We start from the raw sequence: 112,967 nt of genomic DNA on the forward strand, positions 1-112,967 counted from the left end.
CGGCGCACTCGCCGCCGGTCCGTGGTGGCCGCTGGCGGCCCTGACCGCGCCCGCCCTGGCTGCGGGAGCCCTGCGGACGGCACGCAGGCGGCCCGTCGACCACTCGATGCCGGTCATCGACACGCCGGTGGGGGCGATCCCCACCGGGCCGCTCGTCTGGGCGATGACCGGCATCGACCTCACCGTGCTCGGCTGCCTCCCGCTGGTCGTCGCACTGCTCTTCCCACCCGCCGCGTTCGGCGGGTTCCTGGCCGTGCAGGCCCTCCTGGGAACGGCCGTCCTCTCGGCCTACCTGGCCGGAGAGGGAAAGCGCCCCGCCTGAGGGACGCCCTCGCGGAGACGGGCCGAGCCCCGCGGGGAGGCGTTCACCCGTGCCCCCGCCGTCAGTTGAGGAAGGGGGCGACGGCGGCCCAGGCGGGGTCGCCTGCGACGTCCACGCGGGGCTGGCCCTCCTCCCAGGTGATGATCAGCTCCTTGGCGTGGATCGCCGCGTCGCCCACCGGGTCGGCGTAGATGTGCAGCACCCGCTGGCCCTCGGCGCTCATGTGGGCGGCGAGCACGGCGGTCCCGTTCAGCCTGCTGATCCGCCCGGCGAGGCGCTCCTCGAAGTCGCGCAGGGCGTCCAGCGACGGCCCGACGGGCAGGCCGTCGGCGTCGCGGTGCAGGTAGGGCAGGGTGACCGCGATGTGCTGGTCGAACAGGGGGTAGTCGACCGGGCGGAGCGGGTAGCGCGCGGTGGCGATCAGGCGGGCGCCGCCGGCGGTCTCGCCCTCCAGCAGCGCCCACTGCTCCTCCTGGAAACCGGAGGCGAGGTCGGCGACCACGCTGGGCAGGTGGACGGCGGGCACGGCGTCGATCGGCGGGAACTGGACGGCGGAGATGCCCCCGACCCAGCGGGCCACGTCGTCCTCGCCGAGCAGCCAGTCGAGGGCGAGCAGGGCGGCCTCGGTCCGGGTGTCCTCGTCGAGGATGCCGAAGATCGGATGGTGGGCGACCACGTCGACGCGGGGGTTGCCGTGCGGGGCGCGCAGGCCCAGGACGAGCTTGTCCAGCGCGAACTCGTAGCCGTCCACGTCGAGGGTGAGGTCCATGGCGTGGGGGTTGGCCCGCCGGGACGGGTGGAACTCCCAGCGGGCGTCGGCGGGGGGCGCGGCGGCGGCCCAGCGGTGCGCGACGGCGCGCAGTTCGGCGTCGCCCGCGGCGGTGACCACCAGGGCCTGGTCGGCGGTGAATCCCGGAGTGATCTCCCAGACCAGGGAGGGGTGGACGACCGTCACCGCGGGACCGATCCACTCGGCCAGCCGGTCGGCCTCCCCGGCGGCCACCATCGCGTCCAGCTCAGGTCTGGCCTCGGTCCACCAGGCCCAGAACTCGCCGATGCCGTCGACGGGTTCCCCGGCGGATTCGCTCTTGCGCCCGAACAGTCGCATGACTCCGGATTCTCCCAGTCCGAGGAGGCAGGTGCCAACAGCCGGCCGCCGGTACGGGCTGCCCGGTCACGCGCGGTCCGCGGAATGCCCCGCGGCGCGGGTACGCTCAGAGGGCTATGACTCTTCGTGTGCTTGCCGCCATGTCCGGGGGCGTCGATTCCGCCGTGGCCGCCGCCCGCATCGCCGAGGCGGGCCATGACGTCACCGGCGTCCATCTGGCGCTGTCGGCCAACCCGCAGTCCTACCGGACCGGCGCGCGCGGATGCTGCACGATCGAGGACTCGCGCGACGCCCGCCGGGCCGCCGACGTGATCGGGATCCCCTTCTACGTCTGGGACATGGCCGAGCGCTTCCACCGCGACGTGGTCGAGGACTTCGTCAGCGAGTACGCCGCGGGCCGCACGCCCAACCCCTGCCTGCGCTGCAACGAGAAGATCAAGTTCGAGGCGGTGCTCGACCGGGCCCTCGCGCTCGGCTTCGACGCCGTGGCGACCGGGCACCACGCCCGGCTCGACGGCGGCGTGCTCCGCCGCAGTCCGGACGAGGGCAAGGACCAGTCCTACGTGCTGGGCGTGCTCACCCGCGAGCAGCTCAAGCACGCGATCTTCCCGCTCGGTGACTCGACCAAGGCCGAGGTCCGCGAGGAGGCCGCGCGGCGCGGGCTCATGGTGGCCGACAAGCCCGACAGCCACGACATCTGCTTCATCGCCGACGGTGACACCCGGGGCTTCCTCGCCGACCGCCTCGGCGCGGCCGAGGGCCCGATCGTGGACGAGTCGGGCGAGGTCGTCGGGAGCCACCGGGGCGCATACGGCTTCACCGTCGGCCAGCGCAAGGGCCTGCGCATCGACCGCCCGTCCGCCGACGGCGGACCGCGCTACGTGCTGTCCATCGAGCCGGTCTCCAACACGGTCACGGTCGGTCCGCGCTCGTCCCTGGAGGTCACGTCCATCGTGGCGGCCCGGCCCGTCTGGAACGGCCCGGTGGCCGCGCCCGCCGAGCCGCTGGCCTGCACGGTCCAGCTCCGCGCCCACGGCGAGGTGTACGGCTGCCGCGCCCTGCTCTCCGGCGAGGAGGTCCACATCGCGCTGGACGCTCCGGCCACCGGGGTGGCGGCGGGCCAGGCCGCGGTGCTCTACCTCGGTGACACGGTGATCGGCTCGGCCACCATCGCCTCCGCCTCCTGATCCCGGCCGGCGGATCAGTGCCCGGTCCCGCCTGAGCCGGGGGCTTCGCGGCCGGAGGCGGCCGGTCCATTGATCGGGATGAGTCGGACGATAAGCAGGAAAAGCATGGTTTGTGGTTCTTTGTGCCGCTTTCTCTCTTGAGTATGTCAAAGCGCCCTTATTTCTGTAGCCGGGGCGGGCGGGGGCGGCGCACAGCAGGCGACCGGCCGCCTCCGCCCGGCCACGGGCCCGCCTAGGGCAGAGTGACGGACTCGCCCGGCCTCAGGCGGCGGATCTCGGCTCCCTGCCGGTCCGCCTCGATCTCCAGCCAGCGGTCGACCAGTCCCAGACCGAGGTCGTTGAGCAGGCCGTCATGGGTGGAGAAGGCCCGGGCGGGACGGACCTCGCGCAGGTAGGCGACCATCTCCATGGCCTTCAGCCACGGGGCGTTGGTCGGTACCAGCAGCGTGGGGACCTCGACGCCCGGCGGGGTGAGGGCGTCACCGGGGTAGAAGACCTCCTCGTCCACGAAGAACCCGACGTTCTGCACGATCGGCATGTCCGGGTGGTTCGGCGCGTGCCACTCGCCGACGGCCTTGACCGCGAAGCCCGCGGCGGTGAACGCGTCGCCGTGCCGTACCGTCTGGATCTTCGCCGGGATGCCGGTCAGCGTGGCGGCGACACCCTCGCAGGTCCAGATCTCCAGGGCCGGGTCGGCCTCGGCCGCCCGGCGCAGCCGGTCGGGCTCCACGTGGTCGAAGTGCTCGTGGGTGATGAGCACGGCCTGAGCCCCTTCGAGGGCCGACTCCTCGCTGAAGGAGCCGGGGTCGATGACGAGGACCGAGCCGTCCTTCTCCAGGCGGACGCAGGCATGCCCGAACTTGGTGAGTCTCATGCCCCTCACCCTACGGCGGCGGGACCGCCGGGCCCGGGCGCCGCCGAGGCGGCGGTGGTCCGCGGGCGGGGGGCGCGGCGCCCGCGAGGGGAGCGGTCCGGGGCCCGTGGCGCCGGCGCCGGTCGCCGTTCGCGGGACCCGGGGCGGACGGGCCCTAAGCTGACCTTCGTGAACACGTTTCCGTGGGGTGAGGCGAGCGCGACCGGAGTCGGGTCGCATCCGGGCGAGGACCACGCCGAGGCGGTCAGGGTCGTCTTCGGCGAGCTCCCCGCACTGCCGTACCTGCCGGAGCTCCCCGCCCGCGGCGTCGGCGCCGACATGGTCGGGCGGGCCGCGTCGCTCCTGGTGGAGCTGGCGGTGGAGGTGCAGCCGTCGGGCTGGCGGTTCACCGACCGGCCCGGACGGGACGCCAAGCGGGCCCGTGACCACCTGCTGCGCGATCTCGACGCGCTGGAGGAGGCCGCGCAGGGGTACGAGGGGCCGTTCAAGACGCAGGTGTGCGGGCCGTGGACGCTGGCCGGCGCGGTCGAGCTGCGGCACGGCGACAAGACGCTCGCCGACGCGGGGGCCGTACGGGATCTGGCGGAGTCCTTCGCCGAGGGGCTCGCCGCGCACGTGGCCGAGGTCCGCAAGCGGGTGCCGGGGGCCACGGAGATCGTGGTCCAGCTCGACGAGCCCGGCCTGCCCGGGGTGCTGGCCGGTACGGTGCCGACGGCCTCGGGGTTCGGGCGGCTGCCCGCGGTGGAGGCTCCGGTGGCGGCGGAACGGCTCCGCGCGGTGCTGCCCGCCGGCGCGTTCCCGATCGTGCACTGCTGCGCCCCGGGGGTGCCGTTCACGGTGATCCGGGAGGCGGGGGCGAGGGGCGTCTCCCTGGACGCCTCGCTGCTGCGCCGCCGGGACGAGGACGTGATCGGCGAGTCCGTCGAGGCGGGGCTGGCGTTCTTCCTCGGCGTCGTGCCCGGCACGGACGCCGCGCTGCCGGACGTCGGGGTGGTCGCCCGCCCGGCGGTCGAGCTCTGGCGCCGGCTCGGTTTCTCTCCCGCGGTCCTGGCCTCCCAGGTCGTGCTCACGCCCGCCTGCGGGCTGGCGGGCGCCTCGCCGGGCTACGCGAAGGCGGCCCTGGCCGCCTGCCGCAGGGCGGCCCTGGTGCTCCGGGAGGACCCGGGGGAGTGAGGGCGGGCTCCGGGAGGCCCGGGGTCCGGCGGGAAGCCCTGGTCCGGCGGAACGGGTGCGGCCGGGCGGGACGGGCGCGGAGCAGGGGGCCCGGGACGGCGGGAGAGGCGTGAGGATCCCACCCTGGTCAGGGGTTCAACGGGTTCTCAAGTGGCCTGCAAGTACGTGCGCTTATTCATTGACATGTCGAGAAAACGCGCTGATCGCGCCACATGTCTGGAGTTCTTTTCATGCGTACCGGCTTCCGCATCCTGCTCGGCCTGACCGCCGCCGCGGCCCTCACCGTCGCCGGATCCACGGCGGCCTCGGCCGACTCGGCCGCCGGCAGCTGGAAGTGGGGCCCGATCCACTCCACCGACGGCCACGCCACCGCCAAGGGGAAGGTCGTCGTCACCCAGAGCGCCTTCCAGATCCGGGGCAGCCTCTACGACACCCGGGGGAAGGGCTGCTCCTGGGTGCAGCTCCGCTGGCAGAGCTCCACCACCGGCAAGTGGAGCTCCGCGGCCTACTGGAACTGCACCCCCGGCACGGGGACGTTCCGGAAGAACGTGTCCTACCCGCTCCAGATCAAGGCGAAGGTCTGCCGCGGGAACTCCAGCCGGCCGACCGGCTGGTGCACCTCGTGGAAGACCATCTACACCCAGGGCGGCTGAGGTCCCGCGGCGCGCCTGCCGGTCCGTTCGGGCGTCCGTCCTCCGGGCGGGGCCGGATGTCGGTGCCCGGCGATAGATTCTCCCTGGCGGTTCGACGAGGGGAGAGCTGGACGATGGGCGCCGAGGTCGAGGGTGTGCCGGTCACCGCGCGGGAGCGGCACGCGGAACTGAGCGAGCTGGCCGAAGAGGCCGACTGGCGCTATCACGTGCTCGACGCGCCGACCGTCAGCGACGCGCAGTACGACACGTGGATGCGCGAGCTGCGGGCGCTGGAGGAGGAGCATCCGAGCCTGCGCACCCCCGACTCTCCGACGCAGAAGGTCGGGGCGCCGATCTCCAGCGAGTTCACGCCGGTCGCCCACCTGAGGCGGATGGAGAGCCTCGACAACGCCTTCAACGCCGACGACCTCGTCTCCTGGCAGGCGCGGGTGGAACGGCTGGCCGAGCGGGACCCGGCCCCCTACCTGTGCGAGCTGAAGATCGACGGCCTGGCGATCGCGCTCGTCTACGAGAAGGGCCGGCTGGTCAGGGGGGTGACCCGGGGCGACGGCCGGATCGGCGACGACGTGACGGCCAACGTCCGCACGGTCGCGGGCATCCCGCACCGGCTGACCGGTGACGACGTGCCCGACCTGGTGGAGGTCCGGGGCGAGGTCTACATCCCGGTGGAGGATTTCAAGAAGCTCAACGAGCAACTCGTCGCGGCGGGCAGGGCGGCGTTCGCCAACCCGCGCAACTCGGCGGCGGGCTCGCTGCGGCAGAAGGACCCGCGAATCACCGCGCAGCGCCCGCTGCGGATGATCGCCCACGGGGTCGGGGCCTGGGAGGGGACGGCGCTGCCGCGCGCCCAGTCGGAGATCTACGAGCGGCTGCGGGGGCTCGGCCTGCCGGTGAGCGACCTCTACAAGGTCGTCGACGACCTCGACGGCATCACCGCGTTCATCGAGTTCTACCGCGAGCACCGGCACGACCCGGCCTACGAGATCGACGGGGTCGTGGTGAAGGTCGACCGCATCGAGCTCCAGCGCAACCTGGGCTCCACCAGCCGGGCGCCGCGCTGGGCGATCGCCTACAAATACCCGCCGGAGGAGGTCAACACCAAGCTCCTCGACATCCAGGTGGGCGTCGGCCGGACCGGCCGGGTCACGCCGTACGGCGTCATGGAGCCGATCGTGGTGGCCGGTTCCACGGTCGAGCGGGCCACGCTCCACAACGGTTCGGAGGTCGCGCGCAAGGGCGTGCTGATCGGTGACACCGTGGTGCTGCGCAAGGCGGGCGACGTGATCCCGGAGATCGTCAAGCCGGTCGAGGAGCTGCGCGACGGCACCGAGCGCCCGTTCACGATGCCGACGCACTGCCCCGAGTGCGGCACCGTGCTGGCCTACGAGAAGGAGGGCGACGCCGACCTGCGCTGCCCCAACACCAGGGCGTGCCCGGCCCAGCTCCGCGAGCGGATCTTCTTCGCCTCCGGGCGCAGGGCCTTCGACATCAGGAGCCTGGGCTACGTGGCCGCCACCGCGCTGACCCAGCCGCTGCCCCCGCACGAGCCTCCGGTCCGCACCGAGGCCGACCTGTTCGACCTGACGGCCGAGCGGCTGCTCCCGATCGAGTCGGTCGTGCGCGACCCCGACACCGGACTGCCCAAGACCGACCCGGAGACCGGTGAGCCCAGGGTCGTGACCTTCTTCGCCAACAAGGACGGCACGCTCAGCAAGAACGCCGAGAACATGCTCCAGCAACTGGAGGCGGCGAAGGACAGGGAGGTCTGGCGGGTGCTGGTCGCCCTGTCGATCCGGCACGTCGGCCCGCCCACCGCCCAGGCGATCGCTTCGGAGTTCGGCTCGATCGACGCGATCGCGAAGGCCACGGAGGAGGAGCTCGCCGCGGTCGACGGCGTCGGCCCGCGGGTGGCCGCCGCGATCCGCGAGTGGTTCGAGGTCGACTGGCACCAGGAGATCGTCGCCCGGTGGCGGGCCGCCGGGGTCCGGATGGAGGACGAGCCCCCGGCCGACCTGCCGCCGCAGACCCTGGCCGGGCTGACCTTCGTGGTCACCGGCACGCTGGCGGGCTTCACCCGCGACGAGGCGGGGGCGGCCCTGGCGGCCAGGGGCGGCAAGGTGGCCGGCTCGGTGTCGAAGAAGACCTCCTTCCTGGTGGCGGGGGAGAACGCCGGGTCCAAGTTCGACAAGGCGGTCAAGCTGGGCGTGCCGATCCTCGACGAGAACGGCCTGGCGGTCCTGCTGGCCGAGGGGCCCGAGGCCGCGGCCGCGGTGGCGGTGGCGGCCGAGCCGGAGGCCTGACCGCGGCGCCGGACGGGGAGCCGTTCCCGGGGCGGGACGGTGGGAGCGGGAGCGGCCGCCCTTCCCCGAATGGGGTGTTGTGTGGATCTTTGGGGCATTGTCGGAGCGCTCGGGGTGGACGACTCAACGTGGACAGTGACGGAACGTGCCCAACCGGTTTCGCGAAGTGGTTCGCAGGCCGTACTCTCCCATAGTGAACTAATGGGGGTTTTGTTACTCATGGCTGACCCGACTGATACCCGCGACACCGGGCCGCGCGCCGGCTCGCCCCTGTGGACCTACCTGACGGCGGTCACCGTCGTCGGCACCGCCGTGCTGGTGGCGGCCCAGTGGTGGACCGACGTCGGGGAACTGGTGGACCTCGCGCACTCGCCGCTGTTCTGGACGCTGGCCGTCCTGGTCGTGCTGGGGGAGCTCCGGCCGGTGATGCTCTCCTCGTCGATGGCGGTGGGCGGCACCTACCCCTCGACGATGTTCACCTTCGCCGCGCTCCTGCACTACGGGCTCCCGGTCGCCCTGCTGGTCCAGGCGGTCGCCATCCTGGTCAACGGGGCCGTCACCCGCAGGGCCCGGCACCGGGTGCTGTTCAACGTCGCGCAGGTGACGCTGGCCTACACGGCGGCGGGGGCCGTGCTGGGGGCGTTCGGGCACCGGGCGGTCCCCGCGGCGGGCCGGGTGCCGGCCGGGAACGACCTGCTCGCCATCGGGCTGGCCGGGCTCGCCTACTTCGTGGTCAGGGCGCTGCTGGTCTCCGGCGCGGTCGCACTGCACGAGCGCCGCTCGATCCACCGGGTGATCCGCACCACGATCGGCCACCAGAGCCTGGTGTACGCCGGGCTGCTGGGCCTGGCCCCGCTGGTCGTGGTGGTGATGAACCACTCCCCGGCGCTGGTCCCCCTGTTCGTCGCGCCGATGGCGGCGGTCTACTTCACCGCCACCCTCTCGGTCCGCCGCGACCACCAGGCGATGCACGACGGGCTCACCGGACTGCCCAACCGCAAGATGCTCGTGCTCCGGACCGAGGAGGCGCTCGCCGAGGCGAGGGCCCGCGAGGGCGAGCGGGTCGGCCTGCTCCTGCTGGACCTCGACCGGTTCAAGGAGGTCAACGACACCCTCGGCCACCCGGTGGGCGACCGGCTGCTGCAGATGGTGGCGCACCGGCTCACCCACAGCGTGCGGCCCGGCGACGTGGTGGCCCGGCTCGGCGGCGACGAGTTCGCGGTGCTGCTCCCCTCGGTCCGGGACGCCGCCGCGGCCCGGGAGGTGGCCGCCCGGCTCCGGGTGGCGCTCACCGAGCCCGCCCGGCTGGAGGGCATGACCTTCGACCTGGACGCCTCGGTCGGCATCGCGCTCTATCCCGACCACGCGCCGGACTTCGAGCTGCTGATGCAGCGCTCCGACGTGGCCATGTACCTGGCGAAGGAGGGCAGGAGCGGCGTCGAGCTCTACCTCGCCGACAAGGACCGCAACAGCCCCGAGCGGCTCAGCCTCCTGGGCGACCTGCGCCGGGCCATCGACCGCTCGGAGCTGCGGCTGCACTACCAGCCCAAGCTCGACCTGGCCGCCGGGCAGGTGCGGGGGGTGGAGGCTCTGCTGCGCTGGCGGCACCCGGTCCGGGGGATGGTCTCCCCGGGTGACTTCGTCCCGCTGGCCGAGCAGTCCTACCTGATGCGCCAGCTCACCGAGTACGTCATCGACGCGGCGCTGGAGCAGGCGGCCCACTGGTGGCATACCGGCCTGCACGAGCAGATCTCCGTCAACGTCTCGGCCCGCGACCTGCTCGACTCCGCCCTCCCCGACCGGCTGGAGGCGGGGCTGGCGCGCTACCGGCTGCCCCCGAAGGCGATCCAGCTGGAGGTGACCGAGCGCATCCTGATGACCGACCAGGCCTACACCGCCGACGCCGTCCGGGCGCTGGCCTCGCTGGGCGTGCCGCTCGCGCTGGACGACTTCGGCACCGGCTACTCGTCGCTGGTCCGGCTGCAGCGGCTCCCGGTCTCCGAGGTCAAGATCGATGCCTCGTTCGTGCGCCGGATCTGCGACTCCAGGGACGACGAGCGGATCGTCCGCTCCATCGTCGACCTGGTCCGCTCGCTGGGCCTGCGCTCGGTCGCCGAGGGCGTCGAGTCGGCCGAGGTGGCCGCGCGCCTGGCCGAGATGGGCTGCGACCTCGGCCAGGGCTGGTGGTTCGCCGAGGCGATGTCCGCGGTCGACGCCACCGCCTGGCTCCGCGAGCACCGCGAGCGGAACGGGTACGCCCAGGGCCAGCTGAAGCCGGACTTCTCCTTCCGTCCCGCCGAGGTCCTCGATCCCCAGACGGCTTAGGGGCGGTCCTGCGAGGACGCGACCGTGCGCGGTGCACACGAGGCGCGGTGCACACGAGGCGCTCGGCGCAGGCTGCGGCGGGTCGCGTACGGATTCATGAATGAACCACGTATGGGGTTTACGTAATCAAAGGAGAGGAATCATTGTTGTAGTAACGCCTGTGTAGTAACCGCCGCAAGGAGTCGCCGCAATCCAGCCGCCTGATGCCCAAGCGGCGGACCGCTTCGCAGGTGGACCCCCAGAACGCCGGAAAGGGACGGCCGGCGTTCAAAAACCGAATCGTATTTTCAGTGCTATTCGGTTAATTTGTCGTTGATGGCAATTTCCGGGGGGTTCGCCGCGCGCTGGAGCCTCCGGAAACCGGGAGGTCCTCTATGCACTCCTCGTTCACCGTTGACCCCGCCGCCGCTCCCGCCCTCTGGGTCGTCATCGCCGTGCTGCTGGGCGTCATCGCCGCGCTCGTCGCGGGCATCCTGTCGCAGTGGGCCGGCGGCACCCGCCCCACGGTGCTCACGTGGGGAGCCGGCGCGTTCACCGGAACGGTCACGCTCGCTCTGGCGATCATCACGCTGCTGCACGCGCTCTCGTCGGCCGGTGCGCAGGCCTCGCAGGGCGGGACCGCCGTTCTGGGGTACCCGCAGCCGGGCCTGCGGCCGAGCGCCGGCGCTCTCCAGCCGTAGGGGCCCTTCCCCCGCCGCGGCCGACCGGCCCGTCCGGCGGCAGGTGAGCACCGGTTCCACGGCTTCCAGGTGTGGATGAGTCGGGCGTGCCGGGTCATGCGCCCTAGGATGACAGTGTCCAATTGCCATTCACGAAACGGGTTCAACGACTCATGTCCGCCATAACCCGCGACGAGGTCGCTCACCTCGCCCGGCTGTCCCGGCTGGCGCTGGCCGACGAGGAGCTCGACCACTTCGCCGCCCAGCTCGATGTGATCATCGGTGCGGTCGCCCGCGTCGCCGAGGTGGCGGCCGACGACATCCCGCCGTCCTCGCACGCGCTCCCGCTCACCAACGTCTACCGTCCCGACGAGGTACGGCCCTGCCTGACGCCCGAGGCGGCGCTGTCCGGCGCCCCCGCCGTCGAGGAGAACCGCTTCCGCGTCCCGCAGATCCTCGGGGAGGAGGCATGAGCCTGATCCACAAGTCGGCCGCCGATCTCGGCGCGCTCGTCGCGCGCGGCGAGGCCTCCGCCGTCGAGGTCGCCCAGGCCCACCTCGACCGGATCGCCGCCGTCGAGCCGAAGGTCAACGCCTTCCTGCACGTCGACGCCGAGACGACCCTCGCCCAGGCGCGCCGGGTCGACGAGCGCCGGGCCGCCGGCGAGGAGCTCGGCCCGCTCGCCGGCGTGCCGATCGCGCACAAGGACGTCTTCACCACCGCCGACATGCCGACCACCGCGGGATCCAAGATCCTTGAGGGCTGGCGGCCGCCGTACGACGCGACCGTGACCCGGCGGCTGCGCGAGGCCGGGCTGGTGATCCTCGGCAAGACCAACCTGGACGAGTTCGCGATGGGCTCCTCCACCGAGAACTCGGCCTACGGCCCCACCCGCAACCCGTGGGACCTGTCCCGGATCCCGGGCGGCTCCTCCGGCGGCTCGTCCGCCGCGGTCGCGGCCTACCAGGCGCCGCTGTCCACCGGCACCGACACGGGCGGCTCGATCCGGCAGCCCGCCGCGGTCACCGGCATCGTCGGCATGAAGCCCACCTACGGCGGCTCCTCCCGCTACGGCCTGATCGCCTTCGCCAGCTCGCTGGACACACCGGGCCCGTTCGCCCGCGACGTGATGGACGCGGCCCTGCTGCACGAGGCGTTCTCCGGGCACGACGCCATGGACTCCACCTCCATCGACGCCCCCGTGCCGAGCGTCGTCGAGGCGGCCCGCCAGGGCGACGTGGCGGGGCTGCGCATCGGCGTCGTCAAGGAGTTCGGCGGCGAGGGCTACCAGGCGGGCGTGCTCGCCCGCTTCCACGAGACCGTGGAACTACTGGAGAACCTGGGCGCCAAGGTGGTCGAGGTCTCCTGCCCGTCGTTCACCACGGCGCTGCCGGCCTACTACCTGATCGCCCCGTCGGAGTGCTCGTCCAACCTGGCCCGCTTCGACGCGATGCGGTACGGCCTGCGCGTCGGCGACGACGGCACCCGCTCGGCCGAGGAGGTCATGGCGCTCACCCGGGCCGCGGGCTTCGGCCCCGAGGTCAAGCGCCGCATCATCCTGGGCACCTACGCGTTGTCCAGCGGCTACTACGACGCCTACTACGGGCAGGCGCAGAAGGTCCGCACGCTGATCGCCCGCGACTTCCAGGCGGCGTTCCAGCAGGTGGACGTGCTCGTCTCGCCCACCACGCCGACCACCGCGTTCCCGATCGGCGAGCGCGCCGACGACCCCATGGCGATGTACCTCGCCGACCTGTGCACGATCCCGAGCAACCTCGCGGGCAACGCCGCGATCTCGGTCCCGTGCGGCCTGGCCGACGAGGACGGCCTCCCGGTCGGCCTGCAGATCATGGCCCCGGTGCTCGGCGACGACCGCTGCTACCGGGTCGGCGCCGCCGTGGAGCGGGCCCTGACGGACCGCTGGGGCGGCGGCCTGCTCGCCAAGGCCCCGGCGCTGTAGGGCGCGTCCGAGGCACGTTCCGGGTACGGCGAGGCGGAGAGGAGGCACGGTGGCGTGATCACGAGAATCGAGATCGACGGGTTCAAGTCGTTCCTGGACTTCGAGCTCGACGTGCCGCCGTTCCTCGCGCTGGTCGGCCCCAACTCCAGCGGCAAGTCGAACCTGCTGGACGCCCTCGGGTTCGTCGCGGACGAGGTCGGCGGTCCCGGCGGGCTGCTCGGCGCGCGCCGGGGAGCCCCGCACGAGCAGTTCCACCGGGGCGCGGAGGGCGATCCGCTCCCCGCGTTCACCGTCGCGGTGGAGACGCTGGTCGCCCCGGAGCCCGGCGCGCTGCTGCCGGTCCGCTTCGACACGGGCGCGGAGATGGTGCTGCGGATCCCGCGCTCCACCGGGCCGGTCGTCAGCCACGTGGCCCGGGGGCTCCCCGAGGAACTGCTGGGGCTCATGGTCGTCGACCCGGAGCCGCACGCCACGCCCCGCCGCACGGTCGCGGCCTGGCGCAGGTACGCCCCCGTGCCGCACGTCATGCGCGGGCGGTGCTCCCCGGCCGACCGGGGACCGCTCGCGGCCGACGGCGGGAACCTCGCCGCGGTGCTCGGGCGGATGGCGGGGACGGGGGCCATGGCCGACCTGGTGGCCGACCTCGCCGCGCTGGTCCCCGACGCCGCCGCGCTGGCGCCCCGGTTCGACCGGGGGCAGTGCTCCTTCGACCTGGTCCTGGACGGCCAGGGGGCGGTCCCGGCCGCGCTGCTGTCGGACGGGACCCTGAAGGTGCTCGGACTGCTGGCCGCGCTGCACGACCCGGACCACCCGGTCACCCTCCTGGTGGAGGAGATCGAGAACGGCGTGCACCCGGGCCGCCTGGGCGAGCTGCTCCGGCGGATCCGGCGGCTGGTCGCCGCGCCCGGCGGGGCGGGGCCGTACCGGCAGGTGATCCTGACCAGCCACTCGCCGGTGGTGGTCGCCGAGCTCTACCGGACCGATCCGGACGCCCTGACCTTCCTGGACGCCGTGGTCCGCGTGGACCCCGGCGGCGACCGGATGTCGCGGGTGACGGTGGCCAAGCCGGTCCAGCCGGACGGCGAGCCGGGCACGTTCGTCTCGCCCCGGCAGGTCCGCCGCTACCTGGGCGCGGCGGCATGAACCGCCCGCTGGTCCCGGGACTGGTCGCCGAGGGGGAGGCCGACGAGGGGTTCCTCGGCGTGCTGATCTCCCGGCAGCTCCGCGAGCTGGTGCGGGCCTCCCCGTACGTGGTGGACGTGGGGGCCACGAGGACCGTCACCTGCGACCGCGACCAGATCGTCACGGCGCTGGAGGAGCTCGCCGCCGACTGCCACCTGATCTTCGCGCGAGACCACGGCAGAGCGCACACCAGGGAGCACGGCCGGGGGCACGCCCGGGAACGCGGCCGGGCGGACGGCGTGCGGTACCACTCGCACTACCTGGTGCCGGTGGTCGGCCTGGGTGACACCGAGGCCTGGCCGCTGGCCGACCCGGCGGTGTGGGCCGGGCTGGCGGGCAGCGACCTCACCGGGCTGCCGGCGGAGCCGGGCGGCGTCGAGCGGGTCGCCTACCCCCGCGAGGTCCTGGCCGCGACCGCCCCCCGGCGGGGCAGGCCGGTCGGCGACTACTTCGAATACATCGCACGTAACATCGACCTCGCCGCTCTGGCCCAGGTTCCCGGCTACGCCGACTGGGTCGCCGAGACGAGGACCGCACTGAAGGGACTTGGTTACCTGTGAGCACCCACACGCTCATGCCGTACGACGAGGCGCTGGAGCGTTTCGAGCCGGTGCTGGGCCTGGAGACGCACGTCGAGCTGGGTACGGCCTCGAAGATGTTCTGCGGCTGCCCGACCACGTTCGGCGCCGCGCCGAACACCCAGGTCTGCCCGGTCTGCCTGGCGCTGCCCGGCTCGCTGCCGACGGCCAACGCCGCCGCGATCGAGTCCACCATCAGGATCGGCCTGGCGCTGAACTGCTCGATCGCCGAGTGGTGCCGCTTCGCCCGGAAGAACTACTTCTATCCGGACATGCCGAAGAACTACCAGATCAGCCAGTACGACGAGCCGCTCTGCTCCGACGGCTACCTCGACGTCGAGGTGGACGGGAAGACCGTGCGGATCGAGATCGAGCGGGTGCACCTGGAGGAGGACACCGGCAAGTCCACCCACATGGGCGGCGCCACCGGCCGCATCCACGGCGCCGACTACTCGATCGTCGACTACAACCGCGCGGGCATCCCGCTGGTGGAGATCGTCACCAAGCCGATCCCCGGCACCGACCGCCTCGCCCCCGAGGTCGCCCGCGCCTACGCCACCGAGCTGCGCGAGGTCATGCGCGCCCTGGGCGTCTCCGACGTGCGTATGGAGGAGGGCTCCATGCGGTGCGACGTCAACGTCTCCCTCATGCCGCGCGGCTCCTCCGAGTGGGGCACCCGGACCGAGACCAAGAACGTCAACTCGCTGCGCAGCGTCGAGCGGGCGGTCCGCAGCGAGATCGAGCGGCAGGCCGCGATCCTCGCCGACGGCGGCCGGATCGTCCAGGAGACCCGGCACTTCCACGAGGACACCGGCTCCACCACCTCGGGCCGGTCCAAGGAGGAGGCGCAGGACTACCGCTACTTCCCCGAGCCCGACCTGGTGCCGATCGCGCCGGACCCGGCCTGGGTGGCCTCGCTGAAGGCGGCCCTGCCCGAGCTGCCGCGCGTGAAGCGCAAGCGGCTGCAGCAGGAGTGGGGCGTCTCCGACCTGGACATGGAGGCCATGCACAACGCCGACGCCATCGACCTGGTCGAGGCGACGGTGGCCGCGGGCGCGCCGCCCGCGGACGCCCGCAAGTGGTGGATGGGCGAGCTGGCCCGCCGGGCCAACGAGGCCGGGGTCCCGCTGAGCGCCCTGGAGATCACCCCCGACCAGATCGCCCGGGTGTGCGCGATGGTCGCCGGAGGCGCGCTCAACGACAAGCTGGCCCGCCAGGTGCTGGAGGGCGTGCTGAACGGCGAGGGCTCCCCGGACCAGGTGGTCTCCGCCCGCGGACTGCAGATCGTCAACGACGAGGGCGAGCTCTCGACGATCATCGACCAGGTGCTGGCCGACAACGCCGACGCCGCCGAGAAGGTGCGCGGCGGGAAGATCGCCGCGGTGGGCGCGCTGGTCGGCGGCGTCATGAAGGCCAGCCGGGGCAAGGCCGACGCGGGCCGGGCCCGCGAGCTGATCCTGGAGAAGCTCGGCGTCTCCGAGTAGCCCTCCGCGATCGTCCCCGGAGCGGCGCGCACGCGGGCCCACCGGTCACCCGACCGGCGGGCCCGCGCTCTTCCGGTACTCCGTTTTCTACGGTGTTCCGTACTTCCACCCACCGGGAGCCGTGTGATCGCGCACCGGGCCACCCGGCCGGTGCGGTCCGGCCGGACCTCTAGGCGTCGCCCTCGCAGAGGCTCTCCGTCTCCGCGGTGCAGAGGTCGGTGCCCGCGTCGCCGACGGCCCGGTCGGAGATCCCCGCGTCACCGATGAGGATGTCGTCGCCGCCGTTGCCGTCGAGCAGGTCGCTGCCCCCGTCGCCGTTGACGAAGTCCCGGGCCGAGCCGCCTGCGAAGACGTCGCCGCCGGGGCCGAGGAACACCCTGGACTGCAGCGCGGTGTTGTTGGTCACCGTGTCGGCGCCGCCCTGCGCGTTCACCAGGATGTTGGTGATCCCGGCGCTGTTGCACCGGACGGTCCTGGCGTCCACGTTGGTGCAGGTGAAGCTGCCCGCAATGATGGTGTCGTTGAAGTTCCGCACCACCAGGGCGCCGTTCTCCACGTTGATGGTGATGTTGTCGCCGACGTCGCCGGCGTTGACGGACAACTTCCCGCCGATCGCCGTCACGTTGGTGAGCGCCTGCGCCTGCGCGGGCGCGGCGGTGGTCGCCACCGCCGAGACGACCAGCAGCGCCCCCGTGGCGAGAGCGCGGAAACCGGTCCTGCGCGAGATGCCGAGATTCATGTGTCTCCTCGTGTGTCGTGGCCCCCTGACCTGCGATGCAGTACATCGGACCCGGCGCACGGAGAACACGTCCAATTACCCCCTCGTTCACAGGCGATGTCAGTGGACACCCGAGCCGGCCTCCGCGGTGCCGGGAACGGCCGGGAAACGGGTCGCTCCGGCCTGCGGCGGAGCCGTACCGTCATCCGCATGAAGCTGCTCTCCGTCAACGTCGGCAGGCCCCGGCCCAACCCCTGGAAGAACCTCGGCGCGACGGGCATCGACAAGCGGCCCGTCGACGGCCCGGTCGCCGTGCGCGATCCCGGCCCCAAGGGCACCGGCGCGGTCGGTCTGGCGGGGGACCGCGTCTACGACGTCAAGCACCACGGCGGATCCCACCAGGCCGTCTACGCCTACGCCCGGGAGGACCTCGACGCGTGGGAGGGGGAACTGGGCAGGCCGCTCCCGAACGGCGCCTTCGGCGAGAACCTCACGACCTGCGGCCTCGACGTCAACGGCGCTCTGATCGGCGAGCGCTGGCGCGTCGGGGACGAGGTGGTCCTGGAGGTGTCGTGCCCGAGGATCCCCTGCGGGACCTTCCAGGGCTGGCTGGAGACCGAGGGGTGGATCAAGAGGTTCACCGGGGCGGTGCTGCCGGGCGCGTACCTGCGCGTGATCGAGCCGGGGGACATCCGGGCCGGCGACCCTGTCGCGGTGGCGCACCGGCCCGGTCACGACGTGACCGTCGCGCTCGCCTTCCGCGCCCTGACCCGCGAGCCGGACCTGCTGCCGCGGCTGCTCGCCGCCGACGCGCTGCCGGAGGAGGACAGGGAACTGGTCCGCAGGCGCACCGGCGGGTGACCGCCGCCGGGCGCCGGTCCCGGTCCGCCGGGACCGCCCGCGCGGAGGGGCGGCCCCGTCGTCACCCGTCGTCGCTCGGCGTCACCCGTCGTCGGACCGGCGTACGGCCGGCCCCCCGAACCGGCGCGCCACGGCCTTCCCGGCAGGCGGCGCGAGCAGGGCCAGGGCCGCCAGACCCAGGAAGGCCAGCGCCACCGGGCTGCGCACCAGGACCGCCGGGTCCCCCGCGCCGATGGCCAGGGCCCGGCGGAGCTGGATCTCCGCCATCGGGCCCAGGATCATGCCGATCACCGCGGGCGCGACCGGCAGGCCGAAGCGGCGCATCGCGAAGCCGAGCAGGCCCAGGACGTAGAGCACGACCAGGTCGATCCAGGAGGCGTTCAGCGCGTAGACGCCCAGCGCGGCGAAGAGCACGATCCCGGCGTAGAGGTAGGGCCGGGGGACGTGCAGCACCCGCGCCCAGAGCGGGGCCAGCGGCAGGTTGAGCACCAGCAGCATGGCGTTGCCCAGGAACAGCGAGGCGATCATGCCCCAGACCAGGGCCGGGTTGTGGTCGAAGAGCTGGGGGCCGGGCTGCAGGCCGTACTGCTGGAAGGCGGCCAGCAGGATCGCGGCCGTGGCCGAGGTGGGCAGACCCAGGGTGAGCAGCGGGACCAGGGTGCCCGCGGCCGAGGCGTTGTTGGCCGCCTCGGGGCCCGCGACGCCCTCGATCGCGCCTCTGCCGTACTCCTCGCGGGCGGTCCCGCGCGCCAGGCGCTTCTCGATCGAGTAGGACAGGAAGGTCGGGATCTCCGCGCCGCCGCCGGGCAGCGCGCCGAACGGGAAGCCCAGCGCGGTCCCGCGCAGCCACGGCCGCCAGGACCGGGACCAGTCGGACCGGCCGAGGAACGCCCGGCCGACCGGGATGATCTCGGGCTCACCGTGCCGGAGGCGGGAGGCGACGTAGAGCGCCTCGCCCAGCGCGAACAGGCCGACCGCGACGACCACCACCTCGATGCCGCCGAGCAGCTGGGGGACGCCCAGGGTCAGCCGGGCCTGCCCGGTCTGCTCGTCGATGCCGACCAGGCCGATGGCCAGGCCGAACCCGAGCGAGGCCAGGCCGCGCACCACCGAGCGGGACAGCACCGAGGAGACCGCGGTGAACGCCAGCACGGCCAGCGCGAAGTAGTCCTCCGGCCCGAAGGAGATCGCGAACTCCACGACCAGCGGCGCCGCGACCACCAGCAGGCCGGTGGCGACCGTGCCCGCGACGAACGACCCGATCGCCGCCGTGGCCAGGGCCTGGGCGGCCCGGCCGCGCCTGGCCATCTTGTTGCCCTCCAGCGCGGTGATCATCGAGGAGCTCTCACCGGGCGTGTTGAGCAGGATCGAGGTCGTGGACCCGCCGTACATGCCGCCGTAGTAGATCCCGGCGAACATGATGAACGCACTGGCCGGCGGGACGCTGAAGGTGACCGGGAGCAGCAGGGCGACGGTCATGGCCGGGCCGATGCCGGGCAGCACCCCCACCAGCGTGCCGAGGGTGACCCCGGCCAGCGCGTAGAGCAGGTTGACCGGGGTGAGCGCGGTGGCGAACCCGTCCAGCAGCAGCCGCAGCGACTCCACCTAGATCACCCCCGAGAGCAGCCCGGTCGGCAGCGTCACGCCCAGCCCCTTGACGAAGGCCAGGTACGACAGCGTCGACAGGACGATCGCGACGGCGCCCGCCCGGAGCCGATGGGCGGCCCCGAGCGTCACCGAGAGGCCGAAGAAGAGCAGCGCGCCCGCGATGATCCAGCCGAGCAGGTCGACCAGGCCCGCGAAGGCCAGGAAGATGACGCTGACCAGGGCCACGGTCTTCCAGTCCGCGCCGGCGCCGGCGTCGACGTCCTCGCTCTCCTCCGGGTCGCCGTGACCGCCCCGCAGGACGTCGGCCACGTAGAACGCCCCGATCAGCAGCAGCGCCGAGCCGACGATGACGGGGAAGAAGCGGGGGCCGAGGCCGATCCCGGAGCCCGCGGCGGCGACGTCGGCGGTGCCGGCGATCACGAACACGCCCAGGCCCAGGACGACCAGGGCCAGCGCCAGCTCGGGCCGGCGCCACCCCCGCCCGGCGGGCCCGCCCGCGTCCGGTGCGGGTGCACCCGGCCCGCCCGAAGGCGCGTGCGCTGCGGCGGGCCCGTCCGAGGCGCCCTCCGGCGCCCCCGGATCGCGGCCCGCCTGCGGTTCCTCGTGAGCGGACATCAGGAGACGAGGCCCATTTCCGCGATGATCGCCTTGACCCTGGTCTGCTCGGCCGCCAGGAAGTCGGCGAACGGCTGCCCGGTCTGGAAGACGTCGGTCCAGCCGTTCTTGCTCACCGCGTCCTTCCACGCCTGCGAGGCGTGCATCTTCGTCACCGCCTCGGTCAGCTTCTTCTTCGCCTCCTCGTCCAGCCCGCCGGGCGCGACGAACCCGCGCCAGTTGGCCAGCTCGACGTCCAGGCCGCCCTCCCTCAGCGTGGGCGCGTCCACCGCGGGCAGCCGCGCCGGGGAGGAGACGCCCAGGGCGCGCAGCTTGCCGGACTTCACGTGCTCGGCGAACTCGCCGATGCCGGAGATGCCCATCGCGACCTTGTTGCCGAGCAGCGCGTTGAGCGCCTCGCCGCCGCCGGAGTGCGCGACGTAGTTGACCTGCTCGGGGTCGATCCCGGCGGCCTTGGCCATCAGCCCGGCCACGATGTGGTCGGTGCCGCCGGCCGAGCCGCCCGCGATGGCGATCTTCGCGGGGTCGGCCTTCCAGGCCGCCACCAGGTCGGCCAGGGTCGCGTACGGCGACTCCGCCGGGACCACGACGATCTCGTACTCCTCGGTCAGCTTCGCGATGGGCGTGGTGTCGGCCAGGGTGACCTGCGACCTGTTCTGCTCCACCGCGCCCACCATGACCAGGCCCATGGTCATCAGCAGGTCGCCGTTGCCCTTCTCGCCCGCGAGCTGGGCCAGGCCGATGGTGCCGCCCGCGCCGGGGACGTTGTAGACCTCGACCCTGCGGGACGGGTCGGCGGACGTGAACGCCTGCTCCGCCGTGCGGGCCGTCTGGTCCCAGCCGCCGCCGGGCGAGGCGGGGGCCATGATCTTCAGCGCGCTGGTTCCGGACTCCGCGCCCGAGCCGCATGCGGAGAGGGCGGCGAGGGACAGGGCCGCCAGGGCGGCGAGTCTCCGAAGACCCATGGTCATTCTCCTGACAACGTGAGGAAAAGCGTGGTGAGGATGGTGGGCGCCGCGGGCCGCGGTGTCGATGCTTTGCGTGCTTGCCGTCGTATCGGTCGTATTGGTCACGCGCGGACGTGGCCGCGCCGCGACCCCGCTGTTATCTCCGGCTGCTTTCATGAAGCCCTGACCAGGGGGTTCACTCGTGCGCCGTCTCCTCAACGCCTCCCTCGGCACCCAGCTGCTCCTGCTCCAGATGGTGATCGTCTTTCTCTCCGCGGGCGGTACGGCGAGCGTCTGGGCCGAGCACACCCGCGACCAGCTCGACCGGCAGCACCAGCAGCGGGCCCTGGCCATCGCCGAGGCGGTGGCCGGGCTGCCCGAGGTCCGCGAGGCGTTCGCGCTCCCCCGGCCGGAGTACGTCCTGCAGCCGATCGCGGCCGGGGTGCAGGCCGCCACCGGCGCCGACTACGTGGTGATCGCCAACCGGGACCAGGTCCGCTACGCCCACCCCAACCCGGCGATGATCGGCCGGCGGCTCTCCACCGACGGTTCGGGGGTCCTCACCACGGGCCGTCCCTGGACCGGCACCCAGACCGGCACCCTCGGCCGCTCGGTGCGCGGCAAGGCCCCGGTCCTCGACTCCGCGGGCAACGTCGTCGGCCTGACCTCGGTCGGGGTGCTGGAGGAGACCGTGGCCGGCCAGCTCGACACCGCGCTGCCGCCGCTGCTCTGGACCGTGCTGGCCGTGCTCGTCGCCGGCTCGGCCGGGGCCGCTCTGATCGCCCGGCGGGTCCGCAGGCAGACCTTCGGCCTCGAACCCCGGGAGATCGCCGCCCTGCTCGAACAGCGCGAGGGCGTGCTGCACGGCGTGAAGGAGGGCGTGCTCGCCCTGGATCTGCAGGGCCGGGTGACGCTGGTCAACGACGCCGCCCGGGACCTGCTCGGCCTGTCCCCGCACGACGTCGGGCGGGGGATCGCCGAGATGCCGCTCTCGGACCGGATGCGGGACGTGCTGGCCGGGGAGGACCCGGGCGACGACAGGGTCGTCCTCCACCGCGACCGGGTGCTGGTGCTCAACCGCATGCCGGTGGCCGTCCGCGAGCAGCGCAGCGGCTGGGTGGTCACCCTGCGCGACCGGACCGAGCTGGTACGGCTGGCGCACGCGCTCGACCAGGCCAGCAGCACCACCGACGCGCTGCGCGCCCAGGCCCACGAGTTCGCCAACCGCATGCACACCGTGGTCGGCCTGCTGGAGCTCGGCGAGCACGAGACGGCGATCGGCTACATCACCCGGACCACCGAGGCCTACGGCCGCCACTCGGCGGGGATCCGGGAGAAGGTCGCCGATCCGACGCTGGCCGCGCTGCTGCTGGCCAAGTCCGCGGAGGCGGCCGAACGGGGCGCGTCCCTGGTGCTGGCCGGCGACTCCCGGGTCGAGGAGGGCATGCTCGGCGACCCGCGGGACGCCGTGCTGGTCGTCGGCAACCTGGTGGCCAACGCCCTGGACGCGCTGGCGGAGACGGGAGGCACGGTGGAGGTCTCGGTCCGCACCGAGAAGGACGGCCTGCACGTCCGGGTCGGCGACTCCGGTCCCGGGATCAGCCCCGGACTGGCCGACGAGGTGTTCCGCGAGGGCTTCACCACCAAGGCCGCCCGCTCGGGCCCCCGCGGCCTCGGCCTGGCGCTGACCCGCCAGGCGTGCCTGCGCCGCGGCGGCTGGGTGCGCGTGCACAACGCGGGCGGCGCCGTCTTCACCGCCCTGCTGCCCCGCCGCGAGGAGGAATCGTGATCAAGGTTCTCGTGGTGGACGACGACTTCATGGTGGCCAGGATCCACGGTGGCTACGTGGCGCGGGTGCCGGGCTTCACGGTGGTCGGCGCCGTGCACACCGGGGAAGCCGCGGTGGCCGGGGCGGCGCGGCACCGGCCGGACCTGGTGCTGCTCGACATCTACCTGCCGGACATGTCAGGACTCGACGTGCTCAGGACGCTGCGCGGGGCCCGCAACCCCGCCGACGTGCTGGTCATCACCGCCGCCCGCGACGCGGCCACGGTCCGCGCGGCCATGCACGGCGGGGCGGTGAACTACCTGATCAAGCCGTTCACGGCCGGTGCGCTCACCGAGCGCCTGGAGCAGTACGCCGCCACCCGCAGGCGGCTCGCCGCCATCGGCGCCGAGGCCTGCCAGGAGGAGGTGGACCGGCTGTTCGGCGCCGCGGGCGGCGGCCCGCCGCTGCCCAAGGGGCTCTCCACCACCACCTGCGCGCTGGTCGCCGAGGTGCTCAGGGAGGCGGGCGGCGACCTGTCGGCGGCAGAGGCGGCGGCACTCACCGGGCTGTCCCGGGTCAGCGCCCGGCGCTATCTGGAGTACCTGTGCGCGGCCGGGCAGACGGAGCTCCGCCCCAGGTACGGCACCGCAGGCCGGCCGGAACACCGGTATCGGTGGACAGGCTGATTTGTTACCCCTTTTAGGACACCTGTTCACCGTTGTGGTTTATGGTGGCCGAGGACGGAAGCTGCAACGCAGGAGGAGACGGGGGCCGTGCGGAACGCCGGAAGGTCCATAGACCCGCCGACGGATCCGTTCGCCGCGGTCCCCCTGCCGTCGCGCCCGGTCCGCCCCGGGGCCGCCGCCGGAAGCCGCGGCCCGCAGGACCCGCAGACCCCGCCGGGCAACGGCGGCTCGCGGCTGCCTCCGGGCGTCTCGCCCGACATCTTCGGCTCCTCCGGCGCCCCCGGGTTCGGCAGGCCTCCCGCGGGTCCCGCCCCCGGACCCGGCGGGCCCTCCGCGGGTCCCGTCCCCGGCGGGCCGGTGCTGCCTCCCACGGCGCCGCCGCCCCAGCCCTGGCGGATGCCCGCCCCGCCGCCCGAGCCCTCCTTCGCGCAGCGTCCCCTGCCCGGCGGTCCCGGACAGGCGCCCGGTGACGGCCCGCCGCCCCCGGGTCCCCCGCGGGAGGAGGGGCGCCCCCCTCGCCGCCGGGGCCGTACGGTCCTCGTCGTCGTCGCGGTCCTGCTGGTGCTCGCCGCTCTCGCCTACGCGGTCCCCGCGGTCGCCATGTCCGGCAAGATCCTTCCCGGTTCGCAGGTCCGGGGCGTCGACATCGGCGGGCTGACCGCGACCGAGGCGGCCGACCGGCTCAGGGAGCGTCTCGCCGACCGGGCCGGCAAGGAGATGTCCCTCGAGGCCCTCGGCAAGGAGTACCCGCTGGACCCGGCCAAGGCCGGCCTCGAACTCGACGTCGTCGCCACCATCGGCCAGGCGCGTGGCGGCTTCCCCGCTCCCGCGGACGTCTGGCGCGCGCTCACCGGCACCACCGAGCTGGCCCCCAAGGTCTCGGTCGACCGCGAGCGGCTCCGGGAGAGCGTCGAGGAGCTGGCCGGGAAGATCGACCGGAAGGTGGTCGAGGGGTCGGTCGGCTTCGAGGGCCTCAAGCCCGTGGCGGTGAAGCCCCGGGACGGCCGCGAGCTGGAGCGGGAAGCGGCCGCCGACACCATCGAGAAGGCGTTCCTCAACACGGACGGCCCGGTCGGGCTGCCGGTCACCGTGATCAAGCCGAAGGTCACGGCCGCCGTGGTCGCCAAGACCGCCGCCGCGGCGGAGGAGGCGCTGTCCGGCCCGATCACCCTGACCTACGACGGTAAGCAGGCGCAGATCCCGGTCGAGACCATCGCCGCCCACCTGTCCTTCGAGCCCGACGGCTCCGGCGGCATGCGTCCGGTGTTCGACGCCAGGAGCGCCCTCGCCTCCGTCGAGAAGGACCTCGTCGACCCGGCGCAGGCGCCCCGGGAGCCGACCTTCCAGATCGTCGGGAACAAGCCCAGGCTGGTCCCCGGCCGCAGAGGCAAGGGCGTGGACGACGAGAAGCTCGCCGAGGACGTGGCCGAGCTGATCGCCGGGGGCGGCGACCGCACGATCCCGGTCACCCTCGCGACCGTCAAGCCGCGCACCTCCCTGACCGAGATGCGCAAACTCGGCATCAAGGAGAAGATCAGCGAGTTCACCACGATGTACCCCTGCTGCGTGCCCCGGGCGACCAACATCCAGACGATCGTCAAGCTCCTGGACGGCCACCTGGTCAAGCCCGGCGAGACCTTCTCGCTCAACGGCGTGGTCGGCCAGCGCGACAAGGCCCGCGGCTTCGTCGAGGCGCCCATGATCCAGGGCGGGAGGCTGGTCCCCTCGGTCGGCGGCGGGATCTCCCAGTTCGTGACGACCATGTACAACGCCGTGTTCTTCGGCGGCCTCCAGGACGTCCAGCACATGGCGCACGAGTTCTACATCTCGCGCTACCCCGCGGGCCGCGAGTCCACGGTCTCCTGGCCCCAGCCGGACTTCCGCTGGAAGAACGACTCCGAGTACGGCGTGCTGGTGAAGTCCTCGGCGACGAGCACCTCGGTCACGGTCGCCTTCTGGAGCACCAAGCGCTACGACATCGAGTCCGTCTCCTCCGAGCGCTACAACCCCACCCAGTTCGAGCGCAAGACCGACAGCGGCCCCGGCTGCATCCCGATGACCGGCCAGCCGGGGTTCACGATCGACGTGACCCGGATCTTCAAGCAGGACGGCAGGGAGGTCAAGCGGGAGAAGAAGACGACCGTCTACAAGCCCGAGCTCGACCTCAAGTGCGTCGCCGAGCCCACCGAGGACGAGTAACCGCGACTTTCCGCATCGGGTGTCGCCGTGGCTTCGGTGCGGGTTTGTTCTTGGGGATCGTGCTTCGGTGGGGGCTGCTGTTTTGTTCATGGTCGCGCTCCGCGGGCGGGTACTCCGGCCGGCTCGTCGCAGCGGGTCTCTCGTTCGCGGGGGCGGCGGCCTGCCGGGCGCGCGGGGTTGCGCCTTTGACGCCGGCCGGAGTACCCGCCCGCTCCGCACTCCTCATGCTCGGCCGTACCGGGTGCGGGCCGTATGGATGCGGGCCTTTCCCGGACGACCGGTGTTCCCGCCGTCGCTGAAGCAATCCGCGCGGGTCCGGTACGGGTGATTCGCCGTTGCCTTGCGGCCATGCTGTCGGGAAGGAGCTCACGGCGGACCGCCGCAGGGTGTTGCGATTTCTCCGAGCGTTTCTCTGAGCCCCGAAGTCGATCAGCCAGCTGTAGATGGGGATGCAATAGCCGGTGAACGCAACAGCCGGATGACGAGCGCTAGGCAAGGGACTTGCCGTGATGAGATATAGATCATCGTTTGCAATGATCGGCGCATGAAACGTATGAGCGTCACGCTGGTAGTGGCCGGCCTGCTGAGCGTCATGATTCCCGGCGGCGCCGTGCACGCGGCTCCCGAATCGGAGTCCCTCGACTCCGTCGTTAAAGCGATCAAGAAGCAGTTCGCGAAGAAGAGCAGCGTGCGCTTCTCTGTCAAGCGACGTGGTGGGCCTCCAGCCACCTGGGACATGAAGGCGTCCGGTGCGTACCGCTTCAGGGCTTCAGGCGTGTACGCCGCCGACACCACGGAGATCTACCAGGTGCCAGGAGGGACAGGCCGGTCCCGGGGAATCAGCATCGGTCGGGAGTTCTACTCACAGGCCTACGTGCGTTCCAAGGACGGCAAGTACATCTGGAAGTCGCCGCCGACGGTGGGGGAATGGACCTACGGGCGGAACTTCGCCGGGGTCATCTGGGGAGAGGACCTGATCAACGGGATCAACCCGGGCTTCCTCAAGCTGGGCGCCTCTCACGGTGCGACCAGCGCTGACGGTGGAACATTCGAGGGAGTGAAGACGACCCTCCACAGCGGCACGGTGACGGTTCCCAAGCTGGGTGAACGGCAGGCCGGGATGACCTTCGGGACCGAGGAGGAGCCTTTCACGTGGGGCGGGCCGATCACCTGGAAACTCTGGGTGGGTCCGGACAACCTGCCGAGACGTTTCCACGCCATCATAAGGTTCACCCGGCCGGAGGGCGGTGAGGCCGACACTATGACGATGAACATCATCTATCGAGGATGGGGAACCCCCGTCAAGATCACGGCTCCGCCCAAGCACCTCATCAGCGACGACTGGTGATCGACGACCTGCGGAACAACCTGCTCAACGTCAACACCAAAATTGTGCATGGTTGTCGCGGAAATCAACGGCAGGAGCGACGCAGGCGGCAACGCCGTCTACACGGATTCATGCGGCTTGGGCTGTAACCGTCCGCCTGCCCGCCCATGACCGAAGCGGAGTTGACCCGGCACACCACCGTCTCCACCGAATGGATCATCACCTGCAGGACCGCGGCCGCCCCCGGAGGTTCCCGACCGGTAGCTGGGAGGATCACATCGTGGCGATCCAGGTGGCGGTCTGCGGGCCGCGCGACTGCACGAGCGAAGACGAGTCCAACGCCCGCGAGGTCGGCAGGCTGCTGGCGGAGCGCGGCGCGGTGGTGATCTGCGGCGGGTACACGGGGGTCATGGCCGCGGTGGCGGCCGGTGCCCGGTCGGCGGGCGGAACGGTGGTGGGCATCCTGTCCCGGGCCGACAGGGAGAACGCCAACCCTGACCTGTCCATCGTGATCCCGACCGGCGTCGGGGAAGCTCGGAACAACATCATCGTCAACTCGGGTGACGCCGTGATCGTCATCGGCGGATCGTGGGGAACTCTGTCGGAGCTGGCGCTCGCCATGCGCCGGGGCCGTACCCCCGTGGTCCAGCTCGGCGGCTGGCGACTCCTCGACGAGGAAGGGCACCCACTTGCCGGTGTCAGGCACGCTTCGTCACCGGAGGAGGCACTGACGGCCACCGGGCTCTGGTCCGGTCACTGACCCGCCGGCCATGGATCCCGCGCCTTTTCCCGCTTTCTCGGCCACACCATCGTCCACATGACAGGATCAGTCCTGGTCGGCACACCCTGCGGCGGCCCGCCGTGAGCTCCTTCCCGACAGCATGGCCGCAAGGCAACGGCGAGCCACCCCGCACCAGGCCCGCGCGGGTTGCTTCAGCGACGGCGGGAACACCGGTCGTCCGGGACAGGCCCGCATCCATGCGGCCCGCACCCGGTGCGGCGGCGGGCGAGGAGTGCGGAGCGGGTGGTTGTTCCGGCCGGTGTCAAAGGCGCAACCCCGCGCGCCCGGCAGGCCGCCGCCCTGTGCGACCAGAGGCCCGCTGCGACGAACCGGCCGGAACAACCACCCGCGGAGCGCGACCATGAACCAGACAGAAGCCCTCACCGAAACACGACGACAACCAAGGCCCCACCGGAACACGACGACAACCAAGGCCCCACCGGAACACGGCGAAACCGGGAAGCCACGGCCACTACCATGCACCCGGAGACGCTCGGGAGCGGCCTTGGATAATGCGGGCATGAAGATCTGGGTCCCTTCCGAGGCCGCCGTCGATGTCCTGAGTGATCTGCCCGACGTGGAGTGCGCCGTCTACGACGGCACCGGACCGGTTCCCGAGGGGGTGGAGGAGGTCGAGGTCTGGGTCCCGCCGCTGGTGACGGTGCCCGACATCCCGGGGCTGCTCGGCCGGATGCCCCGGCTGAGGCTGCTGCAGACCGTGACGGCGGGCGTGGAGCCGTACCGGCCGCACCTGCCGGAGGGGGTCGTGCTCTGCAACGCGCGCGGAGTGCACGACGCGGGCACCGCGGAGTGGGCGGTGGGGGCGATGATCGCGATGCTCCGGGAGTTCCCGGGGTTCGTCAGGGCCCAGGAGCGGGCGGAGTGGACCTACCACCACACCGGGGCGCTGGCCGACTCGACCGTGCTGATCGTCGGATACGGCTCGATCGGCGAGGCGCTGGAGCGGCGGCTGGCCGGGTTCGAGGTGGACGTGGTCCGGGTGGCCAGGACCGCGCGGGGGAACGTGCACGGCCAGGACGAACTGCCCGCGCTGCTGCCCCGGGCGGACGTGGTGGTGCTGCTGGTCCCGGCCACGCCCGACACCGCCGGGCTGGCGGGAGCGGACTTCCTGGCCGCGATGAAGGACGGCGCCCTGCTGGTGAACGCCGCGCGGGGAGGGGTGGTGGACACCGGAGCGCTCCTCGCCGAGCTGGAGAAGGGCCGGATCATGGCGGCGCTCGACGTGACCGACCCGGAGCCGCTGCCCCCGGACCACCCGCTCTGGACGGCGCCGGGGGTGTTCGTCACCCCGCACGTGGCGGGCAGCACTCCGGCCTCGGGACGGCGCACGCTGCGGCTGCTCCGCTCGCAGCTCCTGCGCTACCTCGCAGGTGAACCGCTCAAGAACATGATTACAGGCTCATATTGACGGAGAAAGACGACCGGGAAAGGAATCCGGACCGTGGCTGGCCCGTGACCTTACGTACGTATCGTTGTCTCCTGCGACCCTGATCGCTCGCATGGTTATCAGAACGGTGACGACTGCGCTGTTGTCACCCCCCGTGCCGTCCGGAGAGTCCACACTGGCCGTGTGCTCTCCGGGGCGCGAGAACGAGGAGGTGCACCGCGACGGCGTCGCGGGCGCGGCGGAGTGAAGGAACGCCGCGGAGGCGAGACGGACCTAACACTGGATGGGCAAGAGATGATCCGCTGGCGTGACCCACGGGTACCGCTGACCGCCGCCGCCGGGATCGGCGCGGCAGGGCTCGTCGCCGCGCTCGCCGGCGGCGTCCCGGCGGGGGTCGCCGGAGCGGTGGCGGGCGTCGCGGCCGCCGCGGCCGCCGCGCTCTCCCTGTTCGTCGCGGCCTCCCGGGCGACCGGCCGCCGCCGGGCGCCGGCCTGGCGCTGGCTGGCGGCGGGATCGATCACCTGGACGGCCGGGACCGGCGCCCGGCCGATCGCGGACGGCACGCCGTTCGTGGTGAACTTCGCCGACCTGGTGCTGCTCGTCGGCACGGCGATGCTCGCCGTCGGCACCGGCCTGTCCGCCGCCCGGCCCGCCCAGGGGCCTGCGTTCCTGCGCGGTCTCGCCGACGCCTACGTCTGCGCGGCCTCGCTCTTCGCGATCGCCTGGGTCCTCGTGCTGGGCCCCCTCTACGGCGAGGCCGGAGGGGCGGGCGGCTTCGCCGTCACCTTCTCCGCCCCGCTGCTCTGCCTGGTCCTCGCCTGCGCGGTGGCGCCCTCGGTGGTGCCGATCCGGCGCTCGGCGTGGCCGGTGGGCCTGGCGGCGCTCGCCGTGCTCGCCGCCATCACCGTCAGCGAGACGGTCACCGCGGTGGCGAGGCTGGCGGGAGACGCCCCGCCGGCGGCCGGGATCTGGCCGGCCCCGATGGCGTTCCTGCTGCTCGCCGCGGTCCCCTGGACCGGCCGCGCGGCCCGCGAGGCGCAGGCGGCCCGCGAGGCGCAGGCGGCCCGCGAGGCGCAGGCGGCCCGGGAGGGAGATGCGGCTTCCGAGGCGGAGCCGGCGCCCGATGCCCGGGAGGAGCCCGCGGACGGGCCGGTCTTCCCGCTGCTCGCCGCGGTGCCGCCGGTCCTCGTCGCCGCGGCCACCGCCGTGGTGCTCCTGCGGGTGCTCGGCGGCGGCGTGAAGGGTCCCGGCGGGGTCCTGGCCGTCGTCTCGGCCTCGGTCGTGGGGGTCCTGGTGGTGCGGCTGTTCACGGTCCTGACGGAGGCGGGCCGCCTGCGGCGCCTGCTGGACCTCGGCGAGCGGCAGCTCCAGGACCTGGCCGAGAGCACCGGCGACGTGGTCCTGCTCTGCGACCACGACGGCCTGGTGCACCGGATCGGCGAGGGCGTCGAGATCACGTACGGCTACCGCCCCGAGGAACTGGTCGGCGGATCGATCTTCGACTACATCCACCCGGAGGACGTGCCCGGCATCCGGCAGGCGCTGCACGCGATGAGCCCCGACGAGGAGCCGGCCGAGGGCACCGGGGCCTGCATGATCGCCTGCCGGATCCGCGCGGCCGACGGCACCTGGCGGCCGACCGAGTCGGTGGCCACCCGGCACGTGCGCGGGGAGGGACTGCTCCTGGTCACCACGCGCGACGTCAGCGACGAGGAGGCCCTGCGCAACCAGCTCACCCACCTGACCTTCCACGACGGCATCACCGGCCTGCCCAACCGGGCCTACTTCGAGGAGCGCACCAGGGAGGTGCTGGCCAGGCCCGGCGGGAGCCGTACGGCTGTGATCTTCCTCGACCTCGACGGCTTCACCTCGGTCAACGACTCGGTCGGCCACGCCAGCGGCGACTACCTGCTCGGCCAGGCCGCCCGCAGGCTCCGCGCCGCCGTACGGACCGACGACACCCTGGCCCGCTGGGGCGGCGACGAGTTCGCGGTGCTGCTGGAGTCGGGGGCGGACGCGCAGACGGCGGTGGACCTGGCCGAGCTGCTGATCCACACGGTCTCCTCGGAGCCGTTCCGGGTGGCCGACCGGGACATCGCGCTGACCGCGAGCGTCGGGGTGGCCTTCGCCGACGACGAGGTGTCCTCGGCGGACCTGATCCGCAACGCCGACGTGGCGATGGCCCGGGCCAAGGAACTCGGCGGACGCCGGGTCGAGGTGTTCGCCGCCCACATGCACGCCGACGTGGTGCGCCGCCTGGAGCTCGCCGCGGACCTGCAGCGGGCGCTGCTGGAGAACCAGTTCGCGATCGAGTACCAGCCGGTGGTGGACCTGGCCACCTCGCGCGTCACCGCGGTGGAGGCGTTGGTGCGCTGGTGGAAGGGGGGCGTGTTCGTGCCCCCGGAGCAGTTCCTCGGCCCGGCCGAGGACACCGGCCTGATCGTGCCGCTGAGCGAGTGGATCCTGCGGGAGGCCTGCCAGGAGGTGGCGGCGTGGCGGGCGTCGGGGTGGGACATCGGCCTCTCGCTCAACCTCTCGGCCCGGCAGATCACCGCGCCGCGCTTCGTGGAGACCGTCGAGTCGGCGCTGGCCGAGAGCGGCCTGCCGCCCAGCGCGCTGACCCTCGAGGTGATCGAGGAGATGCTGGTCGAGGACGCCGAGGAGGTCGTCACCCGCCTGTCCGAGCTGCGCGGGCTCGGGGTGCGGCTGGCCATCGACGACTTCGGCACCGGCTACGCCTCGCTGGCGTTCCTCCGCCAGCTCCCGGTGGACATGATCAAGATCGATCCGTCGTTCGTCTCCGGCCTGGGCCGCGACGAGACGCTGACGCTGCTGACCCGCACGATCGTTCGGCTCGGTCACGACCTCGGACTGATCGTGGTGGCCGAGGGCATCGAGCGTCCCGAGCAGCTGGACCTGCTGCGGGAGATGGGCTGCACGCGCGGCCAGGGCTACCTGGTGGCGCGGCCGATGGCCCCCCGCGGTGTCGACTCCCTGATGCCCGCCACGGCCGCCGGCCTGCGGGAAAGCGTCTGACGTCTCGGACATTGAGACATGTGTCCCATGAATTTGACGCAGGAGCACTTCATCGGCCATCGTGGAGCCATGCATCACCGTGGGATTCGCGTAGTACTTCGCCGGCGCGCAGGCCGCTAGCGAAGCACTCCGACCTGCGCGCCGCCCCAGCCCCGCCATGATCAGGTGGGATGGGGCGTTTTTTATGCCAGCACGTCCCATGCCAGCGAGCAGCTCAGCCACACAAGGAACGAGCCGATGACCGAACAGATGACAGGAGCCCAGGCCCTGGTGCGGGCCCTGGAGCACGTCGGGGTTGACACCGTGTTCGGGATTCCGGGCGGCGCGATTCTCCCCGCCTACGATCCCCTCTACGACTCGACCAAGGTCCGGCACGTGCTCGTACGGCACGAGCAGGGCGCCGGCCACGCGGCCCAGGGATACGCGCAGGCCACCGGCAGGGTCGGGGTGTGCATGGCCACCAGCGGCCCGGGCGCGACCAACCTGGTCACCCCGATCGCCGACGCCTACATGGACTCGGTCCCGCTGGTCGCGATCACCGGCCAGGTGGCGAGCGCCGCGATCGGCACCGACGCCTTCCAGGAAGCCGACATCTCCGGCATCACCATGCCGATCACGAAGCACAACTTCCTGGTCACCAACCCGGCCGACATCCCCAGGACGATCGTCGAGGCCTTCCACATCGCCTCCACCGGGCGCCCCGGGCCGGTCCTGGTCGACATCGCCAAGGACGCGCTGCAGGCCACCACGACCTTCCAGTGGCCGGTGACCATGCAGCTGCCCGGCTACCGCCCGGTGACCCGGCCGCACTCCAAGCAGATCCGCGAGGCGGCCAAGCTGATCGCCGAGGCGAAGCGGCCGGTGCTGTACGTCGGCGGCGGCGTGCACCGCGCGGGCGCCTCGGCGCTGCTGCTGGAGTTCGCCGAGCTGACCGGCATCCCGGTCGTCACCACGCTGATGGCCCGGGGCACGTTCCCCGACAGCCACCCGCAGCACATGGGCATGCCCGGCATGCACGGCTCGGTCTCGGCGGTCGGCGCGCTGCAGAAGTCCGACCTGATCATCGGCCTCGGCGTGCGCTTCGACGACCGCGTCACCGGTGACCTGTCCAGCTTCGCGCCGTACGCCAAGGTCGTCCACGCCGACATCGACCCGGCGGAGATCTCCAAGAACCGGCACGCCGACGTCCCGATCGTGGGCGACTGCAAGGAGGTCCTGGCCGACCTGATCGCGGCGGTGCGCGCCGAGGACCGCAAGGGCGACTACGCCGACTGGTGGACGCTGCTCAACGGCTACCGGGCGACCTACCCGCTGGGCTACGAGCAGTTCGAGGACGGCTCCCTGGCCCCGCAGTACGTCATGGAGCGGCTGGGCGCGATCGTCGGCCCCGACGCGCTCTACACCGCGGGCGTCGGCCAGCACCAGATGTGGGCGGCCCAGTTCATCGGCTACGAGAAGCCCGGCACGTTCATCAACTCCGGCGGCGCCGGCACGATGGGCTTCGCGGTCCCGGCCGCGATGGGCGCCAAGATGGGCCGGCCCGAGAGCACGGTCTGGGCCATCGACGGCGACGGCTGCTTCCAGATGACCAACCAGGAACTGGCCACCTGCGCCATCGAGGGCGTGCCGATCAAGGTCGCGGTCATCAACAACGGCAACCTCGGCATGGTCCGCCAGTGGCAGACGCTCTTCTACAACGAGCGCTACTCCAACACCGACCTGCAGACGGTCCGCCGGATTCCCGACTTCGTGAAGCTCGCCGAGGCGTACGGTTGTGTGGGCCTGAGATGCGAGCGGCCGGAGGACGTGGACGCGACCATCAAGAAGGCGATGGAGATCAACGACGTTCCGGTCGTGATCGACTTCGTCGTGCACCAGGACGCGATGGTCTGGCCGATGGTCGCGGCCGGCACCAGCAACGACGACATCAAGTTCGCGCGCGACATGGCGCCGGTCTGGGACAACGAGGAGTAGGCGTGAGCGAGCGGACCAGTAGACACAGCGGGCTCGCCGATGCGCCGACGAGCCGCCAGGCGAGGAGGAACGCATGAGCAGGCACACGCTCTCGGTGCTGGTGGAGAACAAGCCCGGCGTGCTCGCGCGCGTCGCCTCGCTGTTCAGCCGCCGGGGGTTCAACATCGACTCCCTGGCGGTCGGGCCGACCGAGCACGAGGACATCTCCCGGATGACCATCGTGGTCAACGTCGAGGACCTCCCGCTGGAGCAGGTCACCAAGCAGCTCAACAAGCTGGTGAACGTGCTGAAGATCGTGGAGCTCGACCCGGCCCAGTCGGTCCAGCGCGAACTCACCCTGATCAAGGTGCGGGCCGACGCGGAGAACCGCTCCAGCGTGCTGGAGCTGGTCAACCTGTTCCGCGCGCGCTGCGTCGACGTCGCCTCCGACGCGGTGACCATCGAGGTCACCGGGACGCCGGACAAGCTGGAGGCCTTCATCAAGGTCCTGGAGCCGTTCGGCATCAAGGAACTCGTCCAGTCGGGCATGGTGGCCATCGGCCGCGGCGCCCGTTCCATCACCGACCGCTCTCTCCGGGCCCTGGACCGGACCGCGTAGCGCCCGATCGCGGGCAGAGCCGTACGAAACCCTGAAAGGTTCAAGCAAGTGACTGAGATCTTCTACGACGACCAGGCCGACCTGTCGATCATCCAGGGCCGTGTCGTGGCCGTCATCGGGTACGGCAGCCAGGGCCACGCCCACGCCCTGTCCCTGCGCGACTCCGGTGTGGACGTCCGGGTCGGCCTGCCCGAGGGCTCCAAGAGCCGGGAGAAGGCCGAGGCCGACGGCCTGCGCGTGCTCACCCCGGCCGAGGCGGCCGCCGAGGCGGACCTGATCATGATCCTCGCCCCGGACCACATCCAGCGCCACCTCTACACCCAGGACATCCTGCCGAACCTGCAGGAGGGCGACGCGCTCTTCTTCGGCCACGGACTGAACATCCGCTACGGCCTCATCGAGGCCCCCGAGGGCGTCGACGTCGCGATGGTCGCCCCCAAGGGCCCGGGTCACCTCGTCCGCCGCCAGTACACCGCGGGCCGCGGCGTGCCGTGCCTCGTCGCGGTCGAGAAGGACGCCACCGGCGCCGCCTGGCCGCTGGTGCTCTCCTACGCCAAGGGCATCGGCGGCACCCGCGCCGGCGCGCTGAAGACCACCTTCACCGAGGAGACCGAGACCGACCTCTTCGGCGAGCAGGCCGTGCTCTGCGGCGGCGTCTCCGAGCTGATCAAGGCCGGGTTCGAGACCCTGATCGAGGCGGGCTACCAGCCCGAGGTCGCCTACTTCGAGTGCCTGCACGAGATGAAGCTGATCGTCGACCTCATGTACGAGGGCGGCATCCACAAGATGTACTGGTCGGTCTCCGACACCGCCGAGTACGGCGGCTACTCCCGCGGCCCGCGCGTCGTGACGGAGGAGACCAAGAAGGAGATGAAGCGCATCCTCGCCGAGATCCAGTCCGGCGAGTTCGCCAAGGAGCTCGTCGAGGAGTTCGACGGCGGCCAGAAGAAGTTCACCGCCTACCGCGAGGAGCTGGCCGAGCACCCGATCGAGAAGACCGGCGCCAAGCTCCGCCCGATGATGAGCTGGCTGAAGTAGGGGTTCCGCACGCGGTACGGCGCCGCCCGGGAGGTCCCGGGCGGCGCCGTTCTTTTTTCGGACGCGTGCTCTTCCGGACGCGGGCGCGGATCCGCGGGCCGCTACCGGCGGGCGAACACCTGGGTCCAGTAGGGGACGCCGCCGGAGTTCTTGGCGTAGGCCACGGCGATGTGGGTGAGCTTGCAGTTCAGGATGTTGGCCCGGTGGCCGCGGCTCCTCATCCAGACGTCCGTGACGGACTCGGCGCTGCGCTGGCCCCAGGCGATGTTCTCGGCCCAGGCGCGGAGCGGGGAGAACCCCGCCTCCCGGATCCGGTCGGCGGGGGTGCGTCCGTCCTTCGACGTGTGGCTGAAGTAGCGGTTCCCGGCCATGTCGGTGGAGTGGCCCAGGGCCGCGGTGTACAGCCTGGCGTCGAAGACGACCGGGGCGCAGCCGTAGTCGGCGCGTGCCTGGTTGACGAGGTCGATCACCCGCTTCTCGGCGGGCCGCTGCCCCGGCGCGGTCGGCGTGGGGGTGGGGGCCGGGGTGGCCGTGCCGGTCGGCGCCGGGGTGGGGGCCGCCGTCGGGGTGGCGGTCGGGGTGGGCGCGGGGCTCGCGCCGCCGGTCGGCGTCGGGGTCGGCGTCGGGGTTCCCTTGGGCAGGGAGGCCAGGAGGTCCATCCGCGGGGTGGTGACGCCGCTCCCGCCGCTGCTGTAGGCGACGGCCTTGCCGGTGCTCCGGAACGCCGCCAGGATCTCGGCCACGGTCGCCTCCGGCATGGCCTGCCGCATCACCGCGAAGGCGCCGGCCACGTGCGGGGCGGCCATGGAGGTGCCGCTGTAGCGGGCCCAGGCGTCGTCCGGGACGCTGGACATGATCTGCACGCCGGGGGCGAAGACGTCGAGCAGCGCGCCCCGGTTGGAGAAGGCCGCGATCGCGTCGCCGTTGTCGGTGGCGCCCACCGTCACGGCGGTGGAGATGCACCCGGGCGAGCTGACCGCGGCGCCGTACCCGGAGTTGCCGGCGGCGATCACGGTGGCGACGCCGCGGCCCAGCAGCGCGTCGATCTCGGGCTTGACGCCGTTGCCCTGGGGGTCGGCGTCGCAGGAGGAGGAGAACCGGCCGCCGCCGAGGCTCATGTTGGCCGCGGCGATCTTACGGCTCTTGCTCAGTTCCGCGACGTGCGCGAGCGCGCGCTTCTGGTCGGAGGTGTAGGACATGACGCACGGGGCCTGCCCGCCGCAGGCGTCGGCGCTGTCGAACCGGGAGAACACCTGGATGGCGATGATGCCCGAATCGGGGGCCACGCCGCTGCCGCCGGCGCCGGCGGTCTGCTTGCCCGAGGCGATGCCGGCCACGTGGCTGCCGTGCGTGCAGAGGCTTCCGCCGCTGCCGCACTTGGCGGTCTCGGCGTCGGCGGCGCCGGCGCCGGTCTGCGCGTTCGCGCCGTTGGGGCAGAGGGACGCCGACCTCTGGCCGCTGTCGGTGGTGGAGAAGCACGCCTCGGCGACGATGCGGCCGGCGAAGAACGGGTGGTCGCGGTCGATGCCGGTGTCCAGGATCGCGACGTCCCAGCCGGCGCCGGTGCGCCCGGACGCGTGGGCCTTGTCGGCACCGATGACCTTGAGGCTGGTCCCCAGCGTGGGCGGGCTGAGCCGGTCCTCGTAGATCGACTCGATGCGCTCGTCGTCGTCGAGCTTGGTCAGCGTCGCCTTGTCGACCTCCATGACGAAGAAGTCGCGGGCGGGCGGCTGCTTCGGCACGTCGGTGGTCGCCGACAGGGCCTCGGCGCTCTTGGCGACGGGCGCGACCTGCTGACCGCGGTCGACTTCGACGATGGCGCGGACCGTCTCGCCCTTCTGGACCTCGGCCTTGAGGGCCGGGTCGACGACGGGGGCGTCGCCCGCGGCGGGTGCGGCGTGGGCCGCGGGTGCGGCGGCCAGGGTCGCGACGGTGGCGGTGAGCACGGTGGTGGTGAGCACGGTGGTGGTGAGCACGGTGGCGCTCGCCAGGAGAGACCGCAGCCTCAATGTTCCTCCGGGGGTGAAAGAGGTCCGGCGAGCATGCCCAGGTGATGCCGCTCGGCCGGTCGTCGGGGGGCGGGTCCCGCGGGAACACGCGGGAGGGGCGCGTCAGGGGGGCCGGCGGGAGCGTGCGCTCGGCCGTCGGGTGGTCCCTGAGGGTCGTCCGCTTTCCGGAGATCAACTGGAAAGCGGGAACCATGGTACTTATGAGACTTCAGTTAAGAAACTTAAACTTTGCGGCTCAAACGGTAAATTTCGCACTATCTTTCACTTGAGGTCCTGAACTGGTGAAAGATCTCGCATCCCGTGCGATGCGGACGGGGCCGCAGGGCGGCTTCCCGGAGCCCGTGTACGGCGACGCCCCCGCGACGATCCGTCCGTCGCGGGGGCGTCCGCGTCTCCCGGTGCGGCCCGGGAGCGACCCCTCCCTGCCCGCCGGGCTCGCCCGGACAGCGGCGCGGCGGGCGGGAGGTTCACCGGAGGCGGCGGAGGAACGCGTGGGGGGTGCTCCGCCGCCTCCGGGTGCTCACTTGGCGACGAAGACCTGGGTCCAGTACGGCGTGCCGCCGGAGCTCTTGACCATGCCCGCGCCGATGAGGTTGTACTTGCAGTTCATGATGTTCTTGCGGTGGCCGTCGCTCTTCATCCAGCCGGCGACCACGGAGGCCGGGGTCCCGTAGCCCGCGGCGACGTTCTCCGCGAACGCCGATCCTCCGGTGAAGCCCGCCGCGCGGATGCGCGCCACGAAGTCGGGGCCGCCCGGGAACTGGTGCGTCATCTGGTTGCGGGAGGCCTGGGTGGCCGAGTGGTCGTGGGCGGCCTTGTTGAGCTGCGGGTCGTGCTGGAGCGGGCCGCACCCGCCCTTCTGCCGCTCGATGTTGGTCAGGCGCACGACCTCGTTCTCCTCGGCCGTTCCCGTGCCGTTCCCCGGGGTCGTGGGGGTCGTGGTGGGCGTGGCCGTGGGGCTCGCCGTCGGAGTGGCCGAGGGGGCGGGGGCCGGCGTGCCCGTGGAGGAGCAGGAGAGCCGGACCGCCTGCGACTTGGCCGCGTTGCCGCGGTAGTCCAGGACCACCGCGTAGTAGGTGCGCGGGGTGGCGCCGCAGCGCAGCTTGACGGTCAGGGTGCCGTTGACCCCCCGCCTGGCGCCGCTGGCGAGGGTGCGGTCGGGGCCGCGGTTGGCCTGCTTGATCCGGATGCGGAGCAGGGCCCGGTCGTCACAGCCGGCTCGGGTGCCGGTCACCTGGATCTTCCCGGCGGGAGTGACGGTGGGGGCGGACACCTGCACCCGGCAGGTGTCCCGGGGGGCCGCAGCGGCGTGGGCCGCGGCGACCGGGGTGCTCAGTGCCGCCAGACTCCCGAGGCACACCAGTGCCCCCAGCGGTCTGCGCATATCGGTTCCTCCAGAGGGTTAGACGCTGGATGGAACCCGCATTCTGTCGGGGGTAGATCCCTCTTGTCACGAAATTTAAGGAATTCATAAGGCGCGCGAGTAAACCTGAGTGATCGTTGGGGCGTCTGCGATCAACACCGCACGGGCTTCGACCAGGAGCATTCGAGCTCTGGAACGTTCGAGGCCGTCTCACGGAGCGGGATGGAGGAGATCCCGGCCGGAGCGGTCCGGCTGAACCGGGCCAGCCGGACGGCGATCTTGTCCTCGATGTCCCTCGGGGGGCCGGACAGGTACTGGTTGAGCATGATCGAGAAGACCAGGGGTTCGCCGTCGGCTCCCGTCACGTAACCCGACAGGGAGGTGACCCCGGTCAGCGAACCGGTCTTGGCGCGGACGTTCCCGGCCGCCGGGGTGCCGCGCATCCGGCTGCGCAGGGTCCCCCCGGTCATCCGGTCCGCCTCGCCCGCGACCGGCAGCGAGCCGTACCAGGCGGGGAACCAGGGCCTGGCGCGCAGCGCCAGCAGCAGCCCGGTGACCCCGCCGGGTGTCAGGCCGTCCACCCGGGACAGGCCGGAACCGTCCCGCATGCGCAGCGTGGGCATGCCGTTGGCCTGCGCGAAGGAGGTGATCGCGGACAGTCCGGCGCTCCAGGTCCCGGCGCCGGAGACCTTCCGCCCGATCGACTTGACGAGGATCTCGGCATGCATGTTGTTGCTGAGTTTCATGAACGGCACGAGCAGCTCGCCCAGCGGCATCGACCGGCGCTCGGCCACGGCCGCCGCGCCGGACGGGGCCGCCCCGCGTGCCGTACGGCCCAGCACCCGCACCCCGTGCCTGCTCAGGGCCGTGCGGAAGAGCGAGGCCGCGTAGCCGGTGGGGTCGTCCACCGTGACCCACTCGTCGTAGCCGTCCGCCACGGTCCCGGTGACCACGACGGTGTTGGTGCCGTGCCGCCGCTCGACCAGCACGTCGGTCCCGCTTCCGGTCACCGCCCGGTTCTCGATCTTCAGGTAGTCCGTCTCCGGGGTGGTGGAGACCTTGGCGGGCCGCCCGGCGGCGTCGCCGGGGGCGACCGAGACGATGACCGAGCCGGCGTCGTAGTCGGTGTCGGGGGAGGCGGTCAGCGCCGAGATCTGCCCGGCGTAGTAGTACGGCTCGTCGTCCCACGCCCAGTCCGCGCCGAGCCGCACCGCGTCGAACCAGGTGTCGTCGGCGACCAGCCTGCCGGTGACCGTCCTGATCCCCGCGGCGGCCACCCGGGCGGCCAGGGCGTCGTAGTCGGCGGCGAGCATGGTGGGATCGCCCGTGCCCCGCAGGTAGAGGTCGCCGGTGAGGACGGGTCCGGTCCGGCGGCCGGCGGACAGCACGCTCGTGGTGAAGCGGAAGTCCGGGCCGAGGTGCTCGACCGCGGCGGCGGAGGTGACCAGCTTGGCGTTGGAGGCGGGAGTGAGGATCTTCCCGCCGTCCCGGGCGTAGAGCTCCTCGCCCGTGGCGGCGCTGCGCACCGCCACCCCGGCCCGCGCGGGGACGAGGCGCGCGTCGGAGAGGATCTGGTCGAGGTCGGCGACCAGGTCCGCGACGCCGGGGGCGGGCTGCAGGGCGACGGCGGGCGCCGGGGCGAGGGCGGGGGCCGAGGCGCAGGTGAGGCCCGCCAGCAGGAGGAGGGAGAGGACGGTCCGTCGTGATGGCCGCATGGCTGCTCCAGGGACACTAGGCCTATGTCGTGATCGTGCGGAACGGCGGGCCGGGTGACAATACGGAATTTTCGTATTTTCTAGCCCTACCGAGCGTTCACTTGGTGCGGTTCAATGTGCGGATGGTGACACCGGCGTCCGTCCCCGCCCCAGATCCCGTCCCTGAGCCTGCCCCCGCCCCCGCCACCGTCCCCGTCCCGCGCGGCGTGCGCGTCGGCTACGGCGTCGGCTCGGTCTCCACCGCGACCTTCTCCACGGTCCCCGGCCTGCTGCTGCTGTTCTACATGACGAACGTGCTGGCCGTCCCGGCGTGGATCGCGGGCCTGGTCGCCTTCCTGCCGAAGGTCTGGGACGTCGTCATCAACCCCTGGGTCGGCCAGCGCTCCGACCGCACGGTCTCCCGGCTCGGCGCCCGCCGTCCCTGGATGCTGGTCGGCGCGATCACCCTGCCGCTGGCGTTCGCCGCCACGTTCGCGGGCCCGCCGCTCACCGGCCTGCCCGCCGCCGCCTACGTCGCGGTCTGCTACTTCCTCACCGCGACGGCCTACGCCTTCTACGAGGTCCCGTACAAGGCCATGGCGGCCGAGATGACCACCGACTACCACGAGCGCTCGGCGATCCTGCAGTGGAAGATGGTCTTCGTCGGCCTGGCGATCCTGCTCTCCGGCGCCGCCGCACCGGCGATCGCGGGCAGTACGGTCTCCGGCTACCGGCTCATGGGCCTGGTCGTCGCGGCGGCGCTGTTCGCCTCGATGATCGCCTCCTTCCTCGGTACGGCCCGCGCCCCGGTGGTCACCCGGGCCGAGGCGGAGGCGTCGGTCCGGGCCCAGTTCGCCGCGGCCCGCACGAACCGGCCCTTCATGACGCTGCTCGGCCTGAGCTGCGCCCAGATGTTCGCCGCGGGGACGCTGCTGGCCGGTGCGCCGTACATGGCCACCTACACGCTGCGCGACCCCGGGGCCACGACCACCCTGCTGCTGTGCATCGTCGGGCCGCTGCTGGTCACGATGCCGGGCTGGGTCTGGCTCTCGCGCCGCTACGACAAGCGCGGGGCGATGGTCCTGGCCTCGGCGCTGTTCCTGGCCGGCACGGTCGGGCTGGCGCTGTCCGGGCAGCTCGGCGCGGTCTACGCGCACGCGTGCGTGCTCGTCGTGGGGATCGGCTACTCCGGGCTCCAGCTGCTGCAGTTCTCGATGCTGTCCGACGTGATCGTCTACGACGAGGCGGTCACCGGCAGGCGCCGGGCCGGGGTCTTCACCGGGCTCTGGACGGCCGCCGAGACGGTGGTCTTCGCCTTCGGCGCGCTCGTGTACGGCTGGCTGCTGGGCGCGGCGGGCTTCGTGGAGTCGGACCCGAAGACGCCGGTGGAGCAGCCCGAGGCGGCGGTCCAGGCCGCGCTGTACGGCGGCACGCTGATCCCGGCGCTCCTCGTCGCCGTCGCCATCTGGCTGACCACGCGCTACGGCCTCACCGCGGAGCGGCTCGCCTCGGCCGGGGAGCTCAGATCAGCTGAGGCGTGATCACCACGAACGCGCAGTCGCCGAAGGAGACGACGTCGCCCGGCCGGACCCTCGCCGGTCCGACCAGGCGCCAGTCGTTCAGCCGGGTGCCGTTGAGCGAGCCGAGGTCGACGAGGACCCAGTCGTCCTCGTCGCGGCGGAGCTCGGCGTGCACGCGGGAGACGGTCAGGTCGGCCAGGACCAGGTCGCAGGCCGAGCCCCGGCCCACCACGTAGCGGGTCCTGGCGTCGCCGGGCAGCGCCAGCTTGGGCAGCCGGGGGCGGCGCCAGGCCGACTCCACGCGGGTGGTGAAGTCGGAGACCGAGGAGACGACCCCGGTCACCAGGCGGCGCAGCCGGCCGCGCTGCGGCAGATCGGCGACCAGTTCGTCCAGTTCGCCCTGGTTGCGGGCGCGGAGCGCCATGTCGACGCGCCCGAGGAACGTGTCGTGCGAAAGTCGCCCCTCGACGGCGCGGTCACGGAGCTCGTTGATCGCACGATCGCGGTCCCCGTCGGATGCGCGTGCCGGGGGATGCGTCGAGCTCATCCCTCGAGTATCGGTCCCCGCGCCGACGTCTGTCCACAATATGCGGATCTCTCGTCCCCGCTTGCCGTGACCATACTGAGTATGCATACTCAGTATTCATGGCGATCCGACAAGGGCTGCTCGCCCTGCTGAGCCAGGGGCCCCGCTACGGCTACCAGCTGCGCGCCGAGTTCGAGGCGTCGACGGGGGCGACCTGGCCGCTCAACATCGGCCAGGTCTACACGACGCTCTCGCGCCTGGAACGCGACGGCCTGGTCGCCCCCGGGGAGCAGGACGACCAGGGCCGGGTCGTCTACTCGATCACCGAGGCCGGTCGGACCGAGATGGAGCGATGGCTCAGCACCCCCGTCGCCCAGTCCGACCGGCCCCGGGACGAGCTGGTCATCAAGCTCGCGATGGCGGTCACCGCGGGCGCGGACGTGCGCCCGGTGATCCAGGTCCAGCGCACCGCGACGATGCGCACACTCCAGCGGCTCACCCGGGCCAAGCTGGCGAGCACCGCCGGCCCGGCCCAGCGGCTGGTGCTCGACTCCATGATCTTTCAAGCCGAGGCCGAGCAGCGCTGGCTCGACCACTGCGAGGCCGTGCTCACGGCCTCCCCCCAGACGCAGGAGACGCAAGCTTGACTTCCTCTCCACGGCTGAAGCCGGGGGATTCCGACCCTCACGGGTCGGGTTTCCTGCTTCACCGCCGACTGCCCGCCGGGCGTGCGCCCTTGAGGTCTTACACCGGCTCCACAGGCGTTTCACCTCTCCGCCAGCCCGGCGGCGAGGACGTTCTTGGCGGCGTTGACGTCGCGGTCGTGAACCGCGCCGCAGGCGCACTCCCAGCTCCGCACGTCCAGCGGCATTGTGCCTTGCAGGGCGCCGCAGGACGAGCACAGTTTGGAGGAGGGGAACCAGCGGTCGATCACGATCAGTTCCCGGCCGTACCAGACGGTCTTGTACTCCAGCATCGCCCGCAGCTCCCGCCAGGAGGCGTCGGAGACGGCGCGCGCCAGCGCATGGTTCTTGACCAGGTTGCGGACGGTCAGGTCCTCCACGGCGATCACTTGGTTCTCGCGAACGAGCCGGGTGGTGAGCTGGTGCAGGAAGTCGCGGCGCCGGTCGGTGATCCGCGCGTACACGCGGGCCACCTTCCGCTTCGCCTTGGCCCGGTTGGCCGAGCCTGTCGCTTTGCGGGCGAGGTTGCGCTGGGCCTTGGCCAGGCGGCGGCGGTCGGCCCGTTCATGCCGGGGGTTGGTGATCTTCTCGCCGGTCGACAGGGTGAGCAGGGAGGTGATCCCGGCGTCCAGGCCGACCGCGGCGTCCACCGGATCGAGGGGCCGGATGGACTCCTCCACCAGGAGGGACACGAACCAGCGGCCCGCGCTGTCGCGCGACACCGTCACCATGGACGGCTGCGCGCCCTCCGGCAGCGGCCGCGACCACACGATGTCCAGGGGCGCGTCCATCTTCGCCAGGGTGAGCGTGCCGTCGCGCCAGCGGAACGCCGAGCGGGTGTACTCCGCCGACGCGCGGGACTTCTTGCGGGACTTGAACGTCGGGTACTTCGCCCGTTTGGCGAAGAAGTTCGCGAACGCCGCCTGCAGGTGGCGCAGCGCCTGCTGCAGCGGCACGGAGGAGACCTCCGACAGGAACTCCAGCCCCTGCTCGCGTTTCCATGCCGTGAGCATCGCCGAGGACTCCACGTAGGAGACGCGGCGGCCCTCGGCCGTGTAGGCGCGCGAGCGCATGGCCAGGGCCTTGTTGTAGACGTAGCGGGCGCAGCCGAACGTCCGGGCCAGCTCGGAGGCCTGTTCGGGGGTCGGGTGGAAGCGGTATCTGTAGGCCCGCTTCACGATCTGCGCCATACCTCACACGATACCGAGAGATCAGCTAAGAATCTGGCGAATGCTCACATCCAGGCGGCACCATGCCGCCTTTCCTTCCCACGCCTGAAGGCGGGGGTCTCCATGCTCAAGGAGTTTCGATGAGTTTCGATCCGGTCGTACGGCTCGCGGACGTGACCCGCGTCCACGGCGACGGCCCGCAGGCCGTACCCGCCCTGAGGGGGGTGAGCATGGAGGTCGCCGCGGGGGAGCTGGTCGCGGTCATGGGACCGTCGGGGTCCGGCAAGTCGACCCTGCTCAACCTGGCCGGGGGCCTCGACCTGCCCACCTCGGGCGCGGTCGTCGTGGAGGGCACGCCGCTGACCAGCCTCTCGGCGAAGGAACTCGCCGCCCTGCGCCGCAGGCACGTCGGCTACGTCTTCCAGGACCTCAACCTGATCCCGTCGCTGACCGCCGTGGAGAACGTGATGCTCCCGCGGGAGCTGGACGGGGTCCGGGCGAGGACGGCCCGGAGCGAGGCCCTGGAGATCCTCGCAGAGGTGGGCCTGGCCGAGCCCGGCCGCTTCCCCGACGAGCTCTCCGGCGGCCAGCGCCAGCGGGTCGCGATCGCCCGCGCGCTGGCCGGCGAGCGGCGGCTGATCCTGGCCGACGAGCCCACCGGCGCGCTGGACACTCCCACCGGCGACGACATCCTCCGGCTGCTGCGCGCCCGCTGCGACGCCGGAGCGGCCGTCCTGCTGGTCACCCACGAACCCCGTTACGCCGCCTGGGCCGACCGGGTGGTCTTCCTGCGCGACGGTGAGATCACCGACTCCACCGAGGCCGCCCTGGAGAGTGCCCGATGAGCGCCGGTGAGGGAGGCCGCCCGACGGACTCGGCGGGGGACCGCCCGGCGGGTGCGGGGAAGGGTGAGCGTCCGCTCGCAGCCGGGCGATCCCCGCTCGCCGCGCTCCTGGCCGCCCTGCGGATCTCCCGCCGGGACGCCTGGCGGGCCAGGGGGCGCAGTGCGCTGATCATCGTGATGGTCGCCCTGCCGGTCATGTTCTTCTCCGGCGCCGCGACCTGGACCGCCACCGAGGACGTCGACTCCCGCGAGGCCCTTCCCTGGAATCTCGGCGCGGCCGACGCGAAGGTGCTCGGGCCGGTGCTCAGCGATCCGGTGCGGCAGAGCGCGGACGGCGCCGTGTGGTTCGACGAGGACGGCAAAGGCGCGGGCGGGGACTCCGGGGTCACCGGCGGGGGCAGGGAGCCCTCCCGCGAGGAGGTCGCCTCGTTCTTCGCGCCGGGCAGCCGGGCGGTGCCGGTGCGCGGCGGCTGGAGCGGCTACCGGGACTCCCGCGGCTACCGGGAGGCCGAGGTCAGGGAGATCGACCTGCGCGACCCGATCACCACGGGCATGTACCGGCTGGTCTCCGGACGCCTGCCCCGGTCGGCCGGAGAGGTCGCGGCGGCCCCGGGCCTGGATGTGGGCGTGGGCACCAGGCTCACGCTGGACGGGGTGGGCGCCCCCGTCACCGTGGTGGGCGTCGTCGAGCCGCAGAGCGGTCCCCGGCACGTGCAGATCGTGGCGATGCCCGGCACCGTGCCGGACGGCGCCCGGCAGCACGGCCACACCGAGTGGCTCGTCGACACCCCCGCACCGGTCTCCTGGCCGCAGGTGCGCGAGCTCAACCGCAAGGGCGTGCTCGTCGCCTCCCGGGCGGTGATCGACGATCCGCCGCCGCCCGGGGGCATGGAGGACCCGGCCCCCGGCGATCGGCAGGATCCCCGGACGGCGGCGGTGGCCGCGCTCGGCGTGGCGATGGTCGTGCTGGAGGTCGCGCTGCTGGCCGGTCCGGCGTTCGCGGTCGGCATCCGCCGCCGCCGCAGGGAGCTCGCGCTGCTCGCGGCGCAGGGCGCCGCCGCCCGGCACCTGCGCTGGATCGTGCTCGCCGACGGGCTCACCCTCGGGTCGGCCGCCTCCGTGCTCGGCTCCCTCCTCGGGGTGGGGATCATGGCGGTGATCGCCCCCTTCTTCCACCGCGGTCCGTTCGACCTGCCGCTGGGCCAGGTGGCGCTGGTGGCGCTCCTCGGCGTGGTGAGCAGCCTGCTCGCCGCGCTCGTCCCCGCCGTGCAGGCGGCCAGGACGGACTCGGTCGCCGTGCTGGCCGGCCGGGCCGGCCGGGTCAGGGACCGCAGGGGCCGGCCGGTCGCGGGCCTGGTGCTGCTGCTGGCCGGCTGCGCGGTGGCCGGCGGCTCGGCGCGGTTCGCCGATGTGCGGGACCCGTCCCCGGACAGGCTCGGACTGCTCGCCGGCGCCGTCCTGGGCCAGCTCGGCCTGGTCCTCCTGGCGCCGTGGCTGGTCCGCGCCGCGGCCGGCCTCGCCGTACGGCTCCCGCTGCCCTTCCGGCTCGCCGCCCGCGACGCCGCGCGCAACCGGGGGCGCACGGCCCCCGCGGTGGCCGCCGTCCTGGTGGCCACGGCCGCGTTCACCGCGCTGGGGGTCATCACCTCCAGTGAGCTGGCCCGGAACAGGGAGCAGTATCTGCCCTCGTACGTCCACGGCACCACGGCCGTGTTCTCGATGTCCTCCGACGTCCGGACCTGGGCCGAGATCAAACGGGTCGCGGCCGCGGCGCTGCCGGGCGTGCCGCTGGTCGAGGCGGGCAGGCTCGCCGAGCCCGGAGGCCACTCCGTCGACGTGGTGCCCACGACCTTCGAATGCGCGGAGTACTGCGTGCGGTCCGGCGGCACCCTCGGCGAGTTGCCGGTCGGCGGGGTGGACCTGCTCCGCCACCTCCTGCGCCGCGCCGACCCGGCGGCCGAGGCCGCGCTCGCCGAGGGCAAGGCGGTGGTCTTCGATCCGGCGGCGGTCCGGGGCGGCACGCTCGCCTTCCGGGACTTCTACGCGGGGAAGGAGAAGACCCGCACCCTGCCCGCCGTCGTCGTGTCCGGGCGGACGCCGGTGCCGGTGACCGGGGTGCTGCCGGTCGGCTCGGCGGCCGCGCTCGGCCTGGAGGTCCGCTACGACCACCTGCTCGCCGATCCGGCGGTGTTCCGCGCCTCCCAGGAGGACACCGACCGCCTGCGCGCCGCGGTGGAGGCGGTCTCCTCCTCGGCCGGCGCGCGGACCGAGAACGGCTTCAACCATGACGAGACCGTCACCCTGCTGGTCTTCGCCGCCATCGCGGGAGTGCTGGCCCTCGGCGGCACGTTCGCCGCGACCGGCCTGGCCGCCGCCGAGGCCAGGCCGGACCGGGCCACGCTGGCCGCGGTGGGCGCGTCCGCCGGCGTCCAGCGGCTCGTGGTGGCGGGGCAGGCGGCGTTCATCGCCGGGCTCGGGGTGGCCGCGGGCATCGCGGCCGGGCTGGTCCCCGGCGTCGCCGACGCCCTCGCCGCGTCGGCCCGCGCCGCCTCCGGCTGGAGGATCGAGATAGGTCCCGGAGGGCACCGGCCCGACGTGAGCGGCGTGGTCGACGTGCCGTGGGCCGCGCTCGGGCTGATGCTGGTGGGCCTGCCGCTGGTGGCCGCGCTGGTGGCGGCGCTGTTCACCCGGACACGCCTGGTGCTGACCCGCCGGATGACCTGACCGCCGCCCGCGGCCCCCTCCGCGGGAGGGGGCCGCGGGCGGCGGGACCGCTCCGCGACCGGGGCTACGGCAGCGTGATGCGGATCTTGGACTGCTTGTGCGGGAGCTTCTCCCAGTCGTCCATGAACCTGGCCGCCAGGCCGTGCCTGGCGGCCAGGTCCAGCAGCGTCTCGGTGCGGTAGTAGAAGTCCTCGCGCAGGACCTGGTGCTCGCGGCCCTCGGTCCGGTCGAAGGTGAAGTCGAACCAGCCGCCGGGCTTCATGACCCGGCCCACGTGGGCGAAGCACTCGTCGATCACGTGCAGCGGGGAGTGCGAGAAGACGCTGTGCGCGTGGACCACGTCGAAGTGCCGGTCGGGCAGGAACGCGAAGCGCAGGTCCCGGACCGGGGTCAGGTGGGGGAGCTTCTCGCGCAGGCCGTACTCGGCCAGGGTGTGCTGGGCGGCGACCAGGATGTCGGGGGAGATGTCCAGGCCGTAGTAGCCGCTCCCGTGGAGATAGTCGATGAACAGCCGGCCGGCGCGCAGGTTGCCGCAGCCGATCTCCAGCATCCGGTGCTCGGGCCGCAGGCCGTGTCCGACGAGGTAGTCGAACTGCATCTGGCCGAGGGCGAGCCAGCGGGCGTGCGACTTGCTGCCGACCGCCGCCTCGGGGCTGCGCGCGGTGTCGGACTTCATCACCGCCCGGTAGTAGCTGACGTGGTCGTCGGTGCGCAGCCGGATCCAGGTGTCCCTGGCCAGCCGCCGCAGATGGGGGACGATCCGGCCGGGATGCCGTACGGCATAGCGGATCTGGTGGATCGGGTCCGAACGGGTCATGTCACCTGGTCCTCCGTGAGCAGGTACGCCGGGCCCCCGGCGCCGCGGCGAAGACGGCCACCCCGGCGCCGGGCGGGCCCACATCAGGCATGCTCACCCGGATCGGGCCGTTCCACGGGGGGAACGACCCGATCCAGACCCGCGGATTACCCGGACCATACGTTGCGCCCGGCGGGAGGCCGGACGCCCCGCCTAGTCCCGGACGTCCGCGCAGACCACGTGGGCCCCTATCTCGACCATGCGCTGCTCGCTGCGGGCGTCCGCCACCCGGGCCATGAGGATCGGCGCCTCGCTCGCGGCCAGCTGCGGCAGCCGGGCGCGCACCCCGCGATGCAGGTCCCGCACCACGTCCTCGGCGGCCGACATGTGCACCTTCACGTGCAGCATGATCCCGGGGGCGCCGGAGGCGGTCCGGGCCTCGGAGATCCACACGTGGTGGACGAGCGGGAAGTCGGAGAGGAGGTAGCCGATCGCCACGCGGAGCGCGGGCAGGATCGGATGGGTGCACCGCCGGTAGCCGGGATCGACCATCTGCATCGGCCCCGACAGGTGGGGGCGCGGCGCGGGGATCCACGGCTGGTCGGCGGCCGGGGGCGCCGGGACCCGCAGCGGAGCCGAGAGCGGGTCCGCGGGAGCCTGCCGGCTCGGTGGGGCCGCGCTCACCGCCCCCGGCGGAGCCGTGCTCATCGCCGAGGTCCGCGAGACGGTGGCCATCGCCCCGGTCGCGTACGCGGTCGGTGCCGTGCCCGACAGGACCGGCGTGGGGCCGGTCCGGGTCGCGCGCAGGTACCGCTGGAGATCCTCGATCGGCACGGCCGCCGCGGCGGGTCCGGCGGCATCGATGACGATCTCCCGAACGCCGGTGACGCGCTGGATGTCGAGGATGGTGTCGGCGTCGCACTCCGACAATGAATGGCTGCCACGGTGCCGTGCGTAGGTACTGGCCGAGGTGTATCCGAGCAGCACACGCTCACCGGCCTGCGTCGTCCCCAGGACGACGGAGCGGTCCGGCCGCACGGCGACCAGGAGTCCCCAGTCGGCAAGCGCCGCCAGCAGCCGGTGCGGACCGCCGTGCTGCGCGAGCACGTCGCCGAGAGCGGGGTTCCCGATGCTCATATGACGAACGATAGGTAGAGGACCACGGCTTATGAGAGTAATCGCGAAGATTTATGGCTAGCAATACCAAGTTGAAGTTCTGTGCATGAGATTCGCCGGGAAGGGTACTCCGCAGGGCCGTGACGGGGGCCGGGTTCCCGCCGGATCCACGCGGTGGCGCGGAGGTCTCCGCCGCCGATGGCCGGGCCGGAGGAAGGCCGCAGGTCACCGGGGTGGTCCGAGTGCGCCGTCTCAGATCATGAGGCGGTGCGGGGAGTTCCCGTCTCGGATCGCGGGACACTCGTGAACGCGTTCACAAGCGCCGATAGACTGCGTGAGGTCCGTGCAGCCCTTCCCGTCTCATAAGGAACCACCAGTGAACAAGCCCGTCGTACTGGTCGCAGAGGAACTCTCCGAGGCCGGTCTCGCGGTCCTGGGCGCGGACTTCGAGGTCCGCCACACCGACGGCGCCGACCGCGCCCAGTTCCTGCCCGCCCTCGCCGAGGTGGACGCGCTCATCGTGCGCAGCGCCACCCAGGTCGACGCCGAGGCCATCGCCCACGCGCCCAAGCTCCGCGTCGTCGCCCGCGCCGGCGTCGGCCTGGACAACGTGGACGTGGAGGCCGCCACCAAGGCGGGCGTCATGGTCGTCAACGCGCCCACCTCCAACATCACCAGCGCCGCCGAGCACACCGTCGCGCTGATCCTCGCCTCCGCCCGCAACGTCGCCCAGGCGCACACCGCGCTCAAGGGCGGCGAGTGGAAGCGCTCGAAGTACACCGGCGTGGAGCTCGACGAGAAGGTCGTGGCCATCCTCGGTCTCGGCAAGATCGGCCAGCTGGTGGCCCAGCGCCTGCAGCCGTTCGGCGTCGAGCTGATCGCCTACGACCCCTACCTGCAGCCGGCCCGCGCCGCGCAGATGGGCGTGCGCCTGGTCTCGCTGGAGGAGGCCCTGCGCGAGGCCGACTTCATCACCGTGCACCTGCCCAAGTCGAAGGAGACCATCGGTCTCATCGGCGAGAAGGAACTGCAGATCGTCAAGCCGTCGGTCCGCCTGATCAACGTCGCCCGCGGCGGCATCATCGACGAGAACGCCCTCTACTCCGCGATCAAGGAGGGCCGGGTCGCCGGAGCCGGCATCGACGTGTTCCCCAAGGAGCCCGTCACCGACAGCCCGCTGTTCGAGCTGGACCAGGTCGTCGTCACCCCGCACCTGGGCGCCTCCACCCACGAGGCCCAGGAGAAGGCCGGCACCCAGGTCGCGCGGAGCGTGAAGCTCGCACTCGCCGGGGAGTTCGTGCCGGACGCGGTCAACGTCCAGGGCGGCGCGGTCGCCGAGGACGTCAAGCCGGGCCTGCCGCTGGCCGAGAAGCTCGGCCGGCTGTTCACCGCGCTGGCGGGCGAGGTCGCCACCAAGCTCGACGTCGAGGTCCGCGGCGAGATCGCCGCCCAGGACGTCCGGGTGCTGGAGCTGGCCGCGCTCAAGGGCGTCTTCACCGACGTGGTCGAGGACTCCGTCACCTACGTCAACGCCCCGCTCCTGGCCAAGGACCGCGGTGTGACCGTGGAGCTGGTCACCAGCTCCGAGAGCCCCGACTGGCGCAACGTGGTGACCGTCCGCGGCGTTCTGGCCGACGGCCGCACGGTCTCGGTCTCCGGCACGCTCTCCGGCCCGCGCCAGATCACGAAGATCGTCGAGGTCAACGGCTACGAGATGGAGATCGAGCCGACCGACCACCTGTCCTTCTTCACCTACTCCGACCGCCCCGGCATCGTCGGCGTGGTCGGCCGCATCCTCGGCGACCACGGCATCAACATCGCCTCGATGCAGGTGGCCCGGGACGTCAAGGGCGGCAAGGCGCTCATCGCGCTGACCGTCGACACCGCCATCCCGGCGGAGGTCATCGACCAGATCTCCTCCGAGATCGGCGCCGAGAGCGGCCGCTCGGCGGATCTGGCCGAGTAGCCGGGCGGCCCGGCCGCAGGCCGGGCGCCCCCCGCACCGCACGGCCGCCGCCCCCGCACGGGGGCGGCGGCTGTCTCATTATGTGGGATGCCGGTACGGCGGGCGAGACGGCACTCCGGAGACGGGGTAACCTGAAGCAAATGCGCCAGGTTCTCGTACTCATTACCTGCCGCGGCGGGGCCTGACAGGGCAGGCCGGCGACCCGCCGCGGTGCGGTGGCGCGTCGGCCGGTAAGCCCCCGTCGCCGGCCTGTGACCCGGGCCCGCGACACCAGGTCCGGTCCGGATCCGTCACCGGAGATCCGGACCACCTCCCCCCCCTGCTTCCGTGCGACACGAGACGAGATTCGCCATGTACGACATGTATCCCTGGAACCGGTCCGAGGACGCCGAGGACGAGGCCGCCGCCGCCCTGCAGATGGCGCTGGACCGCCGCGACAACGGCGGCGCCCCTGCCCGGTAAAGGCGGCTTGTCCACTAGATGAGATTAGGTATCCGACAGTCGAGACAGGGCGGTAGGGTGCCTGCATGGATTCGCGCAACATTCGTCTGGCAGTCATCCCCGGCGACGGGATCGGGACCGAGGTCGTCGCCGAGGGCCTGAAGGTCCTCGACGCGGTCGGCGCCAAGGTGGAGGGCACCCACTACGACCTCGGCGCCGAGCGCTACCACCGGACCGGGGAGACCCTTCCCGACGCGGTCCTGGACGAGCTGCGCGGATACGACGCCATCCTGCTCGGCGCGGTCGGCGACCCCAGCGTCCCCCCGGGCGTGCTCGAGCGCGACCTGCTGCTGAGGCTCCGCTTCGAGCTCGACCACTACGTGAACCTCCGCCCGGTCAAGCTCTTCCCGGGTGTCGAGACCCCGCTGGGCAAGGCCCGCCCCGAGGACATCGACATGATCGTCGTCCGTGAGGGCACCGAGAGCCTGTACGCCGGGGCCGGCGGTGTGCTGCGCCGCGGCACGCCGCACGAGGTCGCCACCCAGGAGTCGCTCAACACGGCCTTCGGCGTCGAGCGCGTCGTCCGCTACGCCTTCGACCAGGCGCTGGCCCGTCCCCGCAAGAAGCTGACGCTGGTGCACAAGACCAACGTGCTGACCTACGCCGGCGACCTGTGGGCCCGCACCGTCGACCGCGTCGGACTGGAGTACCCCGACGTGCGGACCGACTACTGCCACATCGACGCGGCCTCGATGTTCTTCGTCAACCAGCCGGAGCGGTTCGACGTGATCGTCACCGACAACCTCTTCGGCGACATCATCACCGACATCGGCGCCGCCGTCGCCGGCGGCATCGGCCTGGCCGCCAGCGGCAACGTCAACCCCGACCGCACCGCGCCCAGCATGTTCGAGCCGGTCCACGGCAGCGCCCCCGACATCGCGGGCCAGGGCAAGGCCGACCCGACCGCGACGATCCTCTCGGTCGCCATGCTCCTGAGCCACCTGGGCCTGGCCGACGAGGCCGCCCGGGTCGAGCGGGCCGTCGCCGACGACCTGCTGGAGCGGCAGGCCGGCCGCGCCGCGCGGAGCACCCGCGAGATCGGCGACGCCATCACCGCCCGAGTAGCCGGCTGACGAGCCGCCACTCACCGACCCGACAGACGCGCCCGGCGGCTCCCAGCGAGCCGCCGGGCGCGTCTTCGTATATCCGGGCCCGTCCCGGGCTCGCCCGGGACCCGTCCGTGGGCCCGTTCGAGGCCCCGTTCGAGGCCCCGTTCGAGGCCACTGCCGGGCACCCGTCCGGATGCAGTAGTTTCCCGTTACCCGGTCCAACGCAGAATGGACTAAAGGGTAGACCCGTCACGAAGAGAAGGATCTCCGTCATGACCACCGCTCAGAAGCTCAGCTTCGACGTGCAGCTCTCCGACCACGCTCGCACCGCGGCCGAGCGCGAGCGGGTACTGGCGAGCCCCGGGTTCGGGCAGGTCTTCACCGACCACATGATCTCGATCGACTACACCGAGGGGCAGGGCTGGCACGACGCCCGGCTCATGCCGTACGGCCCGCTCAGCCTCGACCCGGCCACCTCGGTCTTCCACTACGCCCAGGAACTCTTCGAGGGGCTCAAGGCCTACCGGCAGGAGGGCGGCGCGATCGTCTCGTTCCGGCCGCACGCCAACGCCGCCCGCTTCAACACCTCCGCGCGGCGCATGGCCATGCCCGAGCTGCCCGAGGAGGCGTTCGTCGAGTCGCTGGAGCTGCTCGTCCAGACCGACCGCGACTGGGTGCCCACGACCGCGGGCCACAGCCTCTACCTGCGCCCCTTCATGATCGCGACGCAGGCCGCACTCGGCGTCAACTACCCGTCGAAGAACTACAAGTACATGGTCATCGCCTCCCCGGCCGCCGCCTACTTCGGCGCGGGCAAGGCGGTCTCGGTCTGGCTCTCCACCGAGTACACCCGGGCGGCCCCCGGCGGCACCGGCTTCGCCAAGTGCGGCGGCAACTACGCGGCGGCCTTCGTGGCCCAGCGCCAGGCCGTCGAGCAGGGCTGCGACCAGGTCGTCTGGCTCGACGCCAACGAGCACCGGTACGTCGAGGAGATGGGCGGCATGAACCTCTTCTTCGTCTACGGCGACCGCCTGCTCACCCCGGCCCTCACCGGCACCCTGCTGCCCGGCATCACCCGCGACTCGATCCTCACCCTCGCCTCCGACCTCGGGCTCAAGGCCGAGGAGGGCCGCCTGTCCATCGAGGAGTGGCAGGCCGGCTGCGAGTCCGGCGAGCTCACCGAGGTCTTCGCCTGCGGCACCGCCGCGGTCGTCACTCCGGTCGGCGCGGTCAAGGGCGCCGACCGCGCCTGGACGGTCGGCGACGGCACCCAGGGCCCGGTCACGCAGCGCATCCGCGAGGAGCTGACCGGTATCCAGTACGGCACCCGCCCCGACGCCCACAGCTGGGTCCACAAGATCTGCTGACCCGCCTGTCGTCGATCCGTATGCGGGGAGAGCCCGATCCCATCCACCCGCCCGGGCTCTTTCCGCGTACGGCTTACTCCTCGATCAGCGGATCAGCTTTCCGGTGTCGATGGTCAGGTTCCACGGGGCCGGAGGCGTGGGCTTCTCGCCCATGAGGGGGTTCGCGGGACCTCTCGATCACTGCTTCCGGACCATGGTCAGTCCGTCGGCGATCGGGAGCATGATCGAGGTGACCCGGGGGTCGGCGGCGACCATGTCGTTGAACTCGCGGATCGCCACCGTGGTCTCGTCGTGCTCGGCCGGGTGGGCCACCCTCCCGCCCCACAGCGTGTTGTCCACCAGGATCAGGCCGCCCGGGGTCAGGTGCGTCAGGAGGATCTCGTAGTAGAGCCCGTAGTTCTCCTTGTCGGCGTCGATGAAGGCCAGGTCGACGGCGGGGACGGCGGGCAGGTCCTTCAGGCGCTCGGCGGCCGGGCCGAGCTTCAGCGTGATGTGGCGGGAGAGCCCGGCCCTCTCCCAGTAGCGCCGGGCGACGGAGGTCCACTCCTCGCTGATGTCGAAGCAGGTGAGCCTGCCCCGCAGGGACAGTCCCCGGGCCAGGCAGATGGAGGAGTAACCGGTGAAGGTGCCCACCTCCACGATGTTCTTCGCCCGGGTGAGCTGGACCATCATGGTGAGGAACCTGCCCTGGTCGGGGGTGATCTGCATGCCCGCCCGGTCCCCGGTGAGCTCGCGGGTCTCCACGGCCAGCTCGTCGAGCAGCTCGTCGGGCCAGGTGGAGTGCGCGAGCAGGTACTGCCCGACGGCCGCTTCCAGGTAAGTCGCCTTCATATCACCATTCTTGCTGGTGAGTGATACCGGCCTGCGCGGGGGGTAGCCGGTCCGCAACACGCCGTACATCTCGTATCCTGAGACCGATGTGTCAGATGGTGTCACCGTGTGGCAGACTCCGGAGCATCATGTTCTACGGTCTGCTCATTATCGGCAGGCGCGCCGGCTGACAAGGGACACCGCCGGCGCGCAGACCTCTCACGTCCGTGAGGGGTCTTTCTTGTTTCTCGGGCCGAGAACGGGCGCGCGGCGAGGCACCGACCGCGAAGGAGACAACCGATGACCGACGACCGCTTCCACGTGTACGACACGACGCTCCGTGACGGCGCCCAGCAGGAGGGGCTCAACCTCACGGTGGCCGACAAGCTCGCCGTCGCGCGGCACCTGGACGGCCTGGGCGTCGGCTTCATCGAAGGCGGCTGGCCCGGCGCCAACCCCAAGGACACAGAGTTCTTCCGGCGGGCTCGAACAGAGCTCGACCTGAAGCACGCGCAGCTCGCCGCGTTCGGCGCGACCCGCCGGGCCGGTGTGAAGGCAGCCGACGACCCACTGGTGGCCGCACTGCGCGAATCCGGCGCGCCGGTCGTGACCCTTGTCGCCAAGAGCCACGACCGGCACGTGGAGCTGGCCCTCCGCACGACTCTCCAGGAGAACCTCGCGATGATCCGCGACACGGTCTCCCACCTCCGTGCGGAGGGCCAGCGGGTCTTCCTCGACGCCGAGCACTTCTTCGACGGCTACGCGTCCAACCCGGACTACGCGCTGGAGGTGCTGCGCACCGCCGCCGAGGCGGGCGCCTCGGTGATCGCGCTCTGCGACACCAACGGGGGCATGCTCCCCGACGAACTGGCCGAGGTCGTCCACGAGGCGGTCGGCACCGGGGCCAGGGTCGGCATCCACTGCCACGACGACACCGGCTGCGCGGTGGCCAACACCCTGGCCGCGGTCAAGGCGGGCGCCACCCACGTGCAGGGCTGCGCCAACGGGTACGGCGAGCGCTCCGGCAACGCCAATCTCTTCACCGTCGTGGCCAACCTCCAGCTCAAGCGGGGCTTCGACCTCGTCCCCCCGGAGGCGCTGGCCGACATGACCCGCATCGCGCACGCGATCACCGAGGTCACCAACGTCACCCCGAACTCCCACGCCCCCTATGTCGGCGTCTCCGCCTTCGCGCACAAGGCCGGGCTGCACGCCAGCGCCATCAAGGTGGACCCCAACCTCTACCAGCACATCGACCCGGCGCAGGTCGGCAACGACATGCGCATGCTCGTCTCCGACATGGCCGGACGCGCCTCGGTCGAGCTGAAGGGCCGCGAGCTGGGCTACGAGCTGCAGCCGGAGACCTCCCGCGAGCTGGTGGACCGGGTCAAGGACCTGGAGTCGCGGGGCTACACCTTCGAGGCCGCCGACGCCTCCTTCGAACTGCTGCTGCGCGACACCGTGGCGGGCGAGCGCAGGCGGCACTTCTCGGTGGAGTCCTGGCGGGTGATCGTCGAGCGGACCCGCGGCGGGGAGCTGGTCAGCGAGGCCACGGTCAAGCTGCACGCCAAGGGCGAGCGGATCGTCGCCACCGGCGAGGGCAACGGCCCGGTCAACGCCCTGGACCGGGCGGTCCGGGCCGGACTGGAGAAGCTCTACCCCGAGCTGGCGGGAGTCGAGCTGATCGACTTCAAGGTCCGGATCCTGGAGGGCGCCCACGGCACCGACGCGATCACGCGAGTGCTGATCACCTCCAGCGACGCGACCGGGGAGTGGGCCACCGTGGGCGTCGACGAGAACATCATCGAGGCCTCCTGGCAGGCCCTGGAGCAGGCCGTCACCTACGGCCTGCTCCGCGCCGGGCACCAGGCGGACTGACCCGCGGGCCGCTCCGCGCCGGGCACCGGAGGACCGGGACGGCGGGAGAGGGGGGCGGAGGGGGCGGCGTGCCGCACGCCGTCCCCCTCCCGCCGCCCGCGGAACGCGCTAGGAGAGGCCGGAGCCGCTCACCCGGAAGCCGGTCCTGCCCTGGGACGTCTCCACGGTGACCTTCCCGCCGGAGCAGGAGAGCGAGGGCTTGTCCGTGCCGGGCACCACGACGGTGAGCACCGGGCCCGCGGAGGCGGGGGAGACGACCGCGGGGGCGGCCTGCTTCTTCAGGTAGGCGGGGGAGACCCAGCCCTGGTACGGGCCGGTGGCGCCGCGGACGACCTTCGAGGCGAGCGGCCTGCAGGACGGCATGGAGACCTGGACCAGCGTCGCCTTCCAGCCGGTCCGGTCCTTGACCACGACGCGGCCGCCGCTGCTCGACACCGCCGAGAGCTCCGGCGCGAAGTGCCAGAGGGTGCGGACCTTCGAGCCCCCGGGGACGGTGTCCAGCACCGCCATCACGTCCTGCCCGTGGTTGACCAGGACCGAGCGGGTGCGCGGCACGCCGTACGCCCGGTCGGTCAGCCGGAAGCTCTGCCGGTCGTCCTTGATCGAGGACTTGGTCAGCGCGGTGGAGGTCCTCGGGCGGAACCCGGCCCCGGCCACCACCGGCACGTTGTGCGCCTCGGGGGACATCGTCCAGTGGCGGTAGCCGGTGTTCTCGTAGGAGTGGAAGCCCACGTCGACCAGGACGTCGCGGCCCTGGGCGTAGTAGGTCACGCCGAGGTGGTCCTCGTGGCCGTGGTACTTGGCGCCGGGGCCGAACCGGATGGAGTAGAACGCCGACTCCGGCTTGTTCCAGGCGGTCCGGCCGTAGACGTAGCCGTTGCCGAAGACCTTCACGGTCTTCTTCGGGTGGGCGTACCCGACCGGGCGCACGTCCGCGCCGCCGTCGCCGATCGGCACCATGAAGCCGTTGGGCTGGGTGGAGTGGGCGATGAAGCCCTCCAGGGACTTCCAGCGCTCGGTGATCGAGGCGGGCACCTTCCGGCCGCACGCCTCGATGTTGTTCATCGCGACCTTGAGCCGGTCGTGGACGTAGATCGCGTATCGGGGGGCCTGCTCGCGCAGGGCGCCCTGGGAGTCGACGTCGAGCCGGACCGTCTCGGTCAGCCTGCGGATCGCCAGGCTCGACCACTCCTCGCGGCCGTAGCGGCAGCCGATGCCGAGCAGCGCGATGTCCTGGTCGATGCCGTGGTTGTGGCCCTTCTCGTACAGCGCCGGGTTGGCGAGCATCCCGGCGTGCTCGGCGAGGCTCTTGACCAGCCAGGACTCGCTGACGTGCTTGCTGAGGCAGACCAGCGCCGGGGCGCGCAGCGCGATCGGGTGCTCCTGCCAGGCGTACGGGCTGCCGCCGCCGCGCGGGTTGTCCTTCACCCAGTCCCTGGCGATCGCGGTGGCACGCTCCAGGTAGGCCTTCTCGCCGTTGTTCTCGTAGTCGGCGACCAGCCGCCCCATCCAGCGCAGCGAGTGGAAGACCATACTCCAGGAGCGGTTGCGGTAGGGGTCGGTCCGCCAGTTGACGTCCTTGCCCACCTTCACCGGCGGAAGGTTGAGGAATCCGACCTCGCCGCTCATGATCTCCGCGGAGGTCGGGGTGGCGGGCAGCCAGTCGCCCTGGCACTCGGCCGTGCGTTTGGCCTTGTCCGTCGTCTCTGCGGTGCCGGTCGCCTCCGCCGTGCCGGTCGTGCCGCCGCTGGTGAGCAGGAGGGCGATGGAGAGTGCGAGTGCTTGTGTGCGGCGGCGCACGCCAGTTCCTTCCGGGGCAGGTGGGAGAGCTGATTATGCTGTCCGAATCCCACCAAACCGGTCAAGCCGAGGGGGGCCTTTCCCGGCGCATCGTTAGCAACTAGATGCGCGGACGCCGCCCGGGGCCGGGGCCGGGCCGTTCCGGCCCCGGCGGGCGCCGTTTCGCTGCCGGCCCGGCGGTCCCTCATCCGCGGGCGGCCACCGGCTCCTGCCGGGTGCTCGCCCAGATGTCCGGCCGGGGCAGCGGCTCCCCGGCCGCGACCGCGGCCGTCCACTCGGCGGTGGTCGCCACCGAGGCGAAGTTGGAGTCCATCACCACCAGCACGTTGCGGTGGACCTCCTCGGCGGTCAGGCGCCCCGCCCGGTTCGACAGGGCCACGGTGCCGGTCGCGTCCGACAGGAACTCCACGCGCAGCCCCCGGTGGTAGGCGTCGCGGGCGGTGGACTCGTCGCAGTTCTGCGTCATGTACCCGGCGACCGCCACCGTGTCGATCCCGCGGGCGTCCAGCCACCCGCCGAGACCGGTCCCGGCGAAGGCGGAGGCCATCGACTTGTCCGTCAGGAGGTCGTACGGCCTGCCCGCCACCTCCTCGCGCAGCTCCCAGCCGTGCCCGCCGCCGGCGAAGATCGGCGATCCGGCCGGGGCGGTGTGCCGGACCACGACCACCGGCACACCGTGCTCGCGGGCGGTGTCCATGGCCGCCAGGATGGCGGCCAGGCTCTCCTCGCGCGGCGGGTAGGCGATCGGCAGGTTGCCGGTGAAGTACTCGTTCTGGACGTCGACGACGATGAGTGCTCGCTTCATGCGTCCCAGCCTGGCGCGGCGGGCGGCGCACGCGTGAGCGCCGCCTCGGCCACCGGCCGAGAGATTCACGCCATATCGTCGGCCGGGCCGTCGCGGCCGGGCCCGGCCGGGATCCGCGCCACCCGGGGATCCGCGCCATCCGCTCCGGCCTGGCCGCCTTCCTCCTACCGGGCCTGTCCGGCCATGCCGAAGGTCTCCCGGTAGGCCGTGGGGGAGACGCCCACCTGGCGGCGGAAGTGCGGGCGCAGCGCCACCGCCGAGGCGAATCCGGCGCTGCGGGCCACCCGCTCGACCGGCTCGTCCGTCGTCTCCAGCAGCCGCTGGGCGTGCAGGACCCTCTGGTGGAGCAGCCACTGCGCGGGAGTGGTCCCGGTGGCCTGGCGGAAGCGCCGGTCGAAGGTGCGGCGGCTCATCAGCGCGCGGGCGGCCAGGCCGTCCACGGAGAGCTCGCGGTCCAGGTGCCGCAGGGCCCAGTCGAGGGTGTCGCCGAAGGGGTCGCCGGTGGCCGGGGCCTGGACCGGATGGTCGATGTACTGCGCCTGGCCCCCGGCCCGGTGCGGAGGAGTGACCAGCCCGCGGGCGATGCTGTTGGCCGCCTGCGCGCCGTGCGAGCGGCGCACGAGATGCAGGCAGAGGTCGATGCCGCCGGTGCTGCCCGCGGAGGTGAGGATGTCCCCCTCGTCCACGTAGAGCACGTCGGGCCGGACCTCGATGCGCGGGTACATCGAGGCGAGCAGCCCGGCGTAGCGCCAGTGCGTCGTGGCCGGACGCCCGTCCAGCAGGCCGGTGGCGGCCAGCACGAACGTGCCCAGGCACAGGGAGACCACCGTCGCGCCCCCGGCGTGGGCCCGGCGCAGCGCCTCCAGCGCCTCGTCCGGGGGCGGGCCGCCGTCCGTCGGCCGCCGCCAGGTCGGCACGACGACCAGGTCGGCGCCGTCCACGGCGTCCAGGTCGTACGGCGCGGCGAGGGTCATGCCCGCGTCGGTCCGGACCGGGCCGCCCTCGGCGGAGATCACGCGCACGTCGAAGTCCGGCCGGTCGTCCCGCCGCTCGCCGAAGACCGCGATCGGCACCGACGCCTCGAACAGGGGGATCCGGTCGAACATCAGCACCGCGACCGTCGAGAAGCCCGCCGCGGAGAGGTCCGGTGGGGAGAGGTCCGGCGGGGGGAGTGCTGCCGAGGAACCCATGGCGGGATCCTATCGGTGGATGACTTCCCGGCCGCTCACCCGGCGAGGCCGTGCCCCGGCATCGTGGACGGCATGAAGCTCGCCGACATCGCGGTCCCCGAGACCCCCGCCGCCCGCGCCGCCCTGGAGGCGGCCACCGCCTACTGCTCGCCCGCCCTGCTCAACCACTCGGTCCGGTCCTACCTGTGGGCCGCCGCCTACGCCGACGCGCGCGGCATCGCCTTCGACGCCGAGCTGCTCTACGTCTCGGCGATGTTCCACGACATCGGGCTGGTCGCGGAGTTCGACAGCCACACGGTCCCGTTCGAGGAGGCCGGAGGCCACGTGGCCTGGGTCTTCTGCGCGGGCGCGGGCTGGCCGGTGGAGCGCCGGGTGCGCGCCTCGGAGGTGATCGTGCGCCACATGTGGGACAAGGTGGACGTGGCGGAGGACCCCGAGGGGCACCTGCTGGAGCTCTCCACCGGCCTGGACATCTCCGGCCGCAACCCGCAGGACTGGCCCGCGGACCTCAGGGCCGAGGTGCTGGAGCACTACCCCCGGGCCGGGATCGCCGAGGAGTTCGCCGCCTGCATCAAGGACCAGGAGGAGCGCAAGCCGGAGAGCCTGGCCGGCGGCTTCGTCCGCGGCGGCGTCGCCGGGCGCATCGCCGCCAACGCCCTGGACCGCTGACTTCGATCCGCCGGGCCGCCGGCCGCCGTCCGCCGCGGTGCTCCCGGGCGGCGGTGCGGCGGGCGTCCACGCGGACCCGTCCGGCTCCGCCGTACGGTGCTCAGGCCTTGGGGCCCGTGCTCTGCACGACCTCGAACGACCAGAGCTCGGCTCCCGACGCGGCCGGGCCCTGCCCGTGACCGTGCCCCTGCCCGTGACCGTGACCGTGCCCCTGCCCGTGCCCCTGGGCGCCCGCCTCGGCGGCGGCCTGGGCGTGGCCCCGCTGGAAGGCCTGGCTCTCGGTCCAGCGGGCGAAGTCCTCCTCCGAACGCCAGCGGGTGTAGACCATGTAGCGGTCGGTGCCCTCGACCGGGCGGAGCAGCTCGAACCACTCGAACCCGTCGGCCGACTCCACGATCCCGGCCCGGTTGGAGAACCGCTTCTCCAGTTCCTCGCGCATCTCCGCGGACACGGTCAACACGTTGATCTTCACAACCGACATGCGAGCTCCTCCCAGAACGTCTTTCCGATCACCCTACGATCCGCCTCCCGCCCGGCCCCACCGCCCCGCCGGTCGCAAAGGGCGGTACGGCCGGGCGCCGCGGGTCCCGGCCGGCGGCGCCGTACGGCGCGTGGTCCGGCGAACGCCCGCGGCCGCTCCACTAGCCTTGTGGGGTGCGTATCGCGAGGTTCTCCACAGGTGACGGTGTCGGGTTCGGGGTGGTCGAGGGCGGCCCCGGCGAGGAGTTCATCTCCGGGGTCTCCGGGCACCCGTTCGGCCCGATCCAGTTCACCGGCGAGCGCCACTCGCTCTCCCAGGTCAGGCTGCTCGCGCCCATGCTGCCCAGCAAGGTCGTCGCCATCGGCAAGAACTACGCCGAGCACGCCCGCGAGATGGGCGGGGAGGTCCCCGGCGAGCCGCTGATGTTCATCAAGCCGTCCACCTCGGTGATCGGCCCGGCCGAGGCCGTGGCCTACCCGACCGGGCTCTCGGAGCGGGTCGACTTCGAGGGCGAGCTGGCCGTGGTCATCGGCCGGCTCTGCCGGGAGGTCCCCGTCGAGCGCGCCCACGAGGTGATCTTCGGCTACACCTGCGCCAACGACGTCACCGCGCGCGACCTGCAGAAGAAGGACGTGCAGTTCACCCGGGCCAAGGGCTTCGACACCTTCTGCCCGCTCGGCCCGTGGATCCAGACCGAGCTCGACCCCGCCGACCTGGGCATCACCACGACGGTGAACGGCGAGGTCAAGCAGAGCTCGCGCACCTCCAAGCTCATGTACGACATCCCGACGCTGATCGCCCACGTGAGCGCGGTCATGACCCTCATCCCCGGCGACGTCATCCTCACCGGGACGCCCGAAGGGGTCGGCCCGCTCCAGGTCGGGGACGAGGTCAGCGTCGCCATCGAAGGTATCGGCACTCTCAGCAACCGGGTGGTCTCCCGTGATTAGGGTTCGTTTCGCTCCCTCGCCCACCGGCATGTTCCACGTCGGCGGCGCCCGCACCGCGCTGTTCAACTGGGCGCTGGCCCAGCAGGCCGGCGGCCGGTTCGTCCTGCGTATCGAGGACACCGACGCCACCCGCAACCGCCCGGAGTGGACCGAGGGCATCCTCTCGGCCCTGGCCTGGATCGGGATCGGCGAGGAGAGCCCGGTCTTCGAGGGGCCCTTCTTCCAGTCGTCCTTCGAGCCGCAGCACCGCGAGGCCGTCGCCAGGCTGCTCGCCGACGGCCGCGCCTACTACTGCGACTGCACCCGCGAGAAGCTCCAGGAGCGCACCGGCTCCGAGCACAAGGGCTACGACGGCTTCTGCCGCGACCGCGGCCTGGCGGAGGGCGCGGTCCGCTTCCGCACCCCCGACGAGGGCGTCACCGTGGTGGACGACCTGATCCGCGGCCGGGTGGAGTTCCCCAACGACGCGCAGGAGGACTTCGTCGTCGCGCGCAGCGACGGCTCCCCGCTGTACGTCCTGGCCAACGCCGTCGACGACATCACCCAGGGCGTCACCCACGTGGTCCGCGGCGAGGAGCACCTGGGCAACGCCCAGCGCCAGCAGCTGCTCTGGCCCGCCCTGGGCGCGAACCCGCCGGTCTGGGCGCACCTGCCGGTGATCGTCAACGAGCAGCGCAAGAAGCTCTCCAAGCGCCGCGACAAGGTCGCGCTGGAGTCCTACCGCGAGGAGGGCTACCTGGCCGAGGCGATGGTCAACTACCTGATGCTGCTCGGCTGGGGTCCCGGCGAGGACCGGGAGATCATGCCCTGGTCGGAGATGATGCCGCTGTTCAAGCTGGAGAGCGTCAACTCCGCCAGCGCCTTCTTCGACGAGAAGAAGCTGCGCGCCTTCAACGGCGAGTACATCCGGGCGCTCTCCCCCGACGAGTTCGTCCGGCGCTGCGAGCCCTGGCTCGACCCGAGCTGGGACCGCGCGACCTTCGTGAAGGTCGCCGGACTGGCGCAGACGCGCGTCGCCGTGCTCTCCGAGATCAGCGCGAACGTCGACTTCCTCTTCCTGGACGAGCCCTTCTTCGACCAGGCCGCGTGGGACAAGGCGATGAAGGGTCCGGCCGAGGAGATCCTCACCGGCTACCTCGCCCGCCTGGAGACGGCGGACATGGACCCCGACTCCCTGAAGACCGCGCTGGAGGAGGTCGGCGCCGAGCACGGCCTCAAGCTCGGCAAGGCCCAGGCCCCGGTCCGGGTGGCGCTCACCGGCCGGACGGTCGGCCTGCCGCTGTTCGAGTCGATCGAGGCCCTCGGCCGCGAGCGCTCGGTGCAGCGCCTGCATGCCGCCCTCGCGCGGCTGCGAGGCTGATCGCGGCTCTGATACGGCCGGTACGGTGCCCGCCCCGCCAAGGTGCGGGGCGGGCACCGTACGGTCAGCCCAGCAGGCCCCGGCGCTCCAGCAGGGGCTCGATGCGGGGGTCGCGGCCCCGGAACTCGCGGAAGGCGGCCATCACGTCCTTGGAGCCGCCCACCGACAGCAGGGTGGAGCGGAAGTGGTCGCCGTTCTCCCGTGTGAGCCCGCCGTTCTCCTTGAACCAGTCGACGCTCTCCGCGTCCAGGACCTCGCTCCAGATGTAGGAGTAGTAGCCGGCGCTGTAGCCGCCCGTGCCGTCGAAGAAGATGTGCGCGAAGTAGTTCGTCCGGTAGCGGCTGCGGACCAGTTCGAAGGCGGCTCCGGCGCGCTCCAGGGCCGCGGCCTCGAACGCCTCGGCGTCCTGCACGGTCTCGCCCGGGGCGAGCTTGTGCCAGGCCCAGTCCAGCAGGGCCGCGGCGAGGTACTCCACCGTCGCGAAGCCCTGGTTGAACTTCTCGGCGGCCTTCATCTTCTCCAGCAGCTCCGCCGGGACCGGCTCGCCGGTCTCGTGGTGCCTGGCGAAGTTGGCCAGCACGGACGGCCAGGTCGCCCACATCTCGTTGACCTGCGAGGGGTACTCCACGAAGTCGCGCGGCACCTCGGTGCCGGAGACCCGGGGGAAGCGCACGTCGGAGAAGAGGCCGTGCAGGGCGTGGCCGAACTCGTGGAAGGCCGTGTTGACCTCGTCGAAGGTCAGCAGCGTCGGGCCCTCGGCGGGCTTGGTGATGTTGAGGTTGTTCATCACCACCGGGGACTCGCCGAACAGGTGCGACTGGTCCACCAGGTTGTTCATCCACGCGCCGCCGCGCTTGGTGGGCCGCGCGTAGGGGTCGAACAGGAACAGGCCCAGCGCGGAGCCGTCGGCGTTGAACACCTCGTAGACCCGGACGTCGGGGTGGTAGCCGGCCAGGTCCGGACGGTCGGCGAAGGTGACGCCGTACAGCTCGGTGGCGGCGTGGAAGACGCCGTCCTTCAGCACCCGGTCCAGCTCGAAGTAGGGGCGCAGCTCGGAGCTGTCGAAGTCGTAGCGGGCCTTGCGCACCTTCTCGGCGTAGAACGACCAGTCCCACGGCTCGATGGCGAACCCGGCCTGCTCGCTCAGGGCCTCGGCCTCCCTGCGGGCGTTGGCCACCGCCGGGCCGACCAGTTTGCCGAGCATCTCCTCGACGGCCTCGGTGGTCTTGGCCGTCTGGTCGGCGACGGAGTAGGCGGCGTGGTTCGGGTAGCCGAGCAGCGCGGCCCGCTCGGCGCGGAGCCCGGCCATCCTGGCGGCCAGCTCGAAGTTCTCCGGGGCCCGGCCGGTGGAGAGCTCGTACAGCCTCCTGCGGGTCTCCCGGTCCGTCAGCTCGGCCAGGGCGGGCTGGCTGGTGAAGTTGAGGAGCGGCAGGACGTACTTGCCGTCCTTCTCGATCGCCTTGACGGCGCTCTCCGGGAGCCCGTCCAGTTCCTTGGCGTCCTCGACGACCAGCGCCGAGGCGGTGGAGGCCTTCAGCAGGTTCTGCGAGAAGGTCGTGGCGAGGGTGGACAGCTCCTCGTTGAGGGCCCTCAGCCGCTCCTGCTCGTCCTCGGACAGCTCGGCGCCGGCCCGGACGAAGTCCACCCGGTACTTCTCCAGCAGCCAGGCCTCCTCCGGGTCCTCCGTGGCGACCTGCCTGATCCGGGCGTACAGGGCGCGGTTCAGGTGGATGGCGTCGCGGTGCTTGGTCAGCCGGGGGGAGATCTCGGTCTCGATCTCCCGGATGCCGTCGGTCGCGTCGGAGGCGACGATGCTGAAGAAGACGGTCGCCGTCCGTTTGAGGACCATGCCGGAGCGTTCGAGTGCCTCGACGGTGTTGGCGAAGGTGGCGGGCTCGGGGTTGCCCGTGATCGCCTCCACCTCCTGCAGTTGCTCGGTCATGCCGCGCTCGAAGGCGGGCAGGTAGTGCTCCTCCCGGATCTGCGCGAAGGGCGGCAGCCGGTAGGGCAGGGTGCTGGGCGCGAAGAACGGGTTCTCAGCCACGGGGCGGGCTCCTCAGACGCGGACGGATCTCCACAGCAGCGTTACATAACGGGGCATGGATGGGCACTCCGACCTCGGGTGGTTCGCCGTGAGCCGACCGGAAGCAATCGTTTTGGTCTTGGCACTCAAGGTGGGCTATTCTTTCGGAGTCGCCAGGGAACACCGCAAGGGAAGCCCGAAGCGGTGGGGTATGGTGTAATTGGCAGCACGACTGATTCTGGTTCAGTTAGTCTAGGTTCGAGTCCTGGTACCCCAGCTGCAGCTCTCCCCAGAGCTGCTGCGGATGAGGTTCTGCCGCATCCGATCCCAGTGTGCAGGGTCCCGTCGTCTAGTGGCCTAGGACGCCGCCCTCTCAAGGCGGTAACGCCGGTTCGAATCCGGTCGGGACTACCACTGTCACACGTGCAAGGCTCCGTCGTCTAGTGGCCTAGGACGCCGCCCTCTCAAGGCGGTAGCGCCGGTTCGAATCCGGTCGGGGCTACATCGAGGAACCCCCGGAAGCAACGGCTTCCGGGGGTTCTCTGCTTTCCGGATCACCTCTTGATATGGATAACGATGCTATCTATCATTTGGATAGTTCTACTATCCAAACGAAGGGGCAGAAAATGATCACTTTGCTGGCGGACGGCGGCGCGACCGAGATCGAGGGACCGGTCGTGCCGCACGGCACGGAGGTCCTCGGCTGGACGCGCAAGCCGCACGGCTGGTGCCGGGACGAGATGTGCGTCCCGTCCTTCCGGGCCGCGGCGGCCGAGAGCGCCGAGGGCGTGGACCTGGCCGCCTTCGCCGGGCTGCTCGGCAGGGAGGTGGTCTCCGACGGGGACGAGGGCGTGATCGCGATCGGCGAGCCGGCGGAGACCGCGCCCGGCGAGGCGCCGCCGTTCGAGGAGCTGGAGAAGCTGCGCGGCACCAAGGTCGCGCTGGTCTTCTGGGCCTCCTGGTGCGGCTGCCGCTACGACCTCCCCGCCTGGGAGGCCCTCCACCGGGAGCTGGCCGGGCACGGCTTCAGCGTGCTCAGCGTCTCACTCGACCGCGATCCCGGGGACGCGCGCGAGTGGCTGGACGGCGTCACCCACCCGGCGGTGATCGACGCCGACGGCAGGATCGCCGAGCTCTACAACGTGATCAACGTGCCCACGGTGGTCTGGGTCGACGAGGAGGGGCGCATCGCCCGCCCGCAGGACACCATGACCGCCACCGACACCTTCCGGTCGATGAACGGGCTCTCCTCGGAGCGGGCCACCGCGGCGCTGCGCCGATGGGTGGTCGACGGCGAGGCCGGGACGACCCTCCGCGAGCTGCGCGCCCCCACCGGGGACGAGCGCCGGGCCCGGCTGCACGCGCGGATCGCGGCCTGGCTGCTGCGCTCCGGCCGTACGGCCGCCGCCGGACGGCACCTGGCGGAGGCCGCCGCGCTCGCCCCGCACGACCTGGCCGTCCGCCGGGGCCTGATGCCGCTGCAGGGCGTCGACCCGTTCGGCGAGGAGTACTTCAAGGTCCGCGAGGAGCTGGAAGCGGCCGGTATCGCGATCTACCGGCCGCTTCCCGACTGGCAGGAGGACGCCCGCTAGTTGTGGTCGGAGCGGGCCTTGAACAGCGCCCGCTTGGCCGCCTTGCCGACCTGGCGGTCGGGATGGGCCTTGCCGATCGCCTCCAGGAGCTCCTCCAGGTGCGGGTGCGGGACCTTCCAGATCACGTCGAGCAGGGTGACCAGGGTCTGCGCCGGGCCGATGTCGTCCAGGCTGCTGACGAACTCGGGGCGGCCGAGGCCGGCGGAGATGGTCAGCATGTCGAGGATCAGCCAGTGGGTGTCGGACTGGGTGGGCGAGGGGGCGTCCTCGACGCCGAGCTGGGCCAGGTGGGTGGCGGCGTAGGGGCGCAGGGACGGCTCGTCCAGGGCGTCCCACCAGGCGGGCGCGGCCACCTCGCCGAGCGAACCGACCAGGCTGGCGGCCTGGACCCTGACCAGGGCGTCCGCGTCGTCCTCCGCGGCGGCCTTCAGCAGCTCCCTCGCGGCCTGGCCGGGCTCGCGCAGCTCCATCCAGGCGGCGAACTCGGCGTCGGCCTCCTCCTCGGGCAGCTCCGCGCTGAAGGAGAGCAGGTCCAGGGCGGTCATCGCGTCGATGGCGGGCCGGGCGTCGAGCTCGATGTCCTCGTCGTCCACCATGTGGACCACGCCCTCCATGCCGAGCGGCGTCAGCCGTACCTGCTCGTGCTCGACCTCGACCATGCCGTATCCGGCCAGCCAGTCGAGCACCGGGTTGAGCGGGTCGCCGTACCGCCGGGTGGCGGTGGCCCACGCCTCGGCGCCCAGGTCGTCGTACTCGGCGGCGGCCTCGGCCAGCTCGGTGCGGAGCTCGGCCAGGGGTTTGGAGCCGCTGGCGAGCAGCACCCGGACGAGCAGCGCCCGGGTCAGCCCGGACAGGGCGATCGTGGCCTCCTCGTCGTCCAGCTCCGGGTCGCCGTAGTCGACCGAGTGCAGGCCGGTCAGCCAGGCGTCGAGGACGTCGTCGTCGTCCTCGAAGGGCCACTCCGCGGCGTCCGCGTCGACGCTGACGGTGTCCTCGCCCTCGGCCTGGAGGAAATCGAGGTCGATCGCGAGGTTCCAGACGTTCCAGAGCGCGGGGACCGAGTCGGCCGACGGACCGCCGTCCGCCCCGGAGGGCGCGGGGAACCCGAGGACGGCCAGGGCCTCGGCGATCTCGGCGTCGGTGAGCAGGTTCTCCTCGCCGACCCGGCGCTCCTCGCCGACCCAGACGGCGAGGTCGCGGGCCTTGCCGATCAGCACCGTACGGCGGGCGGCCACGGCCAGCTCCGAGTCCGGGCGGAGCCGGATCGTCGGCAGCGCGGCGAGATCGTCCGCGAACGGCTCGAAGTCGCCCAGCCCCTCGGAGCCGTCCTCCTCCTCGTCGTAGTCGTCGCCGTCCTCGGTGACGAGTTCCTCCATCGCGTCGACGACGTCGTCCTCGATCCGGTCGAGCTCGGCGAGCAGGTCCTGGAGCGGGGCCGAGCCCTTCACCAGCCGGCCCGTCTCGGACAGGTAGGTCAGGTAGGCGCGGACGGCCGGCACCATGCCGTCGGCGGCCGCCTCGGGGTCCTCCACCACCTGGGGCATCCGGTCGAGCAGCACCGTGCGCAGATCGGCGCGCTTCCAGCGCCCGACGTCGTCGGAGGCGGTCAGCCGGTGCCAGAGGGCGACGGAGCCCACCAGGTTGGAGTCGCTGCCGGGCGCGTTCTCGCGAGCCCAGAGAATGAATTCTTGGAGCAGGGGACGCAGTTCAGCGGCGGCTGCCTCGATGCGATCTGTCACCTGCCCAGCCTAGGGGCCCGCAGGGGTACTTGCCTCCTCATATCGAGCGGTCCGGCCGGGTGGCGGGGCGGGGCGGCCCCGCCCCGGCTCAGCCGGTCCGCCGCATGGACTCGGTGATGCGCTCGGCCGCGGCGACCACGGGGGCGGCGTGCAGCCGGCCCGGGGTGCGGGTGAGCCGCTCGATCGGCCCGGAGACCGAGACGGCGGCGACCACCTTGCCGCCCGTGCCCCTGATCGGCGCCGAGACGCTCGCCACACCCTGCTCGCGCTCGCCGACGCTGTGCGCCCAGCCCCTGCGCCGGACGCTGGAGAGCGTGGCGGCGGTGAACTTGGCTCCGCGCAGGCCGCGGTGGAGGCGGTCGGGCTCCTCCCACGCCAGCAGGATCTGCGCCGCGGAGCCGGCGAACATCGGCAGGGCCGAGCCGACCGGCACGGTGTCGCGCAGCCCGCTGGCGCGCTCGGCGGCGGCCACGCACACGCGCTCGTCGCCCTGGCGCCGGTAGAGCTGCGCGCTCTCCCCGGTCATGTCCCTGAGCTGGGTCAGGATCGGCGACGCGACGGCCAGCAGCCGGTCCTCCCCGGCGGCCGTGGACAGCTCCGAGAGCCGGGGACCGAGGACGAACCGGCCCTGCGTGTCGCGGGAGACGATGCGGTGGTGCTCCAGCGCGACCGCCAGCCGGTGGGCCGTGGGCCGGGCCAGGCCGGTCGCCTGGACGAGCTGCGCCAGGGAAGCCGGACCGGCTTCGAGAGCGTTTAGCACCAGAACGGCCTTGTCGAGTACGCCGACTCCGCTAGAGTTGTCCATACACCGATACTGCCGTCTCGACATATGAGAAAGCAAGTCGGATCCGAGGCGGTGCGACGAAGCACCGCGGACGGATAAAGGATCGCGAGGAGGCGACATGGGCCGCACGCTGGCGGAGAAGGTCTGGGAGCAGCACGTCGTGCGACGTGCCGAGGGAGAGCCCGACCTGCTCTACATCGACCTTCACCTCGTCCACGAGGTGACCAGCCCGCAGGCGTTCGACGGCCTGCGCATGGCGGGGCGGAAGGTGCGGCGGCCCGACCTCACCATCGCCACCGAGGACCACAACGTCCCGACCCTGGTCGGCCCGATCACCGACCCGGTCTCCAAGACGCAGGTCGAGACGCTGCGCAAGAACTGCGCGGAGTTCGGCGTCCGGCTGCACCCCATGGGGGACGCGGGCCAGGGCGTCGTGCACATCATCGGCCCGCAGTTCGGCCTGACCCAGCCGGGCATGACCATCGTCTGCGGCGACTCCCACACCTCCACGCACGGCGCCTTCGGCGGCATCGCCTTCGGCATCGGCACCTCCGAGGTGGAGCACGTGCTGGCCACCCAGACGCTGCCGGCCTACCGACCCAAGACGATGGCCATCGAGGTCTCCGGGGAGCTGCCGGACGGCGTCACCGCCAAGGACCTGATCCTGGCGATCATCGCCAAGATCGGCACCGGCGGCGGCCAGGGCTACATCGTCGAGTACCGGGGCGAGGCGATCCGCAAGCTCTCCATGGAGGGCCGGATGACCGTCTGCAACATGTCCATCGAGGCGGGCGCCCGCGCGGGCATGATCGCTCCCGACGAGACCACCTTCGCGTACCTCAAGGGCCGTCCCCACGCTCCCTCGGGCGACGCCTGGGACGCCGCGGTCGAGTACTGGAAGTCCCTCGCCACCGACGAGGACGCCGTCTTCGACACCGTCGTGGAGATCGACGCCTCGACGCTGACCCCGTTCGTCACGTGGGGCACCAACCCGGGGCAGGGCGCCCCGCTGGGCACCGCCGTACCGGACCCCGAGGCCACCGACGACCCGGCCGCAGCGCGCCGCGCGCTGGAGTACATGGGCCTGACCCCGGGCACCCCGCTCCGCGAGGTCGCGGTCGACACGGTCTTCGTCGGCTCCTGCACCAACGGCCGCCTGGAGGACCTGCGGGCGGCCGCCGAGGTGCTCCGCGGCCGCCGGGTCGTCACCCGCACGCTGATCGTCCCCGGTTCGATGCTGGTCAAGCTCCAGGCCGAGCAGGAGGGGCTGCACGAGGTGTTCAAGGCCGCCGGCGCCGAGTGGCGGGAGGCGGGCTGCTCGATGTGCCTGGGCATGAACCCCGACACCCTCGCCCCCGGCGAGCGCAGCGCCTCGACCTCCAACCGCAACTTCGAGGGGCGCCAGGGCAAGGGCGGCCGCACCCACCTGGTCTCGCCCGCCGTCGCCGCCGCCACCGCCGTCACCGGCAAGCTGACCGCCCCCGCCGACCTGGCCTAGGAGACCCGACCATGGACGCTTTCACCACCCACACCGGCCGGGCCGTGCCGCTGCGCCGGAGCAACGTCGACACCGACCAGATCATCCCGGCCGTCTGGCTCAAGCAGGTCAGCCGGACCGGGTTCGACAAGGGCCTGTTCTCCGCCTGGCGCGAGGACCCCGGGTTCGTCCTGAACCAGCCCGCCCACCAGGGCGCCTCGATCCTCGTCTCCGGGCCCGACTTCGGCACCGGCTCCTCCCGCGAGCACGCGGTCTGGGCCCTGCAGCAGTACGGCTTCCGCGTCGTGATCGCCGCCCGCTTCGGCGACATCTTCCGCAACAACTCCACCAAGATGGGGCTGCTCCCGGTCGTGCTCCCGGCCGAGACCGTCGAGGCCCTGCAGACGGCCGTGGAGGCCGACCCGGCCCTCGAGGTCACCGTCGACCTGGGCGAGCGCCAGGTCCGCTGGGGCGGGGAGGCCGCGGGGTTCGAGATCGACGACTACACCCGCTGGCGGCTGATGGAGGGCCTGGACGACATCGGCCTGACCCTGCGCAACGCCGACGACATCGCGGTGTACGAGAATGGCCGGCAGCCATGGCTGCCGACGACGGTCTGACACCCGCAGAACGAGAGCTGGCGCGGCGGTTGCGCGATGCGCACCGCCGCGTCCGCGCGCTGCCCCTGCCCGCCGAGGCGAGGCAGCGCCTCGCCAGGCGCCTGCTGGTCATCTGCGACCTGTCCAAGCACGACGTGGACCATGCCGTAGCACGCCTGAAATCCTTCCTTATTGACCTCGATGTGCTGATTTCTGACACAGAGGGTGCTGGAAATATTGCGGAAGGTGATTGAGTCGCGCGCTTCCGTCCCCTAATTTCAAGCGGGTAAGGGGTTTCTCGCTCCGTCAGAGACCCCTCGCGGCGACAAACGGGTGAGACGGGCTTCTTCTTCACGGCCCGCTCCCGGACATCGGCAACTAGGGGAGCCAGCAACCTGATGAACAAGAAAGAACTCGTCGACGCCATCGCCGGCAAGGTAGGCGACAAGAGGACGGCCACCGAGGCGGTGAACGCGGTGCTCGACGCCATCCAGAGCGCCGTCGCCAGCGGTGACAAGGTCTCCATCACGGGCTTCGGCGCCTTCGAGATGGTGCACAAGCCGGCCCGCACGGCCAGGAACCCTTCGACCGGAGCCGAGATCAAGGTGGCCGAGAGCTGGGCGCCGAAGTTCCGCCCGGGCTCCGACTTCAAGGAGCTCGTCAACGAGGGCGGCAAGAAGGCCGCGAAGAAGTAGGGCTTACACGCGAGACGCCCGGATTCCCCGCCGCGGGGCCGGGCGTCCGGCGTCTCGCGGGCCGTCCGGGGGCGGCGTGCCCGCCTACTCCGGCAGGGGGAACGTCGAGAGCGTGACGTAGGTGACCCGGTCGCCGTCCACGGCGAGGTTCACCCGCTGGCCCGACCTGAGCAGCCGGAGCGGTCCGGCGTCGAACGCCGCCGCGCCGAACGGGATCTCGGTCCCGTCGTCCAGGAACACCGACCCCGACCGGGTCGCGGGGTCGAAGACCTTCACCGTCGCCTGCACGTCCATCACTCTAACCGGCGGCGGTGCGGCTCACCCGTCTCCCGGCCGGTCCGGTTCTCCCCGCCCGCCCGCCGTACCCGGATCGGCCGATCCGCCGGAGCGCCCTCCGGCCTCCTCCGCGGCCTCCTCGGCGAAGGAGGCCAGGCCCCGGATGATGATCTCGACGGCGAGCTCGAACCGCTCGTCCTCGGACGAGGGCAGCATGTGGTCCGCCAGCGCGACGAGGTTGGGGAACCGGTCGGAGGGCAGGTCCGCGAAGAACTGCTGGAGACTGGCCCGCATCTCCGGCCAGGAGATCTCCGCCGATTCGCGGCGGCGGTTCTCCCACATGTTCTCCTCGAAGGCGTACCCGTCGATGAACGTGGAGAGGATGTCGCCCGCGGCCCCCGCCACGCGGTCGGGGAGGCCGGCGACGCGGAAGAGGGTGACCAGCTGCTCCATCTGCGGCAGCACCTCGGGGCTGAACGGGACTCCGATCATCGAGATTCTGGCCAGGTCGCGGTGTTTGCGCAGGCGCGCCAGGCCGCCGCGGGCGAAGTCGGCGACCTGCCGCCGCCAGTGCGCGGGGTCGGGGTCGGGCAGGTCCCAGTCCTTGAACAGCCGGATGTACATCAGCTCGAACAGCTCGTCCTTGCTGCTCACGTGGGTGTAGAGGGCCGACACCGCGACGCCGAGCTCGGCGGCGACCTGGCGCATGCTCAGCTTCTCGAAGCCCTCGCGATCGAGCACCGTGTAGGCCGCGTCGACGATCCGCTCGGCGCTGAGCGGTATCCGGGCGGGAACGGCCCGGCGGCGTGAGCGGTCCCAGGGCAGCGCCGGCAACTCGTCACTCATCCTCTCAGCCTACTGCTGCCCGAACGCCGCTCTCCTGCCCGAACAACGCTCAAGTTCACGACATATCTTGTTTCGGCGAGCAACGAGTCATATCGTGAGAACAACGTCCTTTTCAAAGAACACTGTTCACCACGCGAGCGGTGTCCATGTACAGTGAACGCTGTTCAGTTAAAGCGATCACTGTTCACCGCAGTCGGTCGAGTTCATCCACCGATCCGTTGAGGAGCACCCATGAGCACCGATGTGAACGCACCTCCCCAGGCGCCGGCCGAGCCGTCCGCCTACCGCTGGCGCTGGGTGGCCCTGTTCGTGATCCTGGCCGCCGAGGTGATGGACCTCCTCGACGCGATGGTCACCAACATCGCCGCCCCCAGCATCCGCGCGGACCTCGGCGGCACCCCCGCCACCATCCAATGGCTCGGCGCCGCCTACACCCTCTCCATGGCCGTCGGCCTGATCACCGGCGGACGGCTCGGAGACATCTTCGGCCGCAGGCGCATGTTCCTCATCGGGGCCGCCGGGTTCACCCTGGGATCCCTGCTGTGCGGGATCGCCCAGTCACCCGAGATGCTCGTCGGCGCACGGGTCGTGCAGGGACTGTTCGGGGCGGTGATGCTGCCCCAGGGGCTCGGCATGATCAAGGAGATGTTCCCGCCCAAGGAGATGGGCGCGGCCTTCGGCCTGTTCGGACCGGTCATGGGGCTGTCCTCGGTGGGCGGCCCGGTGCTGGCGGGCTGGCTGGTCGACGCCGACTTCTTCGGCACCGGCTGGCGCATGATCTTCCTCATCAACCTGCCGCTCGGCCTGGCGGCCCTCGCGGCCGGAGCCCGCTTCCTGCCCGAGTCGCGCTCGCCGCACCCGCTCAGGCTGGACGTCCCGGGCGTCCTCCTGGCCACCCTCGCGGGGCTGCTGCTGGTCTACCCGCTGGTCCAGGGACGGGAGAGCGGCTGGCCCGCCTGGTCCTTCGTGATGATCGGCGCCTCCGCCGCGGTGTTCGGGATCTTCGGCTGGTTCGAATCCCGCAAGAGCCGCGCGGGCGGCGACCCGCTGGTCGTGCCCGGCCTGTTCCGCAAGCGGGCGTTCACCGGCGGCCTCCTGACCGGCCTGGTCTTCTTCTCCTCGATGGCCGGCTTCACGCTGGTGTTCAACCTCTACACCCAGCTGGGCCTGGGCTACTCCACGCTCAAGGCGGGTCTCGTGATGATCCCGTGGTCCCTGGGCATGGTCGTCGGCTTCGGCCTCGCCCAGGCCGTGCAGCGCTTCGGCCGCAAGGTCCTGCAGGGCGGCGTCCTGGTGATGACCCTCGGCACGCTGGGCGTCCTGTTCACGATCGCCGCGGCGGGGGCGGCGGTGACCCCCTGGCAGTTCGTGCCCGCCCTCACCGTCACCGGCATCGGCATGGGCCTGCTGATGGCGCCCTTCTTCGACATCGTGCTGGCCGGGGTCGAGCAGCACGAGACCGGCTCCGCCTCCGGCACCCTCACCGCGGTCCAGCAGCTCGGCGGCGCCTTCGGCGTGGCCCTGCTCGGCACCGTCTTCTTCGACCTGCTGGGCGCCCGGCAGGTCCCCGACTTCGGCGGGGTGATGAGCACCATCCTGTGGGTCGTCGCCGGGATGCTCCTGCTGACCTTCGTCACGGCGTTCCTGCTCCCGAAGCAGGCCAGGGAGGGGGAGCAGGCCGGTCACTGACCCCGATGAGCTCCGCCACGGCCCGGGTGCGGGGACCCGCGCCCAGCGCGAGGGCCGCCCGCAGATCGCCGGGGGTGTCGACGTCCCTGCGGACCGAGTCGACCCCCTCCGGGCAGAGCTCCTTCGCGCCGCGCCTCAGGTGGCGCTCGCGCGACTGCCCGCCGAAGCCCGGCGCGAACTCCGACCCGGGCCGTACGCCGTAGAAGGTCGTGCCGACCTCGGCGGCGTCGGGCAGGAAGGACCGGTCGAACTCCTCGGCCGCGGCCAGCACGCGGGCCAGCTCGGCGGGGCGGAGCGAGGGCAGGTCGGCCTGGAGCGCGCCGACCGGGTCGCCGGGCGCCAGCCGTACGGCCTCCCGGGCGCCGCGGCGCAGCGCCGCGTTGAGCCCCGCCTCCGGGTCGGCGACCAGGTGGGCGCCGACCCCGGACAGCGCCTCGGCCGCCACCGGGTCGCCCGTCACCACCACGACCCGCGCGACGCGGGCGCAGCTCAGCGCGGCCTCGACGGTGTCGCAGGCGATCGCCACGGCCAGCGCGGCCCGGTGCGGGCCCGCCGCCTCCGCCAGGCGGGTCTTGGCGGCGACCAGCGTCTTGACCGGGACGACGACGGTCCAGCCGGGGCTCTCGGAAGGAGGCATACCCTTAAGCATCCCGCCTCGACAGTTCCCGGAGCCAACCGGGAGACTTGGGACGCCGCACGCGCTTACGGAGGAGCTCATGAGACGCCCTGGTTGGCCGACCCGTTTCTGGGTCGCCGTGGCCGTCGCGATCGTCAAGCCGCTCTCGTGGCTCCTGGTGAAGAAGGACTGGCGCGGCGGCGACCGGCTGCCGCGCGAGGGCGCGATCATCGTGGCGACCAACCACCTGTCCTGGCTGGACCCCCTGCTGATCTCGCACTTCCTGTACAACAACGGGCGCTGGCCGGTGGTCCTGGCCAAGTCCGGGCTCTTCACGGTGCCGGTGATCGGCTCCATGGTGCGGGCCATGCGGGCCATCCCGGTCTACCGGGGGAGCGCCGACGCGGTCCGCTCGCTGCGGGAGTCCGAGGAGCGCGTCGCCGAGGGGGCGTGCGTGATGTTCTACCCCGAGGGCACCTGCACACGCGACCCGGAGTTCTGGCCGATGGAGGGCAAGACCGGCGCGGCCCGGCTGGCCCTGGAGACCGGGGTCCCGGTGATCCCGGTGGCGCACTGGGGAGCCCAGGAGATCCTGCCCTACGGCGACAAGCGCCCCCGGCTGCTGCCCCGCAAGACCTTCCGCGTGCTGGCCGGTTCCCCGGTGGACCTGTCGAAGTACGAGGGGCGGCCGATCCAGTCCGAGGTCCTGCGCGAGGCGACCGCCGACATCATGGCGGCGATCACGGCCCAGCTCGCCGAACTGCGCGGGAAGAAGCCGCCGGCGGCTCCCTTCAAGAAGTCCTCTGACAACTGATTTCGACGTACGGTGATGAAATGACCAAGGCGGCCGTATTCGGGACAGGTTCGTGGGGCACCACCTTCGCGATGCTCCTCGCGGGAGCGGGCACCGAGACGACGTTGTGGGGCAGGCGCGCGGAGATCGTCGAGGCGATCGACAAGCGCCACGAGAACCCCGACTACCTGCCGGGCATCGCGCTGCCCGAAGGGCTGCGGGCCACCGCCGACCCGGCCGAGGCCCTCGACGGGGCCGACTTCGTGGTGCTGGCCGTGCCCTCGCAGACCCTGCGGGGCAACCTCGCCGCCTGGAAGCCGGACCTGCCGCCCGACGCGGTGCTGGTGAGCCTGATGAAGGGCATCGAGCTCGGCACCACCAAGCGGATGAGCGAGGTCATCTGCGAGGTGGCCGAGGTGCCGCAGGAGCGGGTCGCGGTGGTCTCCGGGCCCAACCTCGTCGGCGAGATCGTCCGGGGCCAGCCCGCCGCGACCGTGGTCTCCTGCACCGACGAGCGGGCCATGGAGCGGCTGCAGGAGGCGTGCCACCTGCCGCCGTGGTTCCGCCCCTACACCAACCCCGACGTGGTGGGCGTGGAGCTCGGCGGGGCGGTCAAGAACGTGATCGCGCTGGCGGTCGGGGTCGCGGTCGGCATGGGGATGGGCGACAACGTCGCGGCCATGCTCATGACGCGCGGGCTGGCGGAGATCTCCCGGCTCGGCGCGGCGCTCGGCGCGGACCCGCACACGTTCGCCGGCCTGGCCGGGATGGGCGACCTGGTGGCGACCTGCACGTCGCCCTTGTCCAGGAACCGCACCTTCGGTGAGAATCTCGGGCGGGGCATGACCCTGGCCGAGGTCATCGCCGCGACCAAGCAGACCGCCGAGGGCGTCAAGTCCTGCGAGTCGGTCCTGGAGCTGGCCAGGAAGCACGATGTGGAGATGCCGATCACCGAGGTCGTGGTGGCCGTCGTCCACGACGGCATGCCTCCCGCCGAGGCCGGGGTGCTGCTGATGTCGCGGACCCCCAAACCCGAACGGTACGGCGTGTGAACCGGCGCGTGCGCCGGCGCCAGGGCGAGAACACCCGGTCGGTCCGCCTGCCCCCCGCGCTGACGCCCCGGCCGGACCCCCTCGGGCTGCCGGTGTGGCGCAGCTCCGCGTGGAGCTTCACCGGCTCCGCCGAGCAGGCCGAGACCCTCGGCGAGCAGGCCGCCGGCTCCGTCGAGAACCCCACCACCGCCGCCTTCGCCGCAGCGGTGGCCTCTCTCGAGGGCGCGGCGGCCCCCGAGGACGTCGCGGGGCAGGCGTTCGCCTCGGGGATGGCCGCGATCAACACGGTGCTGATGACCTTCCTGCGGGCCGGGGCGCACGTCGTGGCTCCCGCCCCGGTGTACGGCGGCACCTACTCGCTGATCACCAACGTGCTGTCCAGGTTCGGGGTGAGCGCGGACTTCGTCGACTACGCCGGCCTGCACCGGGTGCAGGAGGCGGTCCGGTCCGGCACGAAGATCATATTTGCGGAGACGCTCTCCGCCCCGGCGATGACCGTCGCCGACATCCGGAGCCTCTACCGGATCGCCCGCGCCGCCGGGGCGCTCCTGGTGGTCGACTCCACCTTCGCCACCCCGATCGTGTGCCGCCCCCTGGAGCACGGCGCCGATCTCGTGGTCCACTCCGCCGCCACCTACCTCGGCGGGCACGACGACTGCGCCGGCGGCGTCGTCGTCGGCCGTCCCGACCTGGTCGCCCGGCTCCGCGAGGTCGCCGTCGACACCGGGGGGACGCTCTCCCCGGACGACGCCTTCCTGCTCCGCCGCGGCCTGGAGACGCTCCCGCTGCGGATCCGCCGCATGTGCTCCACCGCGATGGTGTTCGCCGCCGCCCTCGCCAAGCACCCCGCCGTCCGGCGGGTCCACTACCCCGGCCTGCCCGGCCATCCCGGTCACCAGCTCGCCCGGCACCTGTTCGACTCCGGTCCCGAGGGCACCCGGTACGGCGCCTGCGTGACGATCACCCCGCACGGCGGCCACGACGCGGGGGCGAAACTGCTCGACGCGCTCCGCCTGGTCTCGATCGCCACCTCGGCCGGGGGCACCCGTACCAAGGCCACGCACCTGGCCTCCACCGGCCACCGGCGGCTCGGCGAGGGGTCCGGCGCCGACGCGGCGGCCGTACGCTTCTCCGTCGGGCTGGAGGACGCCGAGGACCTCATCGTGGACGTCACCAGAGCGCTCGACTCTCTGCACACGTCGCCGGCGTGACGTCACCGGCACGCGGATCCATCTCCCGGAGGGGGTAGATTCGGGCATCATGAGCGAGCAGTCCACGCCCCGGCCGCGGGTCGCAGTCGTCTTCGGTGGCCGCAACTCCGAGCACGCCGTCTCCATCCTCGGAGCCGGAAGCGTGCTGGAGGTCATCGACCGGTCCAAATACGAGGTCGTCCCCGTCGGGATCGCCCGGGACGGGCGGTGGGTGCTCGCCTCGGGCGACCAGCGCTACGCGATCGAGGGCGGCGAGCTGCCGTCCATCGACGCCGGGGGCGCGGAGCTGGCGCTGCCGTCCGGCGGCGGCTCGCTGGTGGCCTACGACGCGGGCAGCATCCCCGTCGAGCTCGGCCAGGTGGACGTGGTCTTCCCGGTGATGCACGGCCCGTTCGCCGAGGACGGCACCATCCAGGGCCTGCTGGAGATGGCCGGCGTCCGCTACGTCGGCTCCGGCGTGCTGGCCAGCGCGGTCGGCATGGACAAGTCCTACATGAAGATGGTGCTCGCCGCCTGCGGCCTGCCCGTCGGCCGGTACGTCACGATCCGCGACCGCGACTGGCGCACCGACCGCGACCGGATCCTCAAGGAGGTCCAGGAGCTCGGCTGGCCGGTCTTCGTCAAGCCCGCCAGGGCCGGGTCCAGCCAGGGCATCTCCAAGGCGGCGGACCCGGCGGAGCTGGAGCGGGCCATCGAGTTCGCGCGCGAGCACGACCCCAAGGTGCTGGTGGAGGCCGCGATCACCGGCCGCGAGATCGAGTGCGCGGTGCTGCAGTCCCCGGGCGACGCCCCCGCGGAGGCCAGCGTCCCCGGCGAGGTGCTGGTCCACGGCGACCACGAGTTCTTCGACTTCGAGGCCAAGTACATCGGCGAGGACATGTCCCTGGCCGTGCCCGCCGACATCCCCGCCGACGTGGCCGAGGACCTGCGGGCGATGGCCGTGCGGGCGTTCGAGGCGCTGGGCTGCGAGGGCCTGTCGCGCGTCGACTTCTTCTACACGTCCGACGGCCGGCTGATCCTCAACGAGATCAACACGATGCCCGGCTTCACCGCGATGTCGGTGGCGCCGCAGCTCTGGGCGGCCAGCGGGCTGCCCTACGGCGAGCTGGTCGACCGGCTGATCCAGCTCGCCCTGGAGCGCCCGGCGGGCCTGAGGTAGCGGCGGCCGGACCGGGCCGCCGCGTGCGGCCCGCGCCCGGCGCGGTGCTCACCCGGTCTGCGGGAGCGCCGCCTTGACCGGGGCCGCGAGCTCCATGAGGACGCTCTCCGGGGTGTGCGCGCGGGAGATCGTCACCTCGACGTAGGCCGCGCGGCCGACGGAGGTGAACAGCGTCGGCAGGGACGGCGCGCTGAACCACGCCACGCCGTCGAGCACCGGCACCTGGTCGGTGGGAGCCATGTTCACCGGGCGCGGCACCCCGCAGCGCAGGGCGATCTCCCCGGCCCCCCACACGGCGACGTACGGCGAGGCGGGGTCGGACTCCACCCGCTCCGCGCCGTCGAGCGTCGCCGGCAGCCGCCCGGCGAGCGTCCCGCACGCGGCCGCGGCGGCGGGGTCCGGTGTGGGAGGGTCCACCCGGACGGGACCGCCGCACCCCGCCAGGGCCAGCAGGGCGCAGGCGCAGCCGGCCCAGCGGGCGAACCGGTGTGACATGCCGCTTTCCCGCAGGTCAGATATGGACGATGGGGCACGTGAGCGTACGCGTGATCCCCTCCACCGCCTGGATCTGAGCCACCACGAGCTTGCCCAGCTCGTCCACGTTGCGCGCCTCGGCGCGCACGATCACGTCGTAGGGACCGGTGACGTCCTCGGCCTGCGTGACGCCGGAGATCGCGGAGATCTCGCTCGCCACGCTGGCGGCCTTGCCGACCTCGGTCTGGATCAAGATGTAGGCCTGCACCATAACGTCCTCCCGGGCGGTGGGATCAGTGCCGAAGGGCCACCGTACCCTGTGATTAACGGGAGGTGTGTCATCACAGTCGGAGAACTCGGCGAATTCGGAATCGTTGCACGTATCGCCGGACGCCTGCCACAGGGCGAGACCGTGCTGCTCGGTCCCGGGGACGACGCCGCGGTGCTGGGCGCGCCCGACGGGCGGGTCGTCGTGACGACGGACCTGCTGATCGAGGGCAGGCACTTCCGCCGCGACTGGTCCAGCGCCTACGAGATCGGCCGCAAGGCGGCGGCGCAGAACCTGTCCGACGTCGTGGCGATGGGGGCCGATCCCACCGGGATCGTGGTGGGCCTCGGCATGCCCGCCGACGTCGGCACCCGCTGGCTGGACGACCTCGCCGACGGCTTCCGCGACGAGTGCGCGCTGGTCGGCGCGAGCGTCGCGGGCGGCGACACCACCCGCTGCGACCTGGTGGTGATCGGTGTCACGGCACTCGGAGACCTGGGCGGGCGCGCACCGGTCACCCGGTCGGGGGCCCGCCCGGGAGACGTCGTGGCGGTGGCGGGCCGGCTCGGCCACGCGGCCGCCGGCCTCGCCCTGCTCCGGGCGGGACTGGCCGGGCCGGGCGCCGGCGGCGGGCGGCCGGACCCGGGCGGGCAGGAGGACCCGGGCGGCTCCCCGGAGCCCGGCGGGCCGGGTGCGCTGGCCGACGCGCACCGGCGCCCCCGGCCGCCCTACCCCTGCGGCCCCCAGGCCGCCGCGCTGGGCGCGACCGCGATGCTGGACGTCAGCGACGGCCTGCTCCAGGACCTCGGGCACGTCGCGAAGGCCAGCGGGGTGGGCCTGGAGCTCGACCCCGGCTCCTTCACCGTGACCCCGGAGATGGAGCAGGCCGCCCGGCTGCTCGCCGCCGACCCGCTGGAGTGGGTCCTCACCGGCGGCGACGACCACGCCCTCGCCGCGACCTTCCCGGCCGGCGTACGGCTCCCGCCCGCCTGGACGGTGGTGGGCCGCGTCGTCGCGGGCGGCGGGGTGCGGGTGGGCGGCAGGTCCCCGGAGCGGGGCGGCTGGGACCACTTCCGAGAGTGATGCCCTGCTTACCATTGGTAGCGAGTATTTCATGAGTCATCAGTGAAATTTGTGACAAACGCGTGTTAAAGATGTTATGAAGATGGGCGGCCGCCGTTCCCGGGAGAAAGAGGTGACATGGGCCGCCACGGAGAACGTGGAGACGAGCTCCCCCGACATAGGGGGACGCGCGATCCGGAGCCCGCTCCGGATCCGGGCGGCCGGGGCGAACCCGCAGGACGCAGGCTCCGCCCCGAGCAGTCGGCGACCACCGGGATATGGCCCGGGATTCAGGACGGCCCCCACGACCGCCTCCACGGAGGGCTCCGGGACGGCTTCGACGACGGTTCCCCCGACGGGCTCCACGACCGGCCCCACGGGGGACTCCACGACGGACCCCAGGACGGGCCCCGGGACGGCCTCCACGGAGGGCTCCGGGACGAGACCCGGACCGGGTTCCTGGGATCGGGCTGGTCGGCCGAGACCGGCTCGTCCGGTCCGGACCGGTCCGGCGGGGAGCGCCGCTCCGGAGGATGGCTCAAGGCGGCGCTGCTGGCCGTCACCGCGATGGTCGCGGTGACCGGCGGCACCGTGCTCGGCGTCCAGGCGTGGAAGAGCCCCGAGGCGTCGGTCGCGGACTGCGCCCGGGACGACTGCCTCGCCGGGGCGTCGGACCGGCCGGAGCCGGAGGCCGGCACCCCGGAGCCGGACGGAGAGCCCGTCCCCGATGAGGAGCCCGTGGAGGCCGAGGCGGCGCAGACCTCGCCGGCTCCCGCGCCGCCCGCCCCGCGCCGGAGCACGGGCCCCACCCGGAGGCCTTCCCCCGGCCCCACCGCCACCCGGGTGCCGCAGAGCGCCGAGACGGCGCCGCCCGAGGACGAGCCGCTGCCCACCGAGGAGCCGCCCGAGGAGGGGAGCGGCGAGCTGATCGACGTCGACAACCGGTCCGCGCCCACCTCCACGCCGACCTCCGCGCCGACGTCGGCGCAGCCCACCCCGGTCCCGGACGCCACCGGCTCCCCGGTCGCCGAGACCCCGGTCCCGGTTTCGGCCGGGGAAGCGGCGATCACGGTCGGCTTCGGCGTGCTGAAGCAGCGCTCCCGGGCCTACACCGCGGAGCTCGTGGTCGCGGCGGACGGGCGGATCGGCGTGCTGGAGCTGTCCCTGCCGGTCGGCGGCGAGGTGGCCTCGGTGACCGGGGCGAGATGGCGCCAGGACGGCGGGACCCTGGTGATCAAGTCCGCCGGAGAGCTGGAGGCGGGCGAGGAACTGGTCGTCACCTTCACCGCGTACGGCAGGGCGAAGGCCCCGCGGGACTGCCGGAGCGCCCAGGGGGACTGCTCGGTCACCTGAGGCCCGCGCCCGCGGGACCGGTACCGGTGGCGGACTGGTTGGATGGGAGGCATGACCGCTTCGTCCCCTCCCCGCGTGCTGACCGTCGCCGGTTCCGACTCCGGCGGCGGCGCGGGCATCCAGGCCGACCTGAAGACCATGCTCGCCCTCGGTGTGCACGGCATGAGCGTGATCGCCGCGGTGACGGCGCAGAACTCGCTGGGCGTGCAGGGCTACTGGGAGCTCCCCCCCGAGGCGGTGCGCGCCCAGCTCGGCTCGGTGCTCGGGGACATCGGCGTCCAGGCGGTGAAGACCGGGATGCTGGCCTCGCCGGTGCTGGTGGAGACCGTGGCCGAGGTGCTGGCCGGGGTGGACGCGCCGGTGGTGGTGGACCCGGTCGGGGTCTCCAAGCACGGCGACGCGCTGCTCGCCCCCGAGGCGGTGGACACGGTCAAGTCGCGGCTGCTGCCGGTGGCCACCGTCGTCACCCCGAACCTGTGGGAGGTCTCCCAGCTCACCGGGGTCGAGGTCGGCGACGAGAAGGACCTGCGGCGGGCGGCCGACGCGATCCTGGAGCTGGGTCCGGCCTGGGCGCTGGTCAAGGGCGGGCACCTGCCCGGAGCCCCGGTCGACCTGCTGACCGACGGCGTGCGGGAGTTCCGCTTCACCGCCGAGCGCCACGACAACCGCCACACCCACGGCACCGGCTGCACCCTGGCCTCGGCCGTGGCCTCCCACCTGGCCCTGGGCGAAGACGTGCCGTCCGCCGTGCGCAAGGCCAAGGACTACGTCACCGGCGCGATCGCCCGGGGTTTCCCGCTGGGCGGGGGGATCGGCCCCGTCGACCACGCCTGGCGCTGGCGCGACCGCTGAGCGGGCCCCGCCCGCCGCGGGTTCCCGCCCCCAACGCCGCGCAGCCCGCCGCTCCCTGTGACAGGGAGCGGCGGGCTGCGCGGAAAGTCTGACTAGCGGGTGACCTTGCCGGCCTTGATGCAGGAGGTGCACACGTTCAGCCGCTTCGGCGTGCCGTTCACGACCGCGCGCACGGGCTGGATGTTCGGCTTCCAGCTGCGACGGGTGCGGCGGTGCGAGTGGGAGACGTTGTTGCCGAAGATCGGCTTCTTAGCGCAGACGTCGCAGACGGAAGCCACGGTTCGCTCCTTCAATCAGTCGAGAGACCCGATCCGCTTGGCGGTCATCGGGCATGCCGGGACAACCGGCTGGCCAAACGAGGATATCCGATGCCTGACCATGCATGCCAACGCGAGCTGCCACGACAGGCCGAACGGGGATAATCTCCGGAAGGCAACCGTAGCGCATCCCGGGGAGGGAGCGTCCGGGCCGCCGCCGGGGGAGGGCGCGGACACGCGGCGGCGCCGGAGCGCGGGGGAGGACCGCGGCGGCGGATGCGGTGGAACGGGTGCGGGCGGGCGCGGTCACAGGCGCAGGTACGGAGGGCATGGATGCTGCAGGTTCTCGACCCGCCGGCGGTCCGGCGGTGGTCGCGTCTGGCCGCGGAGACCCTCGGCAGGGCGCGGGAGGAGATCGACGCGCTCAACGTCTTCCCGGTGCCCGACGGCGACACCGGCACCAACCTCCACCTGACCATGCTCTCGGCGGCCGAGGCGCTGGACGGGCTGCCCGGTGACGCGGACGCGGCGACCACGTGGCGGACGCTCGCGCAGGGCGCGCTGCTCGGCGCGCGGGGCAACTCCGGGGTCATCGTCAGCCAGGCGCTCCGCGGCCTCGCGGAGGTGCTCAGGAGCGCCGAGGGCCGGGGAGAGGACCTCGGGCGCGGCCTGGTCAGGGCCGCGGAGCTGGCCCGGGACGCGGTGGAGAGGCCGGTCGAGGGCACGGTGCTGAGCGTGCTCGGCGCCGTCGCCGAGGCGGTCCGCGGCCTGCCGGGAGACCTGGCCGCAGTGGTCAGGCGGGCGGCGGAGGAGTCGCGCGCGGCGCTGCGGCGCACCACCGGCCAGCTCGACGTGCTCGCCCGCAACGGCGTGGTGGACGCGGGCGCCGCCGGGCTGGCGATCATCCTGGAGAGCCTGGCGGCGGTGGTGACCGACTCCTACACCGGGCGGCCGGACGTCCCGGCGCGCCGGGACGCGCCGCACAGGGCGCACGGCCCGGCCGGGAGCGCCGGGCCCGCTCCCGGACCCGCCTACGAGGTCATGTACCTGCTCCAGGCCGGCGCGGCCGAGGTGGACGCGCTGCGCGGAGAGCTCGACGCGCTCGGCGACTCCCTGGTGGTCGTGGGCGGCGAGGAGCTGTGGAACGTCCACGTGCACGTCGACGACGCGGGAGCCGCGATCGAGGCGGGCATGCGCGCCGGCCGGCCGTACCGGATCAAGGTGGAGTACCTCGTGGGCTCCGACCGGACGCACCGGGCCGCGGGCGGCCGGGGCGTGGTGGCCGTGGCCGCGGGAGCGGCCCTCGGCGCGGTGTTCGAGCGCTCCGGCGCCGTGGTGGTCCGCCGCGACCCCGGCGCCAGCCCGCCGCTGGCCGCGGTGCTGGCCGCCATCAGGGAGGCGGGCGCCGAGGTCGTGGTCCTGCCCAACGACAGCGGGACGCGCGAGGTCGCCGCGGCCGCCGCGGAGATCGCCCGGGAGGAGGGGCTCGTGGTGAGCGTGCTGCCCACCCGGGCCTCGGTCCAGGGCCTGTCCGCGCTGGCCGTCCACGACCCGCTGCGGCGCTTCGACGACGACGTGGTCGCGATGACCGAGGCCGCCGCGCACACCCGGCACGGGCACGTCTGGGTGGCCGACCGCACGGTCATGACGAGCGCCGGGCTGGTCGGGCCGGGCGAGGTCCTGGGCGTGATCGACGGGGACGCCGCGACGACCGGCACGGACCTGGCGGAGACCGCGCTGGAGCTCGTCGGGCGCATGGTCTCCGCGAGCAGCGAGCTGGTCACCCTGCTGGAGGGCGCCGACGCGCCCGACGGGCTGGCGCAGGCCGTACAGGACCACCTGGCCAGGGTCAGGCCCGACATCGAGGTCGTCCGCTACGAGGGCGGCCAGGGAGGGTATCCGCTGCTCGTCGGCGTCGAATGACCGGTGCGGTTCGCCGGGACGGGTGAATTCTGTCGGCCGGAGACGGTAGAAAGCTTCGGTGACGAGCTTCGACGAGCCGCTGGGCAGGGCGCTGGACCCGAAGACGGCCAGGCTGCTGGAGAGCGTTCTCGGCCTGCGCACCGTCGGCGACCTGCTCCGGCACTACCCCCGCCGCTACGCCCAGCGCGGCGAGCTGACCGACCTCGACGACCTGCGGGTCGACGAGCACGTCACCGTGGTCGGCGAGGTCACCAGGGCGATGCGCAAGCCGATGCGGAGCAAGGGCGGCACCTGGCTGGAGGTCGAGGTCGTCGACGGCCGGGGGAGCCGGATCTACCTGTCGTTCTTCGGCAAGGCCTCCCACATCGCCGAGACGCGGCTGCGCCCGGGCGCCCGCGGCATGTTCGCCGGCAAGGTCGGCGCGTTCGGCCAGGGCGAGCGGCGCAAGTGGCAGCTCGCGCACCCCGAGTTCGAGATGGTCGACGAGTCGGAGGCGGAGGCGGGGGAGTTCGCCGCGGCCCTGGTGCCGATCTACCCGGCGGGCAAGGACGTGACGCCCTGGGCGATCCGGCGGGCCCTGGGCGTCGTCCTCGACACCATGGGGACCCTGGACGACCCGCTCCCGCAGGACCTGCGCGCCCGGCACGGCCTTCCCGGCCTGACCGACGCGCTGCTCGCGGTCCACCGGCCGCGCGACCACGGCGACGTGACCCGGGCGCGCAAGCGGCTCAGGTTCGACGAGGCGTTCCTGCTCCAGGCCGTGCTCATGCAGCGGCGGATGGCGGCCGAGGCCTGGCCCGCCACGCCCCGCCCCCGGCGCGGCGACGGGCTGCTGGCCGACTTCGACGGGCGGCTGCCGTTCGAGCTCACCGAGGGGCAGCGGAGCGTGGGGGAGGAGATCGCGGCCGACCTGGCCCGGGCGCACCCCATGCACCGGCTGCTCCAGGGCGAGGTCGGCGCGGGCAAGACCGTGGTGGCGCTGCGGGCGATGCTCCAGGTGGTCGACGCGGGCGGCCAGGCCGTGCTGCTCGCCCCCACCGAGGTGCTCGCCCAGCAGCACCACCGGTCGATCTCCGCGATGCTCGGCGACCTGGCCGCCGGCGGCATGTTCGGCGGCACCGCGGTCGCCCTGCTGACCGGCTCGCTCGGCGCCGCGGCGCGCCGTACGGCGATGCTCGACGCGGCCTCCGGCGCGGCCGGGATCGTGGTCGGCACCCACGCGGTCCTGCAGGAGAAGGTGCAGTTCGCCGACCTGGGGCTGGTCGTGGTCGACGAGCAGCACCGCTTCGGCGTCGAGCAGCGCGACGCGCTGCGCGAGAAGGCCGGCGGCGGGCGTCCGCACGTCCTGGTCATGACCGCCACCCCGATCCCGCGCACGGTGGCCATGACCGTCTTCGGCGACCTCACGGTCTCCACGCTCTCCCAGCTGCCCTCCGGCCGGGCCCCGATCACCACCCACGTGGTCCCCGTCGCCGAGAAGCCGCACTTCCTGGACCGGGCCTGGGCGCGGCTGCGCGAGGAGGCCGGGCTCGGCAGGCAGGCCTACGTCGTCTGCCCGCGCATCGGGGACCTGGAGGGCGACGAGGGCGACCTGGCGGGCCCGGCCAAGGGCGACGACGAGCGGCGCCCGCCGCTGGCGGTGCTGGACGTGGCGGAGGAGCTCTCGCAGGGGCCGCTGCGCGGGCTGCGCACGGCGGTGCTGCACGGCAAGCTGCCGCCCGAGGAGAAGGACGCGGTGATGCGGGCCTTCGCCAGGGGGGAGGTCGACGTCCTGGTGGCGACCACGGTCATCGAGGTCGGCGTGGACGTGCCCAACTCCTCGGTCATGGTCATCATGGACGCCGACCGGTTCGGCGTCTCCCAGCTCCACCAGCTCCGCGGCCGGGTCGGCCGGGGCGGGCTGCCGGGGCTGTGCCTGCTGGTGAGCGAGTCCCCCGGCGGGACCCCGGCCCGCGAGCGGCTCGACGCGGTCGCGGCGACCCTGGACGGCTTCGAGCTCTCCCGGGTGGACCTGGAGCAGCGCAGGGAGGGCGACGTGCTGGGCGTGGCCCAGTCGGGCCGCAGGTCGTCGCTGAAGATGCTCCGGCTGCTGCGCGACGAGGACGTCATCCAGAGCGCCCGCGAGGAGGCCGAGACCATGCTGGCGGCGGATCCCGACCTGGCCGGGCACCCGGTCCTGCGAGCGGAGATCGACAGGCTGCTCGCCGACGAGCGCGCCGAGTATCTCGAGAAGACCTGAGATCGAGAAGACCTGAAAAGCCCAGTTGCGGGGACGGCCTCCCCCCGAATGCCGTCCCCGCCTGGGCCCACTCTCGGGTCAGGTGCCGAGAGCACCGACGTGCGGAAGGGCTCACGATCACGTCGGTCGGCCTCCCCCTGGGTCATTTGAAGGCCGCAGGACTCATCATGCAAGGTGTCCGGGCCCGAGGGAACGACCCTTGCGCTTTCGTCGCCGTCCCTTGCCCACTCTTGACCGAGATCCTCGTAACGAACCTCTCTGACCTGCGGTTATGTATTCCGCCGCGACACGGGAGAATGGAGGGGTGAGTCGAGTCATCGCGGGGATCGCAGGAGGAAGGCGGCTGGCCGTGCCGCCGGGGCACCGGACCCGGCCCACCAGCGACCGGGCCAGGGAGGGGATCTTCTCCACGGTGGGGTCGCTGCTCGGCTCGCTGGACGGGGCCCGGGTGCTGGACCTGTACGCCGGCTCCGGAGCCGTCGGGCTGGAGGCGCTGTCGCGGGGGGCGGCCCACGCGCTGCTGGTGGAGTGCGAGAGCAGGGCCGTCAGGACCATCAGGGCCAACATCGCCTCCCTCGGCCTGCCGGGGGCCGAGCTCGCCGCCGACAAGGTGGAGCGGGTGCTCGCCCGGGGCGCCGCGGAGCCGTACGACCTCGTGTTCGCCGATCCGCCCTACGCGGTGACCGCCGAGGCGGTCGACGCGGTGCTGGGGCAGCTGCGCGACCACGGCTGGCTGGCACAGGACGCGCTGGTCGCGGTGGAGCGGGAGAGCCGGGGAAAGGACCTGGTCTGGCCGGCGGGGTTCGAAGAGGAGAGGGTCCGTCGTTACGGCGAAGCGTCCGTTTGGTACGGTCGCGCCGCCGGGAATCCGTAAACCTGGGGGTTCGCCTTGCGTCGCGTCGTCTGTCCGGGGTCCTTCGATCCCGTCACCAACGGTCATCTGGACATCATCGGCCGGGCCTCCCGGCAGTACGACGAAGTCGTCGTAGCCGTCCTGATCAACATCGAGAAGAAGAGCCTGTTCACGGTCGAGGAGCGCATCGACATGCTCCAGATCGTGACAAAGGAGTACGGCAACGTGCGCGTGGACAAGTTCCACGGCCTGCTGGTGGACTACTGCAGGCAGCAGGAGATCCCCGCGATCGTCAAGGGCCTGCGCGCGGTCAGCGACTTCGACTACGAGCTGCAGCAGGCCCAGCTCAACTACCGGATGTCCGGAGTCGAGACGCTGTTCATGGCGACCGGGCCCGAGGTCTCGTTCCTGTCCTCCAGCCGGATCAAGGAGATCGTCCGGTACGGCGGGAGCGTGGCCGGCCTCGTCCCGGAGCTGGTCCTGGAGCGCCTGGTCGAGCGGCTCCGGGGCTGACGGCCCCGGCCGGGAGGGCCCGGACCTCACGGTTCTCCCGCCGCCGGTGCGGGGGCTCGCAGGGCAGCCCCCGCACCCTGGTATTCTCTTATTTCGGCCTTGCACGACGGCGGTGATTCGCCATGCCTGATGAGAGCGGAATGACTCTGCACCTTGATCCCCGAGCCCCCTGGGTGGTCTCCACCCATGACCTGGGCCGGCGACCGGGATCGATGCGCGAGATGCGTCTCACTCTCCCGGCACCGGCGGATGTCGCGGTCGACATGATCGGCGTCCCCAAGGGCGCCGACGTTGAGCTGGACATCCGGCTTGAGGCGGTCATGGAAGGCGTGCTCGTCACGGGCACGGCGCGTTCCCCGCTGCGGGGGGAGTGCGCACGGTGCCTGGAGCCCGTCACCTCGGAGAACGAGGTGTCGTTCCAGGAGCTGTTCTTCTACTCGGCTGAGGATGCGGCCGAGGACGACTCGCTTCTCGACGGTGAGCTGCTCGACCTCGAACCGGCTTTCCGAGACGCGGTGGTGCTCACACTGCCGCTGAGCCCGCTGTGCAGTGAAGACTGCGCCGGGCTCTGCTCGGAGTGCGGGGTTCGGCTGGCCGACGCCGAACCCGGTCACGGGCACGAGGTCATCGACGCCCGCTGGGCCAAGCTGCAGGGCCTGGTTCCGGAACACAACAACGATCAGGAGAGCTGACGTGGCTGTCCCCAAGCGCAAGATGTCGCGGAGCAACACCCGCTCCCGCCGGTCGCAGTGGAAGGCCGCCGCGGTCTCGCTCGTGAGCTGCCCCCAGTGCCGCTCGCCGAAGCGCCCGCACATGGCGTGCCCGACCTGCGGCACCTACAACCGCCGTCAGGTGATCGAGCCCTCCGCCTGATCGCATTCTGACTGACGGATGCCGGCCGGGGGCCCACCGCTCCCGGCCGGCGTCACCGTCCGTCCATGCGATGGCGGTCCGCCCGCGGCTGTGGTGGACGCCGGGGTTCGCGGCGACGCGTGCCCTCCCGGCGCCCACCACGTCTTCGGGGTCTTCAACGGACGCCCTGTCGTCCTTCTCTCGCCATCGCGCAGCAGCCCAACAGCCGTGCGAGGAGAAGACATGGCGACAAGTGTCAAGCCGGTGGCCGTCGAGGTGGCCAGGGACGAGCTGGAGCGGGTCCTGGCCGTGAGCCTGGATCCGGCGATCCTGGAGCGGGCGCTGACGCACCGCTCCTACGCCTACGAGAACGGCGGCCTGCCGACCAACGAGCGCCTGGAGTTCCTCGGCGACTCGGTGCTCGGCCTCGTGGTCACCGACACCCTCTACCGCAACCACCCCGACCTGCCCGAGGGCCAGCTGGCCAAGCTGCGGGCCGCGGTGGTCAACATGCGCGCCCTCGCCGACGTGGCCCGCAACCTGGGCCTGGGCCGTTTCCTGCGGCTCGGCCGGGGCGAGGAGGGCACCGGCGGGCGCGACAAGTCCTCGATCCTCGCCGACACCCTCGAGGCCCTCATCGGGTCGGTCTATGTCGACAAGGGCCTGGACGAGTCGTTCCGCGTCGTCCACCTGCTCTTCGACGGCCTCATCACCCGCTCCGCCTCGCTGGGCGCCGGGCTCGACTGGAAGACCTCCCTGCAGGAGCTCACCGCCTCCGAGTCGCTCGGCGTGCCGGAGTACCACGTCGAGGAGAGCGGCCCCGACCACGCCAAGTCCTTCACCGCGGTCGTCCGCCTGGGCGGCGAGGCCTACGGCTCGGGCTCCGGCCGGTCGAAGAAGGAGGCCGAGCAGCAGGCCGCCGAGGCCGCGTGGAACCGCATCAGGGCCGGTCAGGAAGAGCGCGAAGCGAGCTGACACTCCCCGAAGGAGGGGCGGATGCCCGAACTGCCCGAGGTCGAGGTCGTACGGCGCGGCCTGCAGCGCTGGGTGGCCGGGCGGACCGTCGCCCGCGCCGAGGTGCTCCACCCCCGGGCGATCCGGCGCCACCTGCCCGGCGCCGGGGAGTTCGCGGCCCGGCTGGAGGGCCGCACGATCGGCTCCGCCGAGCGCCGGGGGAAGTACCTCTGGCTCCCGCTGGACGGCGGGGACGCGGTCCTGGCGCATCTGGGGATGAGCGGCCAGCTGCTGGTGGCCGAGCCCGGCTCGGCGCCGGAGAGGCACCTGAGGATCCGGCTGAGCTTCACCGACGGGGGCCCCGAACTGCGCTTCGTCGACCAGCGGACCTTCGGGCACGTGCTGGTCGCCCCGATGACCGTACGGCTCCCGCGGCGGGTTCCCGAGCCCATCGCGCACATCGCGGCCGACCCCTTCGAGCCGGCGTTCGACGACGAGCGGTTCGTGATCGATCTGCGGCGCAGGCGGACGGAGGTCAAACGGGCGCTCCTGGACCAGTCGCTGATCAGCGGGGTCGGCAACATCTACGCCGACGAGGCCCTCTGGCGGGCCCGGCTGCACGGCGCCCGGCCCACGGCCGCCCTGACCCGGCCGAAGATCGCCGAGCTGCTGGCCGCCGCCCGCGAGGTGATGACCGAGGCGCTGTCGGAGGGCGGCACATCTTTCGACAGTCTCTACGTGAATGTCAATGGCGAGAGCGGCTACTTCGACCGGTCACTCGCCGTGTACGGCAGGCGTGACCAGCCCTGCCGGAGGTGCGGCGCGCCGATCGTCCGCGAATCGTTCATGAACCGCTCCTCCTACAGCTGCCCCCGCTGCCAGCCCCGCCCCCGAACGCCGCGAAAGGCATGACCATGACAGATGTCCGGCTGACCGCCTGGGTCAGGGGCCGGGTCCAGGGAGTGGGTTTCCGCTGGTGGACGCGGGCGCGAGCGCTGGAGCTCGGGCTGGCCGGCTGGGCGCGGAACACCGCCGACGGCCGGGTCGAGGTCGTGGCCGAGGGCCCGCAGGAGGCGGGCGACCGGCTCCTGGAGCTGCTCCGCGGTTGCCGGACCCCGGGAAAAGTTGATGGAGTTGTGGAGCGCTGGAGCGAAGCCAAGGGTGATTTGGTGGGTTTTGTGGAACGCTAGGCCTTCCGCTAAACCACCCCATAAGGTATATTTAGCTGTCGAGAGTGCCCACGGGTGCATCCATGCGGAGTGTTCAACTTGACCGTCTCCCTCACCGGTGCGACTCTTGATAGGAACCACGCGCACCCCTCCCGCGGCAAAGAAGTGCGCGAACCAGTCTGGTCACTCAGCGTGGAGGACCCTTAACCATGGCGAAGGCTCTACTCGGCCACGTCGGCGGTCCCGACCCTCGGATGGTCTCGGAAATGCGCCGTCTCCAGCAGCGTATCCGCGATCTCGAGGCAGAGCTCACCCGGCTCCAGGCCCAGAACGACGAGCTCACGGCGAACAGCGGTGAGGAGGCGTTCACCCGCCTGCAGGATCGCGAGCCGGCTCTCACCTAGGAGCCTGTTCCTTCCCGGCCCCTCGCCCACCGCGCGGCGCGGGGCCCTGTGGGAAACGGGGGAACAGGCCTCGGAGACCGGGGCGTAGGCAAACTGTCCAGGGACGCCTCAACGGGGCGTCCCTTGTCATTTCCCGGCCCGTCAGGTCTCCACGTGGCGGGCCAGGAAGGCCAGCTGGTCGGGGAGGACCCGGCGGCGGTAGGCCGCGTCGTGGCATCCCCGGGATATCCCTCCCTCGGCCGTGGCCCCCAGCGCCTTCAGGCCCTTCAGCATCGTCTCCGTCTGCGGAGCCCACTCGTCGCGCTCGCCGCAGCCCAGCCAGAGCGGGATCTCCACCAGTTCGCGGAGCGGGGCCTGCGCGGCGGTGACGGCCGGGGACGCCGCCGCGACCGCGGCGACCTTCCCCCGGCCCAGCTCGGCGGCGAGCCTGAGCGCTCCCGCGCCCCCCATCGACCAGCCCAGCAGCCCGATCCGCCCGGTGTCCAGGCCCGCGCCGTACAGGTAGGGCAGGAGCGCGCCGGAGACGTCCACGGAGGGCCAGTCGTCGACCGAGGCGACCGCGAAGCGCGCGCGGCTCGCGGCCAGGTAGCGGTCGACCGCGTACACGTCGAACGGGGTCAGCGCGTGGCCGTCGGCGCCGTGCAGCATGACCACCACCGGGAGCCTGCCCCGGGCGCCCGGCGGGAGCCCGATCACCACCCGGCGGCCCTCCATCGTGGCGCGCTGCCGGCCGCCCGGAGCCGTCTCGGGCGGGTCGGGCATCGTGCCGCACCTGATCTGCCCGTAGGCGTTGCGCACGCCGTCCGGTCCGAGCAGCAGGGCGCCGCCGCCGAGCCCCGCCAGGGTGAGCCCGCCGGCCAGCAGAAAACTTCTCCGCTTAAGGTGACTTTTCCCACTTCGGAAGGGTTGTGGAGCTTCCCCCTCGCCGCGTTCCACTTCCATGCAGGGCACCCTAGGCCGTGCACGGGCGGGCGCGGGCGAAGAACGGTAGTCTTCCCCGCAAGGACGCGCCGGTAATCCGGCACGGGCCCCGGCGCCACCCCCCGAGCCGCCCGCGCACCGCGCCGCCACGAGGCCGGGGGAAGCCGCCGTTCCGGCCCCGGAGTGACGGTCCGACGGCTGCCAGGGGACGAAGGGGTTTCGCGTGTATTTGAAGACCCTCACCCTGCGGGGCTTCAAGTCCTTCGCCTCGGCGACCACCCTGCGCTTCGAGCCGGGCATCACCGCGGTGGTCGGCCCCAACGGCTCCGGCAAGTCCAACGTGGTCGACGCCCTGGCCTGGGTCATGGGCGAGCACAGCGCCAAGTCCCTGCGCGGCGGCAAGATGGAGGACGTCATCTTCGCCGGCACGTCCTCGCGCGCCCCGCTGGGCAGGGCCGAGGTCACGCTCACCATCGACAACTCCGACGGCGCGCTCCCGATCGACTACACCGAGGTCACGATCAGCCGCCTGATGTTCCGGGCCGGCCAGAGCGAGTACGCCATCAACGGCGACACCTGCCGCCTGCTCGACATCCAGGAGCTGCTCTCCGACTCCGGGATCGGCCGCGAGATGCACGTCATCGTCGGCCAGGGCCAGCTCGACCAGGTGCTGCACGCCGGTCCCGAGGACCGCAGGGCGTTCATCGAGGAGGCCGCGGGCGTCCTGAAGCACCGCAAGCGCAAGGAGAAGGCGCTGCGGAAGCTGGACGCCATGCAGGCCAACCTCACGCGGGTGCAGGACCTCGCCACCGAGCTGCGCCGCCAGCTCAAGCCCCTGGGCCGGCAGGCCGAGATCGCCCGCAGGGCCGCCGTCATCCAGGCCGACCTGCGCGACGCCCGGCTCCGCCTGCTCGCCGACGACGTGCTCACCCTGCGGACCGCCCTGGAGCGCGAGGCCGCCGACGAGGCCGCCGTCCTGGCCCGGCGCCGGGCGGTGGAGGCGGAGCTGGAGCAGGGCCAGCGCGGTGAGAGCGAGCTGGAGGCCGCCGAGGCCGAGGCCCAGCCGCGCCTGGCCGCCGCCCAGGAGGCCTACTTCAGGCTCTCCTCGATCCGCGAGCGCCTGCGCGGCCTGGCCGGCCTGGCCGCCGAGCGGCACCGGCACGCCGCCGACACGGCCGTGGAGCGGCGCGGACGCGACCCGGAGGACTACGAGCGCGAGGCCGAGGAGATCCGGGAGCAGGAACGCGTCCTGGAGGAGCTGCTGGACGGCGAGCGCGAGTCGCTCGCCCGCGCGGTGGCCCGCCGGGCCGAGGCCGAGGGGGCGCTCGCGGCGGAGGAGCGGCGGCTGACCGCCGAGACCAGGGCCGCCGCCGACCGGCGCGAGGGGCTCGCCCGGCTCCGGGGCCAGGTCGGCGCGGTGCGCAGCCGGGCGGAGGCCGCCGAGGAGGAGATCGGCCGGCTGGCCGGTGCGCTGGCCGAGGCCGGGCACCGGGCCGAGCTGGCCGAGGCCGAGCACGCCGGCCAGGAGCAGGCCGACCCGGCCGCGGACCCCGCCCTCGCCGAGGAGCTGGAGATCGCGCTGGAGGCCGTGGCGACGGCCGGGCAGACCGTCGAGGACGCCAAGGCGGTGGTGGAGCAGGCCAAGGCGGCCGTCGCCGGTCCGGACGCCGCGCTGGGCGCGGCCCGGGCCGCCCTCGCCTCCGCCCGCACGGCGGACCAGGAGGCGCAGCGCCAGGTCGCCGCGCTGGAGGCCAGGTTCGAGGCGCTGGAGCTGGGGCTGTCCAGGGGCGCGGACGGCGGCGCGGCACTGCTCGCCGCGGACGGCGGGGACGGCGGACGCCCCGTCGGCGGCGTGCTCGGCCCGCTCGCGGCGATGCTCTCGGTACGGCCCGGCGCCGAGACCGCCGTCGCCGCCGCGCTCGGCGCCGCCGCCGGGGCCGTCGCGGTGGGGTCGCTGCGCGACGCCGCGGACGCCGTGGAGTTCCTGCGGGCCGGCGAGCGGGGCCGCGCGGACCTCGTCATCGCCTCCGACGCCTCCGGCGCCCCGCCCGGGCCGGTGCCGGTGGCCGGCGCCGAATGGGCGATCGACCTGGTCGCCGTCCCGGCCGAGCTGCGGGCGGCCGTCGCCCACCTGCTCGCGGGCGTGCTGGTCGTCGACGACCTCCGGACCGCGGAGAAAGCGGTGGAGCAGCGGCCGGAACTGCGGGCCGTCACCCGCTCCGGCGACCTCCTGGGCGCCCACGCCGCCGCCGGCGGAGGAGACGCGGGCGCCGCAGGGGCCGCCGCCCTGCAGATGCGGGCCGCGCTCGACCAGGCCGCCGCCGACCTGGCCGAGGCCCGCGCCGCCGCCGAGCGCACCGCCGGGGCGCTGGAGGAGGCGGCCGAGGCCGAGGGCGGGGCGCAGCTCGCCGTGGAGGCCGCCCGGGCCCGGGTCGGCGAGGCCCAGACCGGCGTGCAGACCGCCCAGGCGGGGGTCAGCGCCGCGCGGGCCGCGCTGGACGCGGTCCGTGCCAGGCAGCGCGAGGCCGACCAGCGCTCCGCCGCCGCGGCCCGCAGGCTCGCCCAGCTCGGCGCGGCCGCCACGGCCGCCCGCGCCGAGTGCGAGCGGCTGGCCGCGGGCGTGCGGGCGGCCGAGGAGGCCCGCGGGCGGAGCCTGGGCGAGCTGGCGGAGCTGCAGGAGCGGCTCGCCGCCGCCGAGCGTGCCGGAGAGCTGGAGGCCGAGCCGACCACCGAGATCCGCGACGAGCTCGCCGAGGTCTGCGCGGCGGCCCGGCAGGACGAGATGGAGGCCCGCCTGGCGGTGCGGACGGCCGAGGAGCGGGTCCGGGGCATCGCGGGCCGGGCCGACGGGCTGCTGCGGGCGGCCGCCAGGGAGCGCGAGGAGCGCGCCAGGGCGGCCGAGCTGCGCGAGCGCCGCCGCCGCCAGGCGCGGGTCGCCCAGGCGGTCGCGCGGGGCGCCGAGCACGTCCTGCGCGCGCTGGAGGGCTCGCTGGCGGCGGCCGCCGCCGAGCGCGACGAGGCCGAGCAGGCGCGCGGGCAGATCGACGCCGCGCTCCGGTCCGTCCGCGTCCGGGTGCGTGAGCTCTCCGGCGAGCTGGACAAGCTGGTCAACCGGGCGCACGGCAGCGAGATGGCCCGGACCGAGCAGCGGCTCCGCCTGGAGCAGCTGCAGATCCGCGCCGTCGAGGAGTACGGCGTCGAGCCCGAGACCCTGATCGCCGAGTACGGCCCGGCAGAACCGGTGCCCTCGGCCGACGGGGAGCCGGTGCCGTACGTCCGGGAGGAGCAGGAGAAGCGCGCCCGGGCGGCCGACCGGCAGATGGCCCAGCTCGGCAAGGTCAACCCGCTCGCGCTGGAGGAGTTCGCGGCGCTGGAGGAGCGGCACGCCTTCCTCACCTCCCAGCTGGAGGACCTCAAGAAGACCCGCCGCGACCTGCTGCTGGTGGTCAAGGAGGTGGACGAGAGGGTCGAGCAGGTGTTCACCGCGGCCTACGAGGACGTCGCCCGGGAGTTCGAGACGATCTTCACGCGGGTGTTCCCCGGCGGCGAGGGCAGACTGGTGCTCACCGACCCCGAGAACATGCTGACCACCGGCGTCGAGGTCGAGGCCCGGCCACCGGGCAAGAAGGTCAAGCGCCTGTCGCTGCTGTCGGGCGGCGAGCGCTCGCTGACCGCGGTGGCGTTCCTGGTGGCCATCTTCAAGGCCAGGCCCTCGCCGTTCTACGTGATGGACGAGGTCGAGGCGGCCCTGGACGACACCAACACCCAGCGGCTGCTGACCCTCTTCGAGGAGCTCCGGCAGACCTCGCAGATCATCATCATCACCCACCAGAAGCGGACGATGGAGATCGCCGACGCGCTGTACGGGGTGTCGATGCGGGGCGACGGCGTCACCCAGGTCATCAGCCAGCGGCTGAGAGAACACGACGGCTGACCGGCAGAAGGTCGGACTATGACCGTCGGTCTGGGAAACTAGGCGGTTGTGGAGAGCTATCTCGGCCTGATCCTGATCATCGTCGTCGCCGTCCTGCTGACGGCGGGCGGCATGTTCCTGCTGTTCCGCCAGGGGAGGAAGGCGGCCCCGCCGCCGGTGAGGCCGCCCGAGGTCCGGCCGGTCCCCGAGGAGGAGCGCGCGGCGCCGCCCAGCGGAGCCACCCGCGAGGACGAGGCGGTGACGACCACCGTCCCGCCCCCGACCCGGCCGGTCGAGGTCCCGGTCGCCCCGGAGATCGAGGTCCCGCCGCCGTCCGCGGGCCGGATGGTGCGGCTCCGCGCCCGGCTGGCCCGCTCGCAGACCACGCTCGGCAAGGGCCTGCTGGAGCTGCTCTCCCGCGACCGCCTCGACGACGACGTCTGGGACGAGATCGAGGAGACCCTGATCGGCGCCGACGTCGGCGTCGCCCCGACCCAGGCCATGGTCGAGGAGCTGCGCACGCGCGTGAAGGTGCTGGGCAGCCGGACCCCCGAACAGGTCCGCGGCCTGCTCAAGGAGCAGCTGCTCACCCAGATCGGCGCGGACACCGACCGCACCCTGCACGTCGCCAAGCACGGCGAGCGCCCGGCCGTGGTCCTCGTGGTCGGCGTCAACGGCACCGGCAAGACCACCACCACCGGCAAGCTGGCCCGCTCGCTGATCGGCGACGGCAACCGGGTCGTGCTGGGCGCGGCCGACACCTTCCGCGCCGCCGCCGCCGACCAGCTCCAGACCTGGGGCGACCGGGTCGGCGCCGAGGTCGTGCGCGGCCCGGAGGGCGGCGACCCCGCCTCCGTCGCCTTCGACGCCGTGGCCAGGGGCATCGACGACAAGGCCGGCGTCGTGATCGTCGACACCGCGGGCCGCCTGCACACCAAGACGGGCCTGATGGACGAGCTCGGCAAGGTCAAGCGCGTCATCGAGAAGAAGGCCACGGTCGACGAGGTCCTGCTCGTCCTGGACGCCACCACCGGCCAGAACGGCATGCGCCAGGCCCAGGTCTTCGCCGAGGTCGTCAACATCACGGGCATCGCGCTGACCAAGCTCGACGGCACGGCCAAGGGCGGCATCGTCATCTCCGTCCAGCGCGAGCTGGGCGTCCCGGTCAAGCTCGTCGGCCTCGGCGAGGGGCCCGACGACCTGGCGCCCTTCGACCCCGAGGTCTTCGTCGACGCCCTGCTCGGCGACTGACCCCCGCACGTGCGAAGGCCCCTCCGAGCCGGAGGGGCCTTCCTGTTCCACGGCCGCCGCTCCGTGCCGCCGTTCCGTGGCCGTTGTTCCGTGGCCGCGGTTCCACGGCTGCGGTTCCGCCGCCGGCGGGCCCTACGAGTGGCGGGTGCCGATGGGGACGACCAGCGGGGTGCCGGCCACCGGATCCTCGATGACCTTGGCGTCGAGGTCGAAGACCTCCGCGAGGAGCGACTCGGTGAGGACCTCGGCCGGGGGTCCCGCGGCGATCACCCTGCCGTCGCGCATGGCCACCAGGCGGTCGGCGTAGCGGGCGGCGAGGTTCAGGTCGTGCAGGACCATGACCACGGTGCGGCCGAGCTCGCCGTGGAGCCTGCGGACCAGCTCCAGCACCTCCACCTGGTGGGCCAGGTCGAGGAAGGTCGTCGGCTCGTCGAGCAGCAGCAGGTCGGTGCCCTGCGCCAGCGCCATCGAGATCCACGCGCGCTGGCGCTGGCCGCCGGAGAGCTCGTCCAGCGGGCGCTCGCCCAGGTCGTGCAGACCGGTCATGGCCAGCGCCTCGCCGACCGCGGACTCGTCGTCGGACGACCACTGCCGGTACCACGTCTGGTGCGGGTGCCGCCCCCGGGCCACCAGGTCGGCCACGGTCAGCCCCTCCGGGGCCGTCGGCGCCTGCGGGAGCACGCCCAGGACCTTGGCGACCTCCTTGGTGGGCATCTTGTCGATGCGCTTGCCGTCCAGCAGCACCTCGCCGCCCGACGGCCTGAGCAGCCGCCCCAGCGCGCGCAGGAGCGTGGACTTGCCGCACCCGTTCGGACCGATGATCGTGGTCACGGTCCCGGCCTCGATCCCGAGGTCGAGTCCGTCGACGATGACGCGATCACCGTAGCCGAGCCTGACATCGACGGCCTGCAACCTCATGAACGAGCCTCCTTGCGCGCGCGGACGAGAAGATAGATCAGATAAGGGGCGCCGAGGACCGCGGTGACCACGCCCACGGGCAGCTCGACGGGGCTGAAGACGGTGCGCGCGAGCAGGTCGGCGGCGGCGGTCAGGACGGCGCCGGTCAGCGCGGAGACCACCAGCGGCGGCTGGGCCGCCCCGGTCAGGCGCAGCGCGATCTGCGGCGCGGCCAGGGCGACGAAGGAGATCGGGCCGGCCGAGGCGGTGGCGACCGCGGCGAGCAGCACGGCGGCGAGGATCATCAGGCCGCGGGCCAGGTTCGTCCGCACGCCCAGGCCGGTCACGGTGTCGTCGCCGAAGCGCAGCGCGCCGAGCGAGCGGGTGCCGAGCAGGGCGAGCGGGACGAGTACGGCCAGTGCCAGCGCGGTTGGGTACACGTGCTCCCAGCCCCGGCCGTTGAGCGAGCCGCTGATCCAGACCATGGCCCGGCTGCTGTCGTTGACGTCGCCGAGGGTCAGCAGCCAGTACTTCACGTTGGTGAACACGGCCGTGACGCCGATGCCGACCAGGACCAGGCGGTAGCCGTCCAGCCCTCTGCGCCAGGCCAGGAGGTAGACGGTCAGCGCCCCGGCCAGGCCGCCGACCAGGGCCAGCAGCGGGATGCCGACCTCGGCCAGGGCGCCGCTGGGGCCGCCGGCGGTGCTCCCGGCGGCCACGATGGCCGCGACCACCGCCACGCTGGCGCCGGTGGTGACGCCGAGGATGTCGGGGCTGGCCAGCGGGTTGCGGGCGATGGCCTGGGTGATCGCGCCGGCCAGCGCGAGCGCCGCGCCGACCAGGGCGCCGGTCAGCGCGCGGGGCAGGCGCAGCTCCATCACCACGAAGTGCTCCGGCCCGTCGCCGGTGATCGCCCGGAAGACCTCGGGCACCGTCAGAGGGATGTCGCCGATACGCATGGTCAGGGCCATCAGCAGTGTCACGGCGGCCAGCAGCACCAGGGCGACGGCGGCAGGGCGCAGCCGGATCAGCCAGGAGACGGGGCCGACGCGGAGCGGCCGCTCGTGCGGGGGTCGTACGGGGGCGGCGGTGGCCGTGGGAGGGACCGCGCGGCCGGGGCGGGGGAGCGGGGGAGTCACAGGCGGACCGGCTTCCTGCGGCGGACCAGGGCGACGAAGAAGGGCGCGCCCGCCAGTGCGAGCACGACGCCCACCTCCAGCTCGCCGGGCCGGGCGACGACGCGGCCGGCCACGTCGGCCAGGAGCAGGGCGCAGGCGCCCATCAGCCCGGAGTACGGCAGCAGCCAGCGGTGGTCGGGGCCGGAGAGCGGGCGGGCCAGGTGGGGGACCATCAGGCCGAGGAAGGAGAGCGCGCCGCAGGCCGCCACCGAGGCGCCGCTGAGCAGCGTGACCGCGGCGACGCCGACGGTCCGGGTCAGGGTGACGTTCTGGCCGAGGGCGCGGGCGACGTCCTCGCCGAGCGAGAGCGCGTTCAGGGCGGGGGCGTTGACCAGCGCCAGGACCAGGCCGGCGGCGATGAACGGGAGCACCTGCCAGGCGGTGTCGGCGCCCCGGGCGGCGATGGAGCCCGCCTGCCAGAACCGGAAGACGTCCATGGCCTGCTCGTCCATGAGGACCAGGGCCGAGGTGAGGGCGTACAGGAAGGAGCTGACCGCGGTGCCCGCGAGGGCGAGGGCGACCGGGGTGGGCCCGCCGCGTCCGCCGACCATGCCGAGCGCGAAGACGCCCACGCTGGCGGTCAGCGCCCCGGCGAGGCCGAACCAGATGTAGGCGTGGAGGCCGGTGACGCCGAAGGCGATGATGCTCAGCACCATCGCGAACGCCGCGCCCTGCGTGACGCCGAGCAGGCCGGGGTCGGCCAGCGGGTTGCGGGTGTGGCCCTGCATGAGCGCGCCCGCCACGCCGAGCGCGATCCCGGCCATCACCCCGATCGCGGTCCTGGGCACGCGCAGCGACCGGACGATGATGTCGTTCTCGGTCCCGGAGGGGGAGGCCAGCCCGTGCCAGACGTCGGCGAGGGGGACCGGCTTGGCGCCGATCGCGATGCTCAGCACGGCCGCCACGGCGAGGATCCCGAAGAGCGCGGCGAGGACCAGCAGCCGGCGTCCGCGGACCGTCCGCGTGCCGCCGGGTGACGGTGGCCGCGCCACGGCCGTCGTTGTGCTCACTGCGTGCCTCTCATTTGCCGGAACGCATCCAGTATGTCAGGTTAGGTATGGCTAATCTAAATGAGGTTAGGCTTACCTTTGTGAAAGGACTCCACATGAGAGCGTTGCGTGCCCTGGCCGCAGGAGTGGCGGGAGCCGTACTGTCTCTCGGCCTCGCGGCCTGCGGATCGAGCACCCCCGGCACCACGGCCGCCACCGGCGGCGCGTCCCCGGCGGCGAGCGACGCGGGCGGCGGTGCGACGGGATACCCGCGCACGGTCAAGCACGCCATGGGCGAGACGCAGATCCCCGCCCAGCCGAAGCGGGTCGTCGCGCTCGACCAGAGCTTCGTCGACGCGGTGCTCACGCTGGACACCGAGGTCGTCGGCTACACCGTCTACCGGGGGATCGACGAGAAGCTTCCCGAGTACCTGGCCCCGGTCATGGACCAGGCTCAGAACATCAAGGTGGTCGGCACCCTGGAGGCGCCGAGCCTGGAGCAGATCATCGCTCTCAAGCCCGACCTGATCGTCTCGGCCAAGGTCCGCCACGAGGCGCTGTACGACAAGCTCGCCCAGATCGCGCCGACCGTGTTCAGCGAGACCACCGGCGCCATCTGGAAGGAGAACCTCCGCCTCATGGGCCAGGCCCTGGGCAAGGAGGCGCTCGCCGACGAGAGGATCAAGGCCTACGAGGACCGCGCCGCCAAGGTCGGCGAGTCCATCAAGGCCAAGCAGGGCGAGATGCCCACGGTCTCCGTCGTGCGCTTCACCAGCGAGCCGACCGTCCGCCTGTACGTGGAGAACTCCTACTCCGGCCTGGTGCTCAAGGACGTCGGCTTCCCCCGCCCCGAGGGGCAGCCGAGCACCACTGAGACGATCATGGTGCCGATCAGCGAGGAGAACATCCCGCAGCTCGACGCCGAGCACGTCTTCGTGGTGTCCTACCCCGACCCGGAGATCGAGGCCGTCCAGAAGCGCTTCCAGTCCAACCCGCTCTGGAGCAAGCTCAAGGGCGAGCAGCACGTGGTCGACGACGTCACCTGGATGAGCGCCGTCGGCATCCAGGGCGCGCACGTCATGCTCGACGACCTGGCGAAGATCTTCGAGGTCGACCCGGCGAAGGCCTCCTGAGCCCCGGCCCCTCCGGGCCGCGCCCACGCGCAAGCCCCGCGCCCGCATCAGGGGGCGCGGGGCTTGCGCGTGGGCGGACAGGCGTGCCCGGACAGGCGCGGGACGGGGGCGGGTCCGGGGCCGGCCGCGGTCTCAGGGCTGCGCGAGGAAGGCGCGGAACTCCGCCAGGTGGGGGGCGATGTCCAGGCCGCGCTCGGCGAGCCAGGCGTCGTCGCCGTAGGTGCAGCGGTAGCGCTCGCCGCCGTCGCAGATCAGGGTCACCACGCTGCCCCGCTCGCCCGCCGCGCGCATCTCGCCGATGAGCTGTACGGCCGCCGCCACGTTGGTGCCGGTGGAGCCGCCGACGTCGCGGCCGGTGACCTCGCGGACCCAGCGCATCGCCGCGATGGACCGGGCGTCGGGGACCTGGACCATGCGGTCGATCACGGTGGGCAGGAAGGACGGCTCGACGCGGGGGCGGCCGATGCCCTCGATCCGGGAGCCGGGGGCGGTGACGTCCGTGTCGCCGGAGCACCACGAGGGATAGAAGGCCGAGCCCTCCGGGTCCACCACGGCCAGGCGGGTGAGGTGGCGGCGGTAGCGGATGTAGCGGCCGATCGTGGAGGAGGTGCCGCCGGTCCCGGCTCCGACCACGATCCAGGCGGGCTCGGGGCAGGGCTCCATCGCCATCTGGCTGAAGATGCTCTCGGCGATGTTGTTGTTGCCGCGCCAGTCGGTGGCCCGCTCCGCGTAGGTGAACTGGTCCATGAAGTGCCCGCCGGTCTCCTCGGCCAGCCGCCGCGACTCGGAGTAGATCGTGCCGGGATCGTCGACCAGGTGGCACTTGCCGCCGTAGAACTCGATCAGCGAGATCTTCTCGGGCGAGGTCGAGACGGGCATCACCGCGATGAACGGCAGGCCGAGCAGGCGGGCGAAGTAGGCCTCGCTCACCGCGGTCGAGCCGCTGGAGGCCTCCACCACCGTGGTCGAGGGGCCGATCCAGCCGTTCGCCAGGCCGTACAGGAAGAGGGAGCGTGCCAGGCGGTGCTTGAGTGAACCGGTGGGGTGGACGGACTCGTCTTTCAGATAGAGGTTTACTCCCCAGCGCGCGGGCAGCGGAAAGACGTGGAGATGAGTGTCGCAGCTACGGTTGGCGTCGGCCTCGACCCGGCGGATGGCCTCGGCCGTCCAGGAGCGGGTCGCGGGATCATGTCGGTCCACGTGGTGCATGCCATCAAAGGTATCCCTAGCTGGGCTTATGTGATGATAGCCACATCATGGGATGAATTGAGCAAGAGATGTTACCCTAATGAGACTCGACCGACTGTAGGGCGTGTCGCGTCCGCTCACGGAACGGTCACAGATGGGCCTTTTTCCCAGGCGGAACTCTTAACGACCCTCTTACGGGGCCGATGGGAGCATCGGCAAGGCTGCCGGGAAGGGTGCGTCGCACCCGGTCCGGACGGCATCGGGGGGAAGGCACCGAGGGGGATGACATGATCTCGATAAGCGAAGAGCAGCGCCAGGACTGGTTCGAGCGCGACGTCGTGCCGGTGACCGGTCAGCTCTACGCGTCCGCGATGCGTCTGACCCGGAACACGGCGGACGCGGAGGACCTGGTGCAGGAGACGGTCGCCAAGGCCTTCACCTCGTACCACCAGTTCCGTGAGGGCACCAACCTCAAGGCCTGGCTGCACCGCATCCTGACCAACAACTTCATCAACGAGTACCGCAAGAAGCAGCGCTCGCCCAAGCTCTCGGCCGCCGAGGACATCGAGGACTGGCAGCTCGCCGCCGCCGAGTCCCACACCTCGACCGGGCTCAAGTCCGCCGAGACCGAGGCGCTGGAGCAGCTGCCCGACAGCGTCGTGATGAACGCGCTGCGCTCGCTGCCCGAGGACTTCCGGGTGGCCGTCTACCTCGCCGACGTCGAGGGATTCGCCTACAAGGAGATCGCCGAGCGGATGGGCACCCCGATCGGCACGGTCATGTCCCGGCTGCACCGCGGCCGCCGCCAGCTCCGGAGCATGCTGGAGGACTACGCCCGCGAGGAGGGCGCGATCCGCCTGCCCGAGCAGCGCCGGGCCGCCTGAACCGCCGGGGCCGCGGACGGCGCCGCGGGCCGGGCGGTCAGCGCAGCGGCATGTAGAGGCGGATCCGCAGCAGTCCCGGCGTGGAGCGGATCTCCACCCGGTCGCAGAGCTGGCGGCTGATCCACAGGCCGTAGCCGCGCTGCGACTCCGGTTCCGGCGGGCGGTATCCCGCGAGCGGGTCGTCGAGCCCGCCGCCGGGGTCGGCGACCTCGCACACGAATCCGTCCGCCTCCCGCCAGAGGGTCACCCGCCCGTGCCCGGCGCCGTGCTCCACGGTGTTGGCCGCGAGTTCCGAGACGCTCAGCACCAGCGAGGCGACCAGGTCGCGGTCCATCCCGGCCCGCCTCGCCCGTTCGCCGACGGTACGGCGGAGCCACGCCAGCCTCTCCCGGGTGAAACCGGCGACGGAGGCGGAGGCGGGCGGCTCGGCGAAGGGCGACTCGTCGCCGGGGAGCGCGAACCGCTCGGGCGGCACGTAGAGGCCGCCGGGCACGACGCCGTGGGCGTTCAGGTGCCGCGGGTGGGTGCGGAGGATGTCGGCGGGGGCCGTCGCCCGGTCGTAGAGGCACCAGACGGCGGCCGGGAGCCCGGCGAACGCGGTGTTGAGCACCGACTCGTAGCGGAGCCACTCAAGGGTCTGCCGGCCGGTCCAGCGGGACCAGCGCGGCTCACCGATGATCGTCGTCCGCTCCCGCCGCCGCACGTAGTCGTGGTAGGCCGCGAGCGTGCGCGCGGGGTGGGCGTACCACCGTTCGGAGGACCGGCGGTCGATCCGGCGGGCGTCCTCGCCCAGGGCGCCGCCCAGCAGGTCGAGTTTGCGCTCGCAGGTGACGACCAGGACCCGGCGCCCCTCGCGCAGCCCCTCGACCACCAGGTCGGGGACCAGCCGGAGGAAATCCTCATCGGAGCCGTACGCGACAGCGGTGTGCGCGAACGGCCCGGAGTCGACGGAGGCCCGCTCGGGCTGCACGGGCATGACCGTAACAAGCGCTTGGACTTAACACAACACGGTCATGCCGCGGCGATCAGCGCGACCGCGGCGAGGGTGCAGCCGATCCCCGCGGTCTGGACGGCGTTCAGCCGCTCTCCCAGCACGTACCGGGCCAGCAGCAGCGTGCTGGCCGGATAGAGCGAGGCCAGCACGCCGACCAGGGCGAGCATGCCGCGCTCCGTGGCGAGCAGGAAGAGCACGTTGGCGACCATGTCCAGCACCCCGGCCACGACGATGGTCCCCAGTGCGCCCGGGCCGGGGCGCAGCGTGCGGCGGGCGCCCAGCGCGAGCAGGGCGATGAGGGAGACCGAGGCCAGCCGCGCGCCGAACAGCGGCCACATGCCGCCGCCGTCGGGGACCTGGTCGAGCAGGATGAAGAACCCGCCGAAACCCGCGCCCGCGGCCAGCGCGCTCAGCACCGGGCCGCGGCCCCGCCCGGCCGACGCCGGCGACGAGTCCCTGCTGACCAGCACCACCGCGACCAGGGCGAGTGCGACGCCGCCCAGCGCGACCGGCTCAGGGCGCTCGCCGGCCGCCAGCCCGAACAGCACCGGCAGCCCCGCGGAGGTGGTCGCGGTGACCGGCGCCACCACCGACATCACGCCGGTGGCGAGCGCCCGGTAGAACAGCACCAGCGCGACGCCCCCGGACACCCCGGCCGCCATGCCCCACGCGAGGCCGCCGGCGGTGGGCGCGCCGGGCAGCACCGGCAGCAGCGCGGCCACCAGGACCAGCCCGGCCAGCTGGGAGAGCACCACCACCGCCATCACCCGGGACCGGCGCGTGGCCAGGCCGCCGAAGAAATCCGCCGTGCCGTACACCAGGGCGCACGCCGTCGCGAGCACAACCGCCGTCATCATTCACCTCGGTTCAGTGGATTGCACCGTTAGTACAACACATAGGGTGCACTCCAGTGCAAATCGAGTTCACTACACTGCACTCATGGATCCCGAGACGATCACCGCCGCGATCGCGAACAACGTGCGGGCCCAGCGGGCGCACCGGCAGATGACGCTCGACGAGCTCGCCGCGCGGTCGGGGGTGAGCCGGGGCATGCTGGTCCAGGTCGAGCAGGGGCGGACCAATCCCAGCATCAACACCCTCACCCGCATCGCCGACGCGCTCGGCGTGACGGTCGCCCGGATGGTGGAGGTCTCCGACACGCCGGTGGTCCGGGTCGTCAACGCCGCCGACGTGGTCACCTTCCCGCACGGCGAGGCGAGCTCGGCGCGGCTGCTGGTCGGCACCGAAGCCCCGGCGATCCTGGAGCTCTGGGACTGGCGGCTGGCCCCGGGCGAGCACCACGACGGCGACGCGCACCCGCCGGGCACCCGCGAGATGCTGACGGTCCTGGAGGGGGAGCTCACGCTCACGGTGTACGGCAGGAGCCATGTGATCGGCGCCGACGGGGCCGTCGTGTTCAGCGCCGACCGCCCGCACCGGTACGCCAACGGCGGGCGGGATCCGCTCAGGTTCGTGATGGTGGTCACCGAGCCCCGGGGAACGCCGGATCATTAGCGGACCGAGAGGCTAATTGCGGGCTTATATCCGATTCCGGGGGAAAGGGGTGATGTGGGTTTCGCGGGGGGCGCGGCCGAGGGCCGGCCGCAGGCGCCCCCGCCCTGCTTTCGGGGGGAAGCATGCGGATGTGGGCCGTACCGATGGCGATACTGCTCGGGGCAGGGGCGGCGGGCGGCGCCCCGGTCGACCCGCCGGCCGATCCCGCGGCCCGGGCCGGGAAGCCCGCCGCCCGGCCGCAGCGGCCCGAGCCCAGGTTCCCCGTGGCCCCCGCGCCGCGGAAGGTCGACTGCGTGAAGACCAGATGCGTGGCGCTGACCTTCGACGACGGGCCGGGCGATCACACCGGGGCGGTGCTCGACGCGCTCGCCGAGCACCGGGCCAGGGCGACCTTCTTCGTGGTCGGCGGGATGGTGGAGGAGAACGGCGGACGGGACCTGCGCCGGATGGTGGCGGAGGGGCACGAACTGGGCAACCACTCCTGGAGCCATGCGGACCTCACCGGTCTGTCCGCGACCGGCCTCAGGTCCGAGCTGGGCCGTACCCAGAAGATCGTGGAGCGGGAGACCGGCGTGCGGATGGCTCTCATGCGCCCGCCGTACGGCGCCACCGACCGGCGGGTCGCCGAGGAGAGCCGCCGCCAGGGGCTGGCCCAGATCCTGTGGAGCGTCGACACCCAGGACTGGCTCGTCCGCGACACCGGGGTCGTGCTCCGCCGGGCGGGGAAGGCGGTGCCCGGATCCGTCGTGCTCATGCACGACATCCACCGCACGACGGTCGAGGCGGTCCCCGAGCTGCTGAAGGACCTGGCGGACAGGAAGTACACGTTCGTGACGATGTCGGAGCTGTACGGCAGGGTGCCGGCCCCCGGCGGGCGCTACCCCCGCCGCTGAGGCCCGCGCGGGGGCCGGTGCGGGGCCCCGCGGCGAGGTGAAGGGGTGTGCCGGGAGCCGCGCCGCCCCCGGGGTCCGCGAACTGTCGGAGCCCGGTGGCACGATGGGCGCCATGAGCTTCAGCGGTTTCCCCGACGACGCCTTCGTGTTCTACGAGGGCCTGGAGGCGGACAACTCCAGAACCTACTGGACCCGTCACCGGCGGCTCTACGAGGACGCGGTGAAGGCCCCCATGGCAGCGCTGGGGGAGGAGCTGGAGGCCGAGTTCGGCCGCGCGCACCTGTTCCGGCCCAACCGCGACGTGCGGTTCGCCAAGGACAAGTCCCCCTACAAGACCCACCAGGGGGCCTACGTCGCCACCGGCGAGGCCATCGGCTACTACGTGCAGATCGACGCCGCCGGGCTCTACGCGGGAGCGGGGCTCTACGCCGCCCAGGGCGGGCAGCTCGCCCGCTACCGCGAGGCGGTCGACGAGGAGATCAGCGGGGTCCCGCTGGAGAAGATCATGGACGAGGTCCGCGCGGCGGGCTACACGGTCGAGGGCGACCGGCTCAAGACCCGCCCGCGCGGTGTCCCGGAAGACCACCCCCGGCTCGACCTGCTCCGCCACCGCTCCCTGCACGCGGGCCGCCGCTTCGACCCCGAGCCGTGGGTGCACACCCCGGAGGTCGCCGCGCGCGTCCGCGTGATCTGGCGCGACCTGGCCCCGCTCGTGGAGTGGCTCACCGCCCACCTCCCGGCGGACTAGCGCCGCTCACGCGGCCGCGGCGCACCCGGTTCCCGGCGGGGGCCGCGGGACGGGCGGTCAGCTCGCGGCGATCACCCCGCAGGCGATGCGGCCGCCGGAGTCGCCGGTCTTCAGCGTCTGCTCGTCGGGACCGGTCGTCATCGTCGTCGGGGCGTCGGGGTCGGTGGTGTCCGACGGGCGGCTGTAGCGGCCGGGGATGTTGGCCTTGTTGTCCGCGGCGGCGTGCACGATGACGGCGCTGCCGTCGGCGTCGAGGAGCTGCTTGATCTGGAAGCGGTCGGTGACGACGGTGGCGCTGCCGGTGCCGTTCTTGCCGACCAGGAGGTCGGGCAGGTCGCCGGAGTGGCCGGGGTGGGACTCCGGGCCGAGGTTGAAGTGCTCGCCCGCGCTGAAGAACGGGCTGCCGGTGGCGGGGTCGGTGGAGGCGGGGTCGCAGACGCCCTTGGAGTGGATGTGGAAGCCGTGGTATCCGGCGGGCAGTCCGCTGACGGTGACCTTGAGCTGGGGCTTGCCGTCCTGGTCCTCCACGAGGTCGAGGGTGCCGACGGCCTTGCCGTTCACGTCCCTGATCTCGGCGCGCGCCGGTCCGCTGCCCGCGGGCGACCTGTCCGCAGGGGTGGGCGGGACCGGGCCGGGGGCGGGCATGATGTCGTCGGGTCCCGGCGGCGTCTCCTGGATGGGGCCGAGCGGATCGGACGTCCCCTCGGTGGGAGCGTCGGGCGGTTGCGGTGTCGCTCCGGCCGACATGCCCGCGCCGGCGGCGATCACTCCCGCCCCCAGCGTGGCGGCCAGGGCCAGCTGTGTCCTGCGAAGCATGGAAGATTCCCCCGTAGGTCGTGGCCGTGCTCCGCTCCCGTGCGGAGAGGCCCGGACCCTTCCCATACCTCACCAGAAAAGCGGCAACCTCCTATATAGAACAAAACGGTACATATCCCCATAAGGAAATCGTCGCCGTGACGGCAGAGGCGCCGGGCCCCGCCGCGGAGGCGGGACCCGGCGCCTCTTCGCGCCGCTCCGGGGCGCCGGTCTCCCGGCGGCCCCGGCGTGTCAGCTGCCGCGCTTGGCGCGGGCGGCCGTGCGGCCGCGGGTGGCGGCGTCGAGGACGACCTTGCGGATGCGCACGGACTCCGGAGTGATCTCCACGCACTCGTCCTCGCGGATGAACTCCAGGGCCTGCTCCAGGGAGAGCTGGCGCGGCGGGATGACCTTCTCGGTCTCGTCCGCCGTGGAGGAGCGCATGTTGGTGAGCTTCTTCTCCTTGGTGATGTTCACGTCCATGTCGTCGGAGCGCGAGTTCTCGCCGATGATCATGCCCTCGTAGACCTCGGTGCCCGGCGAGACGAACAGCACGCCGCGCTCCTGGAGGTTCAGCATGGCGAAGGCGGTCACCGGACCGGAGCGGTCGGCGACGAGGGAGCCGTTGTTGCGGGTGCGCAGCTCGCCGAACCACGGCTCGTAGGCCTCGAAGACGTGGTGGACCAGGCCGGTGCCGCGGGTCTCGGTGAGGAACTCGGTCCGGAAGCCGATCAGGCCGCGGGCCGGGACCACGAACTCCATCCGGATCCAGCCGGTGCCGTGGTTGGTCATGTGCTCCATGCGGCCCTTGCGGACGGCGAGCAGCTGGGTGACGGCCCCGAGGTACTCCTCCGGGCAGTCGACGGTCAGCCGCTCGACCGGCTCGTGCAGCTTGCCGTCGATCGTCTTGGTGACGACCTGCGGCTTGCCGACGGTCAGCTCGTAGCCCTCGCGGCGCATCTGCTCGACCAGGATGGCCAGCGCCAGCTCGCCGCGGCCCTGGACCTCCCAGGCGTCCGGTCGCTCGGTCGGGAGCACGCGCAGCGAGACGTTGCCGACGAGCTCCTTGTCGAGGCGGTCCTTGACCATGCGGGCGGTGACCTTGGCGCCCTTGACCTTGCCGACCAGCGGGGAGGTGTTGGTGCCGATGACCATCGAGATGGCGGGCTCGTCCACGGTGATCAGCGGGAGCGGGCGCGGGTCCTCGGGGTCGGCCAGCGTCTCACCGATCATGATCTCCGGGATGCCGGCGATCGCGATGATGTCGCCGGGGCCGGCCTGCTCGGCGGGCTTGCGCTCCAGCGC

The 112,967-nt window shown here is 72.5% G+C and carries 99 protein-coding genes, 3 tRNA genes and 1 pseudogene (2 of these 103 cut by a window edge); 67 read left to right on the plus strand and 36 right to left on the minus strand.

All coding sequences use genetic code 11. The features are described from left to right. Positions 1-322: the end of a DUF6297 family protein gene (locus tag FHS22_RS11345; RefSeq protein WP_184940878.1), read on the plus strand. It extends 1,259 nt beyond the left edge of the window; 322 of the gene's 1,581 nt are visible here — the last part of the coding sequence; its start codon lies beyond the left edge, outside the window; its stop codon occupies positions 320-322. 61 nt (positions 323-383) lie between these two features. Here the strand turns inward: FHS22_RS11345 and FHS22_RS11350 are convergent, their stop codons facing one another. Then, the gene (locus tag FHS22_RS11350; RefSeq protein ID WP_184940880.1) at positions 384-1,430 is read right to left on the minus strand and encodes a DUF695 domain-containing protein; all 1,047 of its coding nucleotides are present in this window, start codon (positions 1,428-1,430) and stop codon (positions 384-386) included. Between the two features lie 116 nt (positions 1,431-1,546). On the opposite strand from FHS22_RS11350, the gene mnmA reads away from it, so the two are divergent. Continuing rightward, positions 1,547-2,617 (plus strand): tRNA 2-thiouridine(34) synthase MnmA, encoded by a 1,071-nt coding sequence (gene mnmA, locus FHS22_RS11355; protein ID WP_184940882.1) that lies wholly within the window; start codon positions 1,547-1,549, stop codon positions 2,615-2,617. Positions 2,618-2,849: 232 nt separating this feature from the next. Here mnmA and FHS22_RS11360 read toward each other — a convergent pair whose 3' ends face one another. After that, the gene (locus FHS22_RS11360) at positions 2,850-3,491 is read right to left on the minus strand and encodes an MBL fold metallo-hydrolase (RefSeq protein ID WP_184940884.1); all 642 of its coding nucleotides are present in this window, start codon (positions 3,489-3,491) and stop codon (positions 2,850-2,852) included. A 168-nt stretch (positions 3,492-3,659) separates the two neighbouring features. Here FHS22_RS11360 and FHS22_RS11365 point away from each other — a divergent pair, with 168 nt between their 5' ends. The 10 genes from FHS22_RS11365 to gatB all read left to right on the plus strand — a co-directional run bounded on the left by FHS22_RS11365 (position 3,660) and on the right by gatB (position 15,805). Further along, entirely contained in the window at positions 3,660-4,664 is a 1,005-nt protein-coding gene (locus FHS22_RS11365; RefSeq protein WP_184940886.1) for a uroporphyrinogen decarboxylase/cobalamine-independent methonine synthase family protein, read from the plus strand. 230 nt (positions 4,665-4,894) lie between these two features. Continuing rightward, positions 4,895-5,317, plus strand: coding sequence for a hypothetical protein (locus tag FHS22_RS11370; RefSeq protein ID WP_184940888.1), 423 nt, complete (start codon positions 4,895-4,897; stop codon positions 5,315-5,317). A 113-nt stretch (positions 5,318-5,430) separates the two neighbouring features. Beyond that, entirely contained in the window at positions 5,431-7,617 is a 2,187-nt protein-coding gene (gene ligA / locus FHS22_RS11375; RefSeq protein ID WP_184940890.1) for an NAD-dependent DNA ligase LigA, read from the plus strand. Between the two features lie 219 nt (positions 7,618-7,836). Further along, on the plus strand, positions 7,837-9,942 hold the full coding sequence (locus FHS22_RS11380) for a putative bifunctional diguanylate cyclase/phosphodiesterase (RefSeq protein ID WP_184940892.1): 2,106 nt from the start codon (positions 7,837-7,839) through the stop codon (positions 9,940-9,942). A 374-nt stretch (positions 9,943-10,316) separates the two neighbouring features. Beyond that, a complete protein-coding gene (locus tag FHS22_RS11385; protein WP_184940894.1) occupies positions 10,317-10,622 on the plus strand; it encodes a hypothetical protein in 306 nt (101 codons plus the stop codon). 152 nt (positions 10,623-10,774) lie between these two features. Beyond that, positions 10,775-11,074 carry an Asp-tRNA(Asn)/Glu-tRNA(Gln) amidotransferase subunit GatC gene (gatC, locus tag FHS22_RS11390; protein WP_184940895.1) on the plus strand — a complete coding sequence of 100 codons (300 nt, stop codon included), beginning with the start codon at positions 10,775-10,777 and terminating at the stop codon, positions 11,072-11,074. Further along, on the plus strand, positions 11,071-12,561 hold the full coding sequence (gatA, locus tag FHS22_RS11395) for an Asp-tRNA(Asn)/Glu-tRNA(Gln) amidotransferase subunit GatA (protein WP_184940898.1): 1,491 nt from the start codon (positions 11,071-11,073) through the stop codon (positions 12,559-12,561). The genes gatC and gatA overlap by 4 nt, the downstream gene beginning before the upstream one ends. A 54-nt stretch (positions 12,562-12,615) precedes the next feature. Continuing rightward, entirely contained in the window at positions 12,616-13,704 is a 1,089-nt protein-coding gene (locus tag FHS22_RS11400; RefSeq protein ID WP_184940900.1) for an AAA family ATPase, read from the plus strand. Further along, positions 13,701-14,303 (plus strand): hypothetical protein, encoded by a 603-nt coding sequence (locus FHS22_RS11405; protein WP_184940902.1) that lies wholly within the window; start codon positions 13,701-13,703, stop codon positions 14,301-14,303. The genes FHS22_RS11400 and FHS22_RS11405 overlap by 4 nt, the downstream gene beginning before the upstream one ends. Positions 14,304-14,317: 14 nt before the next feature. Beyond that, entirely contained in the window at positions 14,318-15,805 is a 1,488-nt protein-coding gene (gene gatB, locus FHS22_RS11410; RefSeq protein ID WP_184941240.1) for an Asp-tRNA(Asn)/Glu-tRNA(Gln) amidotransferase subunit GatB, read from the plus strand. A gap of 169 nt (positions 15,806-15,974) precedes the next feature. Here gatB and FHS22_RS11415 read toward each other — a convergent pair whose 3' ends face one another. Next, positions 15,975-16,544: a calcium-binding protein gene (locus FHS22_RS11415; RefSeq protein WP_184940904.1), complete on the minus strand. Its 570-nt coding sequence runs from the start codon at positions 16,542-16,544 to the stop codon at positions 15,975-15,977. Between the two features lie 189 nt (positions 16,545-16,733). On the opposite strand from FHS22_RS11415, the gene FHS22_RS11420 reads away from it, so the two are divergent. Further along, a complete protein-coding gene (locus FHS22_RS11420) occupies positions 16,734-17,384 on the plus strand; it encodes an MOSC domain-containing protein (protein ID WP_184940906.1) in 651 nt (216 codons plus the stop codon). Positions 17,385-17,465: 81 nt separating this feature from the next. Here FHS22_RS11420 and FHS22_RS11425 read toward each other — a convergent pair whose 3' ends face one another. Genes FHS22_RS11425 through FHS22_RS11435 form a run of 3 tightly spaced genes read right to left on the minus strand, consistent with a single transcriptional unit; the run spans position 17,466 to position 20,572 of the window. Continuing rightward, a complete protein-coding gene (locus FHS22_RS11425) occupies positions 17,466-18,989 on the minus strand; it encodes a tripartite tricarboxylate transporter permease (RefSeq protein ID WP_184940908.1) in 1,524 nt (507 codons plus the stop codon). Further along, on the minus strand, positions 18,990-19,607 hold the full coding sequence (locus FHS22_RS11430) for a tripartite tricarboxylate transporter TctB family protein (RefSeq protein WP_184940909.1): 618 nt from the start codon (positions 19,605-19,607) through the stop codon (positions 18,990-18,992). Further along, the gene (locus FHS22_RS11435) at positions 19,607-20,572 is read right to left on the minus strand and encodes a tripartite tricarboxylate transporter substrate binding protein (protein WP_184940911.1); all 966 of its coding nucleotides are present in this window, start codon (positions 20,570-20,572) and stop codon (positions 19,607-19,609) included. The genes FHS22_RS11430 and FHS22_RS11435 overlap by 1 nt, the downstream gene beginning before the upstream one ends. A gap of 184 nt (positions 20,573-20,756) precedes the next feature. Here FHS22_RS11435 and FHS22_RS11440 point away from each other — a divergent pair, with 184 nt between their 5' ends. The 10 genes from FHS22_RS11440 to ilvC all read left to right on the plus strand — a co-directional run bounded on the left by FHS22_RS11440 (position 20,757) and on the right by ilvC (position 35,369). Continuing rightward, positions 20,757-22,343 (plus strand): ATP-binding protein, encoded by a 1,587-nt coding sequence (locus FHS22_RS11440; protein WP_338047711.1) that lies wholly within the window; start codon positions 20,757-20,759, stop codon positions 22,341-22,343. Further along, positions 22,340-23,008 carry a response regulator gene (locus tag FHS22_RS11445; protein ID WP_184940913.1) on the plus strand — a complete coding sequence of 223 codons (669 nt, stop codon included), beginning with the start codon at positions 22,340-22,342 and terminating at the stop codon, positions 23,006-23,008. The genes FHS22_RS11440 and FHS22_RS11445 overlap by 4 nt, the downstream gene beginning before the upstream one ends. Before the next feature lie 87 nt (positions 23,009-23,095). Next, positions 23,096-25,207, plus strand: a complete 2,112-nt coding sequence (locus FHS22_RS11450) for a VanW family protein (protein ID WP_184940914.1) — start codon at positions 23,096-23,098, stop codon at positions 25,205-25,207. Positions 25,208-25,760: 553 nt separating this feature from the next. Then, on the plus strand, positions 25,761-26,555 hold the full coding sequence (locus FHS22_RS11455) for a hypothetical protein (protein ID WP_184940916.1): 795 nt from the start codon (positions 25,761-25,763) through the stop codon (positions 26,553-26,555). 259 nt (positions 26,556-26,814) lie between these two features. Continuing rightward, positions 26,815-27,294, plus strand: coding sequence for a TIGR00725 family protein (locus tag FHS22_RS11460; protein ID WP_338047712.1), 480 nt, complete (start codon positions 26,815-26,817; stop codon positions 27,292-27,294). Positions 27,295-27,835: 541 nt separating this feature from the next. After that, complete coding sequence (locus FHS22_RS11465) at positions 27,836-28,744, plus strand: 2-hydroxyacid dehydrogenase (protein ID WP_184940920.1); 909 nt, start codon at positions 27,836-27,838, stop codon at positions 28,742-28,744. A gap of 273 nt (positions 28,745-29,017) precedes the next feature. Further along, entirely contained in the window at positions 29,018-31,759 is a 2,742-nt protein-coding gene (locus tag FHS22_RS11470) for a putative bifunctional diguanylate cyclase/phosphodiesterase (protein WP_184940922.1), read from the plus strand. Positions 31,760-31,924: 165 nt separating this feature from the next. Continuing rightward, positions 31,925-33,733 carry an acetolactate synthase large subunit gene (locus tag FHS22_RS11475; protein WP_338047713.1) on the plus strand — a complete coding sequence of 603 codons (1,809 nt, stop codon included), beginning with the start codon at positions 31,925-31,927 and terminating at the stop codon, positions 33,731-33,733. A 73-nt stretch (positions 33,734-33,806) separates the two neighbouring features. Continuing rightward, entirely contained in the window at positions 33,807-34,331 is a 525-nt protein-coding gene (ilvN, locus tag FHS22_RS11480) for an acetolactate synthase small subunit (protein ID WP_184940926.1), read from the plus strand. A 57-nt stretch (positions 34,332-34,388) separates the two neighbouring features. Beyond that, the gene (ilvC, locus tag FHS22_RS11485; protein WP_184941244.1) at positions 34,389-35,369 is read left to right on the plus strand and encodes a ketol-acid reductoisomerase; all 981 of its coding nucleotides are present in this window, start codon (positions 34,389-34,391) and stop codon (positions 35,367-35,369) included. A 101-nt stretch (positions 35,370-35,470) separates the two neighbouring features. Here ilvC and FHS22_RS11490 read toward each other — a convergent pair whose 3' ends face one another. From FHS22_RS11490 to dacB, 3 genes are all read right to left on the minus strand, one after another. Further along, positions 35,471-37,378, minus strand: a complete 1,908-nt coding sequence (locus FHS22_RS11490) for a S8 family serine peptidase (protein WP_184940927.1) — start codon at positions 37,376-37,378, stop codon at positions 35,471-35,473. Positions 37,379-37,898: 520 nt separating this feature from the next. Next, on the minus strand, positions 37,899-38,762 hold the full coding sequence (locus FHS22_RS11495; protein WP_184940929.1) for a CAP domain-containing protein: 864 nt from the start codon (positions 38,760-38,762) through the stop codon (positions 37,899-37,901). Positions 38,763-38,893: 131 nt separating this feature from the next. Beyond that, positions 38,894-40,456, minus strand: a complete 1,563-nt coding sequence (gene dacB / locus FHS22_RS11500) for a D-alanyl-D-alanine carboxypeptidase/D-alanyl-D-alanine endopeptidase (protein WP_184940930.1) — start codon at positions 40,454-40,456, stop codon at positions 38,894-38,896. A 122-nt stretch (positions 40,457-40,578) separates the two neighbouring features. Between dacB and FHS22_RS11505 the strand changes: the two genes are divergently transcribed. Then, positions 40,579-41,976 carry an MFS transporter gene (locus FHS22_RS11505; protein ID WP_184940932.1) on the plus strand — a complete coding sequence of 466 codons (1,398 nt, stop codon included), beginning with the start codon at positions 40,579-40,581 and terminating at the stop codon, positions 41,974-41,976. Here the strand turns inward: FHS22_RS11505 and FHS22_RS11510 are convergent. Next, positions 41,957-42,502: a DUF1707 and FHA domain-containing protein gene (locus tag FHS22_RS11510; RefSeq protein ID WP_184940934.1), complete on the minus strand. Its 546-nt coding sequence runs from the start codon at positions 42,500-42,502 to the stop codon at positions 41,957-41,959. The genes FHS22_RS11505 and FHS22_RS11510 overlap by 20 nt on opposite strands. A 98-nt stretch (positions 42,503-42,600) precedes the next feature. Between FHS22_RS11510 and FHS22_RS11515 the strand changes: the two genes are divergently transcribed. Continuing rightward, positions 42,601-43,128, plus strand: coding sequence for a PadR family transcriptional regulator (locus FHS22_RS11515; RefSeq protein WP_184940935.1), 528 nt, complete (start codon positions 42,601-42,603; stop codon positions 43,126-43,128). Positions 43,129-43,178: 50 nt separating this feature from the next. Here the strand turns inward: FHS22_RS11515 and FHS22_RS11520 are convergent. After that, positions 43,179-44,354, minus strand: a pseudogene (locus FHS22_RS11520) (RNA-guided endonuclease InsQ/TnpB family protein); the annotation flags it as partial. Positions 44,355-44,473: 119 nt separating this feature from the next. Between FHS22_RS11520 and FHS22_RS11525 the strand changes: the two are divergent. Together FHS22_RS11525 and FHS22_RS11530 are read left to right on the plus strand one after the other, a co-directional pair. Beyond that, the gene (locus FHS22_RS11525; protein ID WP_184940939.1) at positions 44,474-45,178 is read left to right on the plus strand and encodes an ABC transporter ATP-binding protein; all 705 of its coding nucleotides are present in this window, start codon (positions 44,474-44,476) and stop codon (positions 45,176-45,178) included. Further along, on the plus strand, positions 45,175-47,901 hold the full coding sequence (locus FHS22_RS11530; protein WP_184940940.1) for an FtsX-like permease family protein: 2,727 nt from the start codon (positions 45,175-45,177) through the stop codon (positions 47,899-47,901). Before FHS22_RS11525 ends, FHS22_RS11530 begins: the two co-directional genes overlap by 4 nt. Before the next feature lie 64 nt (positions 47,902-47,965). Here FHS22_RS11530 and FHS22_RS11535 read toward each other — a convergent pair whose 3' ends face one another. Together FHS22_RS11535 and FHS22_RS11540 are read right to left on the minus strand one after the other, a co-directional pair. Further along, positions 47,966-48,718 (minus strand): class I SAM-dependent methyltransferase, encoded by a 753-nt coding sequence (locus FHS22_RS11535; protein WP_184940942.1) that lies wholly within the window; start codon positions 48,716-48,718, stop codon positions 47,966-47,968. 192 nt (positions 48,719-48,910) lie between these two features. Further along, complete coding sequence (locus tag FHS22_RS11540; protein WP_184940944.1) at positions 48,911-49,834, minus strand: hypothetical protein; 924 nt, start codon at positions 49,832-49,834, stop codon at positions 48,911-48,913. Positions 49,835-50,189: 355 nt separating this feature from the next. On the opposite strand from FHS22_RS11540, the gene serA reads away from it, so the two are divergent. The 3 genes from serA (at position 50,190) to FHS22_RS11555 (ending at position 54,696) form a co-directional block, all read left to right on the plus strand. Beyond that, positions 50,190-51,779, plus strand: coding sequence for a phosphoglycerate dehydrogenase (gene serA, locus FHS22_RS11545; protein WP_184940946.1), 1,590 nt, complete (start codon positions 50,190-50,192; stop codon positions 51,777-51,779). 527 nt (positions 51,780-52,306) lie between these two features. Then, positions 52,307-53,353 (plus strand): 3-isopropylmalate dehydrogenase, encoded by a 1,047-nt coding sequence (locus tag FHS22_RS11550; RefSeq protein ID WP_184940948.1) that lies wholly within the window; start codon positions 52,307-52,309, stop codon positions 53,351-53,353. Positions 53,354-53,601: 248 nt separating this feature from the next. Further along, positions 53,602-54,696, plus strand: a complete 1,095-nt coding sequence (locus FHS22_RS11555; RefSeq protein WP_184940950.1) for a branched-chain amino acid aminotransferase — start codon at positions 53,602-53,604, stop codon at positions 54,694-54,696. A gap of 177 nt (positions 54,697-54,873) precedes the next feature. Here the strand turns inward: FHS22_RS11555 and FHS22_RS11560 are convergent, their stop codons facing one another. Continuing rightward, entirely contained in the window at positions 54,874-55,527 is a 654-nt protein-coding gene (locus FHS22_RS11560; RefSeq protein ID WP_184940951.1) for an O-methyltransferase, read from the minus strand. Positions 55,528-55,806: 279 nt separating this feature from the next. Between FHS22_RS11560 and cimA the strand changes: the two genes are divergently transcribed. Further along, the gene (gene cimA / locus FHS22_RS11565) at positions 55,807-57,384 is read left to right on the plus strand and encodes a citramalate synthase (protein ID WP_184940953.1); all 1,578 of its coding nucleotides are present in this window, start codon (positions 55,807-55,809) and stop codon (positions 57,382-57,384) included. Positions 57,385-57,492: 108 nt separating this feature from the next. Here cimA and FHS22_RS11570 read toward each other — a convergent pair whose 3' ends face one another. The 3 genes from FHS22_RS11570 to FHS22_RS11580 all read right to left on the minus strand — a co-directional run bounded on the left by FHS22_RS11570 (position 57,493) and on the right by FHS22_RS11580 (position 61,179). Then, a complete protein-coding gene (locus tag FHS22_RS11570) occupies positions 57,493-59,184 on the minus strand; it encodes a heparinase II/III domain-containing protein (protein WP_184940955.1) in 1,692 nt (563 codons plus the stop codon). A 184-nt stretch (positions 59,185-59,368) separates the two neighbouring features. Further along, positions 59,369-59,989, minus strand: a complete 621-nt coding sequence (locus FHS22_RS11575) for a cysteine hydrolase family protein (protein ID WP_184940957.1) — start codon at positions 59,987-59,989, stop codon at positions 59,369-59,371. Positions 59,990-60,153: 164 nt separating this feature from the next. Beyond that, complete coding sequence (locus tag FHS22_RS11580) at positions 60,154-61,179, minus strand: GlxA family transcriptional regulator (protein WP_184940958.1); 1,026 nt, start codon at positions 61,177-61,179, stop codon at positions 60,154-60,156. A gap of 72 nt (positions 61,180-61,251) precedes the next feature. On the opposite strand from FHS22_RS11580, the gene FHS22_RS11585 reads away from it, so the two are divergent. After that, the gene (locus FHS22_RS11585; RefSeq protein WP_184940960.1) at positions 61,252-61,848 is read left to right on the plus strand and encodes an HD domain-containing protein; all 597 of its coding nucleotides are present in this window, start codon (positions 61,252-61,254) and stop codon (positions 61,846-61,848) included. A gap of 100 nt (positions 61,849-61,948) precedes the next feature. Here FHS22_RS11585 and FHS22_RS11590 read toward each other — a convergent pair whose 3' ends face one another. Next, positions 61,949-62,329, minus strand: a complete 381-nt coding sequence (locus FHS22_RS11590; RefSeq protein WP_184940962.1) for an antibiotic biosynthesis monooxygenase family protein — start codon at positions 62,327-62,329, stop codon at positions 61,949-61,951. A gap of 173 nt (positions 62,330-62,502) precedes the next feature. Between FHS22_RS11590 and FHS22_RS11595 the strand changes: the two genes are divergently transcribed. After that, positions 62,503-63,279, plus strand: a complete 777-nt coding sequence (locus FHS22_RS11595; protein WP_184940964.1) for a fumarylacetoacetate hydrolase family protein — start codon at positions 62,503-62,505, stop codon at positions 63,277-63,279. Positions 63,280-63,307: 28 nt separating this feature from the next. After that, a complete protein-coding gene (gene gltX / locus FHS22_RS11600) occupies positions 63,308-64,639 on the plus strand; it encodes a glutamate--tRNA ligase (protein WP_221473551.1) in 1,332 nt (443 codons plus the stop codon). Positions 64,640-64,703: 64 nt separating this feature from the next. Here gltX and FHS22_RS11605 read toward each other — a convergent pair whose 3' ends face one another. After that, positions 64,704-66,683: a M3 family metallopeptidase gene (locus FHS22_RS11605; protein ID WP_184940966.1), complete on the minus strand. Its 1,980-nt coding sequence runs from the start codon at positions 66,681-66,683 to the stop codon at positions 64,704-64,706. A gap of 184 nt (positions 66,684-66,867) precedes the next feature. Here FHS22_RS11605 and FHS22_RS11610 point away from each other — a divergent pair. The 4 genes from FHS22_RS11610 (at position 66,868) to FHS22_RS11625 (ending at position 68,254) form a co-directional block, all read left to right on the plus strand. Continuing rightward, positions 66,868-66,939: transfer RNA gene (locus FHS22_RS11610), tRNA-Gln, on the plus strand. A 61-nt stretch (positions 66,940-67,000) separates the two neighbouring features. Then, positions 67,001-67,076, plus strand: a tRNA-Glu gene (locus tag FHS22_RS11615). A 15-nt stretch (positions 67,077-67,091) separates the two neighbouring features. Then, a tRNA-Glu gene (locus FHS22_RS11620) sits at positions 67,092-67,164 on the plus strand. Between the two features lie 124 nt (positions 67,165-67,288). After that, positions 67,289-68,254, plus strand: coding sequence for a TlpA disulfide reductase family protein (locus FHS22_RS11625; protein WP_184940968.1), 966 nt, complete (start codon positions 67,289-67,291; stop codon positions 68,252-68,254). On the opposite strand, the gene FHS22_RS11630 is transcribed toward FHS22_RS11625, so the two are convergent. Further along, positions 68,251-69,993 (minus strand): protein-tyrosine phosphatase family protein, encoded by a 1,743-nt coding sequence (locus FHS22_RS11630; protein WP_184940970.1) that lies wholly within the window; start codon positions 69,991-69,993, stop codon positions 68,251-68,253. The two genes, FHS22_RS11625 and FHS22_RS11630, sit on opposite strands and share 4 nt — an antisense overlap. An 88-nt stretch (positions 69,994-70,081) precedes the next feature. Continuing rightward, positions 70,082-70,798, minus strand: a complete 717-nt coding sequence (locus tag FHS22_RS11635; protein ID WP_184940972.1) for an IclR family transcriptional regulator — start codon at positions 70,796-70,798, stop codon at positions 70,082-70,084. Positions 70,799-70,895: 97 nt separating this feature from the next. On the opposite strand from FHS22_RS11635, the gene leuC reads away from it, so the two are divergent. From leuC to FHS22_RS11655, 4 genes are all read left to right on the plus strand, one after another. Then, entirely contained in the window at positions 70,896-72,275 is a 1,380-nt protein-coding gene (gene leuC, locus FHS22_RS11640; protein ID WP_184940974.1) for a 3-isopropylmalate dehydratase large subunit, read from the plus strand. A gap of 11 nt (positions 72,276-72,286) precedes the next feature. After that, positions 72,287-72,874, plus strand: a complete 588-nt coding sequence (gene leuD / locus FHS22_RS11645) for a 3-isopropylmalate dehydratase small subunit (protein WP_184940975.1) — start codon at positions 72,287-72,289, stop codon at positions 72,872-72,874. Beyond that, positions 72,853-73,107 (plus strand): SCO5555 family protein, encoded by a 255-nt coding sequence (locus tag FHS22_RS11650; protein WP_184940977.1) that lies wholly within the window; start codon positions 72,853-72,855, stop codon positions 73,105-73,107. Before leuD ends, FHS22_RS11650 begins: the two co-directional genes overlap by 22 nt. A 144-nt stretch (positions 73,108-73,251) precedes the next feature. Further along, complete coding sequence (locus FHS22_RS11655) at positions 73,252-73,548, plus strand: HU family DNA-binding protein (protein ID WP_184940978.1); 297 nt, start codon at positions 73,252-73,254, stop codon at positions 73,546-73,548. A gap of 84 nt (positions 73,549-73,632) precedes the next feature. Here the strand turns inward: FHS22_RS11655 and FHS22_RS11660 are convergent, their stop codons facing one another. Together FHS22_RS11660 and FHS22_RS11665 are read right to left on the minus strand one after the other, a co-directional pair. Beyond that, positions 73,633-73,842, minus strand: a complete 210-nt coding sequence (locus FHS22_RS11660) for a hypothetical protein (RefSeq protein ID WP_221473526.1) — start codon at positions 73,840-73,842, stop codon at positions 73,633-73,635. A gap of 24 nt (positions 73,843-73,866) precedes the next feature. After that, positions 73,867-74,670 carry a TetR/AcrR family transcriptional regulator gene (locus FHS22_RS11665; RefSeq protein ID WP_184940982.1) on the minus strand — a complete coding sequence of 268 codons (804 nt, stop codon included), beginning with the start codon at positions 74,668-74,670 and terminating at the stop codon, positions 73,867-73,869. 231 nt (positions 74,671-74,901) lie between these two features. Between FHS22_RS11665 and FHS22_RS11670 the strand changes: the two genes are divergently transcribed. Beyond that, positions 74,902-76,359, plus strand: a complete 1,458-nt coding sequence (locus FHS22_RS11670; protein ID WP_184940983.1) for an MFS transporter — start codon at positions 74,902-74,904, stop codon at positions 76,357-76,359. On the opposite strand, the gene cofC is transcribed toward FHS22_RS11670, so the two are convergent. Further along, the gene (gene cofC / locus FHS22_RS11675) at positions 76,304-77,008 is read right to left on the minus strand and encodes a 2-phospho-L-lactate guanylyltransferase (RefSeq protein WP_184940985.1); all 705 of its coding nucleotides are present in this window, start codon (positions 77,006-77,008) and stop codon (positions 76,304-76,306) included. The two genes, FHS22_RS11670 and cofC, sit on opposite strands and share 56 nt — an antisense overlap. Positions 77,009-77,075: 67 nt before the next feature. Here cofC and FHS22_RS11680 point away from each other — a divergent pair, with 67 nt between their 5' ends. The 4 genes from FHS22_RS11680 to FHS22_RS11695 are packed head-to-tail and all read left to right on the plus strand — an operon-like array spanning position 77,076 to position 81,190. Continuing rightward, positions 77,076-77,789, plus strand: coding sequence for a lysophospholipid acyltransferase family protein (locus FHS22_RS11680; RefSeq protein WP_184940987.1), 714 nt, complete (start codon positions 77,076-77,078; stop codon positions 77,787-77,789). Positions 77,790-77,809: 20 nt separating this feature from the next. Continuing rightward, complete coding sequence (locus FHS22_RS11685) at positions 77,810-78,820, plus strand: NAD(P)H-dependent glycerol-3-phosphate dehydrogenase (RefSeq protein WP_184940988.1); 1,011 nt, start codon at positions 77,810-77,812, stop codon at positions 78,818-78,820. Beyond that, on the plus strand, positions 78,817-80,031 hold the full coding sequence (locus tag FHS22_RS11690; protein WP_184940990.1) for a trans-sulfuration enzyme family protein: 1,215 nt from the start codon (positions 78,817-78,819) through the stop codon (positions 80,029-80,031). Before FHS22_RS11685 ends, FHS22_RS11690 begins: the two co-directional genes overlap by 4 nt. 49 nt (positions 80,032-80,080) lie before the next feature. Continuing rightward, on the plus strand, positions 80,081-81,190 hold the full coding sequence (locus FHS22_RS11695) for a D-alanine--D-alanine ligase family protein (RefSeq protein ID WP_184940992.1): 1,110 nt from the start codon (positions 80,081-80,083) through the stop codon (positions 81,188-81,190). 48 nt (positions 81,191-81,238) lie between these two features. On the opposite strand, the gene FHS22_RS11700 is transcribed toward FHS22_RS11695, so the two are convergent. Next, positions 81,239-81,685, minus strand: a complete 447-nt coding sequence (locus FHS22_RS11700; RefSeq protein WP_184940993.1) for a DUF3515 domain-containing protein — start codon at positions 81,683-81,685, stop codon at positions 81,239-81,241. A gap of 16 nt (positions 81,686-81,701) precedes the next feature. Next, positions 81,702-81,935: an Lrp/AsnC family transcriptional regulator gene (locus FHS22_RS11705; protein ID WP_184940995.1), complete on the minus strand. Its 234-nt coding sequence runs from the start codon at positions 81,933-81,935 to the stop codon at positions 81,702-81,704. A 51-nt stretch (positions 81,936-81,986) separates the two neighbouring features. On the opposite strand from FHS22_RS11705, the gene FHS22_RS11710 reads away from it, so the two are divergent. From FHS22_RS11710 to thiD, 3 genes are all read left to right on the plus strand, one after another. Continuing rightward, on the plus strand, positions 81,987-83,015 hold the full coding sequence (locus FHS22_RS11710) for a thiamine-phosphate kinase (RefSeq protein WP_184941245.1): 1,029 nt from the start codon (positions 81,987-81,989) through the stop codon (positions 83,013-83,015). A gap of 117 nt (positions 83,016-83,132) precedes the next feature. Next, on the plus strand, positions 83,133-84,347 hold the full coding sequence (locus tag FHS22_RS11715; RefSeq protein ID WP_184940997.1) for a hypothetical protein: 1,215 nt from the start codon (positions 83,133-83,135) through the stop codon (positions 84,345-84,347). A gap of 42 nt (positions 84,348-84,389) precedes the next feature. After that, positions 84,390-85,199 (plus strand): bifunctional hydroxymethylpyrimidine kinase/phosphomethylpyrimidine kinase, encoded by an 810-nt coding sequence (gene thiD / locus FHS22_RS11720; RefSeq protein ID WP_184940998.1) that lies wholly within the window; start codon positions 84,390-84,392, stop codon positions 85,197-85,199. Positions 85,200-85,291: 92 nt separating this feature from the next. On the opposite strand, the gene rpmB is transcribed toward thiD, so the two are convergent. Continuing rightward, on the minus strand, positions 85,292-85,477 hold the full coding sequence (rpmB, locus tag FHS22_RS11725; RefSeq protein ID WP_184941000.1) for a 50S ribosomal protein L28: 186 nt from the start codon (positions 85,475-85,477) through the stop codon (positions 85,292-85,294). Between the two features lie 312 nt (positions 85,478-85,789). Between rpmB and FHS22_RS11730 the strand changes: the two genes are divergently transcribed. From FHS22_RS11730 to FHS22_RS11775, 10 genes are all read left to right on the plus strand, one after another. Beyond that, on the plus strand, positions 85,790-87,379 hold the full coding sequence (locus FHS22_RS11730) for a DAK2 domain-containing protein (RefSeq protein ID WP_184941002.1): 1,590 nt from the start codon (positions 85,790-85,792) through the stop codon (positions 87,377-87,379). A gap of 58 nt (positions 87,380-87,437) precedes the next feature. Then, entirely contained in the window at positions 87,438-89,618 is a 2,181-nt protein-coding gene (gene recG, locus FHS22_RS11735; protein ID WP_184941004.1) for an ATP-dependent DNA helicase RecG, read from the plus strand. Positions 89,619-89,922: 304 nt separating this feature from the next. Beyond that, positions 89,923-90,492 carry a 16S rRNA (guanine(966)-N(2))-methyltransferase RsmD gene (gene rsmD, locus FHS22_RS11740; RefSeq protein ID WP_184941005.1) on the plus strand — a complete coding sequence of 190 codons (570 nt, stop codon included), beginning with the start codon at positions 89,923-89,925 and terminating at the stop codon, positions 90,490-90,492. A 15-nt stretch (positions 90,493-90,507) separates the two neighbouring features. Next, a complete protein-coding gene (coaD, locus tag FHS22_RS11745; protein WP_184941007.1) occupies positions 90,508-90,984 on the plus strand; it encodes a pantetheine-phosphate adenylyltransferase in 477 nt (158 codons plus the stop codon). 140 nt (positions 90,985-91,124) lie between these two features. Then, positions 91,125-91,676: a YceD family protein gene (locus FHS22_RS11750; protein WP_184941010.1), complete on the plus strand. Its 552-nt coding sequence runs from the start codon at positions 91,125-91,127 to the stop codon at positions 91,674-91,676. A 1-nt stretch (position 91,677) separates the two neighbouring features. Then, positions 91,678-91,857 carry a 50S ribosomal protein L32 gene (gene rpmF / locus FHS22_RS11755; RefSeq protein WP_068926486.1) on the plus strand — a complete coding sequence of 60 codons (180 nt, stop codon included), beginning with the start codon at positions 91,678-91,680 and terminating at the stop codon, positions 91,855-91,857. Positions 91,858-92,079: 222 nt separating this feature from the next. Then, positions 92,080-92,811, plus strand: a complete 732-nt coding sequence (gene rnc, locus FHS22_RS11760) for a ribonuclease III (protein ID WP_184941011.1) — start codon at positions 92,080-92,082, stop codon at positions 92,809-92,811. A 21-nt stretch (positions 92,812-92,832) separates the two neighbouring features. Next, positions 92,833-93,702 (plus strand): bifunctional DNA-formamidopyrimidine glycosylase/DNA-(apurinic or apyrimidinic site) lyase, encoded by an 870-nt coding sequence (gene mutM, locus FHS22_RS11765; RefSeq protein WP_184941013.1) that lies wholly within the window; start codon positions 92,833-92,835, stop codon positions 93,700-93,702. A 2-nt stretch (positions 93,703-93,704) separates the two neighbouring features. Further along, positions 93,705-93,980, plus strand: a complete 276-nt coding sequence (locus tag FHS22_RS11770; RefSeq protein ID WP_184941014.1) for an acylphosphatase — start codon at positions 93,705-93,707, stop codon at positions 93,978-93,980. 188 nt (positions 93,981-94,168) lie between these two features. Then, positions 94,169-94,363, plus strand: coding sequence for a hypothetical protein (locus FHS22_RS11775; protein ID WP_184941016.1), 195 nt, complete (start codon positions 94,169-94,171; stop codon positions 94,361-94,363). Between the two features lie 141 nt (positions 94,364-94,504). Here FHS22_RS11775 and FHS22_RS11780 read toward each other — a convergent pair whose 3' ends face one another. Next, positions 94,505-95,161: a dienelactone hydrolase family protein gene (locus FHS22_RS11780; protein WP_184941018.1), complete on the minus strand. Its 657-nt coding sequence runs from the start codon at positions 95,159-95,161 to the stop codon at positions 94,505-94,507. A 346-nt stretch (positions 95,162-95,507) separates the two neighbouring features. Between FHS22_RS11780 and smc the strand changes: the two genes are divergently transcribed. Then, positions 95,508-99,218 carry a chromosome segregation protein SMC gene (smc, locus tag FHS22_RS11785; protein WP_184941020.1) on the plus strand — a complete coding sequence of 1,237 codons (3,711 nt, stop codon included), beginning with the start codon at positions 95,508-95,510 and terminating at the stop codon, positions 99,216-99,218. Between the two features lie 111 nt (positions 99,219-99,329). Then, the gene (gene ftsY / locus FHS22_RS11790) at positions 99,330-100,448 is read left to right on the plus strand and encodes a signal recognition particle-docking protein FtsY (protein WP_184941247.1); all 1,119 of its coding nucleotides are present in this window, start codon (positions 99,330-99,332) and stop codon (positions 100,446-100,448) included. Positions 100,449-100,580: 132 nt separating this feature from the next. Here ftsY and FHS22_RS11795 read toward each other — a convergent pair whose 3' ends face one another. The 3 genes from FHS22_RS11795 to FHS22_RS11805 are packed head-to-tail and all read right to left on the minus strand — an operon-like array spanning position 100,581 to position 103,533. After that, positions 100,581-101,366: an ABC transporter ATP-binding protein gene (locus FHS22_RS11795; RefSeq protein ID WP_184941022.1), complete on the minus strand. Its 786-nt coding sequence runs from the start codon at positions 101,364-101,366 to the stop codon at positions 100,581-100,583. Then, positions 101,363-102,484, minus strand: coding sequence for a FecCD family ABC transporter permease (locus FHS22_RS11800; protein WP_184941024.1), 1,122 nt, complete (start codon positions 102,482-102,484; stop codon positions 101,363-101,365). The genes FHS22_RS11795 and FHS22_RS11800 overlap by 4 nt, the downstream gene beginning before the upstream one ends. Further along, positions 102,481-103,533 carry a FecCD family ABC transporter permease gene (locus FHS22_RS11805; RefSeq protein WP_184941026.1) on the minus strand — a complete coding sequence of 351 codons (1,053 nt, stop codon included), beginning with the start codon at positions 103,531-103,533 and terminating at the stop codon, positions 102,481-102,483. Before FHS22_RS11805 ends, FHS22_RS11800 begins: the two co-directional genes overlap by 4 nt. 95 nt (positions 103,534-103,628) lie before the next feature. On the opposite strand from FHS22_RS11805, the gene FHS22_RS11810 reads away from it, so the two are divergent. Next, positions 103,629-104,645 (plus strand): ABC transporter substrate-binding protein, encoded by a 1,017-nt coding sequence (locus FHS22_RS11810; RefSeq protein WP_184941028.1) that lies wholly within the window; start codon positions 103,629-103,631, stop codon positions 104,643-104,645. Between the two features lie 132 nt (positions 104,646-104,777). Here FHS22_RS11810 and FHS22_RS11815 read toward each other — a convergent pair whose 3' ends face one another. Continuing rightward, on the minus strand, positions 104,778-105,854 hold the full coding sequence (locus FHS22_RS11815; RefSeq protein ID WP_184941030.1) for a PLP-dependent cysteine synthase family protein: 1,077 nt from the start codon (positions 105,852-105,854) through the stop codon (positions 104,778-104,780). A gap of 266 nt (positions 105,855-106,120) precedes the next feature. Here FHS22_RS11815 and FHS22_RS11820 point away from each other — a divergent pair, with 266 nt between their 5' ends. Then, entirely contained in the window at positions 106,121-106,717 is a 597-nt protein-coding gene (locus tag FHS22_RS11820) for a sigma-70 family RNA polymerase sigma factor (protein ID WP_184941032.1), read from the plus strand. Between the two features lie 37 nt (positions 106,718-106,754). On the opposite strand, the gene FHS22_RS11825 is transcribed toward FHS22_RS11820, so the two are convergent. After that, positions 106,755-107,687 (minus strand): anti-sigma factor RsbA family regulatory protein, encoded by a 933-nt coding sequence (locus FHS22_RS11825; protein WP_184941033.1) that lies wholly within the window; start codon positions 107,685-107,687, stop codon positions 106,755-106,757. A gap of 41 nt (positions 107,688-107,728) precedes the next feature. After that, positions 107,729-108,568, minus strand: coding sequence for a DMT family transporter (locus FHS22_RS11830; protein WP_260407868.1), 840 nt, complete (start codon positions 108,566-108,568; stop codon positions 107,729-107,731). A gap of 82 nt (positions 108,569-108,650) precedes the next feature. Between FHS22_RS11830 and FHS22_RS11835 the strand changes: the two genes are divergently transcribed. The 3 genes from FHS22_RS11835 (at position 108,651) to FHS22_RS11845 (ending at position 110,867) form a co-directional block, all read left to right on the plus strand. Further along, positions 108,651-109,226 (plus strand): helix-turn-helix domain-containing protein, encoded by a 576-nt coding sequence (locus FHS22_RS11835; RefSeq protein ID WP_184941037.1) that lies wholly within the window; start codon positions 108,651-108,653, stop codon positions 109,224-109,226. 143 nt (positions 109,227-109,369) lie between these two features. After that, the gene (locus FHS22_RS11840; RefSeq protein WP_260407869.1) at positions 109,370-110,119 is read left to right on the plus strand and encodes a polysaccharide deacetylase family protein; all 750 of its coding nucleotides are present in this window, start codon (positions 109,370-109,372) and stop codon (positions 110,117-110,119) included. 112 nt (positions 110,120-110,231) lie between these two features. After that, positions 110,232-110,867: a DUF2461 domain-containing protein gene (locus FHS22_RS11845; RefSeq protein ID WP_184941041.1), complete on the plus strand. Its 636-nt coding sequence runs from the start codon at positions 110,232-110,234 to the stop codon at positions 110,865-110,867. A 57-nt stretch (positions 110,868-110,924) separates the two neighbouring features. Here the strand turns inward: FHS22_RS11845 and FHS22_RS11850 are convergent, their stop codons facing one another. Next, positions 110,925-111,683, minus strand: a complete 759-nt coding sequence (locus FHS22_RS11850) for a superoxide dismutase family protein (protein ID WP_184941043.1) — start codon at positions 111,681-111,683, stop codon at positions 110,925-110,927. 231 nt (positions 111,684-111,914) lie between these two features. Then, a protein-coding gene (gene typA, locus FHS22_RS11855) for a translational GTPase TypA (RefSeq protein WP_184941045.1) crosses the window boundary here: on the minus strand, positions 111,915-112,967 show its 3' portion. Its footprint extends 801 nt past the window's final position; 1,053 of the gene's 1,854 nt are visible here — the last part of the coding sequence; the start codon falls outside the window, past its right edge; it ends in the stop codon at positions 111,915-111,917.

The organism is Thiemannella venezuelensis (assembly GCF_014203605.1).
GTDB lineage: Bacteria > Actinomycetota > Actinomycetes > Streptosporangiales > Streptosporangiaceae > Planomonospora_A > Planomonospora_A venezuelensis.

Coding starts and splice junctions, on each gene's coding strand:
- FHS22_RS11350 (WP_184940880.1), bottom strand. CDS start 1,430: ATGCGACTGTTCGGGCGCAAGAGCGAATCCGCCGGGGAACCCGTCGAC.
- mnmA (WP_184940882.1), top strand. CDS start 1,547: ATGACTCTTCGTGTGCTTGCCGCCATGTCCGGGGGCGTCGATTCCGCC.
- FHS22_RS11360 (WP_184940884.1), bottom strand. CDS start 3,491: ATGAGACTCACCAAGTTCGGGCATGCCTGCGTCCGCCTGGAGAAGGAC.
- FHS22_RS11370 (WP_184940888.1), top strand. CDS start 4,895: ATGCGTACCGGCTTCCGCATCCTGCTCGGCCTGACCGCCGCCGCGGCC.
- ligA (WP_184940890.1), top strand. CDS start 5,431: ATGGGCGCCGAGGTCGAGGGTGTGCCGGTCACCGCGCGGGAGCGGCAC.
- FHS22_RS11380 (WP_184940892.1), top strand. CDS start 7,837: ATGGCTGACCCGACTGATACCCGCGACACCGGGCCGCGCGCCGGCTCG.
- FHS22_RS11385 (WP_184940894.1), top strand. CDS start 10,317: ATGCACTCCTCGTTCACCGTTGACCCCGCCGCCGCTCCCGCCCTCTGG.
- gatC (WP_184940895.1), top strand. CDS start 10,775: ATGTCCGCCATAACCCGCGACGAGGTCGCTCACCTCGCCCGGCTGTCC.
- gatA (WP_184940898.1), top strand. CDS start 11,071: ATGAGCCTGATCCACAAGTCGGCCGCCGATCTCGGCGCGCTCGTCGCG.
- FHS22_RS11405 (WP_184940902.1), top strand. CDS start 13,701: ATGAACCGCCCGCTGGTCCCGGGACTGGTCGCCGAGGGGGAGGCCGAC.
- gatB (WP_184941240.1), top strand. CDS start 14,318: ATGCCGTACGACGAGGCGCTGGAGCGTTTCGAGCCGGTGCTGGGCCTG.
- FHS22_RS11415 (WP_184940904.1), bottom strand. CDS start 16,544: ATGAATCTCGGCATCTCGCGCAGGACCGGTTTCCGCGCTCTCGCCACG.
- FHS22_RS11420 (WP_184940906.1), top strand. CDS start 16,734: ATGAAGCTGCTCTCCGTCAACGTCGGCAGGCCCCGGCCCAACCCCTGG.
- FHS22_RS11430 (WP_184940909.1), bottom strand. CDS start 19,607: ATGTCCGCTCACGAGGAACCGCAGGCGGGCCGCGATCCGGGGGCGCCG.
- FHS22_RS11435 (WP_184940911.1), bottom strand. CDS start 20,572: ATGGGTCTTCGGAGACTCGCCGCCCTGGCGGCCCTGTCCCTCGCCGCC.
- FHS22_RS11455 (WP_184940916.1), top strand. CDS start 25,761: ATGAGCGTCACGCTGGTAGTGGCCGGCCTGCTGAGCGTCATGATTCCC.
- FHS22_RS11465 (WP_184940920.1), top strand. CDS start 27,836: ATGAAGATCTGGGTCCCTTCCGAGGCCGCCGTCGATGTCCTGAGTGAT.
- FHS22_RS11470 (WP_184940922.1), top strand. CDS start 29,018: ATGATCCGCTGGCGTGACCCACGGGTACCGCTGACCGCCGCCGCCGGG.
- ilvN (WP_184940926.1), top strand. CDS start 33,807: ATGAGCAGGCACACGCTCTCGGTGCTGGTGGAGAACAAGCCCGGCGTG.
- FHS22_RS11495 (WP_184940929.1), bottom strand. CDS start 38,762: ATGCGCAGACCGCTGGGGGCACTGGTGTGCCTCGGGAGTCTGGCGGCA.
- dacB (WP_184940930.1), bottom strand. CDS start 40,456: ATGCGGCCATCACGACGGACCGTCCTCTCCCTCCTCCTGCTGGCGGGC.
- FHS22_RS11505 (WP_184940932.1), top strand. CDS start 40,579: ATGGTGACACCGGCGTCCGTCCCCGCCCCAGATCCCGTCCCTGAGCCT.
- FHS22_RS11510 (WP_184940934.1), bottom strand. CDS start 42,502: ATGAGCTCGACGCATCCCCCGGCACGCGCATCCGACGGGGACCGCGAT.
- FHS22_RS11515 (WP_184940935.1), top strand. CDS start 42,601: ATGGCGATCCGACAAGGGCTGCTCGCCCTGCTGAGCCAGGGGCCCCGC.
- FHS22_RS11525 (WP_184940939.1), top strand. CDS start 44,474: ATGAGTTTCGATCCGGTCGTACGGCTCGCGGACGTGACCCGCGTCCAC.
- FHS22_RS11530 (WP_184940940.1), top strand. CDS start 45,175: ATGAGCGCCGGTGAGGGAGGCCGCCCGACGGACTCGGCGGGGGACCGC.
- FHS22_RS11535 (WP_184940942.1), bottom strand. CDS start 48,718: ATGACCCGTTCGGACCCGATCCACCAGATCCGCTATGCCGTACGGCAT.
- FHS22_RS11540 (WP_184940944.1), bottom strand. CDS start 49,834: ATGAGCATCGGGAACCCCGCTCTCGGCGACGTGCTCGCGCAGCACGGC.
- FHS22_RS11550 (WP_184940948.1), top strand. CDS start 52,307: ATGGATTCGCGCAACATTCGTCTGGCAGTCATCCCCGGCGACGGGATC.
- FHS22_RS11555 (WP_184940950.1), top strand. CDS start 53,602: ATGACCACCGCTCAGAAGCTCAGCTTCGACGTGCAGCTCTCCGACCAC.
- FHS22_RS11560 (WP_184940951.1), bottom strand. CDS start 55,527: ATGAAGGCGACTTACCTGGAAGCGGCCGTCGGGCAGTACCTGCTCGCG.
- cimA (WP_184940953.1), top strand. CDS start 55,807: ATGACCGACGACCGCTTCCACGTGTACGACACGACGCTCCGTGACGGC.
- FHS22_RS11575 (WP_184940957.1), bottom strand. CDS start 59,989: ATGAAGCGAGCACTCATCGTCGTCGACGTCCAGAACGAGTACTTCACC.
- FHS22_RS11580 (WP_184940958.1), bottom strand. CDS start 61,179: ATGGGTTCCTCGGCAGCACTCCCCCCGCCGGACCTCTCCCCACCGGAC.
- FHS22_RS11585 (WP_184940960.1), top strand. CDS start 61,252: ATGAAGCTCGCCGACATCGCGGTCCCCGAGACCCCCGCCGCCCGCGCC.
- FHS22_RS11590 (WP_184940962.1), bottom strand. CDS start 62,329: ATGTCGGTTGTGAAGATCAACGTGTTGACCGTGTCCGCGGAGATGCGC.
- gltX (WP_221473551.1), top strand. CDS start 63,308: ATGTTCCACGTCGGCGGCGCCCGCACCGCGCTGTTCAACTGGGCGCTG.
- FHS22_RS11625 (WP_184940968.1), top strand. CDS start 67,289: ATGATCACTTTGCTGGCGGACGGCGGCGCGACCGAGATCGAGGGACCG.
- FHS22_RS11635 (WP_184940972.1), bottom strand. CDS start 70,798: ATGGACAACTCTAGCGGAGTCGGCGTACTCGACAAGGCCGTTCTGGTG.
- leuC (WP_184940974.1), top strand. CDS start 70,896: ATGGGCCGCACGCTGGCGGAGAAGGTCTGGGAGCAGCACGTCGTGCGA.
- leuD (WP_184940975.1), top strand. CDS start 72,287: ATGGACGCTTTCACCACCCACACCGGCCGGGCCGTGCCGCTGCGCCGG.
- FHS22_RS11650 (WP_184940977.1), top strand. CDS start 72,853: ATGGCTGCCGACGACGGTCTGACACCCGCAGAACGAGAGCTGGCGCGG.
- FHS22_RS11655 (WP_184940978.1), top strand. CDS start 73,252: ATGAACAAGAAAGAACTCGTCGACGCCATCGCCGGCAAGGTAGGCGAC.
- FHS22_RS11660 (WP_221473526.1), bottom strand. CDS start 73,842: ATGGACGTGCAGGCGACGGTGAAGGTCTTCGACCCCGCGACCCGGTCG.
- FHS22_RS11665 (WP_184940982.1), bottom strand. CDS start 74,670: ATGAGTGACGAGTTGCCGGCGCTGCCCTGGGACCGCTCACGCCGCCGG.
- FHS22_RS11670 (WP_184940983.1), top strand. CDS start 74,902: ATGAGCACCGATGTGAACGCACCTCCCCAGGCGCCGGCCGAGCCGTCC.
- cofC (WP_184940985.1), bottom strand. CDS start 77,008: ATGCTTAAGGGTATGCCTCCTTCCGAGAGCCCCGGCTGGACCGTCGTC.
- FHS22_RS11680 (WP_184940987.1), top strand. CDS start 77,076: ATGAGACGCCCTGGTTGGCCGACCCGTTTCTGGGTCGCCGTGGCCGTC.
- FHS22_RS11685 (WP_184940988.1), top strand. CDS start 77,810: ATGACCAAGGCGGCCGTATTCGGGACAGGTTCGTGGGGCACCACCTTC.
- FHS22_RS11695 (WP_184940992.1), top strand. CDS start 80,081: ATGAGCGAGCAGTCCACGCCCCGGCCGCGGGTCGCAGTCGTCTTCGGT.
- FHS22_RS11700 (WP_184940993.1), bottom strand. CDS start 81,685: ATGTCACACCGGTTCGCCCGCTGGGCCGGCTGCGCCTGCGCCCTGCTG.
- FHS22_RS11705 (WP_184940995.1), bottom strand. CDS start 81,935: ATGGTGCAGGCCTACATCTTGATCCAGACCGAGGTCGGCAAGGCCGCC.
- FHS22_RS11715 (WP_184940997.1), top strand. CDS start 83,133: ATGGGCCGCCACGGAGAACGTGGAGACGAGCTCCCCCGACATAGGGGG.
- thiD (WP_184940998.1), top strand. CDS start 84,390: ATGGGAGGCATGACCGCTTCGTCCCCTCCCCGCGTGCTGACCGTCGCC.
- FHS22_RS11730 (WP_184941002.1), top strand. CDS start 85,790: ATGCTGCAGGTTCTCGACCCGCCGGCGGTCCGGCGGTGGTCGCGTCTG.
- FHS22_RS11750 (WP_184941010.1), top strand. CDS start 91,125: ATGACTCTGCACCTTGATCCCCGAGCCCCCTGGGTGGTCTCCACCCAT.
- rnc (WP_184941011.1), top strand. CDS start 92,080: ATGGCGACAAGTGTCAAGCCGGTGGCCGTCGAGGTGGCCAGGGACGAG.
- mutM (WP_184941013.1), top strand. CDS start 92,833: ATGCCCGAACTGCCCGAGGTCGAGGTCGTACGGCGCGGCCTGCAGCGC.
- FHS22_RS11770 (WP_184941014.1), top strand. CDS start 93,705: ATGACAGATGTCCGGCTGACCGCCTGGGTCAGGGGCCGGGTCCAGGGA.
- FHS22_RS11775 (WP_184941016.1), top strand. CDS start 94,169: ATGGCGAAGGCTCTACTCGGCCACGTCGGCGGTCCCGACCCTCGGATG.
- ftsY (WP_184941247.1), top strand. CDS start 99,330: ATGTTCCTGCTGTTCCGCCAGGGGAGGAAGGCGGCCCCGCCGCCGGTG.
- FHS22_RS11795 (WP_184941022.1), bottom strand. CDS start 101,366: ATGAGGTTGCAGGCCGTCGATGTCAGGCTCGGCTACGGTGATCGCGTC.
- FHS22_RS11810 (WP_184941028.1), top strand. CDS start 103,629: ATGAGAGCGTTGCGTGCCCTGGCCGCAGGAGTGGCGGGAGCCGTACTG.
- FHS22_RS11815 (WP_184941030.1), bottom strand. CDS start 105,854: ATGCACCACGTGGACCGACATGATCCCGCGACCCGCTCCTGGACGGCC.
- FHS22_RS11820 (WP_184941032.1), top strand. CDS start 106,121: ATGATCTCGATAAGCGAAGAGCAGCGCCAGGACTGGTTCGAGCGCGAC.
- FHS22_RS11830 (WP_260407868.1), bottom strand. CDS start 108,568: ATGATGACGGCGGTTGTGCTCGCGACGGCGTGCGCCCTGGTGTACGGC.
- FHS22_RS11835 (WP_184941037.1), top strand. CDS start 108,651: ATGGATCCCGAGACGATCACCGCCGCGATCGCGAACAACGTGCGGGCC.
- FHS22_RS11840 (WP_260407869.1), top strand. CDS start 109,370: ATGGCGATACTGCTCGGGGCAGGGGCGGCGGGCGGCGCCCCGGTCGAC.
- FHS22_RS11845 (WP_184941041.1), top strand. CDS start 110,232: ATGAGCTTCAGCGGTTTCCCCGACGACGCCTTCGTGTTCTACGAGGGC.
- FHS22_RS11850 (WP_184941043.1), bottom strand. CDS start 111,683: ATGCTTCGCAGGACACAGCTGGCCCTGGCCGCCACGCTGGGGGCGGGA.